The following is a 115,343-nucleotide window of genomic DNA, read 5'->3' as shown; positions in this document are numbered from 1 at the left end:
CGCAACTGGTCCTTGCCTGGACCGTTGTAATCGGCGACGGCGTCGGCCGCGGCGATGGTGAAGTCCGCCCGTCCTGACGCCACCCGCTTGATGTTGTCGACCGAGCCCTCGGTGTGCACGAGATTGACCCGCACTCCCGGCAGCGCGGTGTGCAGATCGCCCTTGAGGAGCAGCCCGTACTTTTCGTACACCCCGCTGGCGACCCCGGTGGCCAGCGACATCGGCGCCCGCGGATACGAAGGCCCCGCGTTCGGCAGCAGCCACCACAGCAGGAGGGCGAGCACGGAGACCCCGGCCAGCAGCGCCTGGAGCACGCGCCGCCGCCTGCCCAGCGCGGCATCGCGCAGGCGTACGACGGGGCGGGGGAGGTCCATGCATGGGGATCCTGCCAGCCGGGCGGGAATCGGGGAAGGGCGGTCGGCGGCGGCCGGTCCCGGGAAGGCGGGGGCGCCGGGCCCCGGCGACCACGTACTCTGGGTGATTGTTATGAGCGCGCGTACTTACGAGGTCCGCACCTACGGGTGCCAGATGAACGTCCACGACTCCGAGCGGCTGTCCGGCCTTCTGGAGGACGCGGGGTATGTCCGCGCGCCTTCCGACGCCGACGGCGCGGATGTCGTCGTCTTCAACACCTGCGCGGTGCGGGAGAACGCCGACAACCGGCTGTACGGCAACCTCGGCCAGCTCGTACCGAAGAAGGCCGCCAGGCCCGGCATGCAGATCGCCGTCGGCGGCTGCCTGGCGCAGAAGGACCGCGACACCATCGTGAAGCGGGCCCCCTGGGTCGACGTCGTCTTCGGCACCCACAACATCGGGCAGCTCCCGGTGCTGTTGGAGCGGGCCAGGATCGCCGAAGAGGCCCAGGTCGAGATCGTCGAGTCGCTGGAGACCTTCCCCTCGACGCTGCCCTCGCGCCGCGAGTCCGCGTACGCCGCCTGGGTCGCGGTCTCCGTCGGCTGCAACAACACCTGCACCTTCTGCATCGTCCCCGCCCTGCGCGGCAAGGAGAAGGACCGCAGGCCCGGCGACGTGCTCGCCGAGGTCGAGGCCCTGGTCTCCGAGGGCGTCGTCGAGGTCACCCTGCTCGGCCAGAACGTGAACGCGTACGGCTCCGACATCGGCGACCGCGAGGCGTTCGGCAAGCTGCTGCGCGCCGCGGGCACCATCGACGGCCTGGAGCGGATCCGCTTCACCTCGCCGCACCCGCGCGACTTCACCGACGACGTCATCGCCGCCATGGCCGAGACGCCCACTGTGATGCACCAGCTCCACATGCCGCTCCAGTCCGGCTCCGACACGGTGCTGAAGGCGATGCGCCGGTCGTACCGGCAGGATCGTTACCTCGGGATCATCGAGAAGGTGCGCGCCGCGATGCCGGACGCCGCCATCACCACCGACATCATCGTGGGCTTCCCCGGCGAGACCGAGGAGGACTTCGAGCAGACCCTGCACGTGGTGCGCGAGGCGCGTTTCGCGCAGGCCTTCACCTTCCAGTACTCCAAGCGGCCCGGCACCCCCGCCGCCGAGATGGACGGCCAGATCCCTAAGGCCGTCGTCCAGCAGCGGTACGAGCGGCTGGTCGCGCTCCAGGAGGAGATCTCCTGGGAGGAGAACAAAAAGCAGGTCGGCCGCACCATCGAGGTGCTGGTCGCCGAGGGCGAGGGCCGCAAGGACGATGCCACCCGGCGGCTGTCCGGCCGCGCGCCCGACAACCGCCTCGTGCACTTCGAGCGCCCGGCCGAGCCGGTCAGGCCCGGAGACATGGTGACCGTCGAGATCACCTACGCCGCGCCGCACCATCTGCTCGCGGAGAAGCCCGCCGCCGCCGTACGCCGTACGCGGGCGGGCGACGCGTGGGAGCGGCGCAACGCGGCCCCGGCCGCGACCGGCACGGGCGTGATGCTGGGTCTGCCGACGATCGGCGCGCCCGCCGTGACGGAGCCGGCGTCGCTGGGCGGATGCAGCGTCCAGTGACGCGCGCGGTCCCGGACACCGGTGCGCGGCCGAACGTGCCGACGCCGTTGTCCGGCGACGGCCGTCTATCCGCGAGGCCGCGCCGGTAAGGTTTCGATCATGCTGGTCGCCGCTGCCGTCTGTCCCTGCCCGCCGCTGCTGGTCCCGGAGGTGGCGGCAGGCGCCGCACCCGAACTCGACGCTCTGCGGGCCTCCTGCGCCGACGCGATCGGCGTCCTGGCCGCTTCCCGGCCCGACCGGCTGGTCGTGATCGGTCCGGCGGACCGGCCGCACCGCGGTGCTTTCGCCGAGGGCGCCACGGGCTCTTTCCGGCCGTTCGGTGTCGCGCTGGACGTCCGCCTCGGATCGGAACCCGGCGCGGCGGCCGACGCCACGGCCGAGCCCGCTACTGAGGCCGCCGCTGAGCCCGCACGCACATTGCCGCCCTCGCTTGCCGTGGCCGCCTGGCTGCTGCGCGGCTGGCACGCCGCACCCGTCGAGGGCCTGGGGGTCGGCGAGCAACTGGAACAGCCGCGCTGCGCCGCCGCGGGCCGCGCTGTCGCCGAGGCCGCGGGACGCGTCGCCCTGCTCGTGATGGGGGACGGCAGCGCCTGCCGTACGGTCAAGGCGCCCGGCTACCTGGACGAGCGCGCCGAGCCCTTCGACGTGGCCGTGACCGCGGCCCTGGCGGCGGCCGACACCGACGCGCTCACCGCGCTGGACGCGGAGTTGGCCGATGCGCTGAAGGTGTCCGGCCGGGCGCCGTGGCAGGTGCTCGCGGGCGCGGCACAGGGCGCGGGCCTGGCGGGGGAGCTGCTGTACGAGGCGGCGCCGTACGGCGTGGGCTACGCCGTGGCAACCTGGACCTGAGCCGGAGGGCTACGCGGATACCTGACCCGGAGCCCCCGCCCGGACGCGCGACTCGGACCTCCTACGGCAGGGCGCCGCGCGAGCGCTCAGGCGGTCGCGTCGCCGTCCTTGCCGCTCTTGTCCTTGAGGTTGCCCAAGGCGCCCTTGGCCCTGTCCACCCCGGTGCCGATCTTGTCGCTGTACTTGCCGCCGGTCTTGGAGTCGACGGTGTGCGCCGCCTTCTCCAGCCCCGACTCGATCTTGCCGCCGTGCTGCTGCGCCAAGTCGCCGGCCTTGCTCTTCGCCAAGCCCAGCTTGTCCTTGAACGTGTCCTTGAGGCCCATGCGGCACCTTCCCAAGCATCGTGAATCCCCCGCCCTGTTTCCGACCATACCTGTGCCCGCCCTGGCCTGCTTCACGCCAATCGATCGAGGTCAGCGGCCAATGTTTGCGAGACTGGCCACGTGAAGAACCGTGTGATCGCCGTCGTCGGCCCGACCGCAGCCGGGAAGTCCGATCTGGGCGTGGCCCTGGCCCGGATCCTGGACGGCGAGGTGATCAACGCCGACTCCATGCAGCTCTACCGCGGTATGGACATCGGGACCGCCAAGCTCAGCCCGGATGAACGCCAGGGCGTGCCGCACCACCTGCTGGACATCTGGGACGTGACACAGGCGGCCAACGTCGCCGACTACCAGCGCCTCGCCCGCGTCGAGATCGACCGGCTGCACGCCGAGGGCCGCGTCCCGGTGCTCGTCGGCGGCTCCGGCCTGTACGTACGCGCCGCGATCGACGCCCTGGAGTTCCCCGGCACGGACGCGGCCGTCCGGGCCCGCCTGGAGGCCGAACTCGACATGCGCGGCTCCGGCGCCCTGCACGCCCGGCTGGCCGCGGTCGACCCCGAGGCCGCCCGCGCCATCCTGCCCAGCAACGGCCGCCGGATCGTCCGCGCCCTCGAAGTCGTGGAGATCACCGGCCGCCCCTTCGCCGCCAACCTCCCCGGCCCCGAGGGCGTCTACGACACCGTCCAGATCGGCGTCGACGTCCCCCGGCCCGAACTCGACGAACGCATCGCCCTGCGCGTCGACCGCATGTGGGAGGCCGGTCTGGTCGACGAGGTCCGCGCCCTGGAGGCCGCGGGGCTGCGCGAAGGACGTACGGCCTCCCGCGCGCTCGGCTACCAACAGGTGCTCGCCGCACTGGCCGGTGAGTGCACCGAGGACGAGGCCCGCGCCACGACCGTACGCGCCACCAAGCGCTTCGCACGCCGTCAGGACTCGTGGTTCCGCCGCGACCCGCGTGTGCACTGGCTCACGGCCCGCGGCACGGAACTCGCGCACCAGGCGCTGACGTTGCTCCAAGAAGCGGTTACAGCCTGATCACGTGATGGCATCGGGACGCTCCGGCGTCCCGGACCTGCCGGTCGACCGTGCCATCATCGAGCATCTAGCTACGGTGTCGGAGAATCGGGAGGGCGCGTGGCGATGGAAGCCGGCCCACGCGACACCCCAGCCGGGCGCGACCCCGCGGCGGAAGCCCAGATTCCCCCGGAGTTTCCGCGCAATGGCGCGATCCCCGAGTCGAGGAACACCCTGGAGCCCTTCGAGCCCCTGGACTCCCTCGGCTCCCTGGAAGCGATCGAGCCCCTTCCGCCGATGGAGGAGGGCCAGTCCTTCCGCGAGCTGCGCCCCCAGCGCCGACTGCGGATCTGGCAACTCGCCCCGATCATCGCCCTCGCGGTGAGCGGATCGCTGATGTTCGCCTTCCCCCTCGCCTTCGAATCCGGCGACGCGGGACCTGTCGTCGCCATGCTCGGCCTGCTGCTGTGCTGCTGCTCCGCCGGGTGGGGCCTGATGGCCGCCCGCCGGGTCGGCTACACCTGGCCCGGCCTGCCCGCCCGCGGCTCCGGCGCCCGGGTCGACTGGCGCTACGTGGCCGGGTACACCGCGCTGATCGCCCTGCTGGCGGTGCTCGCCGTCTGGCGCGTCGCCCGGTTGCGCTGACGGCCCCGCCCACCAGACCGTCCCCCTCCGTCGCCCGCGTACGATCGATGACGTGACTGACGCGCGCCACGACATCGCACCGCTCGCCTTCCTCAAGGGCCACGGCACCGAGAACGACTTCGTGATCGTCCCCGACCCGGACGGTCTGCTCGACCTGTCCCCGGCCGACGTCACCCGCCTGTGCGACCGGCGCGCCGGAATCGGCGGCGACGGCCTGCTGCGCGTGGTCCGCTCCGCCTGCCACCCCGAGGCCGCGGCACTCTCCGACCGGGCCGAGTGGTTCATGGACTACCGCAACAGCGACGGCAGCATCGCCGAGATGTGCGGCAACGGCGTCCGCGTCTTCGCCCGCTACCTCCAGCGCACCGGCCTCACCGACGCGGGCGACCTGTCCGTCGCCACCCGCGCCGGCGTCCGCGACGTCCACATCGCCAAGGACGCCGACGACGGCACTCCCGGCGACATCACGGTCCGCATGGGCCGCGCCACGCTTCCCGAGGGCGCCGTCACCGTCACCGTGGGCGACCGCAGTTGGCCCGCGCTCCACGTCGACATGGGCAACCCGCACGCCGTCGCCTTCGTCGACACCCTCGACCACGCCGGTGACCTCCTCCGTGCCCCCGCGGTCGCCCCCGCCGACGCCTACCCGGCGGGCACCAACGTCGAATTCGTCGTCGACCGCGGGCCGCGCCACGTGGCTCTGCGCGTCCACGAGCGCGGTTCCGGCGAGACCCGCTCCTGCGGCACGGGCGCCTGCGCCGTGATGGTCGCCGCGGCCCGCCGCGACGGCGCCGACCCGGCCGTCACCGGCCGCCCGGTCACGTACACCGTCGATGTTCCCGGCGGCCGACTGGTGATCACCGAGACCGCCGACGGACAGATCGAGATGACCGGACCCGCGGTGATCGTCGCCGAGGGCGTCATCGACCCGGCCTGGCGCGGCGGTCCCTCCGCCGACCCCGGTGCCTGAACCACCACCTTTCCGGCGGTATCCGACCGGGATTCCCGCACACGTTCCCTCGAACGGGTGATGGGGATCACTCTCGGCGAGAGCGTGACTGCCGCACGTGGTGGGCTCGGTAGCATCAATCACCGGCGCGGCCCCACGGGGCGTGGAGAGCGTCCGCAGCCGGTTCAGGCTGCTGGAGGTGCCCGATGAGCGCAGACAACGCGGTGGACGCCGACCGCAGTGCCGGGGCCCCGCGCCGTGGACTGCGCCGGATCGACCTGCTCAGGCTCGGCCGCGCGGCGCTGCTCGGCCCCAGCGGCCGGGACCGCGTGCCCGACGCCATCGAGCACCTCACCAAGGTGCACCGCGCGCGCCACCCCGAAGCGGGCCCCGAAGCGATCGAGACGCTGCGGCGGGCGTATGTGCTCGCGGAGTCCTCGCACCGCGGTCAGATGCGCAAGAGCGGCGAGCCGTACATCACCCACCCGCTGGCGGTCACGCTGATCCTTGCCGAACTGGGCGCGGAGACCACCACCCTGACCGCCTCCCTCCTCCACGACACCGTCGAGGACACCGATGTGACGCTCGATCAGGTACGGGAGGAGTTCGGCCAGGAGGTCAGCTATCTCGTCGACGGCGTCACCAAGCTGGAGAAGGTCGACTACGGCGCCGCCGCGGAGCCTGAGACCTTCCGCAAGATGCTCGTCGCCACCGGCAACGACGTACGCGTGATGTCGATCAAGCTCGCTGACCGGCTGCACAACATGCGGACCCTCGGGGTGATGCGCCCCGAGAAGCAGGTGCGGATCGCCAAGGTCACCCGCGATGTGCTGATCCCGCTCGCCGAACGCCTCGGTGTGCAGGCACTGAAGACCGAGCTCGAAGACCTGGTCTTCGCGATCCTCCACCCCGAGGAGCACGCCAGGACCCGCGCCATGATCGCCGCGAACGCCGCCGGACCCGACCTCCTCGCGGCTGTCGCCGAGGACCTGCGCAAGGTGCTGCGCGAGGCGGACATCGCCGCCGAGGTCGCCATCCGCCCGCGGCACGCGGTCTCCGTCCACCGCGTCCTGCTCAAGCGCGGCGGCGCGGAACTCGGCAGTTGCGACTTCGGCCGCCTGCTCGTCGTGGTCGCCGAGGACGCCGACTGCTATGCCGTGCTCGGTGAGCTGCACACCTGTTTCACCCCGGTGATCGCGGAGTTCAAGGACTTCATCGCCGCCCCCAAGTTCAACCTGTATCAGTCGCTGCACACCGCCGTCGCCGACGAGCGCGGCCGGATCGCCGAAGTCCTGGTCCGCACCCGGCGGATGCACCGGGTCGCGGAAGCCGGGGTGATCGCGCTCGGTGACCCGCACGCCGTGGAGGAGACTCCGCAGGCCGCCGAGGCCGAGCAGGGGGCGAGCGCGGCGGAGACCTGGGGGAGGGTGGACCCGACCCAGCCCGGCTGGCTCGCCCGGCTGTTGGAGTGGCAGCGCGACGCCCCCGACCCCGACACCTTCTGGTCCGCTCTGCGGGACGACCTCGCCCAGGACCGCGAGATCACCGTCTTCGCCACCGAGTCCGGCGAGTCCATCGGCACGATGCGGCTGGCCGCCGGGGCGAGCTGCGTGGACGCCGCCTACGCGGTGCACGGCGAGGCCGGTCACCAGTGCGTCGGCGCCCGCGTCAACGGGCGGCTGGCGCCGCTGGGGACCCGGCTGCGCGACGGCGACACCCTCCAGCTCCTGATGGACGACTCCGCCACCTCCGGCCCCGACGCCGACTGGCTGGAGCACGCCATCACCCCGGCCGCCCGGATCGCCATCACCAGGTGGCTGACCCAGAACCCGGCGACGGCAGACGAGGACAAGCCGGCGTCGGCCCCTGCGGTACGCCCGACCCACGCCGCGGGCCAGGCGCGCGCCGCCGAACCGGTGGCGGTCACCGACCTGCCGCACGCGACCGTACGGCTGGCCCGCTGTTGCACGCCGGTGCCTCCGGACGGCCTCACGGGATTCGTCATCCGCGGCGGCACCGTCGCCGTCCACCGCGTCGAGTGTCCGAGCACCGCCCGGATGGTCACGGCGGGACGGGCGCCCGTACCCGTCCGCTGGCGCGACGACGGCCCCGCCAACGGCTTCCGAGCCACGATCCTCGCCGAGGCGCTGAGCCGCCCGCGCCTGCTCGCCGACCTCACCGAGGCCATCGCGGCCCAGGGCGTCGGGATCGTCTCGGCCGCGGTGGAGCCCCCGCAGGAGCACCGGGTGCGGCACACGTACACGGTGGAGCTGCCCGACCCCCAGGCGCTGGCGGTGCTGATGCGGGCGATGCGGTCGGTGCCAGGCGTCTATGACGTCTACCGCGCGCGACTGGCCGTCACGGCGGCGCAGCCCTGAGACCAGGGCGTACACACGCTTGGACGCGCGCGAGGACTCTCGTGAGGACGGCGCGGAAGCCCGGGTGAGCACCTGCGGGGACTTCGGGAAGTGGGTCATCACTGTCTCCTTCGATCGTTACTCCCAGTGAACGTCTGGTGGCAGATCGTAGGTTCCGGGGTGATCGTCACCCACACGAGTGATTCCGGCGACGGCCGCCGGAGATCCGGTCCTGTCGGCCGGCGGACAGCCCTCGCGGGTATCCGCGGCGAAACTCGCGTGACCGCGAGTGTCCGGCGTGCGACCATCGTAGTAACGGCAGAAACACCGCCGACCCGTTGACCGCTCGACCAAAGGATCCAATGACCTCCTCTTCTTCTTCCTCTTCGAACAACCGCCAGCGCCTCCCCGAGAGCCTTCGGGCCGACGCCCTGATGGAAGAGGACGTCGCCTGGAGTCATGAGATCGACGAGGACCGGGACGGCGACCAATTCGACCGCTCCGAGCGTGCGTCGCTCCGCCGGGTCGCCGGACTCTCCACCGAACTCGAGGACGTCACCGAGGTCGAGTACCGGCAGCTCCGACTGGAGCGCGTGGTGCTCGTGGGCGTCTGGACCACGGGGACCGTCGACGACGCCGAGAATTCGCTGGCCGAGCTGGCGGCGCTCGCCGAGACCGCCGGAGCACTCGTCCTCGACGGCGTCATCCAGCGCCGCGACAAGCCGGACCCGGCCACGTACATCGGATCCGGCAAGGCACTGGAGCTGCGCGACATCGTCGTGGAGACCGGCGCCGACACCGTCGTCTGCGACGGTGAGCTGAGCCCCGGCCAGCTCATCCATCTGGAAGACGTCGTCAAGGTCAAGGTGGTCGACAGGACCGCGCTGATCCTCGACATCTTCGCTCAGCACGCCAAGTCCCGTGAGGGCAAGGCGCAGGTCTCGCTGGCACAGATGCAGTACATGCTGCCGAGGCTGCGCGGCTGGGGTCAGTCGCTGTCCCGGCAGATGGGTGGCGGTGGCGCCGGTTCGTCCGGCGGCGGCATGGCGACGCGTGGTCCCGGTGAGACCAAGATCGAGACCGACCGTCGGCGTATCCGCGAGAAGATGGCCAAGATGCGCCGGGAGATCGCGGAGATGAAGACCAGCCGCGACCTCAAGCGCCAGGAGCGCAAGCGGCACAAGGTGCCGTCGGTCGCCATCGCCGGATACACCAACGCGGGCAAGTCCTCGCTGCTCAACCGGCTCACCGGTGCGGGCGTCCTGGTGGAGAACGCGCTGTTCGCCACCCTGGACCCGACCGTGCGCCGCGCGGAGACCCCCAGCGGACGGCTCTACACCCTGGTGGACACCGTCGGGTTCGTGCGGCACCTGCCGCACCACCTGGTCGAGGCCTTCCGGTCCACGATGGAGGAGGTCGGCGACGCCGACCTGATCCTGCACGTGGTGGACGGCTCGCACCCGGTGCCCGAGGAGCAGCTCGCGGCAGTACGCGAGGTGTTCCGCGATGTCGGCGCGCTGGACGTGCCCGAGATCGTGGTCGTCAACAAGGCGGACGCCGCGGACCCGCTGGTCCTCCAGCGTCTGCTGCGCAACGAGAAGCACGCCATCGCGGTCTCCGCCCGCAGCGGCATGGGCATCGACGAGTTGCTGGAGATCATCGACCAGGAACTGCCGCGGCCCGATGTGGAAGTCGAGGCGCTGGTGCCGTACACGCACGGCGGTCTCGTCTCCCGGGTGCACGCCGCGGGTGAGGTCCTCTCCGAGGAGCACACCGGCGACGGCACGCTGCTCAAGGTGCGGGTGCACGAGGAACTGGCCGCGGAACTGGCCCCGTTCACGCTCGTCGCCAGGACCTGACAGGTCTGAGGCGCCACGGTAGTTCGATGCCGGGTCGCCGCCGCGCGCACTGACATGGGTAAGGGGCCGTCTCCTTGGAGGCGGCCCCTTACCCATGCGTCGTCCGCTAGTTGAACTTCTGGCTCACGCCGTCGAAGACCTTCTTCGCCTCGGAACCCAAGTGCGGCCCCGCCAGCCAGGTGTTCGTCACCGGCCCGATCGACGTATTGCTGACCAGTGCCGTCGTCCCGTCCGGCCGCTTGGCGAACCAGCCGCCGCCCGACGAACCACCCGTCATCGTGCAGCCGATCCGGTACTCCGTCGGCGCCTGGGCGTTCAGCGACAGCCGGCCCGGCTTGCCCACGCAGTCGTACATCTGCTGCCCGTTGAAGGGGGGCGCCGCGGGATAGCCCCAGGCGCCCATCGTCCCGATCCGCGTCGCGGACGGCGCGTCGAACCACACCGGCATCGCCGTACCGACCGTCTCCTCCAGCGACTTGCCGCCCGCGCCCTCCTCCGGCTTCACATGCAGCACGGCGAAGTCATACGGCGAACCGCTGCCGCCGGACTCGGCGCCCGTGCTGATCCACTGGTCGGAGGTGCTGGCCCAGTCGGCCCAGAACACGCCGTACGGCGCCAGCACGTCACGCGAGGCGCCCTCCAGGGCCGCGGCGCTCTTGCCCGTGTCGTTGTAGGCGGGGACGAAGGCGATGTTGCGGTACCAGCCGCCGGAGGCACCCGCGTGCACGCAGTGGCCCGCCGTCCACACCAGATTCGACTTTCCCGGATGCGCCGGATCCCGGACCACCGTCGCCGAGCAGACCATCGAGCCCTTGGGCCCGTCGAAGAAGAGTTTTCCGACACCAGGTGCGGCCTCGTGGTAGGGCGCCGTGACCCGGCTCGCCTGCACCGGATCCGGCGCAGGGTCGCTCTCGCCCTGGTCGGCCGACACGTTGGTGGGCACCTTCTTGTCGCTCTGGTCCGCGCCCTTCATGCGGTCGTCGCTCCACAGCCCGTTGATCACCGGGTTGACGAAATCCGCCGCCTTGCGCAGCCACTTCGCCTTGTCCCAGTTCTTCCAGCCGCCCTTCTTGTACGCCTGCTCCCACTTCTTCAGGTCGTCGAGGCTGGTAGGGAAGGACGTCGGCAGACCGAGGTTGTTGCCCGCCGTCACCGACGAACTGGGCTTGGCGTCCGCGGAGTCACCGGACGACCCGCACGCGGTGGCGGTGCCCGCGAGGAGAACGGCTGCCGCCGCCGCGGCCACCAAGGGCCTTCGTATGGATGACATGGACTGCTCCCCCTGAGATGTCTTCGGCTGTACGGCAGTTGCCGCCCCGGATACGGGGTGGCCACCACTATGCCGCTGGTGTGAGGGACGGCCGGGGGTGTTCGCCGGTTCCGCGCCGAAAGTCTCCGGGCCGCCCGTGATCGAGCCGTCACCCAGTCGTTAGTACGGACGGGGGACGACTGCCTGGACGCCGACCCGGAGGAGTGAGCACGTGGCCGCCATTTCGAGCGCGCCGGGACAACGACTGGCGGCATCGGCCGAGGTGTCCGCCGAGGGACCGGCCGACGAATCCATGACGGGGGAGGCGATTCTCCGCAGGCAGGCGCAGCGCGAATCGGCCGCGCGCACCTATGCGCGGTCCCTGCCGGTGGTACCCGTCCGCGCCCGCGGGATGACCGTGGAGGGCGCCGACGGCCGCCGGTACCTCGACTGCCTGTCCGGTGCGGGAACCCTCGCTCTCGGCCACAATCACCCCGTCGTCCTGGAGGCCATCAGGGGCGTCCTGGACTCGGGCGCTCCCTTGCACGTCCTGGACCTCGCGACCCCGGTCAAGGACGCCTTCACCACCGCGCTGTTCGAGACGCTGCCGCCTCAACTCGCCGAGCACGGCCGCATCCAGTTCTGCGGCCCCGCCGGGACCGACGCGGTGGAGGCGGCCATCAAGCTCGCCCGTATCGCCACCGGGCGCGGCGGACTCCTCGCCTTTTCCGGCGCCTACCACGGCATGACGGCCGGCGCGCTCGCCGCTACGGGTGACACGGCGGTCCGCGGCGCCGTCGGCGAAGCGGACGCGCGGATCACCCGTCTGCCGTACCCGTACGACTACCGCTGCCCGTTCGGCATCGGCGGCGACCGGGGGGCCGAGCTCTCGGCGCGCTGGACCGCGCATCTCCTCGACGACCCCAAGGGCGGGGTGCAGCCGCCCGCCGCGATGCTCCTCGAACCGGTGCAGGGCGAAGGCGGCGTCATCCCGGCGCCCGACACCTGGCTGCGCAGGATGCGAGAGATCACGGCAGCGCGCGGCATCCCGCTGGTGGTCGACGAGGTGCAGACCGGCGTCGGCCGTACCGGCACCTTCTGGGCCGTCGAGCGCAGCGGAATCGTGCCCGACGTCATGGTGCTGTCCAAGGCCATCGGCGGCAGCCTCCCGCTGGCCGTGATCGTCTACCGCGAAGAGCTCGACGCCTGGCAGCCGGGCGCCCACACGGGCACCTTCCGCGGCAATCAACTGGCCATGGCCGCCGGCACGGCCACGCTCCGCTTCGTACGGCAGCACGCGCTGCACGAGCGCGCGGAGACCGTCGGCGCGCGCATGCTCAGCCGCCTGCGCGGACTCGCCGCGCACCACGACTGCATCGGCGACGTCCGAGGACGCGGTCTGATGATCGGCGTCGAACTCGTCGACACCGAAGCCGAGCCCGACGACTACGGAGCGCTTCCCGCCGCGCCCCGGCTCGCCGCCCGCGTCCAGCAGGAGGCCCTGCGCCGCGGACTCATCGTCGAACTGGGCGGACGGCACGGCGCCGTGATCCGGCTGCTGCCGCCGCTGACCATCACCGACGAACAGGCCGAAGCCGTGCTCGACCGGCTGGCCGCCGCCATCGACGCCGCGCGGACCGCGACGCGAGGCGGCCCGGCATGACCCCGGCTGACCGATCGCGAGAAGCCGTGCCGCCGCGCGGTACCGACGAGTGGAGCCCTGGCATGACCGCACCCGTTGACCCCGGCACCCCCATGCCGCCCGGCGCGGCGGTGCCGCTGGCCGCCGCCGTACCAGTGCAGCGACCGCGCGCCGCCGCGGCCGACCAGGATCCGGACCCGTTGGAGCACCCGGACCCGTATCGTGTCGCCGACGCGGCGGGCGCCGAGAATCTGCTGCGCTGCTGGGTCCGCGAGACGGGCCTCACGGAGCCGGCCGACAGCCTGCTGCGGATCTCTCTGCCCGCCAGCGGCACGCACGCCCAGGCGGTTGTTCTGCACTGGTCGGCCACCGGCCACCACCGCTTCGGACCGGTCCGCCTCACAACCGCCCCGAGCCGCCCGCTGACCGCGGTCGCGCTCGCCGCGCTGCTGGCCCGTGAAGGCGGCGGTGCGGCGGCCGAGGGCGACGACCTGGTGGCGAGGGTGGCCGATTCGGTACGCAGGACCGCCGTATTCGTCAGCGAGCGGCGTGCGCGGCCCGGCAGGCCCGAGCCGGAGCTGCCCTTCCTGGAGTCGGAACAGGCCCTGCTCCTCGGTCACCCGACGCATCCCGCGCCCAAGGCCCGCGAAGGGCTCAGCGAGAGCGAGAGCGCCGCGTACTCGCCCGAGACGCGCGGCTCCTTCGCGCTGCACTGGCTCGCCGTGGACGCCGCCGTCCTCGCCACCGACTCCGCGTGGACCGACCGCGGCCGACCCGTACCGGCCGCCGATTTGCTGACCGCGATGGCCGGGCCAGAACTCGCGTGCCCCGCAGGCACCGCGCCGCTCCCGCTGCACCCCTGGCAGGCGCGCGACATCCTGCACCGGCCCGCCGTCCAGCGGCTGTTGGACGCCGGGCTGCTGCGTGACCTGGGCCCGGTCGGCGACCCGTGGTACGCCACCTCTTCCGTGCGGACCGTCTACCGTCCCGACGCGCCCGCGATGCTCAAGCTCTCCCTGGCGCTGCGCATCACCAACTCCCGCAGGGAGAATCTCCGCAAGGAGCTGAGGCGCGGCACCGAGGTGCACCGGCTGCTGCGCAGCGGGCTCGTCGCGCGCTGGCACGCCGCCCACCCGGGCTTCGACATCGTCCGCGACCCGGCCTGGCTGGGCGTGGACACGCCGGACGGCACACCGGTGCCCGGCCTGGACGTCGTGCTCAGGCACAGCCCGTTCGGCCCCGGCGACCAGGCGCACTGCGTGGCGGGACTCACCTCGCCGCGCCCGTGGCCCGGCGTTCCCGCGCCCGCGGTGCGCTCCCGGCTGGCCATGCTCGTCACCCGCCTCGCGGAGCGCACCGGAAGGCCCGCGACGGCGGTCGCCACCGAGTGGTTCCTGCGCTACCTCGACGCCGTCGTACGGCCGGTGCTGTGGCTCGACGGCGAGGCGGGCATCGCCCTGGAAGCGCATCAGCAGAACACTCTCGTCCTGCTCGATGCCTCCGGCTGGCCCTGCGGCGGGCGCTACCGCGACAACCAGGGGTACTACTTCCGCGAGTCGCACCGCGGGGAGCTGGAACGCCAGCAGCCGGGCATCGGGGCCGACAGCGACACCTTCGTCGCCGACGAGATCGCGGACGAGCGGATCGCCTACTACCTCGGCGTCAACAACGTCCTCGGCCTCATCGGCGCCTTCGGCTCCCAGCGGCTCGCGGACGAGCAGGTGCTGCTCGCCGCGTTCCGCCGCTTCCTGGCCGCCGCCGCGGGTGGCCGCAGCAGCCTTCCCGCCCGGCTGCTGGACGCCCCGGAACTGCGCAGCAAGGCCAATCTGCTGACCAGGCTGCACGGAATGGACGAACTCGTCGGACCGGTCGACACCCAGTCGGTCTACATCACCATGCCCAACCCGCTGACCGTCTGAGCGAACCGTCCGGCCGCGCGTCCGTCCCCGGTCCTCGCCCCCGGACCCGCACCGGATCCCCGCCGGGAACCGGCCCGGACTCCCGACGAGGAATCGGACCCCGCTCAGGAGAGGAAGGAGCTTCCGTGACACCCGCCGACTCCAGTACCGAGGACACCCTCGACCTGAAGCTGCCGCCCGAGGTCCTGGCCCTCTTCGCCGCGACGGCGTTCGACGCCGCCGAACCGGACACCGAGGACCCGGCGGGCGCCGCGAGGCCAGGACTCCTCGGCGCGGCCGCCTCCTGGCCGGCCGTCGAGACCCCCGCAGGCTCCTTCCGGCTGGTGCCGGTCCGCGTCGACCGCGACCTGCCGCTGCTCACCCGCTGGATGAACGACCCGGCCGTCGCCGAATTCTGGGAACTGGCCGGTGACGAGCGCGTCACCGAGCGGCACCTGCGCGGCCAGACCGAGGGGGACGGACGCAGCGTGCCCTGCCTCGGCGTGCTGGACGGCACGCCGATGAGCTATTGGGAGATCTACCGCGCCGATCTGGACCCGGTCGCCCGTTTCTATCCGGCCCGGCCGCACGACATCGGCGTCCACCTGCTCATCGGCGGCGTCGCCGACCGGGCACGCGGCCTCGGCGGCACGCTGCTGCGCGCCGTGTGCGACATCGTTCTGGACCACCGCCCCGGCTGCCCACGAGTGATCGCGGAACCCGACCTGCGCAACACTCCCTCCGTCGCCGCCTTCCTCACCGCGGGCTTCCGCCTGTCCGCGGAACTCGAACTGCCCGGCAAGCGGGCGGCCCTCATGATCCGCGACCGTTCGCTGCGCCACCGGCTCTGAGCCCGGCCGGCAACGCCTGCGCCCCGACACCGCGTCCTTCGGGCGCTGCCTCGACGGCGGTTCCCCGAACCCTCCTCACCCCTGCCTTCCAGGTCACCAGGTCCCCACCGCAGGAGCCCCACTGTGCTCACCCCCTCCGTGTCCGACTCCGCCGCCTGGCAGCACGCGGCCAGGCGCCTGCTGGCCAAGATGCTCGCCGAGTTCGCGTACGAGGAGGTGATCGTCCCCGAACCGGAGCCCGCCGAGGGCCCGACCGCGTACCGGCTACGGCTCAGCCCGGACGTGACCTACCGCTTCCGCGCCCGGCGCGGCGCGTACGGCAGTTGGTACGTGGACGCGGACAGCGTCACGCCGACCGGTGACCCGCTGCACTTCCTGCTGCACGGCCACGAGAGCGTGCTCGGCCTGAGCGGCGACACCACAGGGCACCTGATCCAGGAACTCCTCGCGACGCTCCGCGCCGACGTGCGGCTCGACAGCACCGCGCTGACGGCGGCCGAACTCGCCGACCTGGACTACGCCGACCTCGAAGGCCACCAGACCGGCCACCCCTGGCTGGTCGCCAACAAGGGACGTATCGGCTTCTCCGCCGCCGACGCCGCCCGCTGGGCACCCGAGGCGCGCAAGCCGGGGCGCCTGCCCTGGATCGCCGTACACCGCGACCTCGCCCAATACCGCGGTATCTCCACGCTCGCCACCCCCGATCTCCTCTACGCCGAAGAACTCACCCCCGGCACCCTCGACACCTTCCGGCACACCATCGCCGACCGGAACCGCGACCCCGCCGACTACCTGCTGCTGCCCGTCCACCCCTGGCAGTGGGACCAGGTGATCGCGCCGCTCTTCGCCCCCGCGATCAGCGACGGATCCATCCTCCACCTCACCACTGACAACGACCTGCGGCTGCCCCAGCAGTCGATCCGCACCTTCCTCAACACCAGCCGCCCGCACCGGCGCACCGTCAAGCTCCCGCTGTCCGTCCTCAACACCCTGGTCTGGCGCGGCCTGCCGACCGAACGCACGCTGGCCGCCCCGGCCGTCACCGCCTGGGTGCGGGGACTGCGGGACGCCGACCCCTTCCTGCGGGACGAGACGCGGGTGATCCTGCTCGGCGAGGTCGCCTCCGTCACCGTCGAACACCCGCAGTACGACCGGCTGCCCACCGTCCCGTACCAGTACCGCGAACTGCTCGGCTGCATCTGGCGCGAGCCGCTGGCCGCCCATCTGGAACCGGGAGAACACGCCCGTACCCTCGCCGCGCTGCTGCACACCGACCCGAACGGGCGATCTTTCACCGCCGAACTCGTCGACCGGTCCGGTCTCGCGCCCCGCGTATGGCTGCGCCACCTCTTCGCGGCGCTGCTACCGCCCCTCCTGCGTTTTCTCTACCAATACGGCACGGTTTTCTCCCCGCACGGCGAGAACACCATCGTGGTCTACGACGAGCACGACATCCCGGTACGCCTCGCGGTGAAGGACTTCGTCGACGACATCAACGTTTCCGCGGACCCACTGCCGGAACACGACGGCATGCCGGACGACGTACGCCAGGTGCTGCTCACCGAACGGCCCGAATTCCTCACCCAGTTCATCCACGCGGGCCTCTTCATCGGGGTCCTGCGCTATCTCGCGCCCCTGTGCGAGGCACAACTGGACGTGCCCGAAGCCGAATTCTGGACCCTGGTGCGGGACGAGATCATCCGGCACCAGGAGCGCTTTCCCGAACTCAAGGAACGTTTCGCCGCCTTCGACCTCCTTACGCCCCGCATCGACCGGCTCTGCCTCAACCGCAATCGGCTGCACCTCGACGGTTACCGCGACCGGGCGCAGCGCCCGCACGCCGCCGTGCACGGCACGGTCGCCAACCCCCTCCACCTTCCCCGTCCCTGAGGCGCGCCGCGGCCGAGCCGATACGATCCGAGCACGGGGACCCGGTACGGAATCCCGTACGGAACGCGTACGGGAATCACCGCGGAAAGGTGGGGGCGGCCATGCGGGAGGCAACTGGCGCCGAACCCTGCCCGGAGTGCGGTACGGGCACGCGGCCGGGACAACTGCTCTGCCAGGGCTGCTTCGTGCCCTTCTCGCTGATGGCCGCGGACCGCGCCGCGCAGACCCCGCCGCAGGGAGCCGCCCCCGAGGCATCCCCGGAACCGACCGCGCTGCTGCCGAGCGCCCACGGCGCCGACTCCGAACACACCCGAGTGATCAACGTGATCCCCGGAGCGCTGCCCCGACCCCTGGAGACACGCAGGGACGCACCGCCGCGGGCGCTGCGACTGCGGTTCCCCAGCGGCGAGATCGTCGCGGTGGAGCCGGCCAACTCGATCCGGCTCGGCCGCGACCCGAAGCACTGCCCCGCCGTGCCCTTCCTCGCCGCGCACGACAATCTGTCCCGTATCCACGCCATGATCGGCGTCGAGCCCGACGGCTCCGCCTGGATCTCCGACGAGAGCTCCACGAACGGCACCTTCGTCCACGGCTACCGGCTCGCGCCCGGCGAGCGGGCACCCGTACGCCCCGGCGACACCCTCCGGCTCGCCGCCGACGTCACCGTCCGCGTACTGCTCTGACCTCCGCGTAGGCGGCGATGCAACGGGCCAGCGGGTGCTCGGGGCCCAGCGCCTGCGCGGCGTCGGCCGACAGCTCCTCGAAGCGGCGGACGACGGCGGTCGTGCCGTTCAGACCCTCCAGGGCCCGCGCACGGCCGAAAAGCGCCGCAAATGGTGCGGCCTCGTTTTCCGCACCCTGGCGCGCGATGTGCTGGAGCGCCTGCCAGTAGCGCTCGTCCGCGTCGGTGAACCGGTCCGCGGCGAGCAGCCCCTCGGCGTCCTCCAGCAGCGCCCACAGCACATGGCCGGCGCTCCGGTCCAGCACCGTGGGACTGCGCCGTACGGGAGCGGGCCGCATCAGCGCGCGCAGCCGCTCGGCCACCTCCCCGGCGTCGGCCGGCCGGTCGTCCGGCTTCTTGGCGAGCATCCGGTGCACCAGGCGCGCGAGTCCGGCGGGCACCTCGGGGCGCCGCCGCTCGATGGGCTCCGGCGCCTCGTGGACGTGCATGTACGCGTATCCCACGGATGTCCCGGCCGAGAAGGGCGGTCCCTCGGCGAGCATCGCGTACAGCACACAGCCGAGCGAATAGAGGTCGGACCGCGCGGTCACCTCGGCGCCGCGCGCCTGCTCGGGCGAGAAGTACGGCGGCGAGCCCATGACCGCCCGCGGATCGGTGTACCGCGTGGCGCTGTCGTCGCGGTGCGCCACCAGGCCGAAGTCGCAGATCTTGACGACGCCGTCCGGGAGAAGCATCAGATTCTCCGGCTTGATGTCCCGGTGGACGAGCCCGCGCTCATGCGCGTGCCGCAGCCCGGCGCTGATCTGCGCGCCATAGGCGATGACATCGGCCACCGGCAGTCCGCCGCGGTCCAGCAGCACTTGGCGGAAGTCCGCGCCGCGCAGCAATTCCATGACGATGAACGGCCTGCCCCGGTGCTCGCCCGCGTCATGGACGGTGGCCACATTGGGATGGCTCAGCGCGGCGGCGGCCATCGCCTCCCTGCGGAACCGACCCTGGCGCTCGTCACGCTCGCCGTCGCCCCAATCGGCGCGCAGCGTCAGCACCTTCACCGCGACACGCCGCCCCAGACTCCGGTCGAGAGCCGCGTAGACCTGCCCGTACCCGCCGCCGCCCAGCGACTCCTCCAGGAGGTACCGGTCGCTGAGGACCGTACCGATCCCGATCTCCCCCGACACGTCGTCCTCGTCCCCGCTCGTTCGCCGTCGCGGCCCGGTTCACCCGGGCTCCTGCCCCGGCGGCCACGGTACGGCCATCATGGTGGGACCCGCCGCGTCCGCGCTCACCCGCGGTCCGACGGTACCGTCCGCCGGGTCCTCCTCGAAGACGAACTGACGGCCGCTGGGCAGCAGTTCCAGCCGTTCGTGCAGGACGACGGAATCCCCCTGGCGCAGATGCCACAGCGCGCCGTGCGGCAGCGGCACCAACTCGTCACCAGTGGGGCGGCGGCGCCGCACCCAGGTGCCGTTCGCACTGCGCTCGTCCACCACGCTCAGCCCTGTGCCGTCGTAACTGACCATCACATGAGTACGGCTCACCGACTCGACCTCGGTGTCGTCGATCCAGGCGCCGAGGACGACACCGCCGTCGGCGGGCGCCCGGCCGACCGCGAGCGGCTCGCCCGCCGTCACCATGAAGCGGCCCCGCACCGTCCCGTCCATGACCACCTTCACCTGCGCGCGGGACGGACGGGGACCCGCGTCCGCCAGGGGCAGCCCGTGCGTCGGGCAGAGAACCTGGGATTTCCGGCGGCGGGGGAGCGCGGTGCTCCTCGGCCGGTCGGCGGCGCCGAACAGCGGGCAGTCGGCCTCGGGACAACGCCAGTCACGGCCGAGGACCGCCCGGTGCGCCGACCGGTCCCAGCGCCGGTACACGCCCGCCTCCAGGAGCAGCCCTTCCTCCTCCTTGCGGGAGACCTGCCACTCGGGAGGCACCGGCATGATCCGCGGCCGTACGCCGATCACGCCGTCCGGCTGGAGGAAGGGCCGCAGGAAACGATCCCGGTTGCCGGGAATCCACGGATAGGCGCGGTGGAAGTCCAGGAAATTGTCCGCGCTGACCACCCGCAGCTCCAGCGCGTCGGCCAGCTCCAGGATGCGGTCGTCGGCCCTCGGCAGGACCTCCAGCAGCCCTTCGAGATACCAGCGGTCCAGACTCTGCCGCTCCTCGGGCGTCAGACGGCCGTCGGTCAGCAGGGAACGGTCGGTGATCGCGTACACCTGGACGGCGGGATCGCGGGTGAATTCCGCCAGCGCGTCCAGCAGACCCGACAACCGGGCCAGATCCGCCGCCCGTTCCCCGCCGAGCGCCGGTTCACGCACCACATTCGCGACGTCGATCACATATTCCGCGGCGGAGGCATCCAGAGTCAGGCGGCGCTCGAACGGCATGTGTCCAGAAGCTATCACCGCCCGACTTGAACGGTCCGCCGAACGATCCGCGGCACCCGGCGCGGACGGCGATGTCAGTGCGGCCCTCTAGGCTTGCCTCCCTATGACTGCCACGCCCCCACCCGCGCTCACCGACCTGCTGCACGCCGCCGTCACCGCCGTCGGAGGTGTCGAGCGGGCCGGTCAGGTCACCATGGCCCAAGCCGTCGAGGCCGCCGTGGACGACCAGTCCCATCTGCTCGTCCAGGCCGGTACCGGCACCGGAAAATCGCTCGGCTATCTGGTGCCCGCGCTCGCCCACGGCGAGCGCGTGGTGGTGGCCACCGCCACCCTCGCGCTCCAGCGCCAGCTCGTCGAGCGCGACCTGCCGCGCACCGTCGACGCCCTGAAGCCGCTGCTGCGCCGTGAGCCGCAGTACGCGATGCTCAAGGGCCGATCCAACTACCTGTGCCTGCACCGCCTGCACGAGGGCGTGCCGCAGGACGAGGAGGACGGTCTCTTCGACCCCTTCGAGGCCGCCGCGCCGACCAGCAAGCTCGGCCAGGACCTGCTGCGGCTGCGCGACTGGGCCGACGAGACCGAGACCGGCGACCGGGACGGCCTCACCCCCGGCGTCTCCGACCGCGCCTGGAGCCAGGTGTCGGTCACCTCGCGCGAGTGTCTGGGCGCCACCAAGTGCGCCTACGGCGCCGAGTGCTTCGCCGAGGCCGCCCGTGAGCGCGCCAAACTGGCCGACGTGGTGGTCACCAACCACGCGCTGCTGGCGATCGACGCCATCGAGGGCGCCCCGGTGCTGCCGGGCCACGAGGTCCTGATCATCGACGAGGCGCACGAACTGGTCTCCCGCGTCACCGGGGTCGCCACCGGCGAGCTGTCCCCGGGCGCCGTCAACCGCGCGGTCAAGCGGGCGTCCCGGCTGGTCAACGAGAAGTCCGCGGACGCGCTGCTCACCGCCGCCGAGGGCTTCGAGCGCGTGATGGAGCTGGCCCTGCCGGGACGCCTGGAGGAGATCCCCGAGGATCTGGGGTACTTCCTCGCGGCGCTGCGCGACGCCTGCCGCCAGGTCATCACCGCCATCGGCGACACCCGCGACAAGTCCGTGCAGGACGAGGACGCGGTCCGCAAGCAGGCGCTCGCCGCGGTGGAGCACATCCACGGGGTCAGCGAGCGGCTGGTGCTCGGCTCCGAATTCGACGTGGTGTGGTGCGAGCGGCACGACCGGTACGGGGCCTCGCTGCGGGTCGCCCCCCTGAGCGTGTCCGGGCTGCTGCGCGAGAAGCTCTTCACCGAGCGCTCGGTGGTGCTCACCTCCGCCACCCTCAAGCTGGGCGGCGACTTCAACGGGGTGGCCGCCTCGCTCGGCCTGGCCCCCGAGGGGACCGAGGGCGAGGACGTCCCGCAGTGGAAGGGCATCGACGTCGGCTCGCCCTTCGACTACCGCAAGCAGGGCATCCTCTACGTCGCCAGGCACCTCAACCAGCCGGGCAGGGACAGCAACCGCGAGGACATGCTCGACGAACTCGCCGAGCTGATCGAGGCGGCCGGCGGCCGTACCCTCGGGCTGTTCTCGTCCATGCGCGGCGCCCAGGCCGCCGCGGAGGCCATGCGGGGCCGCCTGGACCACCCGGTGCTGCTCCAGGGCGAGGAGACGCTCGGTGAGCTGATCCGTACGTTCTCGCAGGACGCCAAGACGTGTCTGTTCGGGACGCTCTCGCTGTGGCAGGGCGTCGATGTGCCGGGTGTGAACTGCCAGTTGGTGGTGATGGACCGGATCCCGTTCCCGCGGCCGGACGACCCGCTGATGAGCGCCCGGCAGAAGTCGGTCGAGGAGCACGGCGGTAACGGCTTCATGGCCGTGGCCGCCACCCACGCGGCCCTGTTGATGGCACAGGGCGCGGGACGGCTGATCCGGGCGATGGGCGACCGCGGCGTGGTCGCCGTACTCGATCCACGGCTGGCCAACGCCCGCTACGGCAGCTTCCTGCGGTCCTCCATGCCCGACCTCTGGTACACGACCGACCGCAATCAGGTCCGGCGTTCTCTGGCGGCGATCGACGCGGCGGCGACGGCGGCGGTCGTCGGCTGACAGGGCAGGGACGGGACGGGGACAGGGCCGACCGGAGCGGGGCTTCAGGCTGGCGGCTGACAGGGGAGTCGTACGGCTCAGTCGACAGGAGGACGGCCGCTCAGCGGGCATGGCGGGGCCCCGGAACCGGCGCAGAGGTCCCGGGGCCCGTTCGTTGGGGTCGGTCAGACCCGGCGGAGCACCGCCACCACCTTGCCGAGGATCGTCGCCTCGTCGCCGGGGATGGGCTGGTACGCCGCATTGTGCGGAAGCAGCCACACGTGGCCGTTGTCCCGCTTGAAGCGCTTCACCGTGGCTTCGCCGTCCAGCATCGCGGCGACGATGTCCCCGTTCTCCGCGACGGGCTGACGGCGTACCGTCACCCAGTCGCCGTCACAGATCGCCGCCTCGATCATCGAGTCGCCGACCACCTTGAGCACGAACAGCTCGCCGTCGCCGACCAGTTGGCGGGGGAGCGGGAAGACGTCCTCGACCGACTCCTCGGCGAGGATCGGGCCGCCCGCCGCGATCCGGCCGACGAGCGGCACATACGAGGCGGAGGGCTTGCCCGCCGTGTCGGTGGGCTGCGGGTGGCCGCCGTCGGAGCCGCGGACCTCGTACGCGCGGGGACGGTGCGGGTCGCGGCGCAGGAAGCCCTTGCGCTCCAGGGCCATGAGCTGGTGGGCCACCGAGGACGTGCTGGACAGGCCGACGGCCTGGCCGATCTCGCGCATGGACGGCGGATATCCGCGACGCTGCACGGAGTCCCTGATGACCTCGATGACGCGGCGCTGCCGCTCGGTGAGCCCGGAGCTGTCGGCACGAATACCGGGGGGCCGCCCGGGGAGCGATCGTGCGGGCTTCGGGCTGTTGTCTTCGCCTGTCACGTCCAACGGGCCGATCCGATCCTGGGAGCGGTCATGGGCGGTCAATGTGGCGCTGTCTGCGGTGGTGGTCACGGCGGCCCCTTTTCGATGTTCTCCCACCGCATGGACTGCGGCCGGCCCGCTTCGCAGTCGCGGGCAGTTAGTACAACGGTAGTGGGTTTCGAAAGGTTGCGCCAAACACACGTTCGAGTGAATCTGCGTAAATCCGCTGACGTGATCAAGGTATCGGGTGTACTGGTCGAATGGAAGTTCGATTATCCACGGCCTGCCGAGTGTCCCGGGGGCTCCGTGCGGCTCAGTCTGCCACCCGTGCCCCGGCGGCGGGCCGTCACGACACTTCCCCTAGGCTCACCTCCGGCCGCAAGCGCGACACGCGGAGCGACGGTGTTTGCCCGCTGCCCCCAGATCTAGTGGTTGTATGTGCACCAGCCACCACCCGTAGTGGTTTCGCGGGGGGCCGGCGGCCCCAAACTCCGCGGGATCGCCTATGCTTGGGACTGCTTCGAGGGGCCGGCAAGGCTCCCCGAAGGCCATTTTGTCGTGCGCTCACCGCGGGTGAGGAAGGGAGCCGGGAACCATGCACTGCCCCTTCTGCAAGCACCCCGACAGCCGCGTCGTCGACAGCCGCACCACCGATGACGGCACCTCGATCCGCCGCCGTCGGCAGTGCCCGGACTGCGGTCGCCGTTTCACCACGGTCGAGACCGCGTCACTGATGGTCATCAAGCGCAGCGGAGTGACCGAGCCCTTCAGCCGCAGCAAGGTGATCGCGGGCGTGCGCAAGGCATGTCAGGGCCGCCCCGTCACCGAGGACGCCCTCGCCCAGCTCGGGCAGCGCGTCGAGGAGGCGGTCAGGGCCACGGGCAGCGCCGAGCTGTCGACCCACGACGTGGGACTGGCCATACTCGGTCCGCTTCAGGACCTCGACCTGGTCGCGTTTCTGCGCTTCGCCTCGGTCTACCGGGCGTTCGACTCGCTCGAGGACTTCGAGACGGCCATCACGGAGCTGCGCGAGCAGTTGCCACCCACCACTCCCGGCGGGCTCGACGAGGACCTCGGAGTCCCCGCGCCCGCAGTCGCCGCCGACTGAGCGGAACGGCGGGGACCCACAGATTTGCCGGAGCGCCAGGTGCGCCGAGGCGGCAGACATCACCGTGTTGCGGGAAGATCCGCGCACATTAGGGCGTTTTCGCCCGTATAGGGAGGCGGAATGACAGAGACGACGAGCGGCCCGGCACGCGGTTCCCGTACCAAGGGATCCAAGGCGAGCAAGGGTCTGCGCATCGAGCGCATCCACACCACCCCCGGCGTGCATCCGTACGACGAAGTGGTCTGGGAGCACCGTGACGTCGTCATGACCAACTGGCGCGACGGCTCGATCAACTTCGAGCAGCGTGGCGTCGAGTTCCCCGACTCCTGGTCGGTGAACGCGGTCAACATCGTCACCAGCAAGTACTTCCGCGGCGCGGTGGGCAGCCCCAAGCGCGAGAAGAGCCTGAAGCAGCTCATCGACCGAGTGGTGCTCACCTACCGCAAGGCGGGCGAGGACCACGGATACTTCGCCTCCCCCGCGGACGCCGAGATCTTCGAGCACGAGCTGACCTACGCGCTGCTGCACCAGGTGTTCAGCTTCAACTCCCCGGTGTGGTTCAACGTCGGCACCGCTCAGCCCCAGCAGGTCTCCGCCTGCTTCATCCTGTCCGTCGACGACTCCATGGAGTCGATTCTCGACTGGTACAAGGAAGAGGGCATGATCTTCAAGGGCGGTTCCGGCGCCGGCCTGAACCTCTCCCGGATCCGCTCCTCCAAGGAGCTGCTCTCCTCCGGCGGCAACGCCTCGGGACCGGTCTCCTTCATGCGCGGCGCGGACGCCTCCGCGGGCACCATCAAGTCAGGCGGCGCCACCCGCCGCGCCGCCAAGATGGTCGTCCTGGACGTCGATCACCCCGACGTCGAGGCGTTCATCGAGACCAAGGTCAAGGAAGAAGAGAAGATCCGCGCCCTGCGCGACGCGGGCTTCGACATGGACCTGGGCGGCGACGACATCACGTCGGTGCAGTACCAGAACGCCAACAACTCCGTCCGTGTGAACGACGAGTTCATGAAGGCGTACGAGTCCGGCTCGAAGTTCGGGCTGCGCGCCCGGATGACCGGTGAGGTCATCGAGGAGGTCGACGCCAAGGCGCTCTTCCGCAAGCTCGCCGAGGCCGCGTGGGCCTGCGCCGACCCGGGCATCCAGTACGACGACACGATCAACCGCTGGCACACCTCGCCGGAGACGGGCCGGATCACCGCCTCGAACCCGTGCAGCGAGTACATGCACCTCGACAACTCGAGCTGCAACCTCGCCTCGCTCAACCTCATGAAGTTCCTGCGCGACGACGGCAAGGGCAACCAGTCCTTCGACGCCGAGAGCTTCGCCAAGGTCGTCGAGCTGGTCATCACCGCGATGGACATCTCCATCTGCTTCGCCGACTTCCCGACCCAGAAGATCGGCGAGACCACCCGAGCCTTCCGCCAGCTCGGCATCGGCTACGCCAACCTCGGCGCGCTGCTGATGGCGACCGGCCACGCGTACGACTCCGACGGCGGTCGCGGCCTCGCCGGTGCCATCACTTCGCTGATGACCGGCACTTCCTACAAGCGCTCCGCCGAACTGGCCTCGGTCGTCGGCGCGTACGAGGGCTACGCCCGCAACGCGGACGCCCACAAGCGCGTCATGAAGCAGCACTCCGACGCCAATGGCGCCGCCACCCGCGTGGACGACCTGGACACCCCCGTCTGGGCCGCCGCCACCGAGGCCTGGCAGGACGTCGTCCGGCTGGGCGAGAAGAACGGTTTCCGTAACGCGCAGGCGTCGGTGCTCGCGCCGACCGGCACCATCGGCCTGATGATGGACTGCGACACCACGGGCGTCGAGCCGGACCTGGCCCTGGTCAAGTTCAAGAAGCTCGTCGGCGGCGGCTCGATGCAGATCGTCAACAACACGGTGCCCGCGGCCCTCAAGCGGCTCGGATACCAGGCCGAGCAGGTCGAGGCGATCGTCGCCCACATCGCCGAGCAGGGCAATGTGATCGACGCCCCCGGTCTGAAGCCCGAGCACTACTCGGTCTTCGACTGCGCCATGGGTGAGCGCGCGATCTCCGCCATGGGTCACGTACGGATGATGGCCGCCGCCCAGCCGTTCCTGTCGGGCGCGATCTCCAAGACGGTCAACCTGCCGGAGACGGCGACCGTCGAAGAGGTCGAGGAGGTCTACTTCGAGGGCTGGAAGCTCGGCCTGAAGGCGCTCGCGATCTACCGCGACAACTGCAAGGTCGGCCAGCCCCTCTCGGCCAAGAAGAAGGACGAGAAGCCGGCCGAGGCCGCCGCCGAGGCGCCCGCCGCAGTCGAGAAGGTCGTCGAGTACCGTCCGGTCCGCAAGCGCCTGCCCAAGGGCCGTCCCGGCATCACCACGTCCTTCACGGTCGGCGGCGCCGAGGGCTACATGACGGCGAACTCCTACCCGGACGACGGCCTCGGCGAGGTCTTCCTCAAGATGTCCAAGCAGGGCTCCACCCTCGCGGGCATGATGGACGCCTTCTCCATCGCCGTCTCGGTGGGCATGCAGTACGGCGTCCCGCTGGAGACCTACGTCTCGAAGTTCACCAACATGCGCTTCGAGCCCGCCGGTCTCACCGACGACCCGGACGTACGGATGGCGCAGTCGATCGTCGACTACATCTTCCGCCGCCTGGCGCTGGACTTCCTGCCCTTCGAGACCCGCTCCGCGCTGGGCATCCACTCCGCGCCCGAGCGGCAGCGCCACCTGGACACCGGCTCCTACGAGGCCGCCGAGGAAGAGGTCGACGTCGAGGGCCTGGCGCAGTCCGCGCCGCGCGAGGTCCGCGAGGCAGAACCCCGTAAGCCGCTGGCCGTGGCCAAGCCCGAAGCGGGTGCGGCGGCGGTACCGGCGCCCAAGGAAGCGCACAACTCAACGGAACTGCTGGAGATCCAGCTCGGCCTCAACGCCGACGCGCCGCTGTGCTTCTCCTGCGGCACCAAGATGCGCCGCGCGGGGAGCTGCTACCTGTGCGAGGGCTGCGGATCGACGAGCGGTTGTAGCTGACATCCGGGCGCGGCCCGTTTGTTGAACTGACTGGTCAGGGCGGTGGCACCGGGGCGACCCGGTGCCACCGCCCTTTTCCGGCCCTTCCGGTCCCTCACGCGATTGCCTCCCCCGCACAGGGACGATCTCCGGCGTCAACGCCACTACGATGGCGCGGTGTTGGTGAAGTGGATGCGCTGCGGGGTTGTGGATCAGGCGGGGTTCGACCGGGGGCAGCGCAGGTGGGCGGCGCTCAAGGACCAGCCCGGCTTCCGAGGGCAGGGCGGCGGCTGGAGCCGTGCCCAGCCCGGAATGGCGCATCTCTTCGCCTTCTGGGACAGCCGGCGGTCCTACGACGCCTTCATGGCCGGGCCGCACGGCGGGATCGCCGCGTCGCAGGGCGACACCTACGAGATGCTCGCGGTGAATCTCTTCGAGCACCGGCTGGACGTCAAGGTCGGCTTCGAACCGACCTTCGCCGACGTCGATGTCCTGCGCGTCGCCCTGTGCAAAGTGCGGCCGGACCGTGTCGACCACTTCACATCGATGCAGCAACGGGTGTGGAATCCCGCCATGGCGGGTTCTCCCGGCATGCTGCGCGGCGTCTTCGGCCAGGGTCCGGGAAACGACTTCCTGGTGCTGTCCATGTGGAATTCGGCGACGGAGCGCGGTAAATACCGCGAGGGAGCGGTGACGCGGCTGTCGGAGCGCGCCGAACTCGACACCGATGTGGTGTCCGTGGCGGGTGACGTGGTGGATGTGGTGCAGGGGTGGACGGTCTGAGAGCGGATGGCTCGGGTGACACGGGTGGTGGCGACCGCGCGCCGGATATAGGCGGCGCTGTCACGGGTGGGGTGGAAGCCACCGCTGTGGCAGCAGTGGCGGCCGACGATACGCAAGCCCCTTCCCCGCACCAGGTGCGGCTTTTCGGGGCCGCTTATCGGATGCTCGGATCGGCGTGCGCGGCGGACGAGGTCGTACGGCACGCGCTCACCCGTACGGCCGACACCGACGCGGGCGACGCGCTGCCCGAGCTGGTCCGCGAGGTCTTCGGCGCGATACGGGCCGTGCCCGAGCAGGCGGCGCGGCACCGGCGTGAAGCGCACGCGGGCTCCTGGCTGCCGGAACCGGTGCTCACCGAGGGCGGCGCGATGGGCGCCCTGGGCGTTCTGGAGACGGTCGAGAGCCGGGAATCGGTGTCCATGGCGCGGCTGGTCGCGCTGGAACGCCTGTCGTCGGCCGAGCGGGCCGCGTACGTCCTGCGGGAGACCTTCGGCTACGGGTCGGCGGAAACCGCCGTCGTCCTCGGACTGCCCGAAGTGCAGTGCCGCGCCCTGCGGCGCCGGGCACGGCAACGGGTGCGGGAGTCCGCCACCGGCGTTGACCTGCCCTGGCCGCAGCGGCGGCAGCTGGCCGAGGACCTGATGCGGGCCGCCTCACACGCGGACCAGCAGGCGCTGGCGGAACTGCTCGCCGACGACGTGGTGGCCTGGTCGGACGGCGGCGGGGTCCCCGGGACGGCCCGGCGTCCCGCCCTGGGAGCTGCCAAAGTGGCCCGTTTCCTGGCCGGACTGATCAGCCAGGCACCGGCGGGAACGCGCGGCCGGATCGTCGAGATTAACGGCGACGCGGCGGTGCTGGCGACGACCGGGGATGTCGTGGTGGCCGTCGTGGCGCCGGAGTTCGGGCCGCAGGGGCTGGTCGGCATCCGCACGGTGGCCGATCCGGGACGACTGGTGTTCCTCAACCGACAGTGGGCGCGGCGGGGGTTGCGGCGCTGACCGGTGCCTGCTCTTTCGCCTGCGCGCTCACCTGCTCGTTCGCCGATGAGGCCGCGCCTGTGCTCGCGTCTACGCTTGTGGTCGCGCGTGCCCCGGTGGGTCCGTCCGCGCTCAGCAGCTTTGCCAGGGCGGTGGTGATCTGTTCCCCCAGGCTCGCGTCCACCGGCGCGTGGTGGCTGATCAGCCGGTACCACATGGCGCCGAAGGCGAAGTCGACCGCGAGGTCCAGCGTCCGCTCCTCCCCGGCCAGTTCACCGCGCTCCACCCCGCGGGCCAGGAGCACGCGGAGCGCCTGCCGCCGAGGCCCGATCACCGTGGACTGGAGCCGCTGTGAGAGGTCCGGGTCGTGCTGGGCATCGGCCATCAGTCCGACCAGGGCCTTGCCGGTGAGTTTGCGGGTGAGCACGAAGGTGGCGTCGAGGAGCGTACGGACGTCGCGCAGCGTGTCGCCGCTGTCGGGGTCCAGGTGCTCCGCCTTGCGCAGACCCAGGTCGCGCAGGGCGTCGAGCAGGACGTCCTGCTTGGCGGCCCACCAGCGGTACACGGTCTGGCGGCCGACCCCCGCGTTCTCCGCGATGCCCTTCATGGTCAGGGCCTGATAACCGCCGTCCTGGCAGAGCCGCAGGGCCGCGTCGAGCACGGCGCGGCGGGCGGTCTCACTGCGGGGTCTGCCCCGCGCGGGTGTCTCGTCCACGAATCCACTTTACAAGGCATGGTGTCTCGCATACTCTTAACGAGTCAGCATGTCTCGTAAATGGAGCTCGCAATGAACGAACGCGTTGTCGGCGGCCGGGGGGAGCGCCCCGAGGGCAAGGCCGAGACCGACTCCCGGCGGACGATCCTGATCACCGGTTCCACGGACGGCCTGGGTCGCTGGCTCGCCATACGCCTCGCGACCGACGGAGCCCGTGTGCTGATCCATGGCCGTGACGCCCGCCGGGCCGAGGAGGTTCGCGACGCCATACGGGAGGCGACGGGTGAGGACCGCGCGGAGGTGCTGCTCGCCGATGTCTCCGATCTCGGGCAGGTCGACCGGCTCGCCGACGAGGTGCTGGCCCGTGCCGACCGGCTGGACGTGCTGGTCAACAACGCGGGAATCGGGACCGCCTCGCCGGGCGGAGCGCGGGAGGCGGACGAGCACGGCGTGGAGCGGCGGTTCGCGGTGAACTACCTGGCGGGGTACCGGCTCACGCACCGGCTCCTGCCCTTGCTGACGGCGTCGGCGCCGTCCCGCATCGTCAACGTCGCCTCCGCGGGTCAGCAGGCGATCGACTTCGGCGACCCGATGCTGAGCAAGGACTACGACGGCGGGCGGGCGTACACGCAGAGCAAGCTCGCACAGGTCATGTTCACCTTCGACCTGGCCGAGGCGTTGAAAGGCACCGGTGTGACGGTGAACGCGCTGCATCCGGCCACGTACATGGACACCACCATGGTCAGAGAGGGAGGCATAGCGCCGTGGAGCTCGGTGGAGGAGGGCGGGGAGGCGACCTTGCGGCTCATCGAAGGCACCGATGTCGGCACTGGCCGGTACTTCAACGGCACCCGGGAAGCGAGGGCCGACCGGCAGGCGTACGACGGGGACGCCCGACGTCGGCTGCGGGAGCTGTCGGAGGAGCTGACGGCGCGACTGTGAGGCGGATGACCCCCGGATCAGCGCGCCGGAGCGACAGTCGCGCAATAGGCTGATCGTCATGGGACGCCCTCGCCGCATTGTGCTCATTCGGCACGGCGAGTCCCAGGGAAACAGGGACGACACCATTTACGAGCGGGTGCCGGACCACGCCCTGGAACTCACCGCCACCGGCCTTCAACAGGCGAGGGAGGCGGGAACGGGCTTGCGTGAGCTGTTCGGCGAGGAACGGGTCCAGGCATTCGTCTCTCCGTACCGCCGCACCTGGCACACCTTCCGGGCACTGGGGCTCGACCCCCGGCTGACCCGGGCCAAGGAGGAGCCGCGCCTGCGGGAACAGGACTGGGGGAACTGGCAGGACGTCGAGGACATCCAGCGGCAGCGCAAAGCCCGCGACGCCTACGGCCACTTCTTCTACCGCTTCGCGATGGGGGAGAGCGGCGCGGACGTCTACGACCGGGTCGGGGCCTTCCTGGAGACTCTGTACCGCGCCTTCGACAAGGAGGACTTCCCGCCGAACGTGCTGGTGGTCACCCACGGGCTGACGATGCGGTTGTTCTGCATGCGCTGGTTCCACTGGACGGTGGAGGAGTTCGAGGCGCTGTCCAACCCCGACAACGCCGAGACCCGCACACTCCTGCTCGGCCCCTCCGGCGGCTATACCCTGGACCGGCCGTTCGCGAGGTGGCGGACGCCCGGCCCGCCTGGCGGCGGGGAGTGGTGAAGTGGGCCGGTGACTTTGGGCACACGGAGATTGACCGGGATTGAACACGATGTCAGAGTTTCCGACGCCATGACCCCTCACACCACTGAAACCGACCGCGCCGCGCGCGCCGTGGCCAGCCTCCGCGGGCTGGCCGTGGGCGACGCCCTGGGCTCCCAGTTCTTCGTCCCCGCCAACTACCCGGCACTTCAGAACGGCCAACTGCCACCCGGCACATGGGGGTGGACGGACGACACGGAGATGGCCTGCTCGGTGGTCTCCGTGCTGATCAAGCACGGACGCGTCGACCAGGACGCCCTGGCCCACTCCTTCGCCGAGCACCACGACTTCGACCGCGGCTACGGCCCGGCTGTCAACCGGATGCTGCGGCTGATCCGCCAGGAAGGCGGCGACTGGCGGGAACTCGCGGCCGGCCTGTTCAACGGGCAGGGCTCGTGGGGCAATGGCGCCGCGATGCGGGTCGCGCCCCTTGGTGCCTGGTACGCGGGTGACGCCGTCCAGGCCACCCACCAGGCGGAGATCTCCGCCTACACGACGCATCAGCACCGTGAGGCGGTCGTCGGGGCCATGGCGGTCGCCGCCGCGGCGGCCCTCGTCGCCGACCCCACGGGACCCCAGGCACCGTCCGACCTTCTCGGCGCGGTTCTCGACCTCGTACCGCGCAGCGCGGTGCACGCGGGTATCCGACGGGCCAGGGACATGCTCGACTACGCGGACGTCGCCACGGTGGCCGCCGTGCTGGGCTGCGGGCGGCGCACCAGCGCCCATGACACCGTGCCCTTCGCCCTGTGGGCGGCGGCCCGCCATCTCGACGATTACGAGCAGGCGTTCTGGACCACCGCCAGGGCCGGTGGCGATGTGGACACGACCTGCGCGATCGTCGGCGGCATCGTCGCGTCCCGGCCGGGCGGCCAACCGCCGGGCGACTGGCGGGAGCGGACCGAAGTCCTCCCGGACTGGGCGTTGTCCGACTGACCGACCGCCGTGGGACGGCGCGAAGCAGCGGGGTAGGCTTGGTACTGCCATGCCGTACGAACCACCCACCCACAGCGTCGAACGCTCCCTTCGTGCCACTCTCGGGGCGCGGACCGTGGCGGGTGTGGACGAAGTCGGCCGCGGCGCCTGGGCCGGACCCGTCACCGTGTGCGCCGCTGTCACCGGACTGCGTCGCGCGCCGGAGGGGTTGACCGACTCCAAGCTGATCACCCCCAAGCGCCGGGCCCGGCTGGCCGCCGTCCTCGGCGACTGGGTCACCTCCTACGCCCTCGGGCACGCCTCACCCGAGGAGATCGACGACCTCGGGATGACGGCCGCGCTCCGGCTGGCGGCCGTACGCGCGTTGGAGGGACTGCCGGAACGGCCGGACGCGGTGATCCTCGACGGCAAGCACAATTACCTCGGCGGTTCCTGGAAGGTCAGGACCGTGATCAAGGGCGACCAGTCCTGCGTCGCGGTCGCCGCCGCGTCCGTCATCGCCAAAGTGCAGCGGGACACGGCGATGGCCGAACTCGGCGCGGACTACACGCCGTTCGCCTTCGCCGACAACGCCGGATATCCGTCGCCTGTTCACCGTGCGGCCCTGGAGGAGTTGGGGCCCACCGCGCAGCACCGGATGTCGTGGTCGTATCTGGACGCGCTGCCCCGCTGGCAGCACCTCAAGAAGGTCCGTCAGCCGGTCGAGTCAGGGGAACAACTCGGTTTCGATTTCTGATCCACACGCCACCCCCCGCTGCGCATCCGTGCGGCATTTGATAGACATCAACTCATGCCTCTCATCCCCGAGGAGCCTCAGATTCACGAGAGCGTCCCGGGTCCCCGTACAGCTCCGGCCACCGGCCGCAGTGCGTCGACCCCCCGTCCTGTCCCCGGTCCGCCGCGGCCCGCAGCGCCGCGTCCCGCGCCGCCGAGGGAAGCCGCCGCAGGCGTCGGTCCGGGCCGTCACGGCCCCGCCCGTCCCATCGGTACCCCTGGTCCCGCCGCACCCTCCGGCCCGGTGACCCCGGCCGCGACGGCGGTTCCTCCCACCGTGCCGCAGCAGCGCACCCAAGAGCCCGCCGCCGCCCAGATCCAACTCATCCCCGCGCCGACCGACGGTGCGCTCGACGCCGCCGACGAGACGGTCGACCTGCTGCTTGACACGGGTCGGGCACCCGGCGAGATCCTGGTCCTCACCACCGGTGACCAGCACCCGTGGGCGGCGCACGAACTCACCTTCGGCGAAGCGTCCTACTGGGCGCAGTACGACGCGGCCGACGACGTCTTCTACGCAGACATCTCCGCCGAACGCACCACCGGGCGACCGGTCGTGGTCGTCGCCGTCAACGGCGGCAGCGACGACACGCTGCCGAGGGCGCTGGCGGGCGCATTGGCCAACGCGGGCGTCCTGCTGATCGTCTGCGGCGACCCGGCCAGGGTCAATTCCCTGCTGGGCGCCAGCGCCTGACCGTCAGCGCGCGGCCGCGCGGCGAAGAGCCTGCGTCGTCCCACCGGGGATGCCGTGCGCCGCGTCGCCCGGCCGCCGCGACCAGGAAGCGGCGTTCGGTGTGCGGCCGACGCGATTCTCGCCGATCACATTCCAGCCGTCGGCGGTCAGGGTGACGTACGACCCGGAGCGAAGGCCGTGCAGGGTGCAGGCGTCACGCAGCCCCCACATCCACGCCCCGTCCTCCTCGGTCCAGCCGGGACCACCGTCCCGGCAGACCATCAGGACAGCGGTGCGTACCGGTTTGCGCAGTCGCAGATCGTGCGGGATGACGCGGCGCAGGTGCGAGAGCAGCGCATTGCGCCGCTCCCAGCCGTCGACCACCCCGCTGCGGGCGGTGAAGGAGGCGCTGGCCCGGATCCGGCCGTCCGGGTCGTACACCGCGATCACCGCGGTGGACGGGGACGGCAGGTGCCGAGCGTGCAGGTCCTTGATCACGTCACGCGGATTGGCCAGCAAAGGTACGCCGATGCCTGCCCATTCGGCCGGCTCCAGAGTGCGCGACGCGAGGGAAGTTGCGGCGGAGGACGTCTCCGGAACGAAGCCGATGGTCACGGTCCTCCTTTCATGGATGCACCCGTAGACCGGGCGCGGGCGCACGCCGGTCAGATGGCTCGATGAGCCGATAGGGGATCCGGCATCAATTCTCGCTCCCGTATTGCCCCGCGGCAACGGGCAATTGAAGCCGCCGACCGGTATGGACCTGTCCGCCGCTTAGATCCTGTCCCGTCCGGCGCCTCGCCACGCACATTCACCCCTGAACGGCCAGGACCAGCGGGAAGACAGCCGTCGCACCGGCCCGCCGCAGCAGCCTGGCCAGGACCGCCAGTGTCCAGCCCGTGTCGGAGAGATCGTCGACCAGCAGCACGGGACCGGGATTCGCCTGAAGGGCCGCGGCCAACTCCTGCGGTACGACGAAAGCCCCGTGCAGGGCGCGTACCCGCTGTGCGCTGTTACTGCGCGGTACGCCGCCCGGGTCTCCCTGATCCGCGTACTCGACCCGGCCGAGCAGGGGCATTCTGCCGACCTCGGCGATACGGGTGCTGAGCGATTCCACCAGCACGCCGTGGCGGCGAGAGGCGACACCGACCACGCCGACCGGGCGTGCGGGGGCGTCCGGCGCGCCGCTGGCCCAACCGCCGGGCCCCTTGGCCCAGTCGGCGAGCACCTGGATCACGGCGTCCACCACTTCCGGCGAAACCGGCTGGTCGACGGCTCCTTCGGCGAACAGCGGCCGCAGCCGGTTGCCCCACCCGATGTCGGACAGACGGCCCAACGCCCGCCCGGTGGACGCCTGTTCCGTCGCCGGAATACGACCCTTGAGCGCGACCCCGATCGCCTCGAGACCGGTCGGCCACATCTTGCGTGCTTCCAGCTCGACTCCGGGGCGCCCGAGCGCCGCGCGTGCCGCGTCCAGCGCGGCGTTCGACACCTCCAGAGGGAAGCGCGCGCCCGCGCAGTTGTCGCAGCGTCCGCAGGGCGCGGCCTGCTCGTCGTCCAACTGCCGGCGCAGGAACTCCATCCGGCACCCTGTGGTGGTCGCGTAGTCCCGCATGGCCTGCTGCTCGGTCTCGCGCTGGCGGGCCACCCACGCGTACCGCTCGGTGTCGTACGCCCACGGCCGCCCGGTCGCGGTCCAGCCGCCGCGCACCCGGTGCACCGCGCCGTCGACGTCCAGCACCTTCAGCATGATCTCCAGGCGGGAGCGGCGCAGATCGACGCGTGTTTCCAGCGCGGGGATGGACACCGGGCGGTCGGAGGCCGCGAGCACTTCCAGGGTGCGGCGCACCTGCTCCTCGGGCGGGAAGGCGAGCGACGCGAAATACCGCCAGATCGACTCGTCCTCGCGCCCGGGCAGGAGCAGGACCTCGGCGTGGTCGACGCCGCGTCCGGCACGGCCCACCTGCTGGTAGTAGGCGATCGGCGACGAGGGCGATCCGACGTGCACGACGAATCCGAGATCGGGCTTGTCGAAGCCCATGCCCAGGGCCGAGGTGGCCACGAGTGCCTTGACACGGTTGGCGAGCAGATCCGCCTCGGCCGCCTGCCGGTCCGCGTTCTCGGTCTTCCCCGAGTAGGAGGCGACGGGGAAGCCGCGCTGCCGCAGGAACGCCGTGATCTCGTCGGCCGCCGCCACGGTGAGGGTGTAGATGATGCCGGAGCCCGGAAGCGTTTCGAGGTGGTCGGCCAGCCAGGCCAGCCGGTGGGCGGCGTCGGGCAGTCGCAGCACGCCGAGCGACAGGCTCTCGCGGTCCAGCGGCCCGCGCAGGATGAGGGCGCCTTCCTGATCGGCCCCGGTGGCGCCGGTACCGAGCTGCTCGGCGACGTCGGCGGTCACGCGGGCGTTGGCGGTGGCCGTGGTCGCCAGCACGGGGACGCCGGGCGGCAGATCGGCGAGCATCGTCCTCAGCCGTCGGTAGTCCGGGCGGAAGTCGTGACCCCAGTCCGAAATGCAGTGCGCCTCGTCGACGACGAGCAGGCCGGTGGTGGCGGCGAGCTTGGGCAGCACCTGATCGCGGAAGTCCGGGTTGTTGAGGCGTTCCGGGCTGACGAGCAGGACATCCACCTCGCCCGCCGCGACCTCCGCCTCGATCTCGCCCCATTCCTCGGTGTTGGACGAGTTGATCGTGCGGGCCCGGATGCCCGCGCGTGCGGCGGCTTCCACCTGGTTGCGCATGAGGGCCAGCAGCGGCGACACGATGACCGTCGGGCCGCTGCCCCGCTCGCGCAGCAGAGCCGTGGCCACGAAGTACACGGCCGACTTCCCCCAGCCGGTGCGCTGGACGACCAGCGTTCTGCGGCCGTGCGCGACCAGCGACTCGACGGCGAGCCACTGGTCCTCGCGGAGCCGTGCGGTGCCCGGCTCGGCGCCGACGAGTCGGCTCAGTACGGTGTCGGCCGCGGAACGCAGCGCGGTGGGGGTCTCGGTCATGCCCCCATGCAACCTGATCGCACCGACATCGCGCCAACCCCGCTCCGTGGCCTGTGGATAACTCCACCGAAAGTTATCCACAGGTTTTTGGGGGGTCTGGTGTGATTCGCGCGATTACGGCATCGTCGATCTCATGACACAGAGCAACGAGATTCAGCACGGAGAGTCACTCTCCGAAGCGGCCGACGTCAAAGTCACCTTGCGCGGGCCCGCCGACCTGGCCGACGCATTGCCGTACTTGATGGGTTTTCATCCCAATGACTCCGTCGTGCTCGTCGCACTGCACGGCGAGCACGGCCGCTTCGGCGGCCGACTGCGACTGGGCCTGCCGGAGGACCCGAGTGAGTGGCCGGAGACCGCCGACCAACTCGCCGACTGCCTCGTGAGAAACAGCACCCGGCGCGGTGGGCGACCCGACGCCATCGTGCTGTTCCTGTGCCGGGACCCGCGTGAAGGAGAGCGCGCGTCGGCCGTGATGGAAAGGCTGAGGCCGCTCGCCCAGCGGATCCGGGTGGCCTGCGGGGCGCTGGACGTGCCCGTCGTCGAGGCGTTGTGCGTCTCGGCCGGCCGTTGGTGGTCGTACTGCCGCCCCGCGGAGACCGTCCCGGCTGAGGGAACGGTCCTGGCTCCGCCCGGCCGGTCCACGATGGCGGCGGCCAGCGCCTACGCGGGAATCCCGGCGCCGGGTTCGCTGCGGGACATGGAAGCCAGGCTGAAGCCGTCCGAGGCGCGGAATCGTGAACACGAGATCGCCCTCGACGCTGCCTGCGCCGAATTGGTGCCCCGCATGCTTAACGACGGTGACTGCGAGAGCGTCCGACAGCGAACACTCGCCCTTGCCCGTGCGGCACTTGAGAAGTTCCGCTCCGCGCCCCGGATCGACGATCCCGCGCGTGCGGACCGGCGGGACGACCGGCTCCTCTCCGACGACGAGGGCGCGGCGGTCATCCTCGGCCTCCAGGACCGCACGGCACGCGACCGCGCCGCCGAATGGATGGAGCCCGAGCGAGCGGACGCCGCCCTTCGACTGTGGCGGGCGCTCGCCCGGCGCTGCGCAGGACCGTACGCGGACCATGCCGCGGCCCCGCTCGCCCTGGCGGGCTGGGTCGCATGGTCCTCGGGGGACGAGGCCGAGGCGCGGGTCGCCCTCGGCCTCGCGCTGGACCTCGAACCCCACTACACCTTCGCGCGGTTGCTCCACCACTCCGTCAACGAGGGTCTGGACCCTGAGCTGTTGCGGCGGAGCCTGCGGCAGGAGCGGCGACAGCGCGTGATCGCCTCGACTACAGCTCGCCGCGGGCCAGTCGGATCAGCCGGTCGAGGACCCGGCCGCCACTCACCCGGAGACCGTCGTGTTCGAACTCGTCGGTGACCCAGGTCCGCAGCCCGCGCACCGCGCGCGCGGTGGCCAGCGAGTGGGCGGTGTCGACGTACATGTCGTCGTGGTAGATCGCCGCCGCCACCGGAATCTCATTGGCCGCCAACTGGCGGGTGTCATAGAGGTCCGGCCACTTCTCGCGGCGCGCGACAAGCTCCGCCGTCTCGCGCAGCGGTGCGAGCGCCGGATCGGACGTGAACATCCACGGATGGATGCTCTCTCCCGTGAACAGCACGGGAGCGTCCCCTGCCAGCGCGCGCTCGGCGTCGAACCGCGGGAATTCACCGCGGACGGCCTCGGCGGCCCAGCCGGTGCCGTGAGGAGAGACGGACCCCTGTCCGTAGACCGACTCGTGCAGCACCGCGTAAAGGGGATTCGCGGCGAAGGACAGATGCTGCTGGACCTGGGAGAGAAAGGAGTCGGAGAAGACGGGACCGGTGGGACCCGTCACGAACGCGTACTCCAGCAGGTAGTGCAGGGTGTGCGAACCGGTGCCGGTGCCGAGCATCAGACCGAGGGACTGGAACGCCTCAGGTGTGAGGCGGCCTCCGCCGGGCAGCGACACCGCCTCGTCGCGCAGGCGGCGGACGATGGTGCGCACCGTCTCGACGTCTTCGGGGTAACGGGCGTAGTGACCGGCGTTCTTGCGCTCGATGCGGGGATAGGCGGCGCGGTAGACGGCCTCGGCGGTCACATCAAGACCCGGCAGGCCGCCCGTGACGAACACCTCCCGCAGACCTTCGGGCGCCGACGACAGATAGGTGACCGCGCAGAAGCCGCCGAAACTCTGGCCCAGCACGCTCCAGCGCGCGTCCTCTCCGAGGAGCTGACGCCTGATGAATTCGCAGTCCTGGACGATCGAGTCGGCCCTGAAGTACGACAGGTAGTGCGCCTGGGCGGCGGCGTCGCCACGGGTGGGCAGCGTCTGGCGGGTGGCGGGCGTGGAGCGCCCGGTGCCGCGCTGGTCGAGCAGCAGCACCCGGAAGTCGTCGAGCGCGCGCGGCAGCCAGCCGTCCCGTCCCAGCGGGCGCGGCGAGCCGAAGCCCGGACCGCCCTGGAGATACAGCAGCCAAGGCAACGACTCGCGCTCCCGGCCCGCAGCCACGACCTCGCGGGCGTAGACCTCGATCCGCTCCCCGTCCGGGGAGGAGTGATCGAGCGGTACGGCAAACGTGTGGTCGGTGATGACGGTGCCTGGCTGGCGGTGGACGGTCATGGAGTCTCTTTTCGGGGGTGCGGGCCGTGCGGGGAGCCGGGGCTCCCGTTCAGGAACGGTAGACGGGCCGTGACCTGTGCGCTCGGCGGGGCGTTCACCCGGCGTGCAGCACTCTCCCGGAAGACGAATCCCGTACGAGCGGGCGGCGGCTTCGGCCGTCGCCCGGGCCGCACGCGCGGCGAAGGCCGGAGCCCGGTGAGCACGCCGCCGGTCGTCGTACCGCGCCGGGCGGCACCCGGCCCGGTACCCGTCCACGACGCCGTCATCTGCGTGGCGGCGCCGGCCCTCGCGGTGTCCGCACAGCACGGGCAGATGCGCGGCGACGGTTTGGACGGCTTCTACCGCGACGGCAGGCGACTGCTGAGCCGCTGCGAGCTGACGGTCGCGGGAGCCGAACCGGTGACCGTGCAGGCCAGGCTGCTCGACGCGGGACGGGCACGTTTCCTGGCGGTCGTCCGGACACCCGGCGACCGTGGTCCCGACCCGGTCGTCACGGTGGAGCGCGTCAGGACCGCCGAGGGCGGTGAGCGGATCACGTTCGCCAACGCGGGGCCGGTACGGGTGGCGCTGCCCGTCGAGATCGCGTTCGGCACTGATCTCGTGGCGCTCTCCGCGGTGGCCGCAGGGCAGGCCGGGGCGGATCTGACGGCCGGCGTCAGCGGCTCGGGGCTGCGCTGGTCGAGCGGCGGGGAATCGGCGCGGGTCACCGCGACTCCCGCGCCGGACGCGGCGCTGGGCGCGTCGGGACTGCTGAGGTGGGACCTGGAGGTGGCGCCCGGAGCGGCACGGACGATCGAGCTGCGGGTGGAGCCGGCACCGGCGGCCACGACGGCGGGCAGCGCGCGGGCACCGGTCGGCGACAGACCGCCGCCGATGTGGGCCGACGCGCGACTGGAGGGCGACGACCCCAGAGCCGGTGTCCTGCTGGACGCCTCGCTCGGGGACGCACAGGCCCTGCTGCTCCGCGCGCCGGAACATCCCGCCGACCTCTACGTCGCGGCCGGGGCGCCCTGGCGGATGGGGCTGGCCCCCGCGGACGCGTTGTGGGCGGCGCGGATGCTGCTGCCGTTCGGCACGCGGCTGGCGGCGGGCACGCTCCGCATGCTGGTCAGGTTGCAGGACCCCGCGACGGGCCGTGTGCCCGGAGTGCCGCGGCACTCCGGACCGCACCTGCCGCCGTTGGATTCGGGCGTGGAGGCGACGCTGCTCTTCGTGACCGTGCTGGCCGAGGCCCGACGCTGGGGGCTTCCGGCTCGCGAGGTGGAGCCGTTGCTCCCGGCGGCGGAGCGGTGCCTCGGCTGGATGCGGGCGGCGACGACGGATTCCGGCCTGGTCGTGGACCCGTCGGCGGAGGGTCCGGCGCGGGCGGAGGTGCAGGCGTACGCGTATCGCGCGGCGGTGCAGGGTGCGGATCTGCTCGACGCCCACGAACGGAGTGGAACGGACGGCTGGCGGGAGTACGCGGCGGCGCTGCGGGCGGGCTTCCGGCGGGGATTCTGGCTGGAGGATCCGGGCGGTGGGCGGCCCGCGCTGGCGCTGGCCGCCGGGGGAAAACCGGTGCCGGTGCTGTCCTCGTCGCTCGCGCACCTCCTCGACACCGGGCTGCTCGGCGAAGGGGCGCTCGCTCCCGGGTTGTTGGACAAGGGGCAGACGGAACAGCTCGGCAAGCTGTTCGCCGCGCCGGACATGAACTCCGGCTGGGGTCTGCGGACGATGTCGGCGAAGACGCCCGGCTTCAGCCCCTTCGGCCACCGCGGAGGCGCGGTGCGCGTCCATGAGACGGCGCTCGCCGTGTCCGGACTCGCCGCGGCGGGGCTGGAGAAGGAGGCGTCCGCGTTGGTGGGCGGGGTGCTGGACGCTGCGGCGGAGTTCGGACTGCGGATGCCGGAGATATACGGGGGCGAGCAGCGTTCTGCGGGCGGTGCGCCGTGCCCGCACCCCATGGCGTGCCGTCCGGCGGCGGTCGCGGCGGCCGGGGCCGTCCATCTGCTGACGGCGCTCGCCGGGGTGCGGCCGGACGCGCCGGGCGGCACGGTGGCGGTCCGGCCGATCAGCGCCGCGCCGCTGGGAGCCGTGCATCTGACGGGGTTGCGGGTCGCGGAGCAGCCGTTCTCCGTTCGGGTCAGCCGTCTGGGGATGGCCATGATCGAGGAGGCGGCGCCGGGACTGCGCCTCGGGACCTGACCATGGGCGGGGTCCGAGCGGGGAGGGACGGGAAAACGTATCGATCCGATAGGGATCAGGCTCTCGATCCGGCTGATTATCGTCAGGCAGACGACTATGATCGCGCCATGTCGCCCTACGACCCGTCGGCTTTCCCGCCCTTCGCCGTCACCGTCGACCTGGTCGTGCTGACCGTGCGACATCACGCGCTGTGCGCACTGTCGGTAAGGCGCGGCGAGCCGCCCTTCCAGGGGCGGTGGGCGCTGCCCGGCGGATTCGTCCGCGAGGACGAGGATCTTTCCCAGGCCGCGGCGCGGGAACTGGCCGAGGAGACGGGGCTCCGGGCGCAGAGCGGCGCTCATCTGGAGCAGCTCGCCACCTACGGGGATCCGCAGCGCGATCCGCGGATGCGGGTGGTCAGCGTCGCGCATCTGGTGCTCGCGCCCGACCTGCCCGCGCCTCGGGCGGGCGGTGACGCCCGCAGCGCGCGCTGGGCGCCGGTCGGGACGTTGCTGGGCGAAGGGGGACAGGAGCACGCGGGGGAGACGGCGCCGCTCGCGTTCGACCATGCCCGGATCCTGGGGGACGGGGTCGAGCGCGCGCGGTCGAAGATCGAGTACTCGTCGCTGGCCACCGCCTTCTGCCCGCCCGAATTCACGGTGGGGGAGCTGCGGCGGGTGTACGAGGCGGTGTGGGGTGTCGCGCTCGACCCGCGCAATTTCCACCGCAAGGTGACCGGCACGGTCGGTTTCCTCGTGCCGACCGGGGGGACGACGACCCGCCAGGGCGGCCGTCCCGCGCAGTTGTTCAGGGCGGGCGGGGCCGCACTGCTCAATCCGCCGATGCTGCGGCCCGAGGTGTAGAACCGGCTCCTTCCGCAAAACGCCCATTTGCGGAGCTATGGTGCAAGGGTGATCCAGGCCATCGGGTTGACCAGCATGCCCCGCCGCAACGCCCCGCCCGCCGTCACCGACCTCACGTTCGACATCAGGGCCGGTGAAGTCACCGGCCTGCTCGGTCCCGCCGGATCGGGAAAGTCCACGGCGCTGCGCCTGCTGCTCGGGCTGGAGGGCGGACGCGGCGCCACCCTCGTCGACGGCCGGCCGCTGCGCGACCTCCCCCACCCCGCCCGGGTCGTCGGCGCCCTCCTGGGTGACGTGCCCGGACATCCAGGACGCACCGCCCGAAGCCACCTCCGCATGCTCTGCGCCGCCTTCGGACTGCCCGCCGCCCGCGCCGACGAGGTGCTCGACCAGGTCGGCCTCGCCGAGGTCGCCGAACAGCGGCTCGGCACGTACTCGCTGGGCATGGACCGCCGTCTCGGTTTCGCCGCGGCTCTGCTCGCCGACCCCCGCGCGCTGATCCTGGACGACCCGGTGCGCGAACTCCCGGCCCGGGAAGCCGCCTGGGTGCACGCGCTCGTACGACGGCACGTCGCCGCCGGGGGCGCGGTCCTGCTCACCGGCCGCGACACCAAAGCCCTCGCCCGTACCGCCGACCACGTGATCGCGATCGACAAGGGGCGCCTGGTCGCGGACCAGTCGGCCGCGCACTTCGCCCGCACGAGGATGCGCCCGTTCGTGGCCGTCCGCTCGCCCTACGCCGAGCGCCTGGCCACGCTGCTCACCGAGGACGGAGCCGAGGTGATCGCCGCGACCGGCAGCCGTATCGCCGTCTACGGCACCACCTCGGCCGCGGTGGGGGAGACCGCCTACCGCCACGGCATCCTGCTGCACCACCTCGCCGACGAGAGCGGAAACGGCGTCACAACCCCGGACGTCACCCCCGAGGCAGAAGGCGGCGTGGCGGCCGCCGTACCGCCCGCCCTGCCGCAGCCGCGGCGGCGTCCGGCACGGCAGCACGGCCCGGTCCGGCCACTGCGGTACGAACTGCGGCGCGCCTTCGGGGTCCTCACGCCGTGGCCGATCGCCGGAGCGGCACTGGTCGGCTCGGTGCTCGGCACGGTCCTGATGGCACGCACCGGCGCTGTGTCCGTACCGCCGTTGCGGTTGATCTCCGGATGGGCGGTCCGGCTGCCGCTGCCCGCGGCGGCCGTGGGCGCGGGCGTGCTGGGCGCACTCGCCTACGGGCAGGAGTTCCGCTACCCCGCCCTCGCGCCGGGGTACGGCCCCGAGCCGCGGGTCCTGCGGCTGCTCGGCGCCAAACTCGCCGTGAGCGGAATCTGCGCGCTGCTGCTCGCCGCGTTCGCCGCCGTCGCCGACACCCTGGTGCTGCGGCTGACCCTCGGCCCGGGAAAGGCGCCGGATCTGACGACGCTTCCTGCCGCGCTCGGCGGCTGGGCGGCGCTCGCCATCGGCTGCGCCTGGGCAGGGGTGCTCGCGGCGGGGGTGTTCCGTACCACCGCGCTCGGTGTGGCCGCCGTCCTCGCCGTACCGCTGCTGGTCGCTCCGGCCGTACGGGGACTGTTCGGTGGGCCGGTGGCACGACAACTCGCCGACGCGGGCGGAGCGTTGTGGTCGGTGGTCAGCGGGGTCTCGCAGGGCGGCGGCGGAACGGTCGAGGGACTGCTGCGCTTCGCCGCCCAACCGGTGGTCTCCGCGCTGTCGTTGTCACTCACCGTGCTGGTCTGCGCCTATCTGGCAACCGCGTTGCGCGGACGGCGACGCTGGCGCCGCCCAACTGCCCCACGCGTCAGCCGAACTGCGCCGCTTACCAGCAAGAAGGGATGATTCATCGCCATAAAACGTCAATTATGAGGTGATGAGCGCTCACCCTTTCGTGTGCTTTTCAGCAAAGCCCTCAAGGCGCGCATCGGCATCGCCGACAAAGGATGCGTGAGTACCCTTGCGCACACCATGATGACCGCGGCTCGTTCTGCCGACTCCGGAATCGCCGGATCGGGCGAGCTGGACCGCTATTCGTACGCCGAAGCCCCTGGCACCGACCGACCTGGACTAACGTCCTGGGAGGGCATGGAGCCGGATATGAACCGGATGGGCCGCCGGGCCGGCGGCAGCCGTGGCCGGGGACTGCACGGACAACTCGTCCAGCAGCTCGGGCAGATGATCGTCTCCGGCGATCTGGGCGCCGACCGCCCGCTGGTCCCCGAGGAGATCGGCCAGCGCTTCGAGGTCTCCCGCACCGTGGTGCGCGAGTCCCTGCGCGTGCTGGAGGCCAAGGGCCTGGTCAGCGCCCGGCCCAACGTCGGAACCCGGGTCCGCCCGGTGAGCGACTGGAATCTGCTCGACCCCGACATCATCGAATGGCGTGCCTTCGGGCCGCAGCGCGACGACCAGCGCCGCGAACTGCTCGAACTGCGCTGGACGATCGAGCCGCTGGCCGCCCGGCTCGCCGCGGGCCACGGCCGCGAGGACGTACAGCAGCGCCTCGCCGACATGGCGGAGATCATGGCGCACGCCGCCGCACAGGGCGACGCGCTGACCTTCTCCAGGGCCGACGCCGAATTCCACGCCCTGCTCCTCCAGGTCGCGGGCAACCGGATGCTGGAGCACCTGTCGGGGATCGTCTCCTCCGCGCTGCACGTGTCCGGCGGCCCGGTGACCGGCTGCGACCGCCCCGGCGACACCTCGGTCGGCCTGCACCAGCGGATCGTCGAAGCGCTCGCCGAGAGCGACGGCGGCACGGCGGAGGCGGCGATGCGCCAGCTCCTCACCGTCCTGCCCGAGCAGCCCGAGTCCGCTCCCGCCGACCACGTCGTCCCCGGTCCGCGCGAGCAGCACTGACCGTGTCGCCCTCCGCCGCGGACCCCGGAACACCTGGGGTCGGCGGCGGTCCCATGTGGTCCCCCGTGGCTCTCCCGGCCGCTCTCCCGCGCCCTCGCACGGCCGGACGGGTCATGTGTCCGGATTTATGACCGATCTGCACGATTTAGGGTGTGACTCGGGCCACGTAGGGTGGGCGTAACGCTTGGCGAGGCAGCGCGATGACTTAAGAGGTGGCCACGGCACAAGGAATATTCAGCGACGATTTTGACGCTGAGTGGCTGTGCGGTTCCACCGAGTCGTTCCCATCGTTCCGAGAGGTTGTTCGTGTCGGCCAGCACATCCCGTACGCTCCCGTCCGAGATCGCCGAGTCCGAGTCTCTGATGGCGCTCATCGAGCAGGGTAAGGCCCAGGGGCAGATCGCCGGCGACGACGTGCGTCGGGCGTTCGAAGCGGACCAGATTCCGGCAACCCAGTGGAAGAACGTTCTGCGCAGCCTCAACCAGGTCCTCGACGAGGAGGGTGTGACGCTGATGGTGACTGCCGCTGAGGCGCCCAAGCGCACCCGTAAGAGCGTCGCAGCCAAGAGCCCGGCGAAGCGTACTGCCACCAAGACGGTCGCCTCCAGGGCGACCCCTGTCAAGAAGACCGCTGCGCCCAAGGCCGCCGCCCCGGAGGCGGAGGCCGAGGCCGAGACCACGGTGGAGCCATCGGTGGAGGCGGAGAGCCCAGCAAGGAAGGCGCCGGCGAAGAAGGCCGCCGTCAAGAAGACCGTTGCCAAGAAGGCCCCCGCCAAGAAGGTGGCGGCCAAGAAGACGGCCGCAGGCGAGGACGAGGTCGTCGACGCGGAGGAGACGGTCGAGGAGGCCGCCGCGGGCAAGGGCGGCGAGGAGGAGACCGAGAAGTCGGAGTCCGAGAGCTTCGTGCTCTCCGACGACGACGAGGACGACGCGCCCGCACAGCAGGTCGCCGTCGCCGGTGCCACCGCCGACCCGGTCAAGGACTACCTCAAGCAGATCGGCAAGGTCCCGCTGCTCAACGCCGAGCAGGAGGTCGAGCTGGCCAAGCGCATCGAGGCCGGTCTCTTCGCCGAGGACAAGCTGGCCGCGGCCGACAAGCTCGCCCCCAAGCTCAAGCGCGAGCTGGAGATCATCGCCGAGGACGGCCGCTGGGCCAAGAACCACCTGCTGGAGGCCAACCTCCGCCTCGTGGTCTCGCTGGCCAAGCGCTACACCGGTCGCGGCATGCTCTTCCTGGACCTGATCCAGGAGGGCAACCTGGGTCTGATCCGCGCGGTCGAGAAGTTCGACTACACCAAGGGCTTCAAGTTCTCCACCTATGCCACCTGGTGGATCCGGCAGGCGATCACCCGCGCGATGGCCGACCAGGCCCGCACCATCCGTATCCCGGTGCACATGGTCGAGGTCATCAACAAGCTGGCCCGCGTGCAGCGCCAGATGCTCCAGGACCTGGGCCGCGAGCCCACCCCGGAGGAGCTGGCCAAGGAACTCGACATGACCCCCGAGAAGGTCATCGAGGTCCAGAAGTACGGCCGCGAGCCGATCTCCCTGCACACCCCGCTGGGCGAGGACGGCGACAGCGAGTTCGGCGACCTCATCGAGGACTCCGAGGCGGTCGTGCCGGCCGACGCGGTCAGCTTCACGCTGCTGCAGGAACAGCTCCACTCGGTGCTCGACACCCTCTCCGAGCGGGAGGCGGGCGTGGTCTCCATGCGCTTCGGCCTCACGGACGGGCAGCCGAAGACGCTGGACGAGATCGGCAAGGTCTACGGGGTCACGCGCGAGCGGATCCGGCAGATCGAGTCCAAGACGATGTCCAAGCTGCGTCACCCGTCGCGGTCCCAGGTGCTGCGCGACTACCTGGACTGACCCGGCCGGGCTGACCCGACGTCATTTCCGCGGAGTTCTCCGGAGCCCTTCGGGCCTCCGGAGAACTCCGCGGACGTCTTTCGGGCGACATGGCCTCTTTGCGGATGCGGCCTCCGGCCCTATCGATCACTCTGGGTGTCCAGAGTGCTCCACAGGGTCAGGAGGCCGCATGCGTTTCCCCTTCCGTGCCGTGACCGGTCGTCGTCGTGCTGTGATCGGCGGTCTCGCGGCGGCGCTGTTGCCGGTGCTGGCCGTCCCGCTGGCCGCGCCCGCGACCCCAGCCGCCGCCAACGGCGTCGTGATCGGTGGCAACCCGGCCAGCACGGACAGCACGCCATGGGTGATGGCCCTGGCCAGCCGTAAGCGCTTCGGCTCCGGCAGGTCCGGCCAGTTCTGCGGTGCGGTGGCCGTCGGGCCTCGTACGGTGATCACCGCGGCCCACTGCTTCGGCCGTGAGGCGCTCGGAGCGAGCGACTGGCACCAACTGCCCGACCTGCGTGTGATCGCCGGTCGTACGGACCTCAGCGGCGGTCGTGGGCAGGAACTGGGCCTGTCGCAGGTGTGGGTCAACCCCGGCTTCGACTCGACGACGAACTCCGGCGACATCGCGGTCATCACGCTGGCGACAGCGCTGCCGAAGGGCGCCACGATCCCGATCGCGGACTCCTCCGACGAGCAGGACTACCGGGCGGGCACTCAGGCGCAGGTCTACGGGTGGGGTGACACGACCGGCCGCGGCACGTACTCGAACACGCTGCGTTCCGCGACGGTCACGGTTTTCGCGGACACGGTGTGCGCGCAGGCGTATCCGGGGAGTTTCGACGGCACTTATGTGCGCGCCTCGATGATGTGCGCGGGTGCCAAGGGCGGGGGCCGGGACGCCTGTCAGGGCGACAGCGGCGGCCCGCTGGTCGTGGGGGACCGGGTCGTCGGTCTGGTCTCGTGGGGCAGTGGCTGCGCGGAGGCGGCCTATCCAGGGGTCTACACGCGCGTCTCGGCGATGGCCTCACTGGTGGCGGCGCACAGTAGCTGAGCGCTGGCGCAGCGCGGTCGAAGGCTGGCAGAACCAGCTGAGCTGCGGCGGGCCGCGGTTGAACGGAAGACGGCGGGCGGACACCCCCTGGAGGGGTCTGTCCGCCCGCCGACTCGAATTCGTCGCTGATGCGAAGTGTCAGCGCTCGTCTTCTCCCGCCGTTGCCGGGGTGTCGGTCAGCCGTCCGGTCTCGTCCTGTATTTCCGAAGCGATCTTCTTGAGCTCCGGCTCGAACTTGCGTCCATGGTGTCCGCAGAAGAGCAGCTCACCACCGCTGATGAGGACAACGCGCAGGTATGCCTGAGCGCCGCAACGGTCGCAGCGGTCTGCCGCTGTCAGCGGACTCGCGGGGGTCAGAACAGTAGTCACGTCGCCTCTTCTCTAGCTCGACGAGCTGTCGTACCAGGGTCAACATCCAACCAGGCCGAAAACGTTCCCGCTCTCAGCTTTTCCTCGAAAACCGACCTCGGGGTGACTGGATGTTACCGATTGGCGGCGAATAGGAGTCAGTTGCGTCAGATGTCGCTTATGGAGCTGTTGTCCGGACTTGCTCCCGGCTGGCTTGCCGGTTGTTGCTGAGGACGTGCCCGGAGCCTAAATGGTTCATGCCTCTTTGGGAACGTGACATGTGTATCACTCGCGCGGGTTATCGAACACGTGCTCGAAGAGGGCTAGCATGGAAGCCGGGACGAGGGCCGTGTTGAGGCCCGGATACCGGGTCGCGGCGCTGTCACCCCTCCCGGCATCGGTACCCTCTCACCGACACGGCTGAAAAAAACTTCAGAACATTCCTGATCGAGGAGCTGCCCGCGTGACCGCCGAAACATCCGTGCCGTCCTCTGCGCTGCTGACGGGTGCAGATCGCGACGGCTCCAACTACACCGCGCGGCACCTGCTCGTCCTCGAAGGGCTGGAAGCGGTTCGCAAGCGGCCCGGTATGTACATCGGGTCAACAGACAGTCGCGGTCTGATGCACTGCGTCTGGGAGATCATCGACAACTCCGTCGACGAGGCGCTCGGCGGTCACGGCGACCGCATCGAGGTCATCCTGCACGAGGACGGCTCGGTCGAGGTCCGGGACAACGGCCGCGGCATCCCGGTGGACGTGGAGCCCAAGACGGGCCTGTCCGGCGTCGAGGTCGTCATGACCAAGCTGCACGCCGGCGGGAAGTTCGGCGGCGGCTCGTACGCGGCCTCCGGCGGTCTGCACGGCGTCGGCGCGTCCGTGGTGAACGCGCTGTCGGCCCGGCTGGACGTCGAGGTCGACCGCAACGGCGCCACGCACGCCATCAGCTTCCGTCGCGGGGTCCCCGGGATCTTCACCGAATCCGGCGCCGAGGCGCCCTTCGACCCCGCCAGCGGGCTCACCAAGGCCAAGCGGGTCCCCAAGACCCGCACCGGCACCCGCGTGCGTTACTGGGCCGACCGGCAGATCTTCCTCAAGGACGCCAAGCTCTCCCTGGACCACCTGCACCAGCGCGCCCGCCAGACCGCCTTCCTGGTGCCCGGCCTGACCATCGTGGTGCGCGACGAGCGCGGCATCGAGACCGACAAGCCCGTCGAGGAGGTCTTTCACTTCGACGGCGGCATCAGCGAATTCTGCGAGTTCCTCGCCCCCGACAAGCCGATCTGCGACGTCCTGCGCCTGTCCGGCAGCGGCACCTTCAAGGAGACCGTGCCCGTCCTCGACGACCGCGGCCACATGACCCCCACCGAGGTCACCCGCGAGCTGGGCGTCGACATCGCGCTGCGCTGGGGCACCGGCTACGAGACGACCGCCAGGTCCTTCGTGAACATCATCGCCACCCCCAAGGGCGGCACCCATGTGACCGGATTCGAGCGCTCCGTCACCAAGACGATGAACGAGGTGCTGCGCTCGGCCAAACTGCTGCGCGTCGCCGAGGACGACATCGTCAAGGACGACGCCATGGAGGGCCTGACGTCGGTGATCACCGTGCGTCTGGCCGAGCCGCAGTTCGAGGGCCAGACCAAGGAAGTGCTCGGCACCTCCGCCGCAAACCGCATCGTGGCCAATGTCGTCGCCACCGAACTGCGCGAGTTCCTGACCTCCACCAAGCGGGACGCCAAGGCCCAGGCGCGCGCCGTCCTGGAGAAGACCGTCGCCGCCGCCAGGACCCGCATCGCGGCCCGGCAGCACAAAGAGGCGCAGCGCAGGAAGACCGCGCTGGAGACCTCCTCGCTCCCCGCCAAGCTGGCCGACTGCCGCAGCGACGCCGTCGACCGCAGCGAACTGTTCATCGTCGAGGGCGACTCGGCACTGGGCACCGCCAAACTGGCCCGCAACTCCGAGTTCCAGGCGCTGCTGCCGATCCGCGGCAAGATCCTCAACGTCCAGAAGTCGTCCATCTCGGACATGCTCAAGAACGCCGAGTGCGGCGCGATCATCCAGGTCATAGGAGCCGGGTCCGGCCGCACCTTCGACATCGACCAGGCCCGCTACGGCAAGGTCATCTTCCTGGCCGACGCCGACGTCGACGGCGCCCACATCCGCTGCCTCCTGCTCACCCTTTTCCAGCGCTATATGCGTCCCATGGTCGAGCAGGGCCGGGTCTTCTCCGCCGTCCCCCCGCTCCACCGCATCGAACTCGTCCAGCCCAAGAAGGGCCAGGACAAGTACGTCTACACCTACTCGGACAACGAGCTGCGCCAGACCCTCCTCGACCTCCAGCGCCGCAACGTCCGCTACAAGGACAGCATCCAGCGCTACAAGGGCCTCGGTGAGATGGACGCCAACCAGTTGGCCGAAACCACCATGGACCCCCGCCACCGCACCCTGCGCCGCATCAACATCAGCGACCTCGAATCCGCCGAGCAGGCCTTCGACCTCCTGATGGGCAACGAGGTCGCCCCCCGCAAGGAGTTCATCACCAACTCCGCCACGACCCTGGACCGGTCGCGGATCGACGTCTGACCTGCGGCGGAGCAAGCGGGCTGCCGTGCGGGTGCCCCAGCGGTCCGCACCCAGTCCGCAGCCGCACTGACAGGACGTCAGTGCGGGGGAGTGGCTACGCCGCCTCGGTGGCCCGCGCGTCGCCCTCGTCCGGGCTGTCCGCGTAGGCGCTGTCGACGGCGGCCCGGGTCAGCGCCGCACAGAGTGGTGATGTTGCCCAGCTTTTGGGGCAGGCAAGACGGCCTCCCGCCGCCGCCGCGTGCGGCGAGGGGAGGCCCAGGAGAGGCCACCGACGACCGGCTCAGCTCGCGTCGTCGTCCTCTGCCGGCTCTGGCGTGAACGTGCCTGCGGCTGCGTCGGTGAACGGAGAGCCGTCGGCGGCAGGGAAGCCCGACGCCCAGGGCTCAGTGGCGTCCGCCTCGGTCGAGGGCCAGCCCTCCGGCTCTTCGCTGCCACCCTCGGGTGTCAGGAGAAGGGTCCGCCTGATCTCCTTGGCTGCCTCACCCAGCCCGGTCGCTTCCAGGTCCCGCACCACCCGGTGCACCAGCACCGTGTACTCGTCCATGTCCGGTTTCAGCCCCAGCGCCGTCAGCAAAAGGAGCAGCCGGTCCGAGACCCCCACTTCTTCCTCGCGGTCGAACACCCCTCCTCCTTGGTCGGCATCGCCCCACTGTGGGCCCCCGACAGTCGCCCCGTTCCGCGCGCCCACGGGCGGGACGAGCAGGTGGCGGAAGAGTTCGGGTACTTCCTCGTCGTTGGCTGCCGCCGAGATCTGAGCGAGCGGGCCGATCATGTTGACCGCCTTCTCGATCTCGTCCTCATGGCGGGTGAGCCACCAAACCACCGCGCTGCCCGCGCTCTTGAGCACGTCGTCACCGAGGTAGCGCCGCTTGTTGCGCTCGTGCTGACGCTCGTACTCCCAGATCTCCTCGTCTTTGCGAAGGTCGTTCAACTTCCGCAGGCGCTCGCGATCGGCCGGAGCCAGGGTCAGCGTCACGTCGGCCGCCTGGGCCGTCACCCGTCCGCTCCGGTCCGGAAGCGGGACGCTCAGTTCCCCCTCCAAGAGGTACCGCGCGAAGCTCGCCCGGTCGGGCTGCTCGCGCTGGACGACTTCCAAGGCCCGGCTGAGCACCGAGGAAGCGGCTAGGGCTGGGGAGGCATGGTCGGACCGGTCGGCGTGGTCGGAAACCGGCCTCCACCACACGGTGGCGGAGAAGAGGAACTCGTAGCCCTCCGCCGCGCTCGGCAACGCCGCGTCGATCACCCGGGTCTCCTGGTACGGCTGCTCCGTCGGCTCCGCGGGCTGTTCGGATTCCCCGGACCCGTACGGATCGGCCGGCGTGCGGGCACCGCTGAGGATCGTCATCACGAGCAGCAGGGAGCCCGAGGCCGTGACCATGGACATGAAGCCCCACAGCAACATCGACCAGTGCAGGAGGCTTCCGAGCACAGCCGGCGCGAGGCAGCAGAGAGCGATGAACAGCAGGCTGGATGAGCGGCGTTTCATCGTGCCTCTTCCGTGGTGTGTGGTCCGGCGCCCGCACGCTCTGTGGGGGCGTACTGCACGTGGTCAATGTGCTGCCAGAAGAGGGCGGCGACGGGTGCCCGGCGGTGGCTCGTGGGAATTGCCCAGCCGCAGGCGATGGCGTACAGGCGGTGCAGGGCGGCCGTGCGCCCATTCGTCGCCCTGACCATCACGTCGAGCGCCAATTCCCGCGACCTGTCGATCGCCACGGCGTTCAACCAGCTGCTCACCATCGGGTTCCAGAGTTCCGTCGGCGGCTGGGAGAAGACCGTCTGCCAGCCCAGGAACAGGTCCGGCCACGACAGCGGGTCCGGTGCCCGGTCGCTCCTCAACAGCTCGGTGAGTAGTTGGAGCTGGGGCTCTGCCCCGCGCGACTCCCTGCGCGTCCAGTCCCGCAGGCGGTCGATCATCAGCCGGTAGAGCCGACGGTCGCGGCCGGCGAGGTCGAGAAGTGCTTCCCGGGCCTCGCGCGCCACCTCCCCGTTGCGTACGGCGAGATGGTGGAGTCGCACCATCGCCTGATCCGGGTGTGTGGCGCCAAGGCTCTTTACGCATGCCGCTATCAGGACGCGGGCGAGACCATCCGACAAGCGGCCGGACGTCGCTCCGTCGTACATCCGCTTGCGGAACCACCCCCCGAACTTCTGGTGGTTGAGGCCGAGTTCGAGGGCCGCCACGGCTCGTGGGTCGCAGGTCGTCCCGGCCGCGCGGTCAGCCCAGTGCGCCACGAGGTCGAAGAGGTCGTCGGGCCGCCCGACGGCCAGGGACCGCTCGCCGAAGCGGACGACGATGTTCACTCGGTCGTCGGTGGTCAAACCGCGGAGACCGGTGGTCTGGCCGATCCAGTTTCGCAGGTCATCGCGCACGCCGGGGAAGTTCGCCCAGAAGTACGTCCTCACCGCGTCGGCGTAGGCCAACTTTCCGAAGCGGAGCCGTCCATCTGGGTCTCGCTCGATCCCGAGCGCTTCCAACCTCTCCCCGAAGTCCGCCCGCCCGAGCTCGGTTGTCGCCTCTTCCTCTTCCTTGACCATGGCCATCAGGCTCTGCCATGCCTCGTAGACGGTGTCGGCGCCAGCTTCCTCGAACACCGCCGCTGTGAGCAGAAGGGCCCGGTCGGGCGCGGCGCGGACCTTGGCCATCTGCCGTCCCACGTCGCCGGCCCGGTCGGTCACCGCGTGCATTGCTTGGTCGAGCCATTCTGCGAAGTCGGTTCCGAACCGGCCGCTGTCGCGAGCCGTTCTCACCAGCCCTGCCAGCCGAGCCAGTTCTCGTATGGGGGAGCGGTCGTACAAGCGCTGGAGGTCGGCGCTCCCCAGGTCCGAGGGTCGGAAGTTCATCCGGTCCATACGGAGGTAGCGGGTAACCACGGCGATCCCCCGGGGGCGCGCCAGCGTCACCGGGTGCTGTTCGAGGTCCAGCGCGTGGGCATGTTCCATCCCCGACGGCAGGACGACGACCATGTGAGCCCCCGCCTCCTGAACCTGTGACCGGCGTACGGCCAGGCGGCGCTGGGCCTCGGTGTACGCCTCCTCGTCGGCTATTCCAGAGAGGTCGAGGAGGAAACGGTCCCCTTCTCCGGGGGCGAGGTGGACCTCGTCCTTGTCCGTGGCGGGAAGCTCCTCGAACCGGACCCCCTCCTCATCGGCACCCTGGTCCTCACCGAGTCCGTGCAGCAGCATGATCGCCGCGGCCCGGCGGCCGCTGCCGGGCGGAGCCTTCAGCAGCACCACTGATCCGGGCTTCTCCAGGCGGTCAGCGGCGACGCGGTAACCCATCGGCGGAACAAACCGGTCGGCCAGGTGCACCCGGTCCTCCCGGGTGATCCGGAGGGACTCGACCCCTTTGCGGATCATCCAGTCCGCGCCGACGCCGTAGAAGACGTACTGGTGCCCCTCGCCGTTGTTCACGGGGCCGTGCGGATCATTGACGGTGACGTGGTCCTGCTCGGTCATCGTCCGTCGTCCGAGTGCCGACGCTCGCGCTCGAAGCGCTGGTGAACCGTACCGCTGTTGTCGCCTGCCGTGAACTGGACCCCGGCGTTGTCACCCTCGAAGTGGGGTGCGTTGTACTGGTGTCCCTGACCGGTGTTCACAGGCCCCTGTGGCTTGTTGAGGAAGGTGCCGGACAGGTCTCCGTTCAGGTTTCCGATGCCGCCATGCACACGCTGTTCGACATCGCGCGTCCGCATCCTCGTGTGCCGGGCGTCCTGGGCCGTCTTCTTGCTGGACTTCGCTTCCGCCCGCTCCTGCGCCGCGCGGGCGTCGTGGTCCGCTGCGCCCAGCTCGGGAAGCAGCCGGGCGAGGGTATCGCCGAGCGCCGCCAGGTCCGACTCGGCGTTTCGGTGGTCGAATCGCCTGTACTGGCAGTCCGCCAGCTCCAGCAGATCGTCCGGGAGGCCGGCGCGGTCGATCCGCGCAGCCTTTCCGACGAGTACGGGGATCACCAGGATCCCGCGGTCGAGCGCGGTCCGGATCTCGCGGCGGGTCCAGTCCTGCTCGGCTTCGAGGGCGGGGCGGCCGTCGGCCCCACGCACCTCTGCCCAGCGCGGACCGATCACGGCGAGGAGCGCCTCCGACTGCTCCACCGCCTTGATCAGTTCCACCGGGAAACGGCGACCGGGCTCAATCGAGTTGCTGGCGAAGAAGATCCGTTCGCCGCCGAACCGCCGGATAAGTTCCCGGGCGATCATGGTCGCGGCGGATTCCTCGTCACCTGTGCGGTAGTTGACGAAGACGTCGGGCATGGAGGTTCCCTTCGTGAGAGGAAGACGGGGGTGAAAGGGTGTGGGCTCGCGGGAGACGACCGGGGCTCCGAGGCCCAGGTCAGCTCAGGCCATGAGGTCCCGACCGGGTGACGGCATCGCGCGTCCCCGGGGAGGGCGTACGGATGATGGGCGCGTCGCCCGGTGCGCGACCGGTCGCGGGCAGCCCGAAAAAGCAGGGCTGCAGTGCGGTGCGATTCGTCGGGCCGGGATCAGATGGGCCCACTGGGGGTCATGGAATCCGGAGTCCGGAGAGCCTGGGTGCTCCGGCGAGCAGGGCGGCTCCAACTGGGGCCCCGGTCGCGGAGCCAGGGTCAGTCGTGCGTCGAGGCGAGGACCCGTGCCAGCGCCGGTTGCAGATCGCGTACGGCCCGGCTGCTCCGGAACCGGGCGAGTTCCCGCGCGAGGCGCCGGATGTCACTGTTCACCGTCGCCGAAGGCACGACAGGCATCACCCCAAGGTGCTCCCCTGCGATCGTGCACGCGTGCTCGACCTCTCCGGAGGCAGCGTGTGCCAAGGACCTGCGGAAGCCGTACCGGGCTCGGGTACGCAGCGCGTGGGGCGGGAGGCGGCGGTATTCCCGGTCGAGGACCTCGGCGGCGGCCTTGGGGCGACCGAGGTCGTGCAGGCACCAGCCGGTCGTCATCTCTGCCGGATCGCTCACGTGGGTGGTGCCGATCACGGGCTCGGCGCCGCTGCGGGCATCGTCGCTGTCGAGCAGTTCCCGTGCCCGGTCGAGGCTGCGCAGGCAGGCACGTTCCGCGCCGACGAGCGCGTGTCCCTGCGCTTCCCGCTGGGCCGCGAGTCCTCGGATGCGCGGCGGGAGTCCGTCGCTCTGAGCTCGGCAGGCCAGGGTGACGGTGCCCGCGGCGTCCCCGGCGTAGAGCGTGACCAAGGCGCGTCGCACGAGCGCATAGGAACCGAGGTACGAATCACCCCCGGCACGCGCCAGTTCGGCGGCCTCACCGGTCCAGCCGAGCGCCGCGTCACTGTCTCCGGCCTCCTGCGCCATCCAGCCGGTGAACTCGGCGAACCGCGAAGCGAGCAGGAGCGCGGGGGTCCGAGTGGCGGACGGGGCGCCGGCTGCCAACCCGGCGACCATGCGCGTTTGCGTCTCCAGGAGGGGAAGCAGAACCTTCGGCGCGGTGGACTGGCCGAGAATTCGTAGCTGGTCGAACTGCGCGCGGAAGGAGGGAAGGAGGGCGTCGCTGGCAGAGAACGCCTGTCCACCGAGCTTCAGGCTGAATTCGCTGAGCGCCCCCGTACCTGCTGCGAGGACCGCCCGACGCCCGATGTGCCAGAGGCTCGGGGCGGCGGGGCTTTGGGCGGTGTCCGGGTCGGACTCGGGGCGGACGACCAGACTCTGCAGCTCGCCGTTCGCGCCGAGGAAAGCATCGCACCGCCGGGCCAGTTCCAGGGACGCGGAACGCTCCCCACGCTCGACCTTGCTGAGGTGCCCCTTGTCGTAGTTGAGCGCCACGGACAACTCGGTCAGAGTCAGCCCCGCCTCGTGTCGTAATCGGCGGAGCTCCGGGCCGAAATGTGAAGTTGTGCTCATCGTCAACCTCCCGTTTGTGACAGCGACCGTGACAGCTCTGCGCCCTCACGGAGAACTTCCGTTCGGCGTTCACTGGCCGACGCGAAGACCGGTGGTGAGCACCCGTTGTGACGGAGTCGTCTCGCTTCGCATCCGAGAGCGAGTTTGGCACGAGGCACGCCTCGAGAATCAGAGTTCGGCGGGGTTGCCCGTTGCCTCTTTCGTTCTCCGTGTTCTCCGTCCCGCAAAGGCGAAGGCGGTGGGCGGCCAGCTGGCCAACGAACCGATTGGCCGCGCCCGCGCCCGGCTCCGACTACTCGTAGTGAGACGGCCTGCTTCAGCAGCTGGCCAGGCGGCTGCTGGCGTCCGAGCTCCGGGGGCGCACTCACTTATTGACGCTCGTTGTCACGTTGGCCGGATGCGAAGTGCGACCCTCAGACACGGTGCCGTGCGCCTCGGTCCTCCGCGCCGACGACACTCTGCTGGCCAACCCGCGTAAGGTCGCGGCTTGATATCGACGTTCAGGAGCTGATGGCAGTCGAGCAACGACCTATGCCCTCTTGGTGTGACTCCGGTTGGATAGCCCCGTAGAACAGTCCGCAAACGGTCCGCAGGACAGTCGAAAACGGCCGTCGGGATAGCGCCAGATCAGCCTCCAGATGGCGGCTCCGCCGCAGGTCAGGACGTTGCCGGATTGATTCATCACCAATTCGGCCTCCACCCTGGACCGGGCGCGGATCGACGTGTGAGGCACGGCGGAGCAGAGGGCGGGCGCAGGGCTCCCCTCCGCGTTCCGCACGTTGTCCGCAGGCGAACTGATGTCAGTTCGGGGGAGTGGTTACGCCGCCGTCTCGGCCTCTATGTGACCCCCGTCCAGGCGGTCCGCGTAGGCCTCGTCGACGGGAGCCTGGGCCCCGCTCGTCGAAGTCGGGCCACAAGTGGGTACGGGTGTTGGCCGTCATGGCCGCGTTGGCGTGGCCGAGGTGCTCGAAGAGTCTGAAAGCCCTGCTGGTCGCGCTCCACGTGCACCATGACTTTCGTGCGGTTGGCGTCGGCCCGTGGAAGGCGACGACGCCCGGCGCTGCGCCTCGCCTGCGACGGTCGTTTCGGTGACCCGCTCGTCGGATATCTGCGCGTCGAAGTCGCGCTTGACCCCACCACTCAAGCTGCCCGATGGCTGAGGGTGTGGCGCGCTACTCGATGCGCCCAACGCCGTCCATGAACTGCGGGAGCTCTTCGAAGCTGGGTCACTGGTCGTCCGCCACGCACACACGCAGGCACCTGGACCTCGACCGGTTCGTCCATGGTGTGCATCAAATTCGTGTTGCAACTAAAGCGCCTGAATTCGCGAATACTGAGCACTCGGCGCCCCGAACCTGGGCGTTCGTCGCGTGTCGGTTGGCGATCATCGCCTGGCCCTACCGCAAGGCCGGACCTCGGAGACTAGGGATCATGACCGACCGTCGACCGCTCTCGCTGCCCGCCTGTCCGAGCCCGCTTGCGACGCTCCCGTACCCGCCCAGGCGGGTGGGCGCCGGCTGATGCCGGTCGAGCAGCGCCGACTTCCGCCAGCCGCCCGGCGAGCCCGAGCCCGCACCCGCACCCGGCCCGACGTCCGCTCGCCCCCGGCGGCCTCACCTTCTCAGACCCGGACCGCCGTATCTGAGCGCTACCACCACGGGTTGCGCCACGTCCAGGACCAGCTCACCACCTAGCCCCACCGCCCGGTGTGCCAGCGCCTCCACCTGGACAGTGGTCGTAGCCGGCCCGGCTCCCGCCTCGGATACCGTGTTCCTCTACGGGGTGCCATAACGGATGTGACGTCCCCTACCGGAGGTAGTCAGCGTATGAGTTCAAAGCGCAGCAAGAATCCAGCCCTGCCCGTACTTGACGACGCATTCCGACTCGCGTCGGTCAAGGACGCCGAAGAGCCCACCCGTGACTTGGCCGCGCGGCTGGTCACCACCGAGCTGCGCCGCGTTTCCCACCCGGGTCGGGTCACCTGGGAGCCCACTGATCAGGCCGAGCCCGTACCGGTCCCGCCGACTGTGGTCGACGGTGACGGGGACCTGTGGCTGAGGGACCGGGGCACTGGCACTTGGACCATGCCCGAGTTCAACCCGAAGGAGTTCCCGGCCCGCTGTGGCGAGGTTCTGACGTGGAACCGGCTTGCCCGCGAGTTCGGCCCGCTTACCGCATTGGCCGACGACCGCCGCATCGGCGGCGGCCGGCGCTGACCGCGCAGCCTTCTGGGATGACCGCGCGCCCCTGAAGCGCCCGTTACGGGTAGCTGGGAGCGCCAGCTCACCGCCGAGCTCGACGATGGCGGCGAGCAGGTGAGCGTGGTGGTCGGTCACGTTGTCTCCATGTTGCAGCCGGATACGTCGTCGCTGTCCGTGGGGTCTGGGTGGAAGAAGCGGGTGTAGCGGAGTCCGGTCTCCGGAGTGATGTTGAACACCGCGCATAGGTGCTGCGGATCAGCGGCGGTGACGGCGGCCTTTTCGGGGATTCGGTCCTCGCGAAGTTGCTGGGCGGTGACCGGGAGGCCGCGCAGCAGCGGTTGCATCCAGCCGGTTGTGACCGGTGCCCGGGTGTGCGCGGTCTGCGAGCTGCCTCGCGGGTGCGGACGAGAGGCTGGCGAAGGCCGAATCTCTGCGCCGCGTTGTGTGTGGCACCTATCCCCACCGAGGACGCGGCGTTCAGGCGATCAGTGCTTCGCGGATCTGTCGTTGTGTCACCTTGTCCCGGGTAAGAACGGACAGCCGCTCCAGTTCGGGGTGGCCTCGGCGCTGAGGGACGCGGGCCAAAGCTCGTATGGCTGTGCTCGTCAGCGGGGTTCGCGAGGATGGACCCTCGACGAGGGCACCTAGGGTGCGGATGGATGAGGGGTGCGAGGGCAACAAGGAGAGCAGCCAGGTGAGCCCGGCGAGCGCGGGCAGGTTGTATCGGTCGTAGCCACCATCGCCGCGGCCCCCGCCGTCGGCGGCAAGATCCAGCCAGGCGGTCAGCGTGAGCCGGAGCAGCTCAGTGTCGATCGGAGCGGTAAGGGCCAGTGCCCGGCGGTCCCAGGTGAGTGTGGGGCGCGCTACAGGTGAGAGCAGGGCGTGGTCGATGAAGCCGGGCCAGAGGTCGCCGAGCGAAGGCAAGCTGGCGAGGACAGCGTCGGCCCACGGCTCACCGGGGTTGAGCACGGGCCCGCGAAGGCGGGTGAGCACGGGCGTCACGCATTCCGGGGGCCAGCCGTGGTCCAGCGCGGAGCGGCGGAGGAGGCCGACCACCGCGTCGGGCAGGCGCCTGTCGGCGTCCAGCAGAGCGTGGCTGCACGTCCAGAGCTCGTCCGAGATGCCGCAGGACCAGGTCTGATCCGCCATCTCCGTCAGGAGCGCTTCCCATGCCTCGCACCATGTGGCGTTGGCGATGTCACGCGAGACAGCGGCGAGCAGCACCAGACCGCGGTTGCCTGCCTCTGTGTCGGCCGACTCTGCTGCTGCGTTCTCGACGAAGGACTGGGCAAGCGCGAATCGGTCTGGCTTCGGGAGACTGCGCAGTACAGTCGTCACGCCGAAGCCCTCGTGCCATGGGTCTTTCGCGACGAGCAAAGCGCGCGACAACTCGGCGAGGTCGCCCTTGCCGGCCAGTTTCCGGACGAATTCCACCCGCTCAGCAGGCTCCCACGGGGACGTCACCAAATCCATGGCGGGAGAGTACGGGCTGCCACTGACAGCGCACGAGCATGTTCCTCGAAGGGCTCGCTTGCCGTACCGACCCGGCTCGTCGCGACGTGTGCCGGTCAGCCCGGTCAGCTGAGTCCTGGCCACTTGAAATTGCACGTCGGAGGAGGTCAGACCGGTCCGCAAACAGTCCGCAGCGCAGTCGAAAACGGCCGTCGGAGGCCAACGCTAGCCATCGGAGAAACACCAGCTCAACGCATAAACGGCAGCTCCACCGCAGGTCAGAGGGGTGGCCGAATGGTTCATCACCAACTCCGCCACGACCCTGGACCGGTCGAGGATCGACGTCTGACCTGCGGCCGGGCCGGGGGTCAGGGGGTTGTTGGGTTCTGGAGGGTGCGGCGGAGGCGGGCGGCGGGGGCGGGGCGGTCGGCGGCGGTGAGGAGTTCTACGAGGCGGGAGCCGACGCGGTGGTGGAGGGCCGGGCCGCCCTGAGGGGAGATCGCGTAGAGGTCCATGATCTCGGTGGCCTCGTCGAAGAGGGCGAGGGCTTCGTCGAGGCGGGGGTCGGCCGGGGTGACGCGGACTTCCGCGGCGATGAGCAGGGCGCCGGCGAGGCGGTGGAGGGCCAGGGGGTCCTTCTCGGTCATGCGGCGGCAGACCATGACGCACTCGTCGGCTGTGTCGGTGGCCTCGGCGAAGCGGCCCGTGACCATCAGCGCGCCGAGCAGGACGCCGAGAGCCTCGGCCAAGGTGTGCTGTTCGGCGATCGCCTCGCGGGCGCTGACGCGGCGGAGGATCGCGACGCTCTCGTAGGCCGCGGTCAGGCTCTCCTCCGGGCGTTGGGCGACGAGCAGGCGTACGGCGAGTCCGTTGAGCCCGTCGGCGAGTTCGCGCTCGTAGGCGGCGGGATTGACCCTTGCGAGGTCGCGGTAGAGCTCGACGGCCTCGTGGGCCAGCGGGACGCTGTCGGGATCGCCGACACGTTCGAGGGCGGCGGCCAGGTGATACAGAGCGTTGGCCAGGGACATGGCGTGGGCGGACGGGTCCTTCGCGTGGAGACGGCGGCGCAGGGCGACGCTCTCCCGGCCGTGTGAGACCGCCGACCGCGGACGGTCGGTACGCAGGTGGCACACGCCGAGGGCGGCCAGGGCGGCGGAGAGGTTCGACTCGTGCTTGCCGGGCTCTTCCGCGGCCAGCGCGCGCAGGAGCGTCACGGACTCCTCCAGGGCAGCCGTCGCGTCGTCCCAGCGCTGCGCGTACGACAGATCCCGTCCGATACCGAGCAGGCCGCTCGCCAGGTCGGGGCGGTACTGCTCGTCGTACGCGGCCAGCCTGCGCTGTACGGCGACGGCTTCCTCGGTGGCGGCCAGGGCCTCTGCCCGGCGCCCGACCTCGCCCAGGCGGTCCGCGTACGCCTTGAGGGCGAACGCCAGATTGCCTTCGACCACGGGGACGAGCGAGGGATTGGGGACGCCGTCACGGGCGATGGCCCGGAACTGGGCCAGGACGGCCTCGGATTCGGCCAGCGCCTCCTCCAGCCGACCGGCGTGGTGGAGGCGGACGCCGTGCTCGTGCCGCTCCGCGGCCTGGTCGTTGGGGTTTCTGGCGCGCTCCAGGCGGTGCGGGAGCAGCCGGGTGCTGACGGCGGCGATTCCGGGGTCCAGGTCGGGACTGCGCCGGTTGAATGGCGGGAAGAACATCGCGACGGCTTCGAGGAGTTCGGGGCTGATGTCGTCAAGGGCGGCGAGCGTGGCCAGCGCGGCGCTGCCCCCGATGACGGCGAGTTGAGGGGCCGTGCCGAGCAGCGGGAACAGGTGGAGGGGGCCGACGTGGGGCCAGCGCTGGGCGGCGGCGGTCAGAAAGACCACGGCGCGCGGCATCCAGCTTCCGGTGACCGCGTCGCTCACCACGTCGGTGCCGCTGAGCATGGCGCTGACGGTGCGCCCGGCCCAGTCCTGGGCCGGGTAGTCGGCCCGGTGGCCGGGAAGGGTCAGCGCCAGGAAGTCCTCGGCGAGCCGGTCCGGGTACAGCGGTTCCAGGACGGTGTCGCGGTCGGCCTCGGCCGGTGGGTAGCAGACCGCGTGATCCGCGAGGATGCGATCGGCCGGCAGCCGGACCGCGAGGTCGCTGATGGCCACCCGCCCCTCCTCCGGGCTGACCGGCCCGGTGAGCGCCGCGGTGAACACGGTGCGGTTCATGAGCGCGGGCGAGGTGCGGAACGCTGGTGCGGACGGGGCGATCTCGTGATCCGGGTCGCCGTACAGCCGCGCCCAGTGCAACTGCTCCCGGTCCAGCAGATAGCTGGACAGGCCCGCGAGGTCGGTGGGCGCGCGCAGCCCGTGGGCGTCGGCGTCCACGGCGACCAGGGCGGCCATGTGCACGGCCAGGGTCAGGCCGAAGGCCGCGTCACCGAGCGGGGCCGGTGCCGCGATGCCGCCGGGGGAGACGCCGTAACGCGCGGCGAAGTTGTCGCGGGCCACGGCGAACATCTCGGACCGCGGGGACGCGGCGGCGCCGTCACCGCCGACCTCGTCGGACAGCGGCGCGAGCCGTTGCAGCGAGGTCCTGGCCTGCTGGTTCGCGAGAGCGGCGCGCACGCTCGGCCAGACCTCGTCGCCACGGGCGATCAGCAGCACCCGGGCGCCGCGCCCGCTGTCGCGGTGCACCAGCGCGTTGCCGAACAGCCACATGAGATGGGTCAGCGGCCAGCGGTCGGCGTAGTCGACGATCAGCAGCACACCCGCGTCGCCCCGGTCACGGAGGTCCTGACTGCCAGGAGGCGGCAGCACGCTCCCCGGTCCGTGGGTGGCGGTGACGACCTGCCAGCCTTCGGCCAGCGACTCCTGCGCGAAGCGGTCCGCGAGACGGGTCTTGCCCTGTCCGCCCGGCGCGCACAGCCACTGCACGGCGAGCGGACCGCCGCCGTCGCGCCAGCGCCGTAACGAGGTCAACTCGGCGGTGCGTCCGGTGAACTCCACGACCCGGAAACGCGCGTTGAGCATCCGGCTCGGTACCTTCAGCAGAAAGTCGTCGTCCGGCAGGACCGGCGGCTGCCAGCGTTGCAGCAGGTAGACCGGGACGCCGTCGCCGAACACGTGGATGTCCGCGCCCACGACCCCGTAGGCGAAACCGCTCTCGGCGCGTACGGACTGGCTCACGCTCCCGCCTCCCCACCGTGCGGTGTCCGGCGCTCCACGTTCCGCTGGCCGAGATCCGACACGGTGCCCTCCCCGTTGTCCGACGATCCGATCGCCGGTCGCTGGAAAAGCGTACGCAGCGCCGCCCCCCGGACGCAGGGGATCCGCTCACCGGGCGGGCGCTCGGACCGATGCCGGACCGGTGCCGGACCGGTGCGTTCGCCCACAGCACGGGGGCGTTGGTGGAGGGGGCTCCACCCGGGGGTGGAGAGGGAGATTCAACCCCCGGTTTGATCCGCTGAGCTGGGGGTTTCCGTAGATTCTGAGATGTCGGCGAACCCGCCGGCCTCGTGGGAGTCGCTTTACGGAGGCGTCCGTCATGTCCGGTCTGATCGATGCGCTGGTGATCGTGGCGGTCATCGGTGTGGTGGTCACCCGCCAGCTGCGGCCGAGGAAGGTCACGGGCGGCCGGCGGTGGTGGCTGATACCGGCGGTGCTGGTGTTCATGGCGCTGCGGCAGCACGGGCTGATCGACCCGGAGCACCGGCAGACGGCGGTCGCGCTGCTGGCCGTTGAGTTGGTGGTCGCTGTGGGGATGGGGTTGGCATGGGCGTGGACCACGCGGTTGTGGACCGAGAGGGACGGGACGGTCTGGGCGCAGGGAGGGAAGGTCACCGTCGCGGTCTGGGCGGCGGGGGTCGCGGTGCGGATCGGGCTGTACGGGGTGGGTACGGCGATGGGGGTCCACCAGGACAGCGGCTCGTTCCTGATAGCGCTCGCGGCCACGCTGCTGATACGCGCCGGGGTGCTCGCCTGGCGGGCCCAGAGCGTGGCGCCGTCGTACCGTACGGCCTCATGAGCGGTTGGACGTCCTGGCCTTCGAAGGAGGCGCTGTCCCGCGAGAACCGGTCGTCCGCGCGGCGGGCGTTCGGCCGGGGAGTGCGGCTGCTCTTCGCCGCCGCGGCGCTATGGGGGATCCTGGCCCGCACGGATCTCAACGGGTGGCTGACCGCGGCGTCCGTGCTGGGGCTGGCAGCGGCGGCTGTCGCGGTGTGGGCGTTCTTCCGGTTCACGCTCGAGCACCGGGCGGCGCCGTCCGTCGCACTGATCGCACTGATGCTGGGCGCCGCCTTCGGGCTGCACGCGGCGGGCGCCGATGTGCCCGCGACGCTGCTGTGGTGCGGCTGCGCGGTGCTCGGGATGGAGCGGCTGCCGCTGGCCGCGGCGGCGCCCCTCACCGGTACGGCGCTGGCCGCCTACGCACTGGTCGGCGACTCCGGCGGCTGGCTGGTCACGTCGCTGACGGTGGCGGGGCTGGGGTTGATCGGGTACGTCGTGCGGCTGGACGCCGAGGCGCGGGGGAACACGCAGCGGCTGCTGGTCCAGGAGCGGGCGGCGCGGGCGGCGGAGGCCGAGTCGGCGGCGTTGGCGGAGCGGGCCCGGATCGCACGGGAGATCCACGATGTGCTGGCGCACAGCCTGTCGGCGCAGACGGTGCACCTGGAGGCGACGCGGCTGCTGATCGAGCGGGGCGTCGAGCGGGATGTGGTGCTGGGACGGGTGATCGCGGCTCGGCAGATGGCGCGGGAGGGGCTGGCCGAGACCCGGCAGGCGCTGTCGGCGCTGCGCGGGGAGATGGCACCGGTGGAGGACTTCCTGCGGGAGCTGGTCGCCTCGGAGGGGGCGGACCTGGAAGTGGAAGGGGAGGCGCGGTATCTGCCAGCGGAGGCGGGGTTGGCGGTGCGGCGGGTGGCACAGGAGGCGATGACGAATGTGCGCAAGCACGCGCCGGGGGCGAAGGTCGCGCTGCGGCTGGAGTACCGGAGCGAGGAGGTGGAGCTGGAGTTCCGGGACTTCGGGAGCAGGACGCCTGTGGATAACTCTTTGAGGGCATCCGGATCGGGCTACGGTCTTCTGGGGATGCGGGAGCGCGCGGAGCTGCTGGGCGGCGCGCTCGACGCCGGACCGGCCGAGGAGGGCTTCGTGGTGCGCTTGCGGGTGCCTGCGTGACGCGGGTGGTGGTCGCGGACGACCAGACAGTGGTGCGTGAGGGAATTGTGATGCTGCTGGGGCTGCTGCCCGACATCGAGGTGGTGGGAGCGGCGGCCGACGGGGAGGAGGCGGTACGGCTGGTGGGGGAACACCGGCCGGAGGTGGTGCTGATGGACCTGCGGATGCCGCGCTGCGACGGGGTGGAGGCCACGCGGCGGATCAGGTCGCGGTATCCGGGGACGCAGGTGGTGGTGCTGACGACGTTCGCGGACGACGGCTCGCTCTTTCCCGCGCTGCGGGCGGGGGCGCGGGGATATCTGACCAAGGACGCGGGAGGGGAGGAGATCGCGCGGGCCATCGCGGAGGTGACGGCCGGGCGGGCGGGGCTGTCGCCCGCGGTGCAGGGCAGGATGCTGGACGCGCTGACCGGGGCGGGCCCCGAGCGGCGGCCGGAGGGACGGGGGAGCGGACCGGGCGGACCGGGCGGACCGGGCGGGGCGGGAGAGCCGGGCCAAGGGGCGGCGGGACGGGGGGAGTTGCCGGACGGGCTGACGGCCCGGGAGGCGGAAGTGCTGGCCCTGGTGGCCGAAGGGCTGTCCAACGCCGAGATCGCCGCGCGGCTGCACGTGAGCATGGCGACGGTGAAGACGCACATCAACAACCTGTTCGCCAAAACCGGGGCGCGGGACCGCGCACAGGCGGTCGGATATGCCTACCGGCACGGCATCACCTGATGGGGTGAAGGTTTCTACTTGTTCGTTCTGGATCTTCCCGCTCTGTCCATGATTGGGCACATCGGCCGATCGGCCGATGGAACGAGGAGTGTTCGGTGGACAAGCACGACGGGGGCGACCCCGGGGCGCTGCGGGTGAACGACCCGTGGCAGGACGCGGCGGACGCCGGTCTCTGGGTCCCGGATCAGACGGCCCCCGACCCCGCGCCGGGGCGGACCCGGCCCGAGGGCACACCGCAGGCGGGCCAGGACGGACGGCCGGTGGACCGGTCGGCGGTGTATCTGGAGGTGCAGGGCAGCGCGGCGTTCCAGGAGGTGCGCGACCGGTACCGGAGCTTCACCTTCCCGGTGGTGGCGGGCTTCCTGGCCTGGTACCTGCTGTACGTGGTGGCGGCCACCACGGCACCGGGCCTGATGGGACATCAGGTCGCGGGTGACGTGAATGTGGCGATGGTGGCGGGGCTGGCGCAGTTCGCCACGACGTTCCTGCTGACGTGGGCCTACGCCCGGCACGCGCGGCTGCGCAGGGACCGGGCGGCGCTCGATCTGCGCTGGACGCTGGCGACCAGGACCGGGCAGGAGCGGGTGCGTTGAACAGCGGTCGGTTCAATGGCGGGTATCTGGCGGATTCGGCCGGGGAGCATCAGGGCCTCGCGATCGTGCTGTTCACGATCTTCGTGTCGGTGACGCTGGCGATCACGGCGTGGGCGGGACGGCGGCGGAGCTCGTCGGTGGAGTTCTTCGCCGGGGGACGGTTGTTCACCCCGATGGAGAACGGCCTGGCCATCGCGGGCGACTACATGTCGGCGGCGTCCTTTCTCGGCATCTCCGGGCTCATCGCGCTCTTCGGGTACGACGGCCTGCTGTACTCGGTCGGGTTCTTCGTCGCGTGGCTCGTGGTCCTCATGCTGGTCGCCGAGTTGGTGCGCAACTGCGGGCGGTACACACTCGCCGATGTGCTCTCCGCGCGGATGAGACAGCGGCCGGTGCGGATCGCGGCGGGCACGTCGTCGGTGGTGGTGTCGATCCTGTACCTGGTGGCGCAGATGGTCGGCGCCGGGAGCCTGGTCGGGCTGCTGCTCGGCGGGCACGGCGCGGCGCGCACCTGGACGGTGGTCGGGGTCGGCGCGCTGATGGTGTTCTACGTGTCCTTCGGCGGGATGCGGGCGACGACGTGGATCCAGATCGTCAAGACGGTGCTGCTGATCGGCGGCACGGTGACGCTCACCGTGATGGTCCTGGTCCGCTTCCACGGCAATCCGGGGAGTCTGCTGCACGCCGCCGCGGCGGGCAGCGGGCACGGCAACGCCTTCCTGGCTCCCGGGCTGAAATACGGCGGGAGTTGGGCGTCGAAGCTGGACTTCATCAGCCTCGGCCTGGCGCTGGTGCTCGGGACGGCGGGCCTGCCGCACATCCTGTCCCGCTTCTACACGGTGCCCACGGCACGCTCCGCGCGGCGGTCGGTGGTCTGGGCGATCGGGCTGATCGGCGCCTTCTACCTGATGACGATCGTGCTCGGTTTCGGAGCGGCGGCGGTCGTCGGCACCGACACCGTCCGCTCGTCCAACGCCGCGGGCAACACCGCGGTGCCGCTGCTCGCCGAGATCCTGGGCGGCGGGGAGGGGACGACAGGGGGCACCGTGCTGTTCGCGGTGGTCGGCGCGGTGGCCTTCGCGACGATCCTGGCCGTGGTGGCGGGCATCACCCTGGCGTCGTCGGCCTCCGTGGCCCACGACCTCTACGCCACGCTGCGCCGCCGCCCCGTCGCGGAAACGCAGGCACGGCAGAACAGGCGCGCCAAGCGCGAGGCCGCGGCCCCCGGCACCGCGCGGGTCACCGCCGACGCGGTGGAGGAAGGGGCGATGGAGGAGGACGAGGTGCGGGTGGCCAGATTCGCGGCCGTCGGGATCGGCGCCGTCGCGATCGGGCTCAGCCTCTTCGCGCAGGACCAGAACATCGCCTTCCTGGTCGGCCTCGCCTTCGCCGTCGCCGCGTCCGCGAATCTGCCCGCCCTGCTCTACTCCCTGTTCTGGCACCGGTTCACCACTCGCGGCGCGGTCTGGTCGATCTACGGCGGCCTCGTACCGGCCCTGCTCCTGGTGGTGTTCTCGCCCGTCATCTCCGGCAGGCCCGACGCGCTCTTCCCCGGCGTCGACTTCCACCTCTTCCCGCTGGAGAACCCGGGCCTGATCTCCATCCCGCTCGGCTTCCTCGCGGGCTGGCTCGGCACCCTGCTGTCGCCGGAGGAGGCGGACGCGGGGAAGTACGCGGAGACGGAGGTGCGTTCGCTCACCGGCGCCGGGGCCGCGTAACGGCGGTTCAGCCGGTGGCGGCCCAGGCGTAGCGGTGTTCGGGACGGCCCGTGTCGCCGTATTTGAGGGTGAGGCTCAACCGCCCCGCCTGCTCCAGGTACTTCAGGTAGCGCTGGGCGGTGGAGCGGCTGAGCCCGGCGCGTTCGGCGACCTCGTGGGCGGACAGCGGGCGGCCCGCCTCGTGCAGGACGCGGCGGATCAGGTCGGCGGTCGGCGCGGAGTGCCCCTTGGGCAGTTCGGCCGAGGACGCGCCCGCCGTACGCAGGGCGCCGAAGATCCGGTCGACCTGCTCCTGCCCGGCCTCGCCGCGCCCGCCCACCCCCTCCAGGGTGCGGCGCAGCGCCGCGTAACCGTCCAGCTTGGCCCGCAGACCGGCGAAGCTGAACGGCTTCACCAGGTACTGCAACGCGCCGAGCCGCATCGCCGCCTGCACGGTGGCGACATCACGCGCCGCCGTCACCATGATCACGTCCGCGTGGTGCCCGTGCTGCCGCATCCGGCGGACCAGCGTCAGACCCGTCTCGTCCGGCAGATAGTGGTCGAGCAGCACCAGGTCGATCCGGGTGCGCTCCAGCACCGACAGCGCGTGCGCCGCGGTGTGGGCCCGCCCGGCCACCCGGAAGCCCGGCACCTTGCCCACATAGGCCGAGTTGATCTCCGCCACCCGGAAGTCGTCGTCCACCACCAGTACGTCGATCATCGCGCCGCCTCCCCAGCCGCGGAAAGCACTCCTCCGGCCAGCGCCCCACCGGCCAGCACTCCTTCGGCCAGCGCCTCGGGCAGCACCACCGTGAACACCGCGCCACCGCCCGCCCGCGCCGTCACCCGCGCCAGACCCCCGTACCGCTCGGCGAGCCTGCGCACCAGCGCGAGGCCCAGGCCGCGCCCCCGGTGCGGCGGACGTTCCTTCGTCGACCAGCCCTCGGTGAAGATCAGTTCGCGCGCCTCCGGCGGCACTCCCGGCCCCGTGTCCGACACCCGCAGCAGCAGGGTCGTGTCGTCCTCCGCGCGCAGTTCGACCTCCACGAAAGGCGCGGCGGACATCGCCGGGGACACGCGGTGCCCGGCGGCGGCGTCCAGCGCGTTGTCGATGAGATTGCCCAGCACCGTCACCAGATCGCGCGGGTCCACCACCCGGTCGGGCAGCAGCGTGCTCTGCGCGACCCGCAACGACACCCCGCGCTCCGCCGCGATGGCGGCCTTGCCGACCAGCAGCGCCGACACCAGCGGATCGTGCACCCGGTCCGCGATCACCTCGGCCGACGCCCGATGGGTGTCGGCGACCTCCGCGACATAGCCCACCGCCTCCTCGTGCAGGCCCAGTTCCAGCAGTCCCAGCACGGTGTGCAGCCGGTTGGCGTGCTCGTGGTCCTGGGCGCGCAGCGCGTCCAGCAGCCCGTGGGTGGAGTCCAGTTCGCGGCCGAGCAGCTCCAGCTCCGTACGGTCCCGCAGCGTCACCACGGCCCCGCCGTCACCGGTCGGCATCCGGTTGGCGACCAGTACCCGCCCGCCGCTGACCGTCAGCAGATCCGCGCCCTCGACCCGCCCCGCCAGCACGTCCGTCGTACGGCCAGGCGGCAGCAGCTCGTCCAGCGGCCGCCCGGTGGCCGCGCCGTCACCGGCGCCGTCGAGCCCGAGCAGCCGCTGCGCCTCGTCGTTGACCAGCCGCACCCGCCCCTGCCGGTCCAGTGCGACCACGCCCTCGCGGACGCCGTGCAGCATCGCCTCCCGCTCGTCGAGCAGCGCCGATATGTCGGCGAAGGCCAGCCCGTGCGTCGCCCGCTGCAACCGCCGCGAACCCCACACCGCCGCCAGCACGCCCACGCCCAGCGCCGCGCCCGCGTACATCAGCAGACCCGGCACCAGGCCGATCGCCCGGTTGAGGATGCCGTCGTACCTGATGCCCACCGACACCGCGCCCACGATCCGGTGGGAGGAGTCGTACAGCGGCACCTTGCCGCGGGTGCTGCGCCCCAGCGTGCCGCGGTCGATCTGCATGATCTCGTCACCGGCCAGCGCCACACTGGGATCGGTCGAGACGGGTTCGCCGATCCGCTTGGGGTCGGTGTGCGACCACCGGATGCCGTGGGTGTCCATCACCACGATGTAGAGGGCCTTCGTGGCGATCCTGACCCGTTCCGCCTCCGCCTGCACCGGGCCGTCCGGCGTCGGCCGGGACGAGACCACGGCCCGCGCGACCTCGGGATCGACGGCCACGGTCTCCGCGATGGCCAGCGCCCTGTGCATCGCCTCTTCGTCGAGCTGGTGGCTGAGCGGCGCCAGGAAGAGTCCGGTGGCGAGCGCCGTGACGCCCGCCGTGATCGCCAGTTGCACCAACAGGACCTGCGCCGAGACACGGCGCGGCCATCCGATCCGCATCGTGGGGCTCCTCCGCATTCCAACCGGTCCGCCGACAGTCGCGGCGGCCGACCCGCGTCCCCACCCCACGCGTACGTCGACAGCCCTGTCGTCAACGCAAGGTAAACCCCGCAGAGCCGGATGGGCAGACTCCGTTTCGCTTTCGTTGTGCGCGGGCGAGCAAAACGAGCAGAAGACCGGCTTGCGCGCAGAAGGCTCCTTGCGCCCACAAGACTGCCGCCGCCGCGGTGGTCGCTCCTAGCCTCCACCGCCATGAGCAGCGAAACGAGCCCCGCCATCGAGCTGCGGGGGGCGAGCAAGGCGTTCAGGACCCCGTCCGGCGCCCTGCACACCGCCGTGAGAGACCTGGACCTGACCGTGGAACGCGGTGAGTTCGTCGCGGTCGTCGGACCGACCGGCTGCGGCAAATCGACGACGCTGACCCTGGTCAGCGGCCTGGAGGAGCCCACGGAAGGCGAGGTGCTGGTCTCGGGAGAGGCCGTGAACGGCATCAACCCCGGCGTCGGCTTCGTCTTCCAGCAGGACGCCGTCTTCCCCTGGCGGACCGTGCTGTCCAACGTCATGGCCGGACCGCGCTTCCGCGGTGTCGGCAAGTCCGAGGCCAAGGAGCGGGCCCGCGACTGGCTGGCCCGCGTGGGCCTGACCGCCTTCGAGGACCGCTATCCGCACCAGCTCTCCGGCGGCCAGCGCAAGCGCGTCGCGCTCGCCGCGACCTTCGTCAACGACCCCGACATCCTGCTGATGGACGAGCCGTTCTCCGCGCTCGACGTGCAGACCAGGGCCCTGATGTCCGACGAACTCCTGGAGCTGTGGTCCGGTACCGGGTCCTCGGTGGTGTTCGTCACCCACGACCTGGAGGAGTCCATCGCACTGGCCGACAAGGTCGTCGTGATGACCGCGGGGCCCGCCACCGTCAAGGAGGTCTTCACGATCGACCTGCCGCGGCCCCGCAAGGTCGAGGAGGTCAGGCTCCAGCCGCGCTTCGTGGAGATCTACCGCGAGATCTGGTCGTCGCTGGGCGAAGAGGTCCGCATCACCCGCGAGAGGAGCGTCGGACATGCCGTCTGAGTCCGCAGCCCCGGCCGCCCCCCGGACCGGGGCCACCCCCGAGGACGCCGTCCCGGCCGGGCCCGGCACCGGCACCCAGCGCACCGAGGCCCGCGCCCGCGCCGTCCGCAACCGCACCCTCCTGGTGTACGCCAGCCGCCTCGCCGTCCTCGTCCTCGTGCTCGGCCTGTGGGAGTGGTCGGCCCGCACCGGGGTCATCGACCCGTTCAACTTCTCCATGCCGTCCAAGATCTGGGACCAGATCCGGCAGTGGACGATGCACGGCACACCGCAGGGCCCCCTGGGCGAGCAGATCTGGTACACGCTCTACGAGGCGCTGTACGGCTGGGTCATCGGCGTCGCCGGCGGTGTGGTGCTGGGCATCGCGCTCGGCCGGATCCCCTTCCTCTCGGACGTCTTCGGCCCGTACGTGAAGGTGCTCAACGCGATGCCGCGCATCGTGCTGGCGCCGATCTTCCTCATCTGGTTCGGCCTCGGCCCGGCCTCCAAGGTGGCCTCCGCCGTCGTCCTGGTCTTCTTCCCGGTGTTCTTCAACGCCTTCCAGGGCGCCCGCGAGGTCGACCGCAATCTGGTCGCCAACGCCCGCGTCCTCGGCGCGAGCAACCGCCGCGTCACCCTCCAGGTGGTGATCCCTGCCGCCACGTCGTGGATCTTCACCAGCCTGCACGTCAGCTTCGGCTTCGCCCTGATCGGCGCGATCGTCGGCGAGTACATCGGCGCGACCAAGGGCATCGGCCTGCTGGTCTCCGCCTCGCAGGGCACCTTCAACGCCGCCGGTGTCTACGCGGCCATGGTGATCCTCGCCGTCGTCGCCCTCATCGCCGAGGGCCTGCTGACCTACCTGGAGAAGCGGCTCTTCCGCTGGAAGCCCGCCCAGCCCGGCGCCGAACGCTGAGCCGCGGTCGCCCTCCCCGAAATCCCGCGCCCCCGCGCGCGCCCACCCTCCGCTCTCACAAGGACGTGACCATGCGCCAGTACGCCAAGCTCCCGGCATTCGCCCTCGCCGGAGCCCTCGCCCTCACCACACTCACCGCCTGTGCCAACGACGCCGCGTCCGGCTCCGGCTCCGGCTCGGATTCCACCGGGGACGCGGGCTCCACGGCCCCGGCGGCCAAGAACGCCGAGAAGGTCAAGATCATGGTCGGCGGCCTGGACAAGGTCATCTACATGCCCGCCATGCTCACCCAGAGACTCGGCTTCTTCCAGGCCGAGGGCCTCGACGTGACGCTGCTGAGCGAACCGGCCGGTGTGCAGGCCACCACGGCGCTGGTCTCCGGTGACGTGCAGGGCGCCGTCGGCTTCTACGACCACACCCTCGACCTCCAGACCAAGAACAAGATGATCGAGTCCGTCGTGCAGTTCGCACAGGCCCCCGGTGAGGTCGAGGTGGTCTCCACCAAGGCCGCGGGCGACATCACCTCCGCCAAGGACTTCAAGGGCAAGAAGCTCGGTGTGACCGGCCTCGGCTCGTCCACCGACTTCCTCACCAAGTACCTCGCGGTGCACAACGGCCTCAAGGTCAGCGACTTCACGCCCGTCACCGTCGGCGCTGGCCAGACCTTCATCGCCGCCCTCCAACAGGGCTCCATCCAGGCCGGTATGACCACCGACCCGACCGTCGCGCAGATCCTCGACAAGGGCATCGGCAAGGTGCTGTACGACATGCGCACGCCCGAGGGCTCGCGGGAGGCGCTCGGCGGCCTCTACCCGTCCTCCAGCCTCTACATGAACACCGACTGGGTGAACGGCCACAAGGAGACCGTGCAGAAGCTGGCCAACGCCTTCGTGAAGACCCTCAAGTGGATGTCCACGCACACCCCCGAGGAGATCGCCGCGAAGATGCCCTCCGACTACGCGCAGGGCGGCGCCAAGCTGTACGCCGACTCCATCAAGGCCACGCTGCCGATGTTCACCACCGACGGCGTGATGCCCCCCGACGGCCCGGCCACCGTGGAGGCGGTCCTGAAGTCCTTCAACCCGAACCTCAAGGGCAAGAAGGTCGACCTGGAGAAGACCTACACCACGGAGTTCGTCAAGAACGTCAAGTAGCGCCCGGTCATCTGGCGCCCGCTCACATAACGCCTGCTCATGTAGCGCCTGCTCACGCAGCGCCTCGCCATGAGCGCCCGGCGAAGAGCCCTACGACGCGCGGCCCCCGGCCACCCGCTCGATCCCCGTGACCTCCATCCGGGCGGGTGTGCCGAGGGCCGCGCCGCAGCTCTCGGGGCGCGGCGGCAGCGACGCGACCTGTGCCACCGCCACCTCCCAGACCCGCCCGTCGACGTGCGCCACCCGCACCGCCCAGGCGCCGTCGCCGTCGCCCGAAGGCACCGGGGCCGTACGCTCCACGGCTTCCACGACCACGGCCGCCGTACGGTCCTCACCGGTCAGCTCCCGTACGGCCAGATCCGCCGCCTGCCCGGGACGGTCCCACGCCGAGCGGCCCCGGCAGCCGTCCAGCACCATTCGCCCGGAGCGCGCCGCCTCCAGTACGTCCTTCGCGTGGTGCGCGTCCACCCGGCCGTACGTGTAGCCGTAGGGCAGCACGAGCATGGTCGGCGCGAAACGGTGTCCGCCGAGGTGGGTGACCTCCCAGACCTCGCTGCCGCCCGAGGCGGTCAGCTCCGCGGCGAGCGGCCGGCCGCGCACCGCGCAGCAGCGGTCCCGCTTGCCGTTGGTGCACACCAGGGCGAGGGGCGCGCCGTCGTACGCGTCGCCGAATCCGTTGTGCGCGCCCGCGCCCAGCGCGGTGAAGTCCAGCGCGGTCAGCTCCGCCGGGTCGGCGACCTCGGCGGTACGGACCCAGGAGGCGCCCGGCGCGGTGTGCGCGAGGTAGACCCGGTGCCGACGCGGAAGGTGCAGGTCGGCGTGCCTGCCGGGGCGGCGGATCAGGGCGACGCGGGTGCCGGTGCCGTCGGCGAGCCGTTCCAGTTGGCGGCCGGTCGCCGGGTCCAGCCGGCTCGCCCCCAGCGCCTTCGCCCCCCACGGGCCCGGCTGCTCGATCAGCAGCCACGTCCGTGCGGTGGCCGCGGTGGCGGCCACCGGTTCGGCGAGGGACGCCGAGGCGCTGGTGCAGGTGCTCACCCGGCTGAGCCTATTGCCTCCCGGCGGCCCCTGATTCCCGGGGCGCGGCGGCCCCCGCCACCGCGCCCGTATCCAGCGACCTGTACGACAGCCTGTACGACCGGCCGTACGACACCCTGTACGACAAGTCGCACGCGCCCGTACGACCGGCCCGCGTACGGCCCGGCGCTACACCGGTCCCGCCACCACCGCGACCGGCTTGACCAGCGGCACACCCGAGCCGTCGCGGCGCGGGTCCTTCGGCGGCAGCTCGGCGGGCGTGCCGGTGGGCGTGGCGGCGCGGGCGGGCGCGGGACCCGCCCAGGCCAGCGCGAGACCGACCTCACCGCGCAGGAACCGCTGGCAGCGCACACCGCCGGTGGCGCGCCCCTTGCGCGGATACTGCTCGAACGGCGTCAGCTTCGCGGTGCCCTCGGTCGTGTCGTCCAGCGTGCCCTCGGCCCGCGCGACGGTGAACACCACCGCGTCCACGGCGGGATCGACGGCGGTGAAGGAGATCACCTTGGCGCCGTCGGCGAGCTTGACGCCCGCCATGCCGCCCGCGGGCCGCCCCTGCGGGCGTACCTGCGCGGCCGGGTAGCGCAGCAGTTGCGCGTCGTCGGTGATGAAGACCAGGTCCTCCTCACCGGTGCGCAGCTCCATCGCGCCGACCACCCGGTCACCGTCCTTGAGGCCGATGACCTCCAAGTCGTCCTTGTTCGACGGGTAGTCGGGCACGACGCGCTTGACGACGCCCTGTTCGGTGCCGAGCGCGAGGCCGGGCGAGGACTCGTCGAGCGTGGTCAGGCACAGCACCCGCTCGCCGTCCTCCAGGGTGAGGAACTCCGACAGCGCGGCGCCGCCCGCCAGCGACGGCGCCCCGGCCGTGTCCGGCAGCATCGGCAGGTCGATCACGGTCAGCCGCAGCAGCCGCCCGGCGGACGTCACCGCGCCGATGTCGGCGCGCGCCGTGGTCGGCACCGCCGAGACGATCACATCGTGCTTGGCGCGCTTGGCACCGCCGTCGCTGAAGTCCTCGCCGTTGGTCGTACGGGCCAGCAGCCCGGTCGAGGAGAGCAGCACGCGGCACGGGTCGTCGGCCACTTCGAGCGGCACCGAGGACAGCGGCGCGCCCGCCGACTCCAGCAGGACCGTACGGCGCTCGGTGCCGTACTGCTTGGCGACCGCGGCCAGTTCGGCCGAGACCAGCTTGCGCAGCTCCGCGTCCGAGTCGAGGATCCGGGTCAGCTCGGCGATCTCCGCGTTCAGCCGGTCGCGCTCGGACTCCAGCTCGATCCGGTCGAAGCGGGTGAGGCGGCGCAGCGGGGTGTCCAGGATGTACTGCGTCTGGATCTCGGAGAGCCCGAAGCGCTCCATCAGGCTTTCCTTGGCCGCCGACGAGTTGTCGCTGGCCCGGATGATCGCGATGACCTCGTCGATGTCGATGAGGGCCACCAGCAGACCGTCCACCAGGTGCAGCCGGTCGCGGCGCTTGGTGCGGCGGAATTCGCTGCGGCGGCGGACGACCTCGAAGCGGTGGTCGACGTACACCTGGAGCAGTTCGCGCAGGCCCAGGGTGAGCGGCTGCCCGTCCACCAGGCACACGTTGTTGATGCCGAAGGAGTCCTCCATCGGCGTCAGCTTGTAGAGCTGCTCCAGGACGGCCTCGGGGTTGAAGCCGTTCTTGATCTCGATGACCAGCCGCAGGCCGTGCTCGCGGTCGGTGAGGTCCTTGACGTCCGCGATGCCCTGGAGCTTCTTCGCGTTGACCATGTCCTTGATCTTCGCGATCACCTTCTCCGGGCCGACCGTGAAGGGCAGTTCGGTGACGACCAGGCCCTTGCGGCGCGGCGTCACGTCGTCCACCGCGACCGTCGCGCGGATCTTGAAGGTGCCCCGGCCCGACTCGTACGCGTCCCGGATGCCCGTCAGTCCGATGATCCGGCCGCCGGTCGGCAGGTCGGGGCCGGGCACGAAGCGCATCAGTGTGTCGAGGTCGGCGTTCGGGTGCCTGATGAGGTGGCGCGCGGCGGCGATGACCTCGCCCAGATTGTGCGGCGGCATGTTGGTGGCCATGCCGACGGCGATCCCGGAGGCGCCGTTGACCAGCAGGTTGGGGTACGCGGACGGCAGGACCGCGGGCTCCTGCTCCTGGCCGTCGTAGTTGGGGGCGAAGTCGACGGTGTCCTCGTCGATCGACTCCACCATGAGCTGGGCCGGGCCGGACATCCGGGCCTCGGTGTAACGCATCGCCGCGGGCAGGTCGTCCAGCGAGCCGAAGTTGCCGTGTCCGTCGACCAGCGGGAGCCGCTGCGAGAACGGCTGGGCCATCCGCACCATGGCGTCGTAGATCGACGCGTCCCCGTGCGGGTGAAGCTTGCCCATCACCTCGCCGACCACGCGGGCACACTTGACGAAGCCGCGGTCGGGCCGCAGCCCCATCTCGTTCATCTGGTAGACGATGCGGCGGTGTACCGGCTTCATCCCGTCACGGGCGTCGGGAAGCGCCCGCGAGTAGATCACCGAGTAGGCGTACTCGAGGTAGGAGGCCTGCATCTCGTCCACGACGTCGATGTCGAGGATGCGCTCCTCGAAATCGTCGGGCGGCGGGGTCTTCGCGGTGCGGCGGGCCATCTCGGCGGCTGCTCCTTCATCTGGACGGGCGGACAGGCGATCGGTCGGGCGGTCGGGCGGTGGCCGGTCGGACGATCGGACGGGCGATCAGCCGAACGGTCGGACGAACGGTCGGACGATCGGACGAGCGATCAGTCGAGCGGTCGGACGGGCACAAGGCTCGGGTGGGACGCCGACCATTGTGGACCGCACTACCGACATCGCGGACCACCACCCGGTACGAGCGTGCCGTGGACGGCACGTTCACCCACGACGCGGCGGGCACGTTCACCCACGGCGTGACCGGGAACTTCGCGGACGGTCGGCTCCCTTGCCTAGAGTGGCAGCACTCTACGCAGTCACGCAGCAGCGACCGGAAGGACAGCTTGCCCATGGGTCACACGGCCACGCCGGAGGCACACTCCAGCGGCCTGACAGCCACCGAGCACCGCCTGGCGAACGGCCTGCGGGTGGTGCTCTCCGAGGACCACCTCACTCCGGTCGCGGCCGTCTGCCTCTGGTACGACGTCGGTTCCCGCCACGAGGTCAAGGGCCGTACCGGCCTCGCCCACCTCTTCGAGCACCTGATGTTCCAGGGCTCCGCCAGCGTCAAGGGCAACGGGCACTTCGAACTGGTGCAGGGCGCGGGCGGCTCGCTGAACGGCACCACCAGCTTCGAGCGCACCAATTACTTCGAGACCATGCCCGCCCACCAGGTCGAACTGGCCCTGTGGCTGGAGGCCGACCGGATGGGCAGCCTGCTCACCGCGCTCGACCTGGAGAGCCTGGACAACCAGCGCGACGTGGTGAAGAACGAGCGCCGCCAGCGGTACGACAACGTCCCCTACGGCACGGCCTTCGAGCGGCTGACCGCGCTGGCCTACCCCGAGGGGCACCCGTACCACCACACGCCGATCGGCTCGATGGCCGACCTGGACGCGGCGTCGCTGGAGGACGCGCAGGCGTTCTTCCGTACGTACTACGCGCCCGGCAACGCGGTGCTGGCCGTGGTCGGCGACATCGACCCCGAGCAGACGCTGGCGTGGGTCGAGAAGTACTTCGGCAGTATCCCCGCCCACGACGGCAAGCCCGCACCGCGTGACGGCTCGCTGCCCGAGGTGATGGGCGGCCAGCTCCGCGAGGTGATCGAGGAGGACGTGCCCTCGCGCGCGCTGATGGCGGCCTACCGGCTGCCGGAGGACGGCACCGCCGACGGCGACGCGGCCGACCTGGCGCTGACCATGCTCGGCGGCGGCGAGTCGTCCCGGCTGCACAACCGGCTGGTACGGCGCGACCGCAGCGCCGTCGCCGCGGGTTTCGGCCTGCTGCGCCTCGCGGGCGCGCCGTCGCTCGGCTGGCTGGACATCAAGGCGTCCAGCGGGGTCGAACTGAGCACCATCGAGGCCGCGGTGGACGAGGAGCTGGCCCGCTTCGCCCAGGAGGGCCCCAGCCCCGAGGAGATGGAGCGCGCCCAGGCGCAGATCGAGCGCGAGTGGCTCGACCGGCTCGCCACCGTGGGCGGCCGGGCCGACGAACTGTGCCGTTACGCCGTGCTGTTCGGCGACCCGCAGCTCGCCCTCACCGCCGTCCAGCGGGTGCTGGCCGTCACCCCCGAGCAGGTACGGGCCGTGGCCGCCGCGCGGCTGCGCCCCGACAACCGCGCGGTCCTCGTCTACGAGCCCACCGGCGGCGACGCGGCGGAGGACGCCACCGACGAAGCGACCGACGACGCCACTGACGAAGCGACCGACGAAGCCACCGAGCAGGAGGGCGAGCTGTGAGCGAGACCGCGGCCGTCATGACGTTCCACCCGCAGCCGCAGGCCGGGGAGCCCCGGCCGTGGGCGTTCCCCGCCCCCGACCGCGGCACCCTGGGCAACGGTCTGACGGTGCTGACCAGCCACCGCCCGGGACAGCAGGTCGTCGCCGTCGAGGTGCTGCTCGACGCGCCGCTGGACGCCGAGCCCGAGGGTCTGGACGGCGTCGGCACCATCATGGCCAGGGCGCTGTCGGAGGGCACGGAGCAGCACACCGCCGAGGAGTTCGCGGCCGAGCTGGAGCGCTGCGGCGCCACGCTGGACGCGCACGCCGACCACCCCGGTGTGCGGGTCTCCCTCGAAGTGCCCGCCTCCCGGCTCGACAAGGCGCTCGCCCTGCTCGCGGAGGCGCTGCTGACCCCGGCCTTCCCCGAGGACGAGATCAAGCGGCTGGTCGCCAACCGGCTCGACGAGATCCCGCACGAGCTGGCCAACCCCGCCCGCAGGGCCGCGATGGCGCTGTCCAAGGAGCTGTTCGCACCGGAGCTGCGCTGCTCCCGGCCGCGCCAGGGCACCGAGGAGACCGTCCGCAGGATCGACGCGGCGGCCGTACGCGCCTTCTACCGGGCCCATGTCCGCCCGTCCACCGCCACCGCCGTGGTGGTCGGCGACCTCACCGGCATCGACCTGCCGCGGCTGCTCGACGACACGCTGGGCGGCTGGAGCGGCTCGGCCGCCAAGCCCCGCCCGCGCCCGGCGATCACCTCGGACGACACCGCGCGCGTGGTCATCGTGGACCGGCCGGGCGCGGTGCAGACCCAGCTCCTCATCGGCCGTACCGGCGCCGACCGGCACGACCCGGTGTGGGCGGCCCGCGTGATCGGCACCTACTGCCTGGGCGGCACCCTGACCTCCCGCCTGGACCGCGTGCTGCGCGAGGAGAAGGGCTACACCTACGGCGTACGCGCCTTCGGACAGGTGCTGCTCGGCTCCGCCGACGGTACGGGCGCCGCGCTGCTGGGCATCAGCGGCTCGGTGGCCACCGAGGTCACCGGGCCCGCGCTCGCCGACACCTGGCAGGTCATCAGGACGCTCGGCGAGGGCGGCCTGACCGACGAGGAGCGGGACGTCGCCGTACAGAATCTGGTCGGTGTGGCGCCGCTGCGCTACGAGACATCGGCGGCCGTCGCGGCCACGCTGACCGACCAGGTCGAGCAGCAGCTCCCGGACGACTACCAGGCCGAGCTCTACGCGCGGCTGGCGGCCACGGGCACGGTGGAGGCGACCGCCGCGGTCGTCAACGCCTTCCCGCTCGACCGGCTCGTGGTGGTCCTGGTCGGGGACGCGTCCGTCATCGCCGGGCCGGTGGGCGAGTTGGGCATCGGACCGGTGAACATCATCACGTAGTACCGGACGGTCGGACCCGCGTCACGCGGGTCACGCACCACCCGGCGCGAGCGGTCGGCACCGCTCGCGCCACCCGTCCCCGGAACCCCGGCAGCCCCCTGCGGCGCCGGGGTTCCGGGCGTTTTCGACCGCCGCGCGGGCGTTTTGGAGCGCCGCGCGGGCGTTTTCGAGCGCCGTGCGGGATTTGGGGAGGGCTTGCGGGGGAGTGTCAGCGAAGTGTGGCGTACGCAACAAATCAGCTGATCTGTTTGGCGGATGGGCGAAACCGCGGTTAGCGTCTTCGCTCGTTGCCCGTCAGCAGCAGCCGCGTCCGGCGGCACGCGGGCACACATCGCCGAGTCCCCGTCAGGGGAGCCGGGGACCCAGCCCTCTCGCGAGGGAGCAGTCCCTGGGGTGAATCGGGACCGAGCGCCGAGCGGCGGCCGGACCCGTAGGAGACCTTCCTGCTCCGAACCCGTCAGCTAACCCGGTAGGCGAGAAGGAAGGAAAGGAGCGACGCCTCTTCATGGCGTTCACTGTTCTGCCCGCGCCCAGCGGGAAGCACCGCCGTCCCCGTCGCGGCGCCGCACGCACCGTCCGCGGTGGCGGCACGCTCGCCGGAGTCGCGGTGCTCACCGCGACCGGAGCGTTCGGGGCCACCTCGATGACCGCCACGGCCCACGCCGAGAGCGCGCACGACGCCGTCGCGAACACCGTCTTCGCCCGTACCGCCGATGTGACCGGCTCGCTCGCCGACTCCCTGGCCGCGCAGGCGGAGGCCCAGCGCAAGGCCGCCGAGGCCGCGAAGGCCAAGGCGGAGGCCGACCGCAAGCAGGCCGAGGCCGCCGCCCGCGCCAAGGCGGCCAAGGCCAAGGCCGACGCGGCAGCCGCGAAGGCCACGGCGGAGGCCGCGGCCAAGGTCCGGGCCGCCCGCGAGGCCAAGGCCCGCGCCGACCGCGCCGCCGCCGAGCGCAAGCGTCTCGGCTCCTTCGTCCTGCCGGTCGACAGCTCCTACGTCTCCACCGCCTACCACTCCTCCAGCGGCCTGTGGTCCTCCGGCTACCACACCGGCATCGACTTCCACGCGGCCAGCGGCACCACCGTGCACGCGGTCGGCTCCGGCACCGTGGTCGAGGCCGGCTGGGGCGGCTCGTACGGCAACAACATCGTGATCCTGATGTCCGACGGGATGTACACCCAGTACGGCCACCTGTCCTCGATCCAGGTCTCGGTCGGCCAGAGCGTCACGCCCGGCCAGCAGATCGCCCTGTCCGGCGCGACCGGCAACGTCACCGGGCCGCACCTGCACTTCGAGGCCCGTACCGGACCCGACTACGGCTCCGACGTCGACCCCATCGCCTACCTGCGCAAGCACGGCGTCTCGGTCTGACCCCAGGACCCCGCAGGGGTCCCGCCACCGACCCCTGGAACCACCGCACCACCCCCCTCAGCACGAAGGCCCCGGCTCCCCCCGCCGGGGCCTTCGTCCGTCTCGTGCCCGTCCCGCATCGGTCCCGCACCGGTCCCGCATCGGTCCCGCGCGCCAAAAGAAGTCCCATATTCGGGACTGTGATCGGAATCCCTGGTGTGCTGGAATAGGGTTACCGCAGAATGTGCGGAAAGAATGGGGTCCTGCGATGCGGAATCGGATGTGAACGGGACGGACGGCACGGGGCGGCGTATCTCCGCCCAGGTGGTGTGTACGGCCATCCGCGACGACATTGTCAGCGGTTTCTTCCCGCCGGGCGGCCGGCTGACGGAGGAACTGCTCGCGCAGCGGTACGGGGTGTCGCGTGTGCCGGTCCGCGAGGCGCTGCGCACCTTGGAGTCCGAGGGCTTCGTCCGCACCCGCAGGCACGCCGGCGCTTCGGTGGCCGAGCCCACCGAGCAGGAGGCGGCCGACCTTCTGGAACTGCGCGGCCTGTTGGAGCCGCTGGGCGCCGCGCGCGCCGCCCAGCGCCGTACCGACGCGCATCTGAAGGTGCTGCGCGGGCTCGTACGCCTAGGTCAGGAGCGCGCGGTCCAGGGCCAGTTGTCCGACCTGCCGTCGCTCGGCGGCTGGTTCCACGAGACGCTGGCGCAGGCGTCGGGCAGTCCCACGCTGGCCGCGCTGCTCACGCAGCTGCGCCACAAGATCGCCTGGGTGTACGGCGACGACGTGCCCACCCGCGCGGTGGAGTCGTGGGAGGAGCACGCGGCGCTCGTGGACGCGGTGGCGCGCGGTGACGCCGAGCGGGCCCGCAAACTGGCCGCGGGGCACGTGGAGCGGAGCGCCGCGGTGAGGATTCTGAAACATCCCGTAAACGCGGTGCGCCGCCGCCATTAACAATCGCACCGTATACAAGTGCGTAGAATTGCGGCACCCGTAAATGCAATAAAGCGGGGCCGGTGCAATCCGGGTGGATTGTCCGGCCCCGCTGAATTTCGCTGTCCGGTGGCGGGACAAAGATCCCCGGACGTGTTCCGGCCACGCGAAGGGCGCTTCGCGCGGCAGGGCGCACCGCCCGAAGGCCCGGTCGCGCGAAAGCGCGGCCGGGGAGGGCGGGCGCGCCCCGCCGCGTCTCAGACGGTCTCGGGAAGCTCTTCCAGGCCCTCGGCGACGAGCTTCGCCAGCCGGTCGAGCGCGGCGTCGGCGCCGTCGGCCTCCGAGGCGAGCACGATCTCCTCGCCGCCCTGCGCGCCGAGGCTCAGCACCGCCAGCATGGACGCGGCGTTCACCGGGCCGCCGTCGGCCTTCGCGATCGTCACGGGGACGCCCGCGGCCATGGCCGCGCGGACGAAGATGGACGCGGGACGGGCGTGCAGGCCCTCCGCCCAGCCGACGTTGACACGGCGCTCAACCATGGTGCTGCCCTTCGGGTCGTTCCAGTTGTCTAGACCAGTTTCGCACGGCCGGAGCGCTGCTCCGGCACGTCGGCACGATCGCGGCCCCCACCAGACTGCCCCCTGCGCGTCGGCTCCGCGAGTGTGACGCGCCCGCCGGGCCACCCGCTTACGCTGGGGCCATGAGCGAGCAGACGGCGCATCCGTACCCCGTCCACTGGGAGGCGGACGTCGTACTGCGGGACGGCGGGATCGCCCACATCCGGCCGATCGGGCCCGACGACGCGGGACGGCTCGTCGACTTCTACGAGCAGGTCTCCGACGAGTCGAAGTACTACCGCTTCTTCGCGCCCTACCCCCGGCTGTCCGACCGGGACGTGCACCGCTTCACGCACCACGACTACAACGACCGCGTCGGCCTGGCCGCCACCGTCGGCGGCGACTTCATCGCCACCGTCCGCTACGACCGCACCGACGACGCGGGCCGGGCCGTCTCCGCCGACAAGGGCACCACCGGCACCCGCGCCGAGGTCGCCTTCCTCGTCCAGGACGCGCACCAGGGCCGCGGCGTCGCCTCCGCGCTGCTCGAACACATCGCCGCCGTCGCCCGCGAGCGCGGCATCCTGCACTTCACCGCCGAAGTCCTGCCCACCAACCGCAAGATGGTCAAGGTCTTCACCGACGCGGGCTTCACCCAGCAGCGCAGCTTCACCGACGGCGTCGTCCACCTCGAACTCGACCTGGAACCCACCGAGCAGTCCGTCCAGGTCATGCGGGCCCGCGAACACCGCGCCGAGGCCCGCTCCGTCCAGCGGCTGCTGCGCCCCGGCTCGGTCGCCGTCGTCGGCACCGGCCGCAGGCCGGGCGGCGTCGGCCGTACGCTGCTGCGCAACATCGTCGCGGGCGGCTTCACCGGCCACGTCTACGCCGTCAACCGCTCCTTCCCCGACGGCGGAACCGACATCGACGGCGTGCCCGGCCACCGCTCCGTCCTCGGCATCGGCGCGCCCGTCGACCTCGCCGTGATCGCCGTGCCCGCCGACCGGGTCCCCGAGGCCGTCGCCGACTGCGGCGCCGCGGGCGTCCAGGGCCTGGTGGTGGTCGCCGCCGGATACTCCGAGACCGGCGAGGAGGGCAGGGCGCGCCAGCGCGAGCTGGTCCGGCAGGCCAGGAGCCACGGCATGCGGGTGATCGGCCCGAACGCCTTCGGCGTCCTCAACACCGCCGCCGGGGTCCGGCTCAACGCCTCCCTGTCGCCCGAGATGCCGCGCAGCGGACGCCTCGGCCTGTTCACCCAGTCCGGCTCGATCGGCATCGCCCTGCTCTCCGGACTGCACCGCCGCGGCGCGGGCCCCTCCTCCTTCGTCTCCGCGGGCAACCGCGCCGACGTCTCGGGCAACGACCTCCTCCAGTACTGGCAGGACGACCCCGATACCGACGCCGTCCTGATGTACCTCGAATCCTTCGGCAACCCGCGGAAGTTCACCCGGCTCGCCCGCCGCACCGCCGCCGCCAAACCGGTGGTCGTCGTCAAGGGCGCCCTGCACTCCGGCTCCGTCCCGGCAGGACACGCCGTGCCCGCCACCCGCATCCCCGACTCCACCGTCTCCGCGCTCTTCCGGCAGGCCGGGGTGATCCGCGTGGACACCGTCACCGAACTGCTGGACGCCGGACTCTTCCTGGCCCTCCAGCCGCTGCCCGCGGGCGACCGGATCGCCGTCCTCGGCAACTCCGAATCGCTCGGCCTGCTCACCTACGACGCCGCGCTCACCGCGGGACTGCGGCCCGCCGCGCCCCTCGACCTCACCACCGCGGCCACCCCCGACGACTTCGCCGCCGCCCTCGGCGCCGCGCTCGCCGACCCCGGCAGCGACGCCGTCGTCGTCACCGCGATCCCGCGCGTCGGCTCCGAGGACGCCCCCGACCCCGAGTCCGGCGACGACCCGGCGCTCGCCGAGGCGCTGCGCCGTACGACCGCCGCCGCGGGCGGCGGCAAGCCGGTGGTGGTCGCCCACCTCGCCCTGGAGACCCTGGCCGACCGGCTCGGCGCGCCCGGTGACGAGGCCGCCTCCCGTATCCCCGCCTACTCCGCGCCCGACCGGGCCGTGCGCGCGCTCGCCGAGGCCGCCGCCTACGCGGCCTGGCGCGCCGGATCGGCGGACCCCGGCCGCATCCCGCAGTTCGACGACATCCAGGAGGCCGCGGCGGCCGACGACGTACGCCGCCTGCTGCCGCCCGGCGAGGCGCCCGAGGGCGGGATCGCGCTCGGCGACGCGGACACCGCGACGCTGCTCGGCCGGTACGGCATCCAGGTGCGCGGCGCGCTCCCCGCCCCCGACGCCGACACCGCCGTGGCCGCCGCCGCCCGGCTCGGCTACCCGGTCGCCCTCAAGACCACCGCCCCCCACCTGCGACACCGCGCCGACCTCGGCGGCGTACGCCTGGACCTGGCGGACGAGGGCGACCTGCGGCGCGCCTACGACGAGCTGACCGCGCGGCTGGGCACCCCGCGGGAGCTGCTGCCCGTCGTGCAGGCGATGGCGCCGCGCGGGGTGGACACGGTGGTACGGGCGGGCGTCGACCCCGCCGCGGGCGCCGTGCTGTCCTTCGGCCTGGCGGGCGCGCCCTCGGAGCTGCTCGGCGACACCGCCCACCGGCTCGTCCCCGCCACCGACCGGGACGCGGCCGAACTGGTCCGCTCCATCAAGGCCGCGCCGCTGCTGTTCGGCTGGCGCGGCGCCGAGCCGGTCGACACCGACGCGCTGGAGGAGCTGCTGCTGCGCGTGTCGCTGCTGACCGCCGACCTCCCGGAGGTCGTCGCGGTCGACCTGGAACCGGTGGTGGTCTCCTCGCGCGGCCTGACCGTCCTCGGCGCGTCCGTCCGCCTGGCCAGGCCGCCCGCCCGCACCGATCTCGGGCCGCGGGCGCTGTCCTCGTTCTGACCCGGCGCCCGCTCCCGCGCCCGCCCGCACGCCGGGTCGCGCTCCGAGCACGTCGCGGTCGTACCTGGCCCTTAGGATGGTCGGCATGGCGAAGACCGGTACTACGACTCAGGGCCTGCGCACGGCCATCGAGCGCAGCGGCTACTACCCCACCCTCGTGGCGGAGGCCGTCGAGGCGGCGGTCGGACGCGAGCCGGTCTCCTCCTACCTGGTCCACCAGGAGACCAGCTTCGACGCCAACGAGGTCCGTCGTCATGTGACCGTGCTGGTGCTCACCGACAGCCGCTTCATCGTCAGCCACACCGACGAGCAGGCCGCCGACGACACCTCGCCGACGCCGTACGCCACCACGTCCACCGAATCGGTGAAGATCGGCCGGATCTCCTCGGTCGTGGTCAGCCGGGTGGTCGCGAACCCGGAGTCGTACACGCCCGGCACGCTGCCCCGCGAAGTGGTGCTCACCATCGGCTGGGGCGCGGTCTCGCGGCTCGACCTGGAGCCCGCCGCCTGCGGCGACCCCAACTGCGAGGCCGACCACGGCTACACCGGCTCCTCGACCGCCGACGACCTGTCGCTGCGGGTCAGCGAGGCGGGCGACGGCCCGGACACCGTCCGCCAGACCCTGGCCTTCGCGCAGGCGCTCTCCGAGGCGACAGCGGCCACTGACTGATGGTCCAGCCGCTGCACGGCGGGTACGGTTCCGCGCCGCTCGATCCGCGTACCGCTCCCGTACCCGACTACGGCACCGGCGCGCTCTGTGACGTCATCCCGGCCGCCGTCGCCGGATTCGCCGTCCCCGGCATGCCGGCCACCGGCCTGGAACTGGCGCCCGCCGACCGGGTCTGCGTCTTCCTCGTGGACGGCCTCGGCTGGGAGCTGATCCTCGCCCACCCCGACGAGGCGCCGTACCTCACCTCGTTGCTGCCGACCTCGCGCGGCGGCACCGGCCGTCCGCTGACCGCCGGATTCCCGGCGACGACCGCGACCTCGCTCGGCTCGGTCGGCACCGGGCTGCCGCCGTCCGCGCACGGCCTGGCGGGCTACACCACGCTCAATCCGGCCACCGGCGAGCTGATGAACCAGCTGCGCTGGCAGCCCTGGACCGCGCCGCACGTCTGGCAGCCGCACCCCACCGTCTTCCAGCTCGCCGACGCCGCCGGGATCGCCACCTGCCAGGTCTCCTCGCCGACCTTCGTCAACACCCCGCTGACCAAGGTCGCGCTGTCCGGCGGCACCTTCCACGGGCGCCTCACCGGCGAGGAGCGGATGGACCTGGCCGCCGACCGGCTCGGCGCCGCCGACCGCACGCTGGTCTACACGTACTACAGCGAGCTGGACGGCATGGGGCACCGGCACGGCGTCGACTCCGACGCCTGGCGCGGCCAGCTCATGATGGTCGACCGGCTGGCGCAGCGGCTCGCCGAGCAACTGCCGCCGCGCAGCGCCCTGTACGTCACCGCCGACCACGGCATGATCGACATCCCCTTCGACGAGCGGTCCCGGATCGACTTCGACGAGGACTGGGAACTGCGCGCCGGGGTCGCGGTGCTCGGCGGCGAGGCCCGCGCCCGGCACGTCTACGCGGTGCCCGGCGCCGCCGCCGACGTGCACGCGGTGTGGAGCGAGGTCCTCGGCGAGCAGATGTGGGTGGCGACCAGGGCCGAGGCGATCGAGGCGGGCTGGTTCGGACCGCCGCCCGACGAGCGGGTGTTCGGCCGGATCGGCGACGTCGTGGCCGTCGCCCGCGACGACATCGCGGTCGTCGCCCACCGCACGGAATCGGGGGAGTCGAAGATGGTCGGCCTGCACGGCTCGATGGCCGCCGCCGAGCAGCTCGTACCGCTGCTCGAAGTACGCTCCTGAGGCCCGCCCGCCCCCGCGCTCTCCCGCCCCCCATCGAAAGGCCGTCGTCCTTCCCATGCCCGAGCTGGTCTTCTTCTCCGGAACGATGGACTGCGGCAAAAGCACCCTCGCCCTCCAGATCGTCCACAACCGCACCGCTCGCGGCCTCCAGTCGGTGATCTTCACCAGGGACGACCGCGCGGGCGAGGGCAAGCTCTCCTCGCGGCTCGGCCTGGTCACCGACGCCGTCGAGGTCGCGGACGGCATGGACCTGTACGGCCACGTGGTCGGCGTGCTCAGCCGCGGCGGCCGGGTGGACTACGTGATCGTGGACGAGGCGCAGTTCCTCGCGCCCGAGCAGATCGACCAGTTGGCGCGGGTGGTCGACGAACTCGACCTGGACGTCCACGCGTTCGGCATCACCACCGACTTCCGCACCCGGCTCTTCCCCGGCTCGCAGCGGCTGATCGAACTCGCCGACCGGGTCGAGGCCCTTCAGGTCGAGGCGCTGTGCTGGTGCGGCGAGCGCGCCACCCACAACGCCCGTACGGTCGACGGCGTGATGGTCGTCGAGGGCGCGCAGGTGGTGATCGGCGACGTCGACCGGTCCGGCGAGGTCGGCTACGAGGTGCTGTGCCGCCGTCACCACCGCCGCCGGATGACCAGCGCGACCGCGGGCGCGGGCACGCTCTCGCCCGACGTGCTGCCGGTCACCCACTCCTGACCGCGGCGGTCACCCGCTCATGACGACGGGCCCGGCCGGCCGCACGACGGCGGTCGACCGGGCCCGCCCGCCGGTCAGTTGACGCCGACCGGACCGAAACGCGCCACGACCGTACGGTCCCCGGTCACCGGCACGGTGACCGTCGGCCCGCTGTCGGGCAGTTGGGCGCCGTCGAGCGTCCAGCCCAGCAGTTGAAAGCCGGACGTCGGTACGGCCGTCACGGTCGCGGTGTCGCCGCGCTCGAAGCGGCCCGGCTCCGTCTGGTTCCCGCCGACGGTGACCTTCCCGCCGCTCGCGGGCTCGGCCGTGGCCGTCACCGACTGCTGCACCATGTTGATCGCCATGATGCCCAGCAGCTTCGCGGGACCGGTGGACGTCGCGCCGTTGTAGCGCAGCACGTTGACCGCTGTGACGTCGGCCGAGGCGCCCGCCTTCACGGTGTAACCGCCGTCGCCGAGGTTGTCCGTGCCCAGGTTGAAGGCGCGGACGTCACCGGAGGTGACCACCAGACCGTTGTGCATGCCGTATCCGAAGACATCCGAGACCGTCAGGCCGCGGGCGCCGTCGACATGCACCAGGTCGGTGTTCTTGCGGGTGAACCCGTCGATGGTCTGCGCGAACAGATCGCTGCCGAGGCCCCAGCCGGGAATGCCGAAGCCGGTGCGGTTCACCGCGTTGCCGTTGCTGAGCACACCGTCGACCAGACCGCCGCGGCCCGCGCGCGCCGTGACGCCCCGGTTGAGGAAGACCCCGGTCACCTTGTGCACCACGAAGCCGTCGTTGCCCTCGTCCACGGCGTTCCACGCGTTGGTCAGACCGACGTCGACCACATACGTGCCGCGGCCGGTGCCCCGGATGTCGTACGGGTAGGGGACGTAGCCGGTCGCGGGGTTGTTCTCCGGGTGGAAGACCCGCAGACCGCGCACGCCCGAGCCGTTTCCGGCGAGCGTGACGAAGGCGGCGTCGGTGTCGGCGTTCGCGGTGTTCCGGCCCGCGTAGGCGAACAGCACGGTGCCGCCGCTGGCGCCGTCCTCGTCGCGGTTCGGCGAGGACGAGGCGCCCCGCAGTTCGACCCCGGCCGGTACCCGCAGCCGGCCCTCGACCCGGTACCAGCCCGCTGGCAGGTACACGGTGCCGCCGCCCCGCGCGCCCGCCCGGTCCAGCAGCCGCTGGATGCCCGCGGTGGCGTCGGCGGCGGGCTGGTAGCCCACGCCGTGCGGGACGGCGCCCGCCGCGTACAGCGCGTGCCCGCGAGGCGCGGGCAGGTCGGGTGCGGCGGCCCGGACCGGTACGGGACCGGGCATCGTCACGACCGTGCCGGAGGTCGCGCCGTCCAGCGCCGTGCCGGTGACCTTCACAAATCCCTTGGTGGCGTTGCGGATCGACGCGACGCTGCCCTGGAGCGTGCCCCCGGCCACCGTCATGCCCCAGCGGGTGTCGATGTCGTCCACCTGGAGGGCCACATCGGTGCGCACCACCCGGGTCTGCTGGAACGCGCCGACGAAAGCCGCCCGTTGGCCCTTCACGACCTGGATGCCGGTGCGGTAGTCGGACAGCGAGATCCGGGAGAACTGGTCCCACTCCAGGTCACCGAGGACGAGTCCCGTGCCGTTGGCCCGCGTCCACCGGTCGAGCGCCGACCGCGCGGGCGGGTCGTACGCCGAAGGCGCGTGCGCCCAGTAGGAGTTGGAGAAGGTGATGTCGCTCCAGGTGCCGACGTCCGAGCCGTTGTAACCGGTGGCCCCGGTGAACAGCACCGTCCCCTTGATGTCGGCGAGCGTCGCCGACTCGTGCACCTGGCCCTGCACCGCGGGCCTGCCGCGGTCGTCGGTCTTCGTGGAGACCCCGACACCCTTGTACGAGTTGAGCATCGTGACGTGCGCGACCGTGCTCATCATGAAATTCGCGTCGCTCTGCCAGGCCGAACCCGGAATCTCGAAGGTGTTGTTGTACGGCACCGGGTGGGCCGCGTTCTGCCGCGGGTAGTAGGTGGTCAGACCCTGGACGGAGGCGCTGCCGCCGACCCGGAAGAGCACCGGCCCGTCGGCGCCCGGCGGCAGGTCGGCGCGGATCACCGTGCCGTAGCCGCCGGACCCGCGGTCCGGGTCGCGCCGGTCGCCGATCAGCGAGCAGAAGGCCGGGACCTCGACGGTGGTGGTGAGGCGGTAGGTGCCCGCGCCCAGCCACACCGTGCCGCCGCCCGCGTCCTGGCAGTCGTAGAGCGCGGACTGCACGGCGGCGGTCGCGTCCCTCTTCCCCGAGGTGTCGACGCCGTAGTCGCGGATGTCGAAGTCGGCGACGACCGGAGCGCCGGTCGAGTAGCGGGTGGTGACCAGCTTCGGGTGCGGTGTGACCACCCGCTGGTCGCGGACCTCGAGGACGGCGAGACCCACCTTGGTCTGGCCCGCGCTGTACCCGTGGATCGCCAGCCGGACGTACCGGGCGGTCGTCGGAGCGAAGGCGGTGGTGAACACCGAGCCGCCGACGGCCCCGGTGCGGCCCACGTCTGTGAAGCGCGTCCCGTCCGTGGACACCTGGACGGTGTAGTCGGAGGAGAAGGCGCCGGTCCAGCCGGCCTTGACCTGGTTGAAGCGCTTGGCCGCGCCCAGGTCCACGGTGAAGGTCTCGCCCGTCCCGCCGTCCCCGCTGACCCAGGCGCTGCCGCCGTTCCCGTCGATCGCCGCGGCCGGGGCGGACCCGGCGGCGGTGGACGAGGCGGTGGCGGTGCCCAGGTGCGCCAGGTCGGTGTTCACGGCGGCGGCGTGGAAGACGTCGAGCGCGGCGGCCAGCGCGTGGAAGGCGGTACGGGCCTGCTCGTCGGTGACGCCGGTGCCGTTCGCGACCGCGCGGGCCGCGTCGGCGGCCTGCTGGAGCGCGGCCTTCGCGCCGACCGGGTACTGCCCGTCGCGGGTGCCCTCGCGGGCCGCGAGGTAGGCCAGATCGGCCTGCGCCACAAGCTGCTTGAGGCCGGTCGTCGGGTCGAGCACGCGCGGCAGCGCGGTCACCGAGACGCGGGCGACCTTCAGTTCGGCCGGGCTGCCGCCGGTGGTGATGCGGAAGTCCGAGCCGTTGGAGCGGTTGGTGAGGACCGCGTCGTCCAGCAGGAAGGTGTGGGTCTTCCAGGTCCCCGAGTCGCCGTAGGTGAAGACCGGCGAGTTCTTGAACATCTCCGGGATCGTGTCGCCGGGGGAGTCGTACTGGAGCTGGATCGCTCCGTTGCCCCGGTCGAGGTAGTCGACGGTGACCGCGACCGGGTCGCGGTTGTCGTACAGCGCGGTGTCGTCCACGTTCATGTAGAAGAAGCCGGTCTCGGCGCCCGGGTGGCTCTGGTCGGTTCCCCAGTAGCCGCGGCCCGCCTCCGTGCCGGTCACCAGGTGCGTGTCGTTGTCGCCCGCCCGCGGCGAGATGCCGTGCGCGTCGACCGCGGTGCCGAGGTCCACGGACTGGCCCGCGGCGACCCTCACCGACGCCACCGTCACGTCGGCGGGCGCCCCGTCCTTCGACCCCGACAGCCGCAGCTCACGGCCCGCCTCCGTCCCGAAGTCCGCCGGTACGGTGAAGGCTTCCGTCGTCCATCCGGCCGCTCCGGTGAGCGGCACGCTGCCGACGAGGTCGCTCGCGCCGCGCGTCAGCCGAAGCGTCGTCCCGTCGGGCGCGTCGTCGTACGTCACCGCCACGGTGACCTGGCCGGCGCCGCCGACGGTGTCGGTCCACTCCCGGTCCAGCGCCAGCTTGATGTAGTCCGTGCCGGCCGCCACATCGGTCTGCCAGTACGGCTTTCCGTTCTTCTCACCGGTGCGCAGGCCGTCGGCGGAGTCGCCCGCACTCGCCGTCAGGCCCAGCGTGACCGGTTTCGGGCCGAGGTCGGCGCCGACGCCCAGCGGATACAGCGCCGCCGCGGCGGCCCGCGACGACGGAGGGAGCAGGAGGGCCGCGAGCAGCAGCAGTGCTAACGCGGCGGGGGGCCGCAGCCATCGTGCGAGGGTGGGTCTCATGTGGCTTCTCCTACGGAGGGTCGGTTTCCAGGGGGAAGGGCGGTACGCCAGGTCTTGAGGGGCGCGGGGAACGGTGCGATCAGCCACGACGGGCCTGCGGGGGCAACCGGCCCGCGTCGGGCGGACACTAAGGACGCGCCAGGCGGAGCGTCAGGATCTGGAACGGGCGCAGGTCCAGCGGGAAGGAGCCGTCCCCGGCCCGGGGGAGGGGAGCGGTGGGGCTCTCCAGGAGGTCGGTGACGTGCGCCGCGGCAACGGGGAAGCCGGTGTGCAGCGCCCCGCGCGCGCCGCCGCCGCGCGACTCGTAGAGCCGGACGACCACGTCGCCGCCGCGGTCGTCGGCGAGTTTCACCGTCTCCACGACGATGTCGGGGTTGTCGACGGTGACGAACGACGGCCCGGCGGCGGCCCCGCCGGTCGACGCCGAACTGCCCGGCCGCAGCGGCAGGTTGAAGGAGTAGCCGGAGGCGACGGCGTCGCCGACCCCGGCGCCGACCACCAGGCCGTAGGCGAAGGAGTGCCGCCCCCGGTCGGCCTGCGGGTCGGGGCTGTGCGGCGCGCGCAGCAGCGACAGCCGCAGCGTGGTGGTCGTACCGCCGTCGTCGCGGGTCAGGCGCGAGACGTCGTGGCCGTAGGTGGAGTCGTTGACGACGGCGGCTCCCCAGCCGTGCTCGCCCACGTGCACCCAGCGGTGCGCCCAGAGTTCGAAGCGGGCGGCGTCCCAGCTCGTGTTCTCGTGGGTGGGGCGCTGGACGTGCCCGAACTGGATCTCGGCGCTCTCGCGCTCCGCGTGCACGTTCAGCGGCCACGCGGCCTTGAGGAGGGTGTCCCGCTCCTGCCAGTCGATGTCGGTCCGGACGGTCAACCGGGCGCTTCCGGCAGTGAGTTGCAGGTCCTGCACGAGGTGCGAGCCGCCGAAGGAGCGCGTGACGCGCACCGACGCGAGCAGCGGCCCGGCCTCGGTGACCTCGACGGCGTCGGCGGCGGTGAGGTCGCGGACGGTGTCCCGGTAGTAGCCGTCGATGTTCCAGGCGCTCCACCGGTTGGGGTCGTCCGGGTGGAGTTGCAGCAGATTGCCCGCCGCGCCGGGGGCGATCGCCTCGCGTCCGGCGCGCAGGTCGTACGCGGACCGCACGAGGCCGTCGGCGTCGATCCGTAGCCGCAGCACCCCGTTGTCGAGGGTGATCCCGGTGGTGTCCTCGGTGACCGAGACCGGGGGCAGCGCGGAGCGCACGGCCCGGCCGGTGCCGAAGGCGGGTGCCTCGACGAGGACGGCGGTACGTCCGTCGGACAGCGGCTGGCCGTCGGCGGCGGGGGTGCCCGCGGGCAGGACGGCCACCTCGCGGCGCGCGTAGGGCCCGGCGTTGTAGAAGACGGGTCCCGAGTCGGCGGGTCCTGAGTCGGCGGGTCCCGAACCGGCGGGTCCCGAACCGGCGGGTCCCGCGCCCACCGCGGCCTCGATCACCTCGGCCAACTCGGCCTGCAACTCCCGGTGTACGGCCTCCGCCTCCCGGTGCACCCAGGCGATCGAGGAGCCCGGCAGGATGTCGTGGAACTGGTGCAGCAGCACCCGCCGCCAGATCGACTCCAGCCGCTCGTACGGGTACGGGGCGCCGCCGCGGACCGTGGCCGCCGCCGACCACAGCTCGGCCTCGCGCAGCAGCGCCTCCGCGCGCCGGTTGCCGCGCTTGGTACGGGCCTGGCTGGTGTAGGTGCCGCGGTGATTCTCCAGGTACAGCTCGCCGCGCCAGACCGGCAGCCGCTCGTACTCCTCGCGCGCCTCGTCGAAGAAGGCCGAGGGGTCGCCGACCTCCACGCGGGTGGAGCCCTCCAGGTCGCGCAGCCGCCGCGCCTTCTCCAGCATCTCGCGGGTCGGCCCGCCGCCGCCGTCGCCGAAGCCGAAGGGGGCGAGCGAGCGGGTGGCGGCGCCCTTGTCGGCGAAGTTGTGCTCGGCGTGGGCCAGTTCGGCGCCGGTCAGGGAGGCGTTGTAGGTGTCGACCGGCGGGAAGTGGGTGAAGATCCGGGTGCCGTCGATGCCCTCCCAGTGGAAGGTGTGGTGCGGCAGCCGGTTGGTCTCGTTCCACGAGAGCTTCTGGGTGAGGAACCAGCGGGCCCCGGCCAGCGCGGCGAGCTGCGGGTACGCGGCGGTGTAGCCGAAGGAGTCGGGCAGCCACACGCCGTCCTGCGGGATGCCGAACTCCTCGGCGAAGAACCGCCGCCCGTAGACGAGTTGCCGGGCCAGCGCCTCCCCGCCGGGCAGATTGCCGTCCGCCTCCACCCACATGCCGCCGACCGGCGCCCAATTGCCGTCGGACACCGCCTTCTTGATCCGCTCGAAGATCTCGGGGCGGCGCTCCTTCATCCACGCGTACTGCTGCGCGGAGGAGCAGGCGAAGACCAGCTCCGGGTACTCCTGCGCCAGCGTCGTCATATTGGTGAAGGTCCGGGCGCACTTGCGGACCGTCTCGCGGACCGGCCACAGCCACGCCGAGTCGATATGGGCGTGCCCGACCGCGGTGACGGTGTGCGCGGAGGCGTGCGCGGGCCGGGACAGCACGTCCGTCAGCCGGTCGCGGGCGGCCTGCGCGGTGGCCGCGACCGCGCGCACGTCGACCGCGTCGACCGCCCGCTGGAGCGCCCGCAGGATCTCGTGCCGCCGCGAGCCGTCTGTCGGCAGCTCGCGCATCAGCTCGTCCAGCACCTCCATGTCGTGCAGCAGGTGCCACACCGCGTCCTCGCGCACCGCGATCTCGGCGGCGCGCAGCCGGTACAGGTGCTCCTCGCCCGCGGTGTCCCGCGAGCCGTAGTGCGTGCCGACCGCGAGCGCGCCCTCGATCATCGGGTTCGCGGCCAACTCCACCAGCAGCTCGACCGGTTCGCCGCCCGCGGCGGGCTCCGCGAGCAGCACCGAGCGGTGGTGCGGGTGCAGGCCCTGTACGGGTGCGCCCGCCGCGTCGTGGACGAAGCCCTCGGCCTGGCCGCCGGGGCCCTTCGTCGGGTCGAAGCCGAGGTCGAAGACGGCCTCCACCCGGCGGCCCGCCCAGGCCGCCGGTATCCGGCCGGTCGCCCGCAGCCAGGTCGTCGACCACGGACCGCCCCAGGTGTCGCCGATCGCGGCGGGCGCGTACGTCGCGGCCAGCGCGTCGGCCACCGGTACGGGTTCGCCCGGCACCTGCCAGGCGGCGAGATCGAGGGTCAGCGCGTCACTGTAGAGGGCGGGACGGACCACCTGAGCGAGGAATTTGGTGATCCGCTCTTCGACGATGTGCCGGTCGTCATGCACAGTTGCGTTTCCTTCTGCCGTGGGCGGGCGGGGGCCGGAATGGGCGGGCGGATGCGGGAGGGCGAGTGCTCGCGGGAAAGCCGTGGGGGACGTGGGGGAGGGGTCAGGTACGGCGCTCCGCTCCGGCCGTACGCCAGGTGCGCCGGGGCGTGAAGCCCAGCAGCTCCGTGCAGGCGGCCGTGTCGAAGAGCGAGGCGTGGTCCGGGAGGCCGCTGCGCAGCGGCACCCCCGGATGGTGACGGGCCATCAGTTCCGCGGACGGCAGCGCGGATGTCGTGTCGGCGGCCGTGACGTTGACGACGTGACAGCCGGTCAGCTCGGTCTCCAGCGCGCGCCGTACCGCCTCGGCCGCGTCCAGGGTGTGCAGCCAGCCCCACAGGTCGTGCCGCTGACCGGCCGGGTCGGCGGCGCAGGCGTCCAGGAAGTGGCCGAGCCGGTCGCCGGTCCCGGTGAAGGGCAGCCGCAGACAGACCGCGTCCAGGCCCCAGCGCCGGTGTGCGGTGCGTGCCACCTCCTCCAGCGCGGCCTTCGACAGGCCGTACGGGTCGCGCAGCACGCTCGGATGGGCCTCGTCCAGCGGGACGTAGGACGGCGAGACCGGCACCGGTGACCAGGCCAGGCCCACCGCGGCCATGCTGGAGGCGGCCACCACCCGGCGCACCCCGGCCCGGCCCGCCTCCTCGAACACCCGGTGCGCCGTCAGGCAGTTGTGCCCGAACAGCGTGCTCGGGTCGGTGTCGTTCGGGTGCGGGATCGCCCCGAGGTGCACCACCGCCTCCGCGCCCGCCATGGCCTCGCGGACCAGTTCCGGGTCCTGGAGGTCGCCGGTGTGCACGCGCGCGGCGCGCGGCTCGGTCACCGGCAGCAGGTCGGTGAGCACCAGGTCGTGCCCCGCGGCCAGCAGCGCCGCGGTGACATGGCCGCCGATGTGTCCGGCGGCCCCCGTGATCAGGACGCGCATCAGCCCTTCACCGCCCCGACCAGGCCGTTGACGAAGTAGCGCTGGAGGCTCAGGAACAGCAGCGCTACCGGGATGACGACGATCAGCGCGCCCGCCATCAGGTTGTTGTAGTGCGGCACGTTCGACGAGGCGAGCGTCTGGAGCCCGAGCGGCAGCGTGTACGTGCTCTCGTCGTTGAGCGACACCCGCGTCAGCAGATATTCGTTCCAGGTGGGGATCGCGGTGAGCAGCGCCACCGTGATCAGCGCGGGCCGGGCCAGCGGCAGATAGATCCGGGTGAAGATGTGGAACTCGTTGGCGCCGTCGACCCGCGCCGACTCCCGCAACTCCCGTGGCACGGCGCTGAAGGCGCCGGTCATCAGCAGCACCGACAGCGGCGCGCCGCCGTTGACGAAGGGCAGCACCAGACCGATGTGCGTGCCCAGGATGCCCATCTTGTTCTCCAGCAGCACGATCGGCAGCATCACCGTGATGCCGGGCACGAACAGCAGCGCGACGAAGAGCTTCTGGAGCAGGCCGCGGCCGGGGAAGTCCAGCACCGCGAAGGCGTATCCGGCCGCCGCGTACACCCCGAGCGTCAGCACCACGGTGAGCGCGGTGACCTGAAGGCTGTTCAGGAAGTAGTGGAAGAAGTGCAGTTGGTTCCAGGTGTGGGTCAGCGTGTCCAGCGTCGGGTGGTGCGGGATCAGATGGCCGCCGCGTACCACCTCGACCTGGTCCTTGAAGGCGGCCGAGACCATCCACAGGAAGGGGTAGACGCTGACCAGGCCGTAGAGCGTCAGCAGGATGCCGACGGTCCAGCGCGCGGCGGCGCGCGAGACGGCGGCCCTGGCCGGCGAGGCGGGTCCTGTGGTGCGCGAGGGGCCCGCGCCGGAGATGTTCGTCGTCATGTTCTGCTCCGCATGACTCGCAGGTTGATCAGGGCGAGCACCACGGCGGCGGCGAACAGCAGCCAGCCGAGGGCGCTCGCCAGGCCGAGCGTCGGCGCCAGGTCCTTGAGGAAGGCCAGCCGGTACGCCTCGAGGCCGAGGACGTTGGTGTGGTCTCCGGGACCGCCGTTGGTCATCACCAGGAAGGTCTGGAAGCCCTGGAGGGAGTCGCGGAGATTGAGCAGCACGACGATCGAGGTGATCGGCCGGACCAGCGGCCACACCACCGACATGTTCGTCCGCCACCATCCGGCGCCGTCGAGCTGCGCGGCTTCCATCACGCTGCGGTCGATGGTCTGAAGACCGGTGAGGTACATCAGCATCGCGACCGGCACCGCCCCCCACACGGTGACCACGATCATCGTGGGCAGCGCGGTGTGCGGGTTGCCGAGCCAGCCCTGCGGCTGCGCGAGCGACCCCATGCCGACGCTGCTGAGCAGGGTGTTGACCGCGCCGTCCGGCTGGAGGATGTACTGCCAGGCGAAGAAGACGGCGATGCCGCTGGTGACGTACGGCACGAAGTACACCGAACGCAGCACGCCCTGCATCCGCTTGGCGGAGTTGAGCAGGATCGCCAGCGGGAAGGACACCGCGACGGTCAGCAGCGGGACGGCGATCATCACGTACAGGGTGTGGAGCGCCGCGTGGTGCAGCCGGGGCGCGTAGGCCGGATTCTGCCAGAGCAGGTCCTTGTAGTTCTGGAGGCCGACCCAGTCCCAGTGCGGCGCGAAGCCGTTCCAGCGGGCGAAGCTCAGCAGGAAGCCGTAGCCGACGGTGTACAGGCCCATGACCGCGAAGAGCACGACGGCGGGGGCGACGAACAGGTAACCGGAGACGGCCTCGTAGCCGCGGCGGCGCGGGGGGCGCGCGCCGCGGCCGGCGGCGGCGCGCGCGGCCGGCCGGGGATCGCCTCCCCGGCCGGCGCCGGCCGTCTCCGTGAGCGTGGGACGGGGTGCGGTGGTCACTTGGACGTCGCCCAGAAGGAGTTGTTGAGCTTGGCCATCGCCTTGCCGGTCTGGTCCACGCTCTTCTGCTTCAGCGGCGTCAGGTCGGCCAGCACCTCGCCCATCGAGTCCTGGTCGTACGTCGGCGGCCGGAAGGTGTTGTCGCTCGGGTCGTAGGTGGTCTCCGGCGTGCCGACGAAGGTCTTCAGCATGTCGGCGAGGGTCGGGCCCATCACCGAGGCGGCGTCCGCGCCGAGTTCGGTGGCGGGCACGTCGGTGGCGTCCTTGGCGAACTTCGAGGCGATGTCGGGCCGCGCCAGGAACTTCATCCACTTCTCGGCGTTGTCCGGGTGCTTGCTGGTGGAGGTGACCGTCAGACCGGTGAGCGCCAGCGGGCCGAGCGCCCGGTGGGGCACCGCGCCGTCGCCCGGCGAGGGCAGGCCGAAGGCCATCACGTCGTCGGGGTTCATGCCGTTCTGCTGGAGGAAGGCCAGCGTGAAGGTGCCGCCGATGTCGAAGGCCGACTTGCCCTGGGCGAACGCCTGGTCGGCCGCGTCGATGTCGAGGGTCTGGGTGCCCGGCATCCAGTACGGCTGGAGCTGCGCGTACTGCGTGAGGACCTTGGTGCCGTCGGCGGAGGAGAAGTCCGCGCCGGCGTCCTTGCCGAACAGCGCCTGGTACTTCTCCTTGCCCAACTGGGCGAAGGCCAGCGGCTGGAGGACCCAGGTCAGACCGGTGGCCTTGACCTTCAGACCGAGGCTGACCCCGCCGTTCTTCGGGTCCTTGGTGGTGGTGGCCTTCAGGTCGGCCAGGAACTCGTCCCAGTTCGCGGGGGCCTTGGTGATCCCGGCGGCGGCCAGCATCTTCTTGTTGGCCATGACGATGCCGAAGGTCCCGGAGGTGAAGGGCACGCTGAAGCGCTGGCCCTTGCTCACGCCGTGCGTCTTGGAGTCGGCGGGCTTGGACTCGGTGTACTTCGCGTCCGTGACGGTGCCCGAGACCTGGACGCCCTTCTGGTACAGGCCGCTCCAGGCGGCGTCGACGTCGCCCGCGATGTCCTTGGCTATGCCGGTGGCGCCGAGCACCAGGTCCTCGCCGTCGGAGTGCGTCTCCAGCACATCGGGCAGGTCGTGGGTCTTGGCGGCGGCCTGGAGCTTGGTGCTGTACGCGTCGTCCGGTCCGTACGCCTCGATCTTGACGGTGATGCCGGTCTGCTTCTTGAACTCGGCCGCCGCGTTGCGCAGTCCGGCGACGTGCGACTGCTTGAAGGTCCACATCTCCAGCGACTTGCTGTCCCCCGATCCGGAGGAGCCGCCGCCGCAGGCGGCCAGCGGGCTCAGCGAGAGGACGGTGGCCACAGCGGCTGCGGCGAGTCTCGTCTTCGGGGTAAAACGTGCGAATGGTGTGTTCATGGGCCCCTACCTAGGATTCGACCGTTCAGAAGACCGAATGACGTTGGAGTGACTGAACTTAGGGTCGTGTTTGATATAGCGTCAAGACGCACGCCGCGATGGGAGTGGGCACTCTTATGCGTCGTGCATCGGCGGCGGGGAGCGGAGGATCGGTGGAATCGGTGGCAGAAGCGGCGCGCGGGCGGAAGCCCGAAGAGGTGAAGTCCGCAGCTCGGGTACTGGAAGTGCTCGAACTGCTCGGCGCGGACGGCGCCCGGCTCTCGCTGGCGGAGATGGCGACGGCGATGGCGGTGCCGAAGAGCAGCCTGCACGCCATCCTGCGCACGATGCAGGCGCGCCGGTGGGTGGATCTCGACCCGTCAGGGACGCGCTACAGCCTCGGTCTCAAGGCGCTGTTGACGGGCACCGCCTACCTGGAGGGCGACGACGTCACCAGCCTGGCGGGGCCGGTGCTCGACGCGCTGGCCGAGGAGACCGGCGAGGCCGTGCACCTGGGCAGGCTCGACGGCACGCACGTCGTCTACCTGGCCAAACGCGAGTCGCGGCACGCGCTGCGGATGTACTCCGCGGTCGGCCGCAGGCTCCCCGCGCACGCCACGGCGCTCGGCAAGGCGGTGCTCTCGCAGTACGACCACGCCGAGGTGCAGCGGCGGCTGGACTGGCCGCTGGAGCGGATGACCCCGACCACGGTGGTCGATCCCGACGCGTTCCTGGCCCAGTTGGCCGAGGCGCGGCTGCGCGGCTGGGCGGCGGACGACGGCGAGAATTCCGTCGACATCCGCTGCGTCGCGGTCGCGCTCGGCGACGGCCAGGGCGAGGACGCGATCAGTTGCTCGGCGCCCAAGAGCCGGATGGACGACGCGCGGGTCGAGGAGGTCGCGCAGGCGGTCACCGAGGCCGCGCAGTCGCTGAGCACCCTGCTCAAACGGCTGGGCCAGCACTGACGGGCCGCCGCCACCGCGCCGACCGGCCGCGGGCCGGCCGCTGAACCGGCACGGGCCGCCCGCCGGCTCGCCGCCCGCCTGCCGCCGGGCCTGACGCGCTGTCGGGCCCGGCCTGACGGGCCGTCCGGCCGACCGGGGCGTGCCGACCCCTTGTGTGTCCCGCGTGGCGGGGGTTACGGTCGTTCCGAGTTTGTCAAAGTGATTGACAAACTCGGAATGCCCTCTCTACGTTCGGATACCGGTACGTCATTCCGTTACCTGTACGTGGGAGTTCGTATGGCATTGCCTGATGCCGGCCCCGCACCGCTCGCCCCGGCCCCCTGGGTCGACGAGCGCGGCGCCAAGATCCGCATCACGGCCGTTCGCACCTTTCTGACCGCCCCCCACGGGTGCCCCCATCTCATCGTCCGCGTCGAGACCGGCGAACCGGGCCTCTACGGCCTCGGCTGCGCCAGCGACCCCCAGCGCACGCTGGCCGTCCGCTCGGTGCTCGACGACTACCTCGCCCCGCTGCTCACCGGGCGGGACCCCGACGACATCGAGGACATTCACCGGCTGATCCTCAACAGCGCCTACTGGCGCGGCGGTTCGGTCACCGGCAACGCGCTCGGCGGCATCGACGTCGCCTTGTGGGACCTCAAGGCCAAGCGCCTCGGCGCGCCCCTGCACTCGCTGTTCGGCGGCAAGGTCCGCGCCTTCGCCGAGGCGTACACGCACGTCGACGGCCGCGACGCCGCCGAGATCGCCGACAAGGTCCAGGCCGCGAGGGAACACGGCTACCGGCACGTCCGGATCCAGGCCGCCGTGCCGGGCGCCGACACCTACGGCGCCTCCGGCGGCGGCACCGCGGACGCCGACGCGGTACGCGAGCGGCGCGCGCCCTGGGACAGCGCGGGCTATCTGCGGCACGTGCCGGGCGTTCTCACCCGTGTGCGCGAACTCGTCGGCGATGACGTCGAGTTGCTGCACGACGTGCACGAACGGCTCGACCCCCGGCAGGCCAGGGACTTCCTGCGCAGGGTCGAGGACGCCGGACTGTACTTCGTGGAGGACCTGCTCGCGCCCGAGGACACCCGGCACTTCAAGCGGCTGCACGACGCCTCACCCGTACCGCTCGCGGTCGGCGAACTCTTCCACGACACCGCCCAGTTCACCGCCCTGCTGGACGGCCCCGACATCGACTTCGCGCGGATCCGCGTTCCCACCCTCGGCGGCCTCACCCCCGCCCGCAAGATCGCGGCCTTCTGCGAACTGCGCGGTGTCCGGCTCGCGCCGCACGGCCCCGCCGACGTCAGCCCGGTCGCCCAGGCCGCCACCTTGGCCATGGACATCTCCAGCCACGCCTTCGGCGTCCAGGAGGCCGCGGTCTTCAGGCCGCCCGTCCACGAGGTGTTCCCCGGCACGGTCACCGCGACCGCGGGCGGCCTCGTACCCCATGACACCCCGGGCCACGGAGTGGACTTCGACGAGGCCGCCGCCCGCCGTCACCCCGTGCCCGAACCCCTGGCCCACGACCGCTGGGCCCTGCTGCGCAACACCGATGGGAGCGTGCAACGCCCGTGACGAATCCGATCAGAGCCGGTGAACCCGGAGCCGGAGCCGACCAGGACGGGGCCGGCCGGGAGCGGTCCGCACGACGGGCGTTGGTGGTACGCGGCGGCTGGGAGGGCCACGCGCCGATCGCGATCACCGACCTCTTCCTGCCCTTCCTCAAGGACGAGGGCTTCACCGTCCAGACCGCGCAGTCGCTCGACGTCTACGCCGACCGGGACTTGATGGCCGCCACCGACCTCGTCGTCCAGTGCTGGACGATGGGCGAGATCAGCGGCGAGCAGACCAGGGGCCTGGCCGAGGCGGTCAGGGCGGGCACCGGCTTCGCGGGCTGGCACGGCGGGATCGTCGACTCCTTCCGCGGCGACGTCGACTACCAGTTCCTGACCGGCGGTCAGTTCCTCATGCACCCGGCGGGATTCCTCGACTACCGGGTCCATGTGCGGCCCGAGCGCGCCGACCACCCGGTGATCGCCGGGATCGGCGACTTCGACGTGCACACCGAGCAGTACTGGCTGGCCACCGACCCCGACATCGACGTGCTGGCCACCACGACCTTCCCGCCGGACGGCGAGCGCGCGCACCCGGTCGTGATGCCCGCGGTGTGGACCAGGAGGCAGGGCGCGGGACGGGTGTTCGTGTCCGCCATCGGGCACAAGGCCGACGACTTCGACGTGCCCGAGGTGCGGGCGCTGACCGAGAGGGGACTGCTGTGGGCGAGCCGTTGAGGATCGGCATGGTCGGCGCGGGCAAGATCAGCGGCCAGTACCTGGACACCATCGCCGGGCTCGAAGGGCTGCGGCTGACCGCTGTCACCGACCTCGACCCCGGCCGGGCCAAGGAGGCCGCCGAGCGCGCGGGCGCCGAAGTGGCTGCGAGCGTTGCGGAGTTGGTGGCGCGCGACGACGTGGACGCCGTCCTGAACCTCACCGTCCCCGCCGTGCACGCCGAAGTGGCGCTGGCCGCGGTCGCCGCGGGCAAGCACGTCTACGGCGAGAAGCCGCTCGCCGCCACCCGCGAGGAGGCCGCCGCCGTGCTCGCCGCCGCGCGCGCCGCGGGCGTCCGGGTCGGCAGCGCGCCCGACACCGTACTCGGCACCGGCACCCAGACCGCCCGCAAGGCCGTGGACGACGGGCTGATCGGCACGCCCGTCGCCGCGACCGCCTTCATGACCACCGCGGGACACGAAGCCTGGCACCCGGACCCGGAGTTCTACTACCGGCCCGGCGGCGGCCCGCTGCTCGACATGGGCCCGTACTACCTGTCCGCGCTGGTCCACCTGCTGGGCCCGGTCGTCAAGGTCACCGGCGCCGTCGCCACCCCGCGCGCCGAACGCGCCATCGGCAGCGGCCCGCGCGCCGGGGCGCGCTTCCCCGTCGAGGTCGACACCCACGTCACCGGCGTCCTCCAGCACGAAGGCGGCGCCCTCACCACGCTGATCATGAGCTTCGACATCCACGCCGCCCGGCTGCCGCGGATCGAGGTGTACGGCACCGAGGGCTCGCTGTCCGTCCCCGACCCCAACGGCTTCGACGGCCAGGTCGAGTTGTTCACCGACGGTACGTGGCAGCCGCTGCCGGTCTCGGCGGGATACCGCGGCGCGGGGCGCGGCACCGGTCTCGCGGACCTCGCCGCCGCCGTCGCCGCCGGACGCCCGCACCTGGCGTCGGCCGAACTCGCCCAGCACGTACTGGACGTGATGCTGACACTGCTGGACGCCGCGCACGACGGGACGGCGCTGCCGGTCACCAGCGGCTGCGAGCGGCCCGCGCGGGTGGATTCCGTGACACCGTAATTCCACCGAGGGCGGCAGGAAGGGCCACGGCCCTTCCTGCCGCCTTTTGCCGTTCCCGATGTCAGGCGAATTAACTGACGGCTGACTCCCTTTTCGGTTCCAAATTAGCCTGACAATTTGATAGTTGCAGGTCACGACCTGCGAGAAGAAGGAATTCGCGCGAGGCGTTGACTTGATAACACACATGGTTTTACATGGCGGTTACTGGCTGGACAGGAAGGGCTGCCGATGCATGACCGGATGAAGTCCGGCGAAGAGCGCATAGCCGCATTCCTCGCCGAACGGCTGCGCCCCGCGCTCTACCCGCAGAAGCTGCCCATGGACGTCGGCGCCTGGCACATCGCGGGCGAGCCCGTCCCCGCCGAGGTCGCGCTGCGCGCCGACTACACGCCGTTCGCCGTCGGCGAGGCGTGGGGGCGCCCCTGGGCGACCACCTGGTTCAGCGTCCACGCCACCGTGCCGGAGCGCTGGGCCGGGCGGCGGGTCGAGGCGCTGTTCGACCTCGGCTCGGGACCCGACGACGGGACGGGAGAGGGAACCGGGGCGTGGACCGGGGCCTCCGGCGGCCCAGCCGAGGGCCTGGTGCACGACGCGCACGGCATCCCGCTCCAGGGCCTGCACCCCGGCCTCGGCGCCGTCCTGATCGCCGGCTCCGCCACCGCCGGCTCGTCCGTACGGCTGCTGGTCGAGGCCGCCGCCAACCCGCGGATCGCGGCGGGCAGCGGCGCGGGCACCCGGTACGGCGACCCGGCCACCGCGGGCGACACCCTCCTGTACCGGCTGCGCCGCGCCGACCTCGCCGTGCGCGACGAGGACGTCTGGCAGCTCGTCCACGACGTGCAGACCCTCGAAGGGCTGATGCGCGCGCTGCCCGAACAGCAGCCGCGCAGGCACGAGATCCGGCTCGCGCTGGAACGCGCCCTGGACGCCGTCGACCCGCGAGCCGTCGGCCGCACCGCCGGATACGCCCGTACGCTGCTGACCGACGTGCTCGCCCGGCGCGCCCACGAGTCCGCGCACACCGTGACCGCCGTCGGCCACGCGCACCTCGACTCCGCCCGGCTGTGGCCGGTGCGCGAGACGGTCCGCGAACGCGCCCGCGCCTTCAGCACGATGGCCGCGCTCGCCGACGAGTACCCCGAACTGGTCGTGGCCGCCTCCAGCGCGCAGCACTACGCCTGGATGAAGGACCACCAGCCGCATGTCTTCGAGCGGATACGCAAGGCGGTCGCGGACGGCAACTGGGCGCCGGTCGGCGGCATGTGGGTGGAGGCCGACACCGAACTGCCCGGCGGCGAGGCGCTGGTGCGCCAGCTCGTGCACGGACGGCGTTTCTTCCGCGACGAGTTGGGCACCGAGACCGACGGCGTGTGGCTGCCCGGCGCCTCCGGCGCGTCCGCGGCCTTCCCGCAGCTCGCCGCGCTCGCGGGCGCCCGCTGGTTCCTCGGCCGCCGCCCGGAGCCCGGCCGCGGCTCCGCGCTGCCGCACCACACCTTCCGCTGGGAGGGCCTGGACGGCACGAGGCTCTTCGCGCACCTCGCTCCGGTCGGGACCGACGGCGAACGCGGAACCGAGGCCCCTGCGCTGACCGGCGGCGACCTCGTACGGTCCGTGGACGACTTCGCCGACAAGGGTGACGCGACCCGCTCCCTGCTGCCCTTCGGCCGCGGCGACGGCGGCCCCGACCGGTCGATGCTGGAGCGCGCCCGCCGCCTGGCCGACCTCGACGGCGCGCCGCGCGTCACCCTCGGCGCCCCGGCCCGCTTCTTCCGCGACGCCCAGGCCGAGTATCCGGCCGCCCCCGTGTGGCGCGGCGAACTCGACCTCGCGCCGCACCTGGGCACGTACACCAGCCAGGCGCGCACCAAGCGCGGCAACCGGCGCAGCGAGGCGCTGCTGCACGAGGCCGAGCTGTGGTCGGCGACCGCCGCCGTACGGCACGGAATCCCGTACCCCTACGACGAGTTGGAGCGGCTGTGGAAGAAGGTGCTGCTCCAGCAGTGCCACGACATCCTGCCCGGCACGTCGATCGCCTGGGTGCACGAGGAGGCCGAGCAGACCCACCGGGACGTACGGCGCAGGCTGGAACGGCTGATCCGGCGGGCGGTCGGTGACCCGGACGGCGCGACCGTGCTCAACGCGGGGCCGCGGGCCCGCCGCGAGGTCGTCGTCCTCGAACCGGAGGACGGCCCGGTGCCCGGCACGCTCCTGACCGGCACTCTTCCCCTCGACGCCGCACAGCCTGGCACCGCACAGCCTGGCACCGCCCGACCCGGCACCGTACAGCCTCGTGCGGCGCGGCCCGGCACCGTACAGCCGCTGTCCGACGGCCGGTTCGCGGTCCTCGCGCAGGCCCCCGCGCACGGCTCAGGACCCGCGGGCATCGCGCTCGGCGACCTCGCCCCGGTCACCGTGACGGCGGGCGCGGACGGCGGCCACGTCCTGGACAACGGGCTGCTGCGAATACGGGTCGACGCGGCCGGTCTGGTGCGGTCCGCCGCCGACCTCGGCACCGGACGCGAGGCCATCGCGCCCGGCGCGGCGGGCAATCTGCTCCAGCTGCACCGCGACGAGCCCGGCGGCTGGAGCGCGGCGCGCTACGCCCCGGCGGCCGGGTCCCGCGATCTGGACCGGGCCGACCGGGTGGAGGTCACCGCCGCGGGACCGCTGCTGGCCCGGCTGCGGATACTGCGCGGCACCGGACGCTCCACCGTCGTACAGGAGTTGACGCTCACCGCGGGCAGCCACGCGCTGACCGTCGACACCGAGGTCGACTGGCGCGAGCAGGACACCGTGCTCAAGGCCGCCTGGCCGCTGGACGTGCACGCGGAACACAGCCGCGCGGAAACGCAGTTCGGCCACGTCGCGCGCCCCACCCACGGGAACACCGACGGGGACGCGGCCCGCCGCGAGTCGGTCGCGCACCGCTGGATCCACGTCGGCGAGCACGGCTGGGGCGTCGCGCTCGCCGGGGACTCGACGTACGGCTACGACGTGACACGGCACACCCGCGAGGACGGCGGCACCACCACCGTCGTGCGCAGCACGCTGCTGCGCGCCCCGCGCAGCCCCGACCCGCACGCCGACCGCGGACTCCAGCGCTTCCGGCACCGGCTGCGGCCCGGCGCCGACGTGGACGACGCCGTCTCCGAGGGCTACGCGCTGCACCTGCCGCTGCGCCCCGGCCCGGACACCGGCACCGTCACCCGATCCGATTCCCCTCCCGGCAACACTTCTGACGCGGCGTCACCGCCGCCGCTGGTCACCGTCGACCACCCCGACGTCGTGGTCGAGACGGTCAAACTCGCCGACGACCGCAGCGGCGACGTCGTGGTCCGGCTGTACGAGTCGCGCGGCGGGCGGGCCCGCACCGTCCTGACCGCGGGCTTCCTCGCGACGGCCGTCCAGGAGACGGACCTGCTGGAGGAACGGCTCGCCGACCACCCGCACGACGACGGACGCACCCCGCTGACGCTCCGCCCGTTCCAGGTCCTCACCCTGCGGCTGATCCGCCCCCGCGAAGGCCAGGAGGGCCGCGTTGCCTGAAACACCCCACTCGCCGCTCTCCGAAGTGCCCTCGCAGGAAAGGGCGTTGCCCACCTTCCCCGACGAGCGGCGCCCGCCGGGACCGCCGGACGCGCGGACGCGGGACCTGCTGCGCCAGTGGGCCGCGGGCGACGGTCCGCTCGCCACCCGCGCCAGGGTCGTCCTGCTCGCCACCGAAGGACTGCGGGACGCCGAGATCTCCCGGCGGCTCGGCGTCTCCCGGCAGACCGTGGGCAGTTGGCGGCACCGCTGGCAGAGCGCGGGGCTGCGCGGCCTCGAACAGCGGCCCCGCACCGGCAGACCCGCCACCGTGGACGAGGCCGAGGTGGTCACCCGGGCACTGCTCGCGCCCGGCGGCAGCGGCGCCAGCCGGGCCATCGCCCGCGAACTGGGCCTGTCCCACGCCACGGTGGCCGCGATCAGACGCCGCTGGCAGCTCACCGCGGACGAGACGACACCCGCCCCGCACGTACCGACCAGACCGCCGCTGCCCGGCACCGACGTGTGGGTGATGGGCCTGTACGCCGACGCGCGCGGCGCCGTCCTACTCGCCGGCACCCGCGCCGCGGCCCCGGCGCCGGGACCCGCGGCCACCGTCATCGGCGAGGACGTCCTGGCCGGACTCGGCCGGGCCCTCGACGGGATGCGCCTGGCCGTGGCCCCGGACCCCGGCGGCCCGCCGCCGCTCGGGCTCACCGGCTACCTCGCGGCGGCGGCCGAACACCACCCGGACATCGCCCTGCACGCGATCACCCTCTGGGAGACCGGCCGGATCTCCGCGCCCCCGCCCGGCACCACGCCGGTGACCTTCCACCAGCTCCCGGCCCGCTCCACCTGGCGCGGCTTCCTGCGCGCCATGATCGCCCTGGACAGCACCAGCCACCCCGAGTCCTCCCGGCGGGTCTACCTCGACCTGGTCGCCGCGCTGGAACGGCAGACCGCGGGCGCGCCGGGCCCGGTCCGCTGGCTGCGCGAGAACGTCGCGGGCCACCTGCGCGCCCCGCACACCCCCGAGGCCGTCGCGCACCCGCCCTCGTTCAGCGGCGTCAACCAGATCGACCTCGGCTCCTTCAACGAGTGCGTGGTGATCGAGACCGTCCGGCTGTCCGGCACCATCACCCGCGGCGAGATCGCCCACCGCACCGGACTCACCCAGCAGTCGGTCTCCCGGATCGCCCGCTCGCTGCTCGACCGCGGCATCCTCGTCGAGGACGCGCAGCGGCGCGCCACCTCGGGCAAGCCCCGCACTCCCGTGCGGCTCAGCGGCACCGCCGCGCACGCGCTCGGCCTGCACATCGACCCCGAGGTGCTGACCGCCGTCGTCATCGACCTCGACGGCGCGATCGTCTGCACCCGCACCCGGCCGGTGAGCGCCGACATCGACCCGGCCGAATTCGTCGCGCAGGTGGTTGAGTTGGGCCGCGAGACGCTGCAAAAGGCGGGCGGCGCGGTCCGCGAGGACGGCTTCCTCGGCATCGGCGTCGCGGTGCCGGGCCCGGTCGACATCGCCTCCGGTACGGTGCTCGGCCCGCCGCTGCTGTCGGCCTGGAACGACCTTCCGCTGCTCTACCTGCTCAAGGACCACTTCCCGTGCCCGGTGATCATCGAGAAGGACTCGCTGGCCGCGGCGGCGGGGGAGCGGTGGATCGGCCGCGACCGCAGGGCCCGCGACTTCGCGTACCTCTACCTCGGTACGGGCGTCGGCTCCGGGCTCTACCTCAACGGCGACCTCTACCGGGGCGTCAGCGCCAACGCCGGTGAGTTCGGGCAGCTCTGCGCCATCGCGCTGGGCCGGGTGGACGCCGACGGGCGGCCCGAGCTGCTGCCCGAGTGCAATCCGCCGGTCTCCGTGACCGACTTCGCGGTCCGCCGTGGCCTGCCCGCCGCCGACGCCGCCCGCGGCAGCACCGCCGCCTACCGGGAGGTCGGCCGGGCCGCGGCGGCCGGTGACCCGGCCGCGACGGCCGCGCTGCGCGAGGTGGCGGGCGCCGTCGGACGCGGCGCGCTCGGCCTGGTGGACCTGCTGGACATCGACCTCATCGTGCTCGGCGGCCCGTTCTTCACCGACGACGTCGCCGACTTCTACCTGGACGAGATCGGCCGCGCCGTCAACGAATTCCCCACCGCCCGCAGGCTGCGCCGGGTCGAGGTGGAGCGCTCGGTGCTGAGCGCCGAGGCCGCCGCCGTCGGCGCCGCGTCGACCATCTTCCACGCCACGTTCACCCCGCGGCTGCGCGGGCGCGAGCGGCCCTGACCGCGACCCGAGCCCGGACCGGCTCCGGGCACAGGCCGGTGAGCAGCCCGCTTCCAGCTTTTTGCAGCGAGAAGTCAAAAAATGCCGGTCCGATCGCGTTCTTTGTCTTGACGCTGCGTCAAAGATGGCAACACACTGCCCAACTGATGACGCGAGACCCGGACTTCCTTCGGACTTGCACCGAAGTCGGTACCGGCATCTGCTCGATGCTGCTCGATGACGACGGAGGCAGGATGGACGAGCGAAAGCGCCGACGCGCGGGACTGGCCGCGGTCTGCGCCATGGCGTGTGCGATCGGTCTGACGGCGGGCTTCGGCCCGAGCGCGGCCGCGAACACCCCACAGGAGGCGGTCGCCGCCACCCCGGTCTACCTCGACACCCACTACTCCTTCCAGGAGCGGGCCGCCGACCTGGTGTCGAGGATGACCTTGCAGGAGAAGGTCCAGCAGCTCAGCACCAACAGCGGCCCCGCCATCCCCCGGCTGGGCGTCCAGCAGTACACGTACTGGAGCGAGGGCCAGCACGGCGTCAACACCCTCGGGGCCAACCAGAACAACGGCGGGGCGCAGGGCGGCGTCCACGCCACCAGCTTCCCGACCAACTTCGCCTCGTCCATGTCCTGGGACCCGGCGCTGCTCTACCAGGAGAGCACCGCGATCTCCGACGAGGTGCGCGGCTTCGTCGACAAGTCGCTCTTCGGCACCGGCCAGAACAACCTCGGCCCGTCCGCCGACGACTACGGCTCGCTGACCTACTGGGCGCCGACGGTCAACCTCGACCGCGACCCGCGCTGGGGCAGGACCGACGAGGCGTTCGGCGAGGACCCGTACTTCGTCGGGCAGATGGCCGGCCAGTTCGTCGACGGCTACCAGGGCAACAACCCCGACGGCACCTCGAAGACCGGCTATCTGAAGGTCGCCTCCACCGCCAAGCACTACGCGCTCAACAATGTCGAGGACAACCGCACCGGCATCAGCTCCGACGTCAACGACACGGACCTGCGCGACTACTACACCGCGCAGTTCCGCTCGCTGATCGAGGACGCGCACGTGTCCGGGCTCATGACGTCGTACAACGCGATCAACGGCACCCCGTCGGTCTCCGACACCTACACCACCAACCAACTCGCCCAGCGCACCTACGGGTTCAACGGGTACATCACCTCCGACTGCGGCGCGGTCAGCACCAACTGGCGGCAGTTCCCCGGCGGTCACGACTGGGCGCCGCCCGGCTGGACCACCGACCACAAGGACAACCCGACGTGGACCGAGACCGCCACCGGCACGACGATGTCCGGGCAGGCCGGCGGCCAGGCGTACGCGCTGCGGGCCGGTACCGACCTCAACTGCACGGGTGACGAGGCGACCACCGCCAACATCCAGGAGGCCATCGAGGCGGGCGCGCTCAGCGAGGGCGTGGTCGACACCGCCCTGGTGAAGGTCTTCACCATCCGCATGGAGACCGGCGAGTTCGACCCGGCGAGCGCGGTGTCGTACACGAACATCACCAAGGACCAGATCGAGAGCCCGGCCCACCAGGCGCTCGCCACCACGGTCGCCGACAACTCCCTGGTGCTGCTGAAGAACGACAAGCGGGCCTCGGGCGGCGGCAAACTGCTGCCCGCCGACCCCGCCACCACCAAGAAGGTCGTCGTCATCGGCGACCTCGCCAACACCGCGACGCTCGGCCTGTACTCGGGTGACCCGACCTACCGGACCAGCCCGCTGCGCGGCATCCAGAACGAGATCCACGCGATCGACCCCACGGCGTCCGTGGTCTACGACGCGGCGGGCACCTCGTCCACCGGCACCGGCGCCGCGGTGCTGTCCGACAAGACCAAGGCCGACATCAAGGCCGCCGACCTCGTGGTGCTGTTCGTCGGCACCACCCAGGCCAACGGCGACGAGGGCAACGACCGCGACAACCTGAACATGCCCGGCAACTACCAGTCGCTGATCGACCAGACGTCGGCGCTCGGCACCGACAAGCTCGCCCTGGTCATCCAGTCCGACGGCCCGGTCGACATCCAGAAGGAGGCCGCCGCCGGCTCACCGGTCTCCTCGATCGTCTTCAGCGGCTACAACGGCCAGTCGCAGGGCACCGCGCTCGCCCATGTGCTCTTCGGCGACGTCAACCCGTCCGGGCACCTCAACTTCACCTGGTACAAGGACGATTCACAGCTCCCCGACAAGCAGAACTACGGGCTGACCCCGAGCGCCACCGGCGGCCTCGGCCGTACGTACCAGTACTTCACCGGCGCCCCCACGTACCCCTTCGGCTACGGACTCAGCTACAGTTCCTTCTCCTTCACCTCGGTCAGCGCCAACAAGACGCAGATCACGCCGGACGGCACCGTGAAGATCGGCGTGGACGTCACCAACACCGGCAAGACGGCGGGCGCCACGGTCGCGCAGCTCTACGCGGCGACCCCCTTCACCGTCCCCGGCGTGGAACTGCCCGCCAAGCGGCTGGCGGGCTTCGCCAAGACCAAGGTGCTGGGGCCCGGCAAGAGCCAGCACCTGACCATCACCGTCAAGGCCGCCGACCTGTCCTTCTGGGACGCCAAGAGCTCCCGGCAGACCGTCTACAACGGCACCTACGCGTTCCGGCTCGGCCCGGACTCCGCGCACCCGGCGGGCACCGCGAACGTGAGGATCAGCGGCACTCTGACGCCCAAGGTGCGCTACGTCACCGTGCAGCCCGAGAGCGTCGTCCACGACGCGGGCCAGACCTTCTCGCTCACCGGCAAGAACAAGTGGATCAAGGACGACACCAACCCGGCGAAGGAACAGCGCGACCTGTCCGTCACCGCGGACGACGTCGTGGAGGCCGTCAACAACGACCAGTCCTTCGTCGACCTGTCCACCGCCAAGGTCACGTACCGCAGCAGTGACCCGGCGGTCGCCACCGTCGACAAGAACGGCCTGGTGCACGCCGTGGCCGACGGCGTCGCCACCGTCTCGGCGACCGTGGGCGGCGTCACCGGCTCCACCCCGGTCGTGGTCCGCGGCACCCTCACGCTCAAGGCGCTGCCGATCGCCAAGGCGGGCAGCACCCTGACCGCGACCACCACCTACACCAACGGCGCCGCGTCCGCGGTGCGGAACGTGTCGGTCACGCTCGCCACCCCGGCGGGCTGGACGGCCACGGCCACCAGCCCGGCGACCTTCGACACCGTCGGCGCGGGCCAGAAGGCCACCACCACCTGGCAGGTGACCGTCCCGGCCGGTGCGGACCCCGACAGCTTCACCCTGGACGCCACCGTCATCACCCCCTCCGGGGAGGAGAGCGCCCAGGCCCCCGTCACCGTGCCGTACGCGTCACTGACCGCCGCCTACAACAACTCCGGCATCAGCGACGACGCCCACACCACGACCGGCAGCCTGGACGGCGAGGGCGCCAGCTTCTCGCTCCAGGCGCTGGCCGCCCTGGGCTGGCACGCGGGCCAGAACACCGACCACGACGGGGTGTCCTTCCCCTGGCCCGCCACCGCGGGCACCGGGGACCCCGACAACGCCGTGGCCGGCGGCCAGGCCGTCGAGATCACCGGCACCGGAACCAAGCTGGGCTTTGTGGGCACCAGCGCCTTCGGCGCCACCTCCGGCACCGGCACCATCGTCTACACCGACGGGACCACGCAGACCTACGCGCTGGCCCTGTCCGACTGGTGGGCCGGATCACCGTCGCAGGGCAGCGACTTCGCCGCCAGCACGCCCTACCTCAACAACGGCGGCGGACAGCAGCAGCAGACCGTGCACATCTCCGCGGCCACCGTGGACCTGCTGCCCGGAAAGACCGTCCAGGCGATCACCCTGCCCAACGTGAGCAAGACGCAGGTCGACCACCAGGTCGCCATGCACCTGTTCTCGATCGCGATCGGCGGCTGACACGCAGCGGCGGGGGGGGGGCCCCCCCGGGGGGGGGGGGGGGGGGGGCGCCGCGGGGGGGGGGGGGGGGGGGGGCGCCCCGGGGGCCGCGGGGGGGGCGGGGGGGGGGGCGGGGGGGGCCGGGGGGTAGGGTGAGG

The 115,343-nt window shown here is 71.7% G+C and carries 83 protein-coding genes and 1 riboswitch (1 of these 84 running past the window's edge); of the genes, 54 read left to right on the top strand and 29 right to left on the bottom strand.

What is annotated here, in order from left to right; genetic code table 11:
* On the bottom strand, positions 1-374 hold the 5' portion of the coding sequence (locus ACIOC1_RS31025) for a TAXI family TRAP transporter solute-binding subunit (protein ID WP_401857269.1). It extends 643 nt beyond the left edge of the window; 374 of the gene's 1,017 nt are visible here — the first part of the coding sequence; the start codon lies at positions 372-374; the stop codon falls past the left edge of the window.
* Between the two features lie 112 nt (positions 375-486).
* Here ACIOC1_RS31025 and miaB point away from each other — a divergent pair, with 112 nt between their 5' ends.
* Both miaB and ACIOC1_RS31015 read left to right on the top strand, forming a co-directional pair.
* Complete coding sequence (gene miaB, locus ACIOC1_RS31020; RefSeq protein ID WP_401857267.1) at positions 487-1,974, top strand: tRNA (N6-isopentenyl adenosine(37)-C2)-methylthiotransferase MiaB; 1,488 nt, start codon at positions 487-489, stop codon at positions 1,972-1,974.
* Between the two features lie 99 nt (positions 1,975-2,073).
* Complete coding sequence (locus ACIOC1_RS31015) at positions 2,074-2,823, top strand: hypothetical protein (RefSeq protein WP_401857265.1); 750 nt, start codon at positions 2,074-2,076, stop codon at positions 2,821-2,823.
* A gap of 86 nt (positions 2,824-2,909) precedes the next feature.
* On the opposite strand, the gene ACIOC1_RS31010 is transcribed toward ACIOC1_RS31015, so the two are convergent.
* Positions 2,910-3,146, bottom strand: coding sequence for an antitoxin (locus ACIOC1_RS31010; protein ID WP_401857263.1), 237 nt, complete (start codon positions 3,144-3,146; stop codon positions 2,910-2,912).
* 120 nt (positions 3,147-3,266) lie between these two features.
* Between ACIOC1_RS31010 and miaA the strand changes: the two genes are divergently transcribed.
* The 5 genes from miaA (at position 3,267) to hflX (ending at position 9,970) form a co-directional block, all read left to right on the top strand.
* The gene (miaA, locus tag ACIOC1_RS31005; RefSeq protein WP_355338191.1) at positions 3,267-4,181 is read left to right on the top strand and encodes a tRNA (adenosine(37)-N6)-dimethylallyltransferase MiaA; all 915 of its coding nucleotides are present in this window, start codon (positions 3,267-3,269) and stop codon (positions 4,179-4,181) included.
* A gap of 105 nt (positions 4,182-4,286) precedes the next feature.
* Positions 4,287-4,805: a hypothetical protein gene (locus tag ACIOC1_RS31000; protein WP_355338786.1), complete on the top strand. Its 519-nt coding sequence runs from the start codon at positions 4,287-4,289 to the stop codon at positions 4,803-4,805.
* A 52-nt stretch (positions 4,806-4,857) separates the two neighbouring features.
* On the top strand, positions 4,858-5,775 hold the full coding sequence (gene dapF / locus ACIOC1_RS30995; RefSeq protein WP_401857261.1) for a diaminopimelate epimerase: 918 nt from the start codon (positions 4,858-4,860) through the stop codon (positions 5,773-5,775).
* Between the two features lie 185 nt (positions 5,776-5,960).
* Positions 5,961-8,132, top strand: coding sequence for an HD domain-containing protein (locus ACIOC1_RS30990; RefSeq protein WP_355338197.1), 2,172 nt, complete (start codon positions 5,961-5,963; stop codon positions 8,130-8,132).
* Between the two features lie 341 nt (positions 8,133-8,473).
* Positions 8,474-9,970: a GTPase HflX gene (gene hflX / locus ACIOC1_RS30985; RefSeq protein ID WP_355338200.1), complete on the top strand. Its 1,497-nt coding sequence runs from the start codon at positions 8,474-8,476 to the stop codon at positions 9,968-9,970.
* 106 nt (positions 9,971-10,076) lie between these two features.
* Here hflX and ACIOC1_RS30980 read toward each other — a convergent pair whose 3' ends face one another.
* Positions 10,077-11,240 (bottom strand): trypsin-like serine peptidase, encoded by a 1,164-nt coding sequence (locus tag ACIOC1_RS30980; RefSeq protein ID WP_391052229.1) that lies wholly within the window; start codon positions 11,238-11,240, stop codon positions 10,077-10,079.
* 292 nt (positions 11,241-11,532) lie between these two features.
* Here ACIOC1_RS30980 and ACIOC1_RS30975 point away from each other — a divergent pair, with 292 nt between their 5' ends.
* From ACIOC1_RS30975 to ACIOC1_RS30955, 5 genes are all read left to right on the top strand, one after another.
* Positions 11,533-12,882, top strand: coding sequence for a diaminobutyrate--2-oxoglutarate transaminase (locus ACIOC1_RS30975; protein WP_401857307.1), 1,350 nt, complete (start codon positions 11,533-11,535; stop codon positions 12,880-12,882).
* A 62-nt stretch (positions 12,883-12,944) separates the two neighbouring features.
* Entirely contained in the window at positions 12,945-14,780 is a 1,836-nt protein-coding gene (locus ACIOC1_RS30970; RefSeq protein WP_401857258.1) for an IucA/IucC family protein, read from the top strand.
* Positions 14,777-15,610 (top strand): GNAT family N-acetyltransferase, encoded by an 834-nt coding sequence (locus ACIOC1_RS30965; RefSeq protein WP_401857304.1) that lies wholly within the window; start codon positions 14,777-14,779, stop codon positions 15,608-15,610. The genes ACIOC1_RS30970 and ACIOC1_RS30965 overlap by 4 nt, the downstream gene beginning before the upstream one ends.
* Positions 15,611-15,733: 123 nt before the next feature.
* Positions 15,734-17,500 (top strand): IucA/IucC family protein, encoded by a 1,767-nt coding sequence (locus ACIOC1_RS30960; protein WP_401857256.1) that lies wholly within the window; start codon positions 15,734-15,736, stop codon positions 17,498-17,500.
* A 101-nt stretch (positions 17,501-17,601) separates the two neighbouring features.
* Entirely contained in the window at positions 17,602-18,183 is a 582-nt protein-coding gene (locus ACIOC1_RS30955; protein ID WP_401857254.1) for an FHA domain-containing protein, read from the top strand.
* On the opposite strand, the gene ACIOC1_RS30950 is transcribed toward ACIOC1_RS30955, so the two are convergent.
* Complete coding sequence (locus ACIOC1_RS30950) at positions 18,161-19,360, bottom strand: serine/threonine-protein kinase (RefSeq protein WP_401857252.1); 1,200 nt, start codon at positions 19,358-19,360, stop codon at positions 18,161-18,163. The two genes, ACIOC1_RS30955 and ACIOC1_RS30950, sit on opposite strands and share 23 nt — an antisense overlap.
* A gap of 39 nt (positions 19,361-19,399) precedes the next feature.
* A complete protein-coding gene (locus ACIOC1_RS30945) occupies positions 19,400-20,572 on the bottom strand; it encodes an FHA domain-containing protein (protein ID WP_401857250.1) in 1,173 nt (390 codons plus the stop codon).
* A 103-nt stretch (positions 20,573-20,675) separates the two neighbouring features.
* Here ACIOC1_RS30945 and ACIOC1_RS30940 point away from each other — a divergent pair, with 103 nt between their 5' ends.
* Positions 20,676-22,658, top strand: a complete 1,983-nt coding sequence (locus ACIOC1_RS30940; protein ID WP_401857248.1) for an ATP-dependent DNA helicase — start codon at positions 20,676-20,678, stop codon at positions 22,656-22,658.
* Positions 22,659-22,822: 164 nt separating this feature from the next.
* Here ACIOC1_RS30940 and lexA read toward each other — a convergent pair whose 3' ends face one another.
* Positions 22,823-23,596: a transcriptional repressor LexA gene (gene lexA, locus ACIOC1_RS30935; protein WP_355338227.1), complete on the bottom strand. Its 774-nt coding sequence runs from the start codon at positions 23,594-23,596 to the stop codon at positions 22,823-22,825.
* Between the two features lie 505 nt (positions 23,597-24,101).
* Between lexA and nrdR the strand changes: the two genes are divergently transcribed.
* The 4 genes from nrdR to ACIOC1_RS30915 all read left to right on the top strand — a co-directional run bounded on the left by nrdR (position 24,102) and on the right by ACIOC1_RS30915 (position 29,392).
* On the top strand, positions 24,102-24,614 hold the full coding sequence (nrdR, locus tag ACIOC1_RS30930) for a transcriptional regulator NrdR (protein WP_391052211.1): 513 nt from the start codon (positions 24,102-24,104) through the stop codon (positions 24,612-24,614).
* Positions 24,615-24,734: 120 nt separating this feature from the next.
* Entirely contained in the window at positions 24,735-27,632 is a 2,898-nt protein-coding gene (locus ACIOC1_RS30925) for a vitamin B12-dependent ribonucleotide reductase (RefSeq protein ID WP_355338233.1), read from the top strand.
* A gap of 156 nt (positions 27,633-27,788) precedes the next feature.
* Positions 27,789-28,394, top strand: a complete 606-nt coding sequence (locus ACIOC1_RS30920) for a YdbC family protein (RefSeq protein WP_401857245.1) — start codon at positions 27,789-27,791, stop codon at positions 28,392-28,394.
* 161 nt (positions 28,395-28,555) lie between these two features.
* Complete coding sequence (locus ACIOC1_RS30915; protein ID WP_401857243.1) at positions 28,556-29,392, top strand: sigma factor-like helix-turn-helix DNA-binding protein; 837 nt, start codon at positions 28,556-28,558, stop codon at positions 29,390-29,392.
* Here ACIOC1_RS30915 and ACIOC1_RS30910 read toward each other — a convergent pair.
* On the bottom strand, positions 29,355-30,086 hold the full coding sequence (locus ACIOC1_RS30910; protein WP_401857241.1) for a TetR/AcrR family transcriptional regulator: 732 nt from the start codon (positions 30,084-30,086) through the stop codon (positions 29,355-29,357). The two genes, ACIOC1_RS30915 and ACIOC1_RS30910, sit on opposite strands and share 38 nt — an antisense overlap.
* Positions 30,087-30,158: 72 nt before the next feature.
* Here ACIOC1_RS30910 and ACIOC1_RS30905 point away from each other — a divergent pair, with 72 nt between their 5' ends.
* The 5 genes from ACIOC1_RS30905 to ACIOC1_RS30885 all read left to right on the top strand — a co-directional run bounded on the left by ACIOC1_RS30905 (position 30,159) and on the right by ACIOC1_RS30885 (position 34,192).
* On the top strand, positions 30,159-31,028 hold the full coding sequence (locus ACIOC1_RS30905) for an SDR family NAD(P)-dependent oxidoreductase (RefSeq protein WP_401857239.1): 870 nt from the start codon (positions 30,159-30,161) through the stop codon (positions 31,026-31,028).
* 58 nt (positions 31,029-31,086) lie between these two features.
* Positions 31,087-31,749 carry a histidine phosphatase family protein gene (locus ACIOC1_RS30900; protein ID WP_401857237.1) on the top strand — a complete coding sequence of 221 codons (663 nt, stop codon included), beginning with the start codon at positions 31,087-31,089 and terminating at the stop codon, positions 31,747-31,749.
* A gap of 69 nt (positions 31,750-31,818) precedes the next feature.
* Complete coding sequence (locus ACIOC1_RS30895; protein WP_355338251.1) at positions 31,819-32,724, top strand: ADP-ribosylglycohydrolase family protein; 906 nt, start codon at positions 31,819-31,821, stop codon at positions 32,722-32,724.
* 49 nt (positions 32,725-32,773) lie between these two features.
* The gene (locus ACIOC1_RS30890) at positions 32,774-33,460 is read left to right on the top strand and encodes a ribonuclease HII (RefSeq protein WP_355338254.1); all 687 of its coding nucleotides are present in this window, start codon (positions 32,774-32,776) and stop codon (positions 33,458-33,460) included.
* A gap of 54 nt (positions 33,461-33,514) precedes the next feature.
* Positions 33,515-34,192, top strand: a complete 678-nt coding sequence (locus ACIOC1_RS30885; RefSeq protein ID WP_401857234.1) for a hypothetical protein — start codon at positions 33,515-33,517, stop codon at positions 34,190-34,192.
* A 3-nt stretch (positions 34,193-34,195) separates the two neighbouring features.
* Here the strand turns inward: ACIOC1_RS30885 and ACIOC1_RS30880 are convergent, their stop codons facing one another.
* Positions 34,196-34,786 carry a hypothetical protein gene (locus ACIOC1_RS30880; RefSeq protein ID WP_355338259.1) on the bottom strand — a complete coding sequence of 197 codons (591 nt, stop codon included), beginning with the start codon at positions 34,784-34,786 and terminating at the stop codon, positions 34,196-34,198.
* 196 nt (positions 34,787-34,982) lie between these two features.
* On the bottom strand, positions 34,983-37,163 hold the full coding sequence (locus tag ACIOC1_RS30875; RefSeq protein WP_401311901.1) for a DEAD/DEAH box helicase: 2,181 nt from the start codon (positions 37,161-37,163) through the stop codon (positions 34,983-34,985).
* A 133-nt stretch (positions 37,164-37,296) separates the two neighbouring features.
* Here ACIOC1_RS30875 and ACIOC1_RS30870 point away from each other — a divergent pair, with 133 nt between their 5' ends.
* A complete protein-coding gene (locus ACIOC1_RS30870) occupies positions 37,297-38,535 on the top strand; it encodes a DUF4192 domain-containing protein (protein WP_401857231.1) in 1,239 nt (412 codons plus the stop codon).
* Here the strand turns inward: ACIOC1_RS30870 and ACIOC1_RS30865 are convergent.
* Complete coding sequence (locus ACIOC1_RS30865; protein WP_401311907.1) at positions 38,447-39,757, bottom strand: alpha/beta fold hydrolase; 1,311 nt, start codon at positions 39,755-39,757, stop codon at positions 38,447-38,449. The genes ACIOC1_RS30870 and ACIOC1_RS30865 overlap by 89 nt on opposite strands.
* Before the next feature lie 195 nt (positions 39,758-39,952).
* Between ACIOC1_RS30865 and ACIOC1_RS30860 the strand changes: the two genes are divergently transcribed.
* From ACIOC1_RS30860 to ACIOC1_RS30835, 6 genes are all read left to right on the top strand, one after another.
* Entirely contained in the window at positions 39,953-41,941 is a 1,989-nt protein-coding gene (locus ACIOC1_RS30860; RefSeq protein WP_401857228.1) for a glycogen debranching N-terminal domain-containing protein, read from the top strand.
* A gap of 107 nt (positions 41,942-42,048) precedes the next feature.
* A complete protein-coding gene (locus ACIOC1_RS30855) occupies positions 42,049-42,783 on the top strand; it encodes an NUDIX domain-containing protein (RefSeq protein ID WP_188286086.1) in 735 nt (244 codons plus the stop codon).
* A gap of 48 nt (positions 42,784-42,831) precedes the next feature.
* Positions 42,832-44,610 (top strand): ATP-binding cassette domain-containing protein, encoded by a 1,779-nt coding sequence (locus ACIOC1_RS30850; RefSeq protein ID WP_401857226.1) that lies wholly within the window; start codon positions 42,832-42,834, stop codon positions 44,608-44,610.
* 51 nt (positions 44,611-44,661) lie between these two features.
* Positions 44,662-45,624 (top strand): FadR/GntR family transcriptional regulator, encoded by a 963-nt coding sequence (locus ACIOC1_RS30845; RefSeq protein WP_401857224.1) that lies wholly within the window; start codon positions 44,662-44,664, stop codon positions 45,622-45,624.
* A gap of 306 nt (positions 45,625-45,930) precedes the next feature.
* The gene (locus ACIOC1_RS30840) at positions 45,931-47,493 is read left to right on the top strand and encodes an RNA polymerase sigma factor (RefSeq protein WP_401857222.1); all 1,563 of its coding nucleotides are present in this window, start codon (positions 45,931-45,933) and stop codon (positions 47,491-47,493) included.
* 169 nt (positions 47,494-47,662) lie between these two features.
* On the top strand, positions 47,663-48,526 hold the full coding sequence (locus ACIOC1_RS30835) for a serine protease (RefSeq protein WP_355338283.1): 864 nt from the start codon (positions 47,663-47,665) through the stop codon (positions 48,524-48,526).
* 138 nt (positions 48,527-48,664) lie between these two features.
* On the opposite strand, the gene ACIOC1_RS30830 is transcribed toward ACIOC1_RS30835, so the two are convergent.
* Positions 48,665-48,895: a hypothetical protein gene (locus ACIOC1_RS30830; RefSeq protein WP_188286081.1), complete on the bottom strand. Its 231-nt coding sequence runs from the start codon at positions 48,893-48,895 to the stop codon at positions 48,665-48,667.
* A 442-nt stretch (positions 48,896-49,337) separates the two neighbouring features.
* On the opposite strand from ACIOC1_RS30830, the gene ACIOC1_RS30825 reads away from it, so the two are divergent.
* Positions 49,338-51,458, top strand: a complete 2,121-nt coding sequence (locus ACIOC1_RS30825; protein ID WP_355338286.1) for a DNA topoisomerase IV subunit B — start codon at positions 49,338-49,340, stop codon at positions 51,456-51,458.
* A gap of 280 nt (positions 51,459-51,738) precedes the next feature.
* Here ACIOC1_RS30825 and ACIOC1_RS30820 read toward each other — a convergent pair whose 3' ends face one another.
* From ACIOC1_RS30820 to ACIOC1_RS30805, 4 genes are all read right to left on the bottom strand, one after another.
* Positions 51,739-52,944, bottom strand: coding sequence for a hypothetical protein (locus tag ACIOC1_RS30820; RefSeq protein ID WP_401857219.1), 1,206 nt, complete (start codon positions 52,942-52,944; stop codon positions 51,739-51,741).
* Complete coding sequence (locus tag ACIOC1_RS30815; protein WP_401857217.1) at positions 52,941-54,914, bottom strand: hypothetical protein; 1,974 nt, start codon at positions 54,912-54,914, stop codon at positions 52,941-52,943. Before ACIOC1_RS30815 ends, ACIOC1_RS30820 begins: the two co-directional genes overlap by 4 nt.
* Positions 54,911-55,705, bottom strand: a complete 795-nt coding sequence (locus ACIOC1_RS30810) for a toll/interleukin-1 receptor domain-containing protein (protein WP_401857215.1) — start codon at positions 55,703-55,705, stop codon at positions 54,911-54,913. Before ACIOC1_RS30810 ends, ACIOC1_RS30815 begins: the two co-directional genes overlap by 4 nt.
* A gap of 332 nt (positions 55,706-56,037) precedes the next feature.
* A complete protein-coding gene (locus ACIOC1_RS30805; protein WP_401857213.1) occupies positions 56,038-57,282 on the bottom strand; it encodes a helix-turn-helix domain-containing protein in 1,245 nt (414 codons plus the stop codon).
* 1,826 nt (positions 57,283-59,108) lie between these two features.
* On the opposite strand from ACIOC1_RS30805, the gene ACIOC1_RS30800 reads away from it, so the two are divergent.
* Entirely contained in the window at positions 59,109-59,498 is a 390-nt protein-coding gene (locus ACIOC1_RS30800) for a hypothetical protein (protein ID WP_401857211.1), read from the top strand.
* 116 nt (positions 59,499-59,614) lie between these two features.
* On the opposite strand, the gene ACIOC1_RS30795 is transcribed toward ACIOC1_RS30800, so the two are convergent.
* The 3 genes from ACIOC1_RS30795 to ACIOC1_RS30785 all read right to left on the bottom strand — a co-directional run bounded on the left by ACIOC1_RS30795 (position 59,615) and on the right by ACIOC1_RS30785 (position 64,093).
* A complete protein-coding gene (locus tag ACIOC1_RS30795) occupies positions 59,615-59,827 on the bottom strand; it encodes a hypothetical protein (protein WP_391163825.1) in 213 nt (70 codons plus the stop codon).
* A gap of 133 nt (positions 59,828-59,960) precedes the next feature.
* Positions 59,961-60,956 carry a hypothetical protein gene (locus tag ACIOC1_RS30790; RefSeq protein ID WP_401857208.1) on the bottom strand — a complete coding sequence of 332 codons (996 nt, stop codon included), beginning with the start codon at positions 60,954-60,956 and terminating at the stop codon, positions 59,961-59,963.
* Positions 60,957-61,303: 347 nt separating this feature from the next.
* Positions 61,304-64,093 carry a hypothetical protein gene (locus ACIOC1_RS30785; protein ID WP_401857206.1) on the bottom strand — a complete coding sequence of 930 codons (2,790 nt, stop codon included), beginning with the start codon at positions 64,091-64,093 and terminating at the stop codon, positions 61,304-61,306.
* Positions 64,094-64,451: 358 nt separating this feature from the next.
* Between ACIOC1_RS30785 and ACIOC1_RS30780 the strand changes: the two genes are divergently transcribed.
* The 5 genes from ACIOC1_RS30780 (at position 64,452) to ACIOC1_RS30760 (ending at position 69,109) form a co-directional block, all read left to right on the top strand.
* Positions 64,452-64,931: a DUF1453 domain-containing protein gene (locus tag ACIOC1_RS30780; RefSeq protein ID WP_355338349.1), complete on the top strand. Its 480-nt coding sequence runs from the start codon at positions 64,452-64,454 to the stop codon at positions 64,929-64,931.
* A complete protein-coding gene (locus tag ACIOC1_RS30775) occupies positions 64,928-66,082 on the top strand; it encodes a sensor histidine kinase (protein WP_401857204.1) in 1,155 nt (384 codons plus the stop codon). The genes ACIOC1_RS30780 and ACIOC1_RS30775 overlap by 4 nt, the downstream gene beginning before the upstream one ends.
* Positions 66,083-66,132: 50 nt before the next feature.
* Positions 66,133-66,798: a response regulator gene (locus ACIOC1_RS30770; RefSeq protein ID WP_401857302.1), complete on the top strand. Its 666-nt coding sequence runs from the start codon at positions 66,133-66,135 to the stop codon at positions 66,796-66,798.
* A gap of 95 nt (positions 66,799-66,893) precedes the next feature.
* A complete protein-coding gene (locus ACIOC1_RS30765) occupies positions 66,894-67,391 on the top strand; it encodes a DUF485 domain-containing protein (RefSeq protein ID WP_355338358.1) in 498 nt (165 codons plus the stop codon).
* A complete protein-coding gene (locus tag ACIOC1_RS30760; RefSeq protein WP_355338361.1) occupies positions 67,388-69,109 on the top strand; it encodes a cation acetate symporter in 1,722 nt (573 codons plus the stop codon). The genes ACIOC1_RS30765 and ACIOC1_RS30760 overlap by 4 nt, the downstream gene beginning before the upstream one ends.
* Positions 69,110-69,116: 7 nt before the next feature.
* Here the strand turns inward: ACIOC1_RS30760 and ACIOC1_RS30755 are convergent, their stop codons facing one another.
* On the bottom strand, positions 69,117-69,809 hold the full coding sequence (locus ACIOC1_RS30755; protein WP_355338364.1) for a response regulator: 693 nt from the start codon (positions 69,807-69,809) through the stop codon (positions 69,117-69,119).
* Positions 69,806-71,488 (bottom strand): sensor histidine kinase, encoded by a 1,683-nt coding sequence (locus ACIOC1_RS30750; RefSeq protein WP_355338367.1) that lies wholly within the window; start codon positions 71,486-71,488, stop codon positions 69,806-69,808. The genes ACIOC1_RS30755 and ACIOC1_RS30750 overlap by 4 nt, the downstream gene beginning before the upstream one ends.
* A gap of 252 nt (positions 71,489-71,740) precedes the next feature.
* Here ACIOC1_RS30750 and ACIOC1_RS30745 point away from each other — a divergent pair, with 252 nt between their 5' ends.
* The 3 genes from ACIOC1_RS30745 (at position 71,741) to ACIOC1_RS30735 (ending at position 74,605) form a co-directional block, all read left to right on the top strand.
* Complete coding sequence (locus tag ACIOC1_RS30745) at positions 71,741-72,556, top strand: ABC transporter ATP-binding protein (RefSeq protein ID WP_401857201.1); 816 nt, start codon at positions 71,741-71,743, stop codon at positions 72,554-72,556.
* On the top strand, positions 72,546-73,451 hold the full coding sequence (locus tag ACIOC1_RS30740; RefSeq protein WP_401857199.1) for an ABC transporter permease: 906 nt from the start codon (positions 72,546-72,548) through the stop codon (positions 73,449-73,451). The genes ACIOC1_RS30745 and ACIOC1_RS30740 overlap by 11 nt, the downstream gene beginning before the upstream one ends.
* 71 nt (positions 73,452-73,522) lie before the next feature.
* Positions 73,523-74,605 carry an ABC transporter substrate-binding protein gene (locus ACIOC1_RS30735; RefSeq protein ID WP_355338375.1) on the top strand — a complete coding sequence of 361 codons (1,083 nt, stop codon included), beginning with the start codon at positions 73,523-73,525 and terminating at the stop codon, positions 74,603-74,605.
* Between the two features lie 90 nt (positions 74,606-74,695).
* Here ACIOC1_RS30735 and ACIOC1_RS30730 read toward each other — a convergent pair whose 3' ends face one another.
* Complete coding sequence (locus ACIOC1_RS30730) at positions 74,696-75,640, bottom strand: sucrase ferredoxin (RefSeq protein ID WP_401857196.1); 945 nt, start codon at positions 75,638-75,640, stop codon at positions 74,696-74,698.
* A 168-nt stretch (positions 75,641-75,808) separates the two neighbouring features.
* Positions 75,809-78,253, bottom strand: a complete 2,445-nt coding sequence (locus tag ACIOC1_RS30725) for a DNA topoisomerase IV subunit A (RefSeq protein ID WP_355338381.1) — start codon at positions 78,251-78,253, stop codon at positions 75,809-75,811.
* A gap of 371 nt (positions 78,254-78,624) precedes the next feature.
* Here ACIOC1_RS30725 and ACIOC1_RS30720 point away from each other — a divergent pair, with 371 nt between their 5' ends.
* The 4 genes from ACIOC1_RS30720 to ACIOC1_RS30705 all read left to right on the top strand — a co-directional run bounded on the left by ACIOC1_RS30720 (position 78,625) and on the right by ACIOC1_RS30705 (position 83,700).
* Positions 78,625-80,013: an insulinase family protein gene (locus ACIOC1_RS30720; protein ID WP_391048955.1), complete on the top strand. Its 1,389-nt coding sequence runs from the start codon at positions 78,625-78,627 to the stop codon at positions 80,011-80,013.
* Positions 80,010-81,395: a pitrilysin family protein gene (locus ACIOC1_RS30715; protein ID WP_355338387.1), complete on the top strand. Its 1,386-nt coding sequence runs from the start codon at positions 80,010-80,012 to the stop codon at positions 81,393-81,395. The genes ACIOC1_RS30720 and ACIOC1_RS30715 overlap by 4 nt, the downstream gene beginning before the upstream one ends.
* Positions 81,396-81,717: 322 nt before the next feature.
* A riboswitch (cyclic di-AMP (ydaO/yuaA leader) is annotated at positions 81,718-81,885 on the top strand.
* Positions 81,886-81,900: 15 nt separating this feature from the next.
* Positions 81,901-82,764, top strand: a complete 864-nt coding sequence (locus ACIOC1_RS30710) for a M23 family metallopeptidase (RefSeq protein WP_401857193.1) — start codon at positions 81,901-81,903, stop codon at positions 82,762-82,764.
* 234 nt (positions 82,765-82,998) lie between these two features.
* The gene (locus ACIOC1_RS30705) at positions 82,999-83,700 is read left to right on the top strand and encodes a GntR family transcriptional regulator (RefSeq protein WP_355338392.1); all 702 of its coding nucleotides are present in this window, start codon (positions 82,999-83,001) and stop codon (positions 83,698-83,700) included.
* A 236-nt stretch (positions 83,701-83,936) separates the two neighbouring features.
* Here ACIOC1_RS30705 and ACIOC1_RS30700 read toward each other — a convergent pair whose 3' ends face one another.
* Positions 83,937-84,218, bottom strand: coding sequence for an HPr family phosphocarrier protein (locus tag ACIOC1_RS30700; RefSeq protein WP_355338395.1), 282 nt, complete (start codon positions 84,216-84,218; stop codon positions 83,937-83,939).
* 161 nt (positions 84,219-84,379) lie between these two features.
* Here ACIOC1_RS30700 and ACIOC1_RS30695 point away from each other — a divergent pair, with 161 nt between their 5' ends.
* The 4 genes from ACIOC1_RS30695 (at position 84,380) to ACIOC1_RS30680 (ending at position 89,705) form a co-directional block, all read left to right on the top strand.
* Positions 84,380-87,139, top strand: coding sequence for a GNAT family N-acetyltransferase (locus tag ACIOC1_RS30695; protein ID WP_391163834.1), 2,760 nt, complete (start codon positions 84,380-84,382; stop codon positions 87,137-87,139).
* 76 nt (positions 87,140-87,215) lie between these two features.
* Complete coding sequence (locus tag ACIOC1_RS30690; protein ID WP_188286046.1) at positions 87,216-87,809, top strand: DUF5998 family protein; 594 nt, start codon at positions 87,216-87,218, stop codon at positions 87,807-87,809.
* Positions 87,809-89,002, top strand: a complete 1,194-nt coding sequence (locus ACIOC1_RS30685; protein ID WP_391048945.1) for an alkaline phosphatase family protein — start codon at positions 87,809-87,811, stop codon at positions 89,000-89,002. The genes ACIOC1_RS30690 and ACIOC1_RS30685 overlap by 1 nt, the downstream gene beginning before the upstream one ends.
* Before the next feature lie 55 nt (positions 89,003-89,057).
* Positions 89,058-89,705 carry a thymidine kinase gene (locus tag ACIOC1_RS30680; protein ID WP_355338403.1) on the top strand — a complete coding sequence of 216 codons (648 nt, stop codon included), beginning with the start codon at positions 89,058-89,060 and terminating at the stop codon, positions 89,703-89,705.
* 74 nt (positions 89,706-89,779) lie between these two features.
* Here the strand turns inward: ACIOC1_RS30680 and ACIOC1_RS30675 are convergent, their stop codons facing one another.
* The 6 genes from ACIOC1_RS30675 to ACIOC1_RS30650 all read right to left on the bottom strand — a co-directional run bounded on the left by ACIOC1_RS30675 (position 89,780) and on the right by ACIOC1_RS30650 (position 101,229).
* Complete coding sequence (locus ACIOC1_RS30675) at positions 89,780-93,700, bottom strand: discoidin domain-containing protein (RefSeq protein ID WP_401857190.1); 3,921 nt, start codon at positions 93,698-93,700, stop codon at positions 89,780-89,782.
* A gap of 127 nt (positions 93,701-93,827) precedes the next feature.
* Positions 93,828-96,983, bottom strand: a complete 3,156-nt coding sequence (locus ACIOC1_RS30670; protein ID WP_401857188.1) for an alpha-mannosidase — start codon at positions 96,981-96,983, stop codon at positions 93,828-93,830.
* A 103-nt stretch (positions 96,984-97,086) separates the two neighbouring features.
* The gene (locus ACIOC1_RS30665) at positions 97,087-97,944 is read right to left on the bottom strand and encodes an NAD-dependent epimerase/dehydratase family protein (protein ID WP_401857186.1); all 858 of its coding nucleotides are present in this window, start codon (positions 97,942-97,944) and stop codon (positions 97,087-97,089) included.
* A complete protein-coding gene (locus tag ACIOC1_RS30660) occupies positions 97,944-98,834 on the bottom strand; it encodes an ABC transporter permease subunit (protein ID WP_391048933.1) in 891 nt (296 codons plus the stop codon). Before ACIOC1_RS30660 ends, ACIOC1_RS30665 begins: the two co-directional genes overlap by 1 nt.
* Positions 98,831-99,838, bottom strand: coding sequence for an ABC transporter permease subunit (locus ACIOC1_RS30655; RefSeq protein ID WP_391163838.1), 1,008 nt, complete (start codon positions 99,836-99,838; stop codon positions 98,831-98,833). Before ACIOC1_RS30655 ends, ACIOC1_RS30660 begins: the two co-directional genes overlap by 4 nt.
* Positions 99,835-101,229: an extracellular solute-binding protein gene (locus tag ACIOC1_RS30650; protein WP_391048929.1), complete on the bottom strand. Its 1,395-nt coding sequence runs from the start codon at positions 101,227-101,229 to the stop codon at positions 99,835-99,837. Before ACIOC1_RS30650 ends, ACIOC1_RS30655 begins: the two co-directional genes overlap by 4 nt.
* Before the next feature lie 197 nt (positions 101,230-101,426).
* On the opposite strand from ACIOC1_RS30650, the gene ACIOC1_RS30645 reads away from it, so the two are divergent.
* The 7 genes from ACIOC1_RS30645 (at position 101,427) to ACIOC1_RS30615 (ending at position 115,206) form a co-directional block, all read left to right on the top strand.
* On the top strand, positions 101,427-102,173 hold the full coding sequence (locus ACIOC1_RS30645; RefSeq protein WP_401857183.1) for an IclR family transcriptional regulator: 747 nt from the start codon (positions 101,427-101,429) through the stop codon (positions 102,171-102,173).
* Between the two features lie 276 nt (positions 102,174-102,449).
* Positions 102,450-103,736: an enolase C-terminal domain-like protein gene (locus tag ACIOC1_RS30640; RefSeq protein WP_355338427.1), complete on the top strand. Its 1,287-nt coding sequence runs from the start codon at positions 102,450-102,452 to the stop codon at positions 103,734-103,736.
* An 80-nt stretch (positions 103,737-103,816) separates the two neighbouring features.
* Entirely contained in the window at positions 103,817-104,452 is a 636-nt protein-coding gene (locus tag ACIOC1_RS30635) for a ThuA domain-containing protein (protein WP_401857300.1), read from the top strand.
* Complete coding sequence (locus ACIOC1_RS30630) at positions 104,437-105,519, top strand: Gfo/Idh/MocA family protein (RefSeq protein ID WP_401723866.1); 1,083 nt, start codon at positions 104,437-104,439, stop codon at positions 105,517-105,519. The genes ACIOC1_RS30635 and ACIOC1_RS30630 overlap by 16 nt, the downstream gene beginning before the upstream one ends.
* Positions 105,520-105,747: 228 nt before the next feature.
* Complete coding sequence (locus tag ACIOC1_RS30625) at positions 105,748-109,065, top strand: alpha-mannosidase (RefSeq protein ID WP_401857180.1); 3,318 nt, start codon at positions 105,748-105,750, stop codon at positions 109,063-109,065.
* Entirely contained in the window at positions 109,058-111,319 is a 2,262-nt protein-coding gene (locus tag ACIOC1_RS30620; RefSeq protein ID WP_401857178.1) for an ROK family protein, read from the top strand. Before ACIOC1_RS30625 ends, ACIOC1_RS30620 begins: the two co-directional genes overlap by 8 nt.
* A 233-nt stretch (positions 111,320-111,552) precedes the next feature.
* Positions 111,553-115,206, top strand: coding sequence for a glycoside hydrolase family 3 C-terminal domain-containing protein (locus tag ACIOC1_RS30615; RefSeq protein ID WP_401857176.1), 3,654 nt, complete (start codon positions 111,553-111,555; stop codon positions 115,204-115,206).
* The last annotated feature ends 137 nt before the right edge of the window (positions 115,207-115,343 follow it).

It is taken from the genome of Streptomyces sp. NPDC088197 (assembly GCF_044741185.1).
Taxonomy (GTDB): domain Bacteria; phylum Actinomycetota; class Actinomycetes; order Streptomycetales; family Streptomycetaceae; genus Actinacidiphila.
The sequence above is the reverse complement of the archived record's forward strand: the minus strand, read 5'-3'. Positions and strand labels throughout refer to the sequence as shown.

Bases quoted from the DNA above. Each gene is read 5' to 3' on its own strand.
- miaB (WP_401857267.1), top strand. From the start codon at position 487: ATGAGCGCGCGTACTTACGAGGTCCGCACCTACGGGTGCCAGATGAAC.
- ACIOC1_RS31015 (WP_401857265.1), top strand. From the start codon at position 2,074: ATGCTGGTCGCCGCTGCCGTCTGTCCCTGCCCGCCGCTGCTGGTCCCG.
- ACIOC1_RS31010 (WP_401857263.1), bottom strand. From the start codon at position 3,146: ATGGGCCTCAAGGACACGTTCAAGGACAAGCTGGGCTTGGCGAAGAGC.
- ACIOC1_RS31000 (WP_355338786.1), top strand. From the start codon at position 4,287: ATGGAAGCCGGCCCACGCGACACCCCAGCCGGGCGCGACCCCGCGGCG.
- ACIOC1_RS30990 (WP_355338197.1), top strand. From the start codon at position 5,961: ATGAGCGCAGACAACGCGGTGGACGCCGACCGCAGTGCCGGGGCCCCG.
- hflX (WP_355338200.1), top strand. From the start codon at position 8,474: ATGACCTCCTCTTCTTCTTCCTCTTCGAACAACCGCCAGCGCCTCCCC.
- ACIOC1_RS30980 (WP_391052229.1), bottom strand. From the start codon at position 11,240: ATGTCATCCATACGAAGGCCCTTGGTGGCCGCGGCGGCGGCAGCCGTT.
- ACIOC1_RS30975 (WP_401857307.1), top strand. From the start codon at position 11,533: ATGACGGGGGAGGCGATTCTCCGCAGGCAGGCGCAGCGCGAATCGGCC.
- ACIOC1_RS30970 (WP_401857258.1), top strand. From the start codon at position 12,945: ATGACCGCACCCGTTGACCCCGGCACCCCCATGCCGCCCGGCGCGGCG.
- ACIOC1_RS30955 (WP_401857254.1), top strand. From the start codon at position 17,602: ATGCGGGAGGCAACTGGCGCCGAACCCTGCCCGGAGTGCGGTACGGGC.
- ACIOC1_RS30945 (WP_401857250.1), bottom strand. From the start codon at position 20,572: ATGCCGTTCGAGCGCCGCCTGACTCTGGATGCCTCCGCCGCGGAATAT.
- ACIOC1_RS30940 (WP_401857248.1), top strand. From the start codon at position 20,676: ATGACTGCCACGCCCCCACCCGCGCTCACCGACCTGCTGCACGCCGCC.
- nrdR (WP_391052211.1), top strand. From the start codon at position 24,102: ATGCACTGCCCCTTCTGCAAGCACCCCGACAGCCGCGTCGTCGACAGC.
- ACIOC1_RS30925 (WP_355338233.1), top strand. From the start codon at position 24,735: ATGACAGAGACGACGAGCGGCCCGGCACGCGGTTCCCGTACCAAGGGA.
- ACIOC1_RS30915 (WP_401857243.1), top strand. From the start codon at position 28,556: ATGCTCGGATCGGCGTGCGCGGCGGACGAGGTCGTACGGCACGCGCTC.
- ACIOC1_RS30905 (WP_401857239.1), top strand. From the start codon at position 30,159: ATGAACGAACGCGTTGTCGGCGGCCGGGGGGAGCGCCCCGAGGGCAAG.
- ACIOC1_RS30900 (WP_401857237.1), top strand. From the start codon at position 31,087: ATGGGACGCCCTCGCCGCATTGTGCTCATTCGGCACGGCGAGTCCCAG.
- ACIOC1_RS30895 (WP_355338251.1), top strand. From the start codon at position 31,819: ATGACCCCTCACACCACTGAAACCGACCGCGCCGCGCGCGCCGTGGCC.
- ACIOC1_RS30890 (WP_355338254.1), top strand. From the start codon at position 32,774: ATGCCGTACGAACCACCCACCCACAGCGTCGAACGCTCCCTTCGTGCC.
- ACIOC1_RS30885 (WP_401857234.1), top strand. From the start codon at position 33,515: ATGCCTCTCATCCCCGAGGAGCCTCAGATTCACGAGAGCGTCCCGGGT.
- ACIOC1_RS30875 (WP_401311901.1), bottom strand. From the start codon at position 37,163: ATGACCGAGACCCCCACCGCGCTGCGTTCCGCGGCCGACACCGTACTG.
- ACIOC1_RS30870 (WP_401857231.1), top strand. From the start codon at position 37,297: ATGACACAGAGCAACGAGATTCAGCACGGAGAGTCACTCTCCGAAGCG.
- ACIOC1_RS30865 (WP_401311907.1), bottom strand. From the start codon at position 39,757: ATGACCGTCCACCGCCAGCCAGGCACCGTCATCACCGACCACACGTTT.
- ACIOC1_RS30855 (WP_188286086.1), top strand. From the start codon at position 42,049: ATGTCGCCCTACGACCCGTCGGCTTTCCCGCCCTTCGCCGTCACCGTC.
- ACIOC1_RS30835 (WP_355338283.1), top strand. From the start codon at position 47,663: ATGCGTTTCCCCTTCCGTGCCGTGACCGGTCGTCGTCGTGCTGTGATC.
- ACIOC1_RS30820 (WP_401857219.1), bottom strand. From the start codon at position 52,944: ATGAAACGCCGCTCATCCAGCCTGCTGTTCATCGCTCTCTGCTGCCTC.
- ACIOC1_RS30815 (WP_401857217.1), bottom strand. From the start codon at position 54,914: ATGACCGAGCAGGACCACGTCACCGTCAATGATCCGCACGGCCCCGTG.
- ACIOC1_RS30810 (WP_401857215.1), bottom strand. From the start codon at position 55,705: ATGCCCGACGTCTTCGTCAACTACCGCACAGGTGACGAGGAATCCGCC.
- ACIOC1_RS30805 (WP_401857213.1), bottom strand. From the start codon at position 57,282: ATGAGCACAACTTCACATTTCGGCCCGGAGCTCCGCCGATTACGACAC.
- ACIOC1_RS30800 (WP_401857211.1), top strand. From the start codon at position 59,109: ATGAGTTCAAAGCGCAGCAAGAATCCAGCCCTGCCCGTACTTGACGAC.
- ACIOC1_RS30795 (WP_391163825.1), bottom strand. From the start codon at position 59,827: ATGCAACCGCTGCTGCGCGGCCTCCCGGTCACCGCCCAGCAACTTCGC.
- ACIOC1_RS30790 (WP_401857208.1), bottom strand. From the start codon at position 60,956: ATGGATTTGGTGACGTCCCCGTGGGAGCCTGCTGAGCGGGTGGAATTC.
- ACIOC1_RS30780 (WP_355338349.1), top strand. From the start codon at position 64,452: ATGTCCGGTCTGATCGATGCGCTGGTGATCGTGGCGGTCATCGGTGTG.
- ACIOC1_RS30775 (WP_401857204.1), top strand. From the start codon at position 64,928: ATGAGCGGTTGGACGTCCTGGCCTTCGAAGGAGGCGCTGTCCCGCGAG.
- ACIOC1_RS30770 (WP_401857302.1), top strand. From the start codon at position 66,133: ATGCTGCTGGGGCTGCTGCCCGACATCGAGGTGGTGGGAGCGGCGGCC.
- ACIOC1_RS30755 (WP_355338364.1), bottom strand. From the start codon at position 69,809: ATGATCGACGTACTGGTGGTGGACGACGACTTCCGGGTGGCGGAGATC.
- ACIOC1_RS30750 (WP_355338367.1), bottom strand. From the start codon at position 71,488: ATGCGGATCGGATGGCCGCGCCGTGTCTCGGCGCAGGTCCTGTTGGTG.
- ACIOC1_RS30745 (WP_401857201.1), top strand. From the start codon at position 71,741: ATGAGCAGCGAAACGAGCCCCGCCATCGAGCTGCGGGGGGCGAGCAAG.
- ACIOC1_RS30740 (WP_401857199.1), top strand. From the start codon at position 72,546: ATGCCGTCTGAGTCCGCAGCCCCGGCCGCCCCCCGGACCGGGGCCACC.
- ACIOC1_RS30735 (WP_355338375.1), top strand. From the start codon at position 73,523: ATGCGCCAGTACGCCAAGCTCCCGGCATTCGCCCTCGCCGGAGCCCTC.
- ACIOC1_RS30725 (WP_355338381.1), bottom strand. From the start codon at position 78,253: ATGGCCCGCCGCACCGCGAAGACCCCGCCGCCCGACGATTTCGAGGAG.
- ACIOC1_RS30720 (WP_391048955.1), top strand. From the start codon at position 78,625: ATGGGTCACACGGCCACGCCGGAGGCACACTCCAGCGGCCTGACAGCC.
- ACIOC1_RS30710 (WP_401857193.1), top strand. From the start codon at position 81,901: ATGGCGTTCACTGTTCTGCCCGCGCCCAGCGGGAAGCACCGCCGTCCC.
- ACIOC1_RS30705 (WP_355338392.1), top strand. From the start codon at position 82,999: ATGGGGTCCTGCGATGCGGAATCGGATGTGAACGGGACGGACGGCACG.
- ACIOC1_RS30700 (WP_355338395.1), bottom strand. From the start codon at position 84,218: ATGGTTGAGCGCCGTGTCAACGTCGGCTGGGCGGAGGGCCTGCACGCC.
- ACIOC1_RS30695 (WP_391163834.1), top strand. From the start codon at position 84,380: ATGAGCGAGCAGACGGCGCATCCGTACCCCGTCCACTGGGAGGCGGAC.
- ACIOC1_RS30690 (WP_188286046.1), top strand. From the start codon at position 87,216: ATGGTCGGCATGGCGAAGACCGGTACTACGACTCAGGGCCTGCGCACG.
- ACIOC1_RS30685 (WP_391048945.1), top strand. From the start codon at position 87,809: ATGGTCCAGCCGCTGCACGGCGGGTACGGTTCCGCGCCGCTCGATCCG.
- ACIOC1_RS30680 (WP_355338403.1), top strand. From the start codon at position 89,058: ATGCCCGAGCTGGTCTTCTTCTCCGGAACGATGGACTGCGGCAAAAGC.
- ACIOC1_RS30675 (WP_401857190.1), bottom strand. From the start codon at position 93,700: ATGAGACCCACCCTCGCACGATGGCTGCGGCCCCCCGCCGCGTTAGCA.
- ACIOC1_RS30665 (WP_401857186.1), bottom strand. From the start codon at position 97,944: ATGCGCGTCCTGATCACGGGGGCCGCCGGACACATCGGCGGCCATGTC.
- ACIOC1_RS30660 (WP_391048933.1), bottom strand. From the start codon at position 98,834: ATGACGACGAACATCTCCGGCGCGGGCCCCTCGCGCACCACAGGACCC.
- ACIOC1_RS30650 (WP_391048929.1), bottom strand. From the start codon at position 101,229: ATGAACACACCATTCGCACGTTTTACCCCGAAGACGAGACTCGCCGCA.
- ACIOC1_RS30640 (WP_355338427.1), top strand. From the start codon at position 102,450: ATGGCATTGCCTGATGCCGGCCCCGCACCGCTCGCCCCGGCCCCCTGG.
- ACIOC1_RS30625 (WP_401857180.1), top strand. From the start codon at position 105,748: ATGCATGACCGGATGAAGTCCGGCGAAGAGCGCATAGCCGCATTCCTC.
- ACIOC1_RS30615 (WP_401857176.1), top strand. From the start codon at position 111,553: ATGGACGAGCGAAAGCGCCGACGCGCGGGACTGGCCGCGGTCTGCGCC.